The organism is Pseudomonas fluorescens, assembly GCF_001708445.1.
In the GTDB taxonomy this organism is placed as follows: domain Bacteria; phylum Pseudomonadota; class Gammaproteobacteria; order Pseudomonadales; family Pseudomonadaceae; genus Aquipseudomonas; species Aquipseudomonas gorinensis.
Genome location: NZ_CP015637.1, coordinates 916649 through 1027736 on the forward strand (window position 1 = coordinate 916649; position 111088 = coordinate 1027736).

The 111088-nt window shown below is 60.0% G+C and carries 112 protein-coding genes, 2 pseudogenes and 1 riboswitch (1 of these 115 only partly in view); of the genes and pseudogenes, 66 read left to right on the forward strand and 48 right to left on the reverse strand.

Annotation, left to right across the window (positions count from 1 at the left end; genetic code table 11):
* The first annotated feature begins 187 nt into the window (after positions 1 to 187).
* Positions 188 to 1558 carry a gluconate:H+ symporter gene (locus A7317_RS03990; protein WP_024073226.1) on the forward strand — a complete coding sequence of 457 codons (1371 nt, stop codon included), beginning with the start codon at positions 188 to 190 and terminating at the stop codon, positions 1556 to 1558.
* Positions 1559 to 1561: 3 nt separating this feature from the next.
* Here A7317_RS03990 and A7317_RS03995 read toward each other — a convergent pair whose 3' ends face one another.
* Positions 1562 to 2851, reverse strand: coding sequence for an MFS transporter (locus A7317_RS03995; RefSeq protein WP_024073225.1), 1290 nt, complete (start codon positions 2849 to 2851; stop codon positions 1562 to 1564).
* A gap of 185 nt (positions 2852 to 3036) precedes the next feature.
* Here A7317_RS03995 and A7317_RS04000 point away from each other — a divergent pair, with 185 nt between their 5' ends.
* Complete coding sequence (locus A7317_RS04000; RefSeq protein ID WP_024073224.1) at positions 3037 to 4455, forward strand: short-chain fatty acid transporter; 1419 nt, start codon at positions 3037 to 3039, stop codon at positions 4453 to 4455.
* A 37-nt stretch (positions 4456 to 4492) separates the two neighbouring features.
* Here A7317_RS04000 and A7317_RS04005 read toward each other — a convergent pair whose 3' ends face one another.
* Positions 4493 to 4837 carry a DUF86 domain-containing protein gene (locus A7317_RS04005; RefSeq protein WP_024073223.1) on the reverse strand — a complete coding sequence of 115 codons (345 nt, stop codon included), beginning with the start codon at positions 4835 to 4837 and terminating at the stop codon, positions 4493 to 4495.
* On the reverse strand, positions 4834 to 5124 hold the full coding sequence (locus A7317_RS04010; RefSeq protein WP_024073222.1) for a nucleotidyltransferase family protein: 291 nt from the start codon (positions 5122 to 5124) through the stop codon (positions 4834 to 4836). Before A7317_RS04010 ends, A7317_RS04005 begins: the two co-directional genes overlap by 4 nt.
* 143 nt (positions 5125 to 5267) lie before the next feature.
* On the opposite strand from A7317_RS04010, the pseudogene A7317_RS30970 reads away from it, so the two are divergent.
* The 4 genes and pseudogenes from A7317_RS30970 (at position 5268) to A7317_RS04030 (ending at position 9299) form a co-directional block, all read left to right on the forward strand.
* A pseudogene (locus tag A7317_RS30970) lies at positions 5268 to 5545 on the forward strand (hypothetical protein).
* 94 nt (positions 5546 to 5639) lie between these two features.
* Positions 5640 to 7340, forward strand: coding sequence for an acid phosphatase (acpA, locus tag A7317_RS04020; RefSeq protein ID WP_069075243.1), 1701 nt, complete (start codon positions 5640 to 5642; stop codon positions 7338 to 7340).
* A 122-nt stretch (positions 7341 to 7462) separates the two neighbouring features.
* Positions 7463 to 8632: a hypothetical protein gene (locus tag A7317_RS04025; protein WP_069075244.1), complete on the forward strand. Its 1170-nt coding sequence runs from the start codon at positions 7463 to 7465 to the stop codon at positions 8630 to 8632.
* A 142-nt stretch (positions 8633 to 8774) separates the two neighbouring features.
* Entirely contained in the window at positions 8775 to 9299 is a 525-nt protein-coding gene (locus A7317_RS04030; protein ID WP_024073218.1) for a hypothetical protein, read from the forward strand.
* On the opposite strand, the gene can is transcribed toward A7317_RS04030, so the two are convergent.
* Positions 9296 to 9940, reverse strand: coding sequence for a carbonate dehydratase (gene can, locus A7317_RS04035; protein WP_010213394.1), 645 nt, complete (start codon positions 9938 to 9940; stop codon positions 9296 to 9298). The genes A7317_RS04030 and can overlap by 4 nt on opposite strands.
* Before the next feature lie 154 nt (positions 9941 to 10094).
* On the opposite strand from can, the gene A7317_RS04040 reads away from it, so the two are divergent.
* Positions 10095 to 10397, forward strand: a complete 303-nt coding sequence (locus A7317_RS04040) for a hypothetical protein (protein ID WP_024073217.1) — start codon at positions 10095 to 10097, stop codon at positions 10395 to 10397.
* A gap of 121 nt (positions 10398 to 10518) precedes the next feature.
* On the opposite strand, the gene rimI is transcribed toward A7317_RS04040, so the two are convergent.
* Positions 10519 to 10971: a ribosomal protein S18-alanine N-acetyltransferase gene (gene rimI, locus A7317_RS04045; protein WP_003188286.1), complete on the reverse strand. Its 453-nt coding sequence runs from the start codon at positions 10969 to 10971 to the stop codon at positions 10519 to 10521.
* A complete protein-coding gene (locus A7317_RS04050; RefSeq protein WP_051448866.1) occupies positions 10964 to 11707 on the reverse strand; it encodes a hypothetical protein in 744 nt (247 codons plus the stop codon). The genes rimI and A7317_RS04050 overlap by 8 nt, the downstream gene beginning before the upstream one ends.
* Positions 11708 to 11894: 187 nt before the next feature.
* Between A7317_RS04050 and mksB the strand changes: the two genes are divergently transcribed.
* The 3 genes from mksB to mksF are packed head-to-tail and all read left to right on the forward strand — an operon-like array spanning position 11895 to position 16706.
* Entirely contained in the window at positions 11895 to 13172 is a 1278-nt protein-coding gene (mksB, locus tag A7317_RS04055; protein WP_069075245.1) for an Mks condensin complex protein MksB, read from the forward strand.
* Entirely contained in the window at positions 13162 to 13869 is a 708-nt protein-coding gene (gene mksE, locus A7317_RS04060) for an Mks condensin complex protein MksE (protein ID WP_024073214.1), read from the forward strand. Before mksB ends, mksE begins: the two co-directional genes overlap by 11 nt.
* Positions 13866 to 16706 carry an Mks condensin complex protein MksF gene (gene mksF / locus A7317_RS04065; protein WP_024073213.1) on the forward strand — a complete coding sequence of 947 codons (2841 nt, stop codon included), beginning with the start codon at positions 13866 to 13868 and terminating at the stop codon, positions 16704 to 16706. Before mksE ends, mksF begins: the two co-directional genes overlap by 4 nt.
* 172 nt (positions 16707 to 16878) lie before the next feature.
* On the opposite strand, the gene A7317_RS04070 is transcribed toward mksF, so the two are convergent.
* From A7317_RS04070 to A7317_RS04090, 5 genes are all read right to left on the reverse strand, one after another.
* A complete protein-coding gene (locus A7317_RS04070) occupies positions 16879 to 19182 on the reverse strand; it encodes a PqiB family protein (protein ID WP_069075246.1) in 2304 nt (767 codons plus the stop codon).
* Entirely contained in the window at positions 19175 to 19798 is a 624-nt protein-coding gene (locus tag A7317_RS04075; RefSeq protein WP_024073211.1) for a paraquat-inducible protein A, read from the reverse strand. The genes A7317_RS04070 and A7317_RS04075 overlap by 8 nt, the downstream gene beginning before the upstream one ends.
* Positions 19785 to 20444 (reverse strand): paraquat-inducible protein A, encoded by a 660-nt coding sequence (locus tag A7317_RS04080; RefSeq protein ID WP_069075247.1) that lies wholly within the window; start codon positions 20442 to 20444, stop codon positions 19785 to 19787. The genes A7317_RS04075 and A7317_RS04080 overlap by 14 nt, the downstream gene beginning before the upstream one ends.
* A gap of 551 nt (positions 20445 to 20995) precedes the next feature.
* Positions 20996 to 22021, reverse strand: a complete 1026-nt coding sequence (locus tag A7317_RS04085) for an IS110 family transposase (RefSeq protein WP_024074122.1) — start codon at positions 22019 to 22021, stop codon at positions 20996 to 20998.
* A 124-nt stretch (positions 22022 to 22145) separates the two neighbouring features.
* Entirely contained in the window at positions 22146 to 22583 is a 438-nt protein-coding gene (locus tag A7317_RS04090; RefSeq protein WP_010568046.1) for a YhcB family protein, read from the reverse strand.
* Positions 22584 to 22730: 147 nt separating this feature from the next.
* Here A7317_RS04090 and A7317_RS04095 point away from each other — a divergent pair, with 147 nt between their 5' ends.
* From A7317_RS04095 to zapE, 3 genes are all read left to right on the forward strand, one after another.
* Positions 22731 to 23360, forward strand: a complete 630-nt coding sequence (locus A7317_RS04095; RefSeq protein WP_069075248.1) for an alpha/beta hydrolase — start codon at positions 22731 to 22733, stop codon at positions 23358 to 23360.
* A 24-nt stretch (positions 23361 to 23384) separates the two neighbouring features.
* Positions 23385 to 24740, forward strand: a complete 1356-nt coding sequence (locus A7317_RS04100) for a tryptophan--tRNA ligase (RefSeq protein WP_069075249.1) — start codon at positions 23385 to 23387, stop codon at positions 24738 to 24740.
* A gap of 79 nt (positions 24741 to 24819) precedes the next feature.
* Positions 24820 to 25914 carry a cell division protein ZapE gene (gene zapE / locus A7317_RS04105; RefSeq protein ID WP_024073425.1) on the forward strand — a complete coding sequence of 365 codons (1095 nt, stop codon included), beginning with the start codon at positions 24820 to 24822 and terminating at the stop codon, positions 25912 to 25914.
* 112 nt (positions 25915 to 26026) lie between these two features.
* Here zapE and A7317_RS04110 read toward each other — a convergent pair whose 3' ends face one another.
* A complete protein-coding gene (locus A7317_RS04110; RefSeq protein ID WP_172831371.1) occupies positions 26027 to 26947 on the reverse strand; it encodes a GlxA family transcriptional regulator in 921 nt (306 codons plus the stop codon).
* Between the two features lie 220 nt (positions 26948 to 27167).
* Here A7317_RS04110 and A7317_RS04115 point away from each other — a divergent pair, with 220 nt between their 5' ends.
* Complete coding sequence (locus tag A7317_RS04115; RefSeq protein ID WP_024073427.1) at positions 27168 to 28304, forward strand: acyl-CoA dehydrogenase family protein; 1137 nt, start codon at positions 27168 to 27170, stop codon at positions 28302 to 28304.
* Positions 28305 to 28440: 136 nt separating this feature from the next.
* On the opposite strand, the gene A7317_RS04120 is transcribed toward A7317_RS04115, so the two are convergent.
* A complete protein-coding gene (locus A7317_RS04120) occupies positions 28441 to 29481 on the reverse strand; it encodes an NADP(H)-dependent aldo-keto reductase (protein WP_024073428.1) in 1041 nt (346 codons plus the stop codon).
* Positions 29482 to 29729: 248 nt separating this feature from the next.
* Between A7317_RS04120 and rplM the strand changes: the two genes are divergently transcribed.
* From rplM to A7317_RS04155, 7 genes are all read left to right on the forward strand, one after another.
* Complete coding sequence (rplM, locus tag A7317_RS04125) at positions 29730 to 30158, forward strand: 50S ribosomal protein L13 (RefSeq protein ID WP_010568039.1); 429 nt, start codon at positions 29730 to 29732, stop codon at positions 30156 to 30158.
* Between the two features lie 14 nt (positions 30159 to 30172).
* Positions 30173 to 30565: a 30S ribosomal protein S9 gene (gene rpsI / locus A7317_RS04130; protein WP_003171743.1), complete on the forward strand. Its 393-nt coding sequence runs from the start codon at positions 30173 to 30175 to the stop codon at positions 30563 to 30565.
* 266 nt (positions 30566 to 30831) lie between these two features.
* On the forward strand, positions 30832 to 31425 hold the full coding sequence (gene petA / locus A7317_RS04135; protein ID WP_024073429.1) for a ubiquinol-cytochrome c reductase iron-sulfur subunit: 594 nt from the start codon (positions 30832 to 30834) through the stop codon (positions 31423 to 31425).
* On the forward strand, positions 31425 to 32636 hold the full coding sequence (locus A7317_RS04140) for a cytochrome b (RefSeq protein ID WP_003171746.1): 1212 nt from the start codon (positions 31425 to 31427) through the stop codon (positions 32634 to 32636). Before petA ends, A7317_RS04140 begins: the two co-directional genes overlap by 1 nt.
* Entirely contained in the window at positions 32636 to 33412 is a 777-nt protein-coding gene (locus A7317_RS04145) for a cytochrome c1 (protein WP_024073430.1), read from the forward strand. Before A7317_RS04140 ends, A7317_RS04145 begins: the two co-directional genes overlap by 1 nt.
* 146 nt (positions 33413 to 33558) lie before the next feature.
* Positions 33559 to 34176 carry a glutathione S-transferase N-terminal domain-containing protein gene (locus A7317_RS04150; RefSeq protein ID WP_024073431.1) on the forward strand — a complete coding sequence of 206 codons (618 nt, stop codon included), beginning with the start codon at positions 33559 to 33561 and terminating at the stop codon, positions 34174 to 34176.
* 17 nt (positions 34177 to 34193) lie between these two features.
* Positions 34194 to 34613, forward strand: a complete 420-nt coding sequence (locus A7317_RS04155; protein ID WP_024073432.1) for a ClpXP protease specificity-enhancing factor — start codon at positions 34194 to 34196, stop codon at positions 34611 to 34613.
* A 65-nt stretch (positions 34614 to 34678) separates the two neighbouring features.
* Here the strand turns inward: A7317_RS04155 and A7317_RS04160 are convergent, their stop codons facing one another.
* Complete coding sequence (locus A7317_RS04160) at positions 34679 to 36268, reverse strand: glucan 1,4-alpha-maltotetraohydrolase domain-containing protein (protein ID WP_069075250.1); 1590 nt, start codon at positions 36266 to 36268, stop codon at positions 34679 to 34681.
* 231 nt (positions 36269 to 36499) lie between these two features.
* Here A7317_RS04160 and A7317_RS04165 point away from each other — a divergent pair, with 231 nt between their 5' ends.
* The gene (locus tag A7317_RS04165) at positions 36500 to 37249 is read left to right on the forward strand and encodes a FadR/GntR family transcriptional regulator (protein ID WP_024073434.1); all 750 of its coding nucleotides are present in this window, start codon (positions 36500 to 36502) and stop codon (positions 37247 to 37249) included.
* Between the two features lies 1 nt (position 37250).
* On the opposite strand, the gene A7317_RS04170 is transcribed toward A7317_RS04165, so the two are convergent.
* The 3 genes from A7317_RS04170 to A7317_RS04180 form a co-directional block, all read right to left on the reverse strand.
* Complete coding sequence (locus A7317_RS04170; protein WP_024073435.1) at positions 37251 to 37460, reverse strand: hypothetical protein; 210 nt, start codon at positions 37458 to 37460, stop codon at positions 37251 to 37253.
* Positions 37461 to 37680: 220 nt separating this feature from the next.
* On the reverse strand, positions 37681 to 38055 hold the full coding sequence (locus A7317_RS04175) for a hypothetical protein (protein WP_024073436.1): 375 nt from the start codon (positions 38053 to 38055) through the stop codon (positions 37681 to 37683).
* 136 nt (positions 38056 to 38191) lie between these two features.
* Positions 38192 to 39346 carry a phospholipase gene (locus A7317_RS04180; protein WP_069075251.1) on the reverse strand — a complete coding sequence of 385 codons (1155 nt, stop codon included), beginning with the start codon at positions 39344 to 39346 and terminating at the stop codon, positions 38192 to 38194.
* 234 nt (positions 39347 to 39580) lie between these two features.
* On the opposite strand from A7317_RS04180, the gene kdgD reads away from it, so the two are divergent.
* The 4 genes from kdgD to garD all read left to right on the forward strand — a co-directional run bounded on the left by kdgD (position 39581) and on the right by garD (position 45126).
* Positions 39581 to 40492, forward strand: a complete 912-nt coding sequence (gene kdgD / locus A7317_RS04185) for a 5-dehydro-4-deoxyglucarate dehydratase (RefSeq protein ID WP_024073438.1) — start codon at positions 39581 to 39583, stop codon at positions 40490 to 40492.
* Positions 40493 to 40546: 54 nt separating this feature from the next.
* Positions 40547 to 41992, forward strand: a complete 1446-nt coding sequence (locus tag A7317_RS04190) for an aldehyde dehydrogenase family protein (RefSeq protein ID WP_069075252.1) — start codon at positions 40547 to 40549, stop codon at positions 41990 to 41992.
* 204 nt (positions 41993 to 42196) lie between these two features.
* On the forward strand, positions 42197 to 43561 hold the full coding sequence (locus A7317_RS04195; protein WP_069075253.1) for an MFS transporter: 1365 nt from the start codon (positions 42197 to 42199) through the stop codon (positions 43559 to 43561).
* Between the two features lie 11 nt (positions 43562 to 43572).
* Positions 43573 to 45126, forward strand: coding sequence for a galactarate dehydratase (gene garD, locus A7317_RS04200; protein ID WP_041160840.1), 1554 nt, complete (start codon positions 43573 to 43575; stop codon positions 45124 to 45126).
* Here the strand turns inward: garD and A7317_RS04205 are convergent.
* The 3 genes from A7317_RS04205 to A7317_RS04215 are packed head-to-tail and all read right to left on the reverse strand — an operon-like array spanning position 45119 to position 47327.
* Positions 45119 to 45844 carry an HAD family hydrolase gene (locus tag A7317_RS04205; protein WP_081329148.1) on the reverse strand — a complete coding sequence of 242 codons (726 nt, stop codon included), beginning with the start codon at positions 45842 to 45844 and terminating at the stop codon, positions 45119 to 45121. The two genes, garD and A7317_RS04205, sit on opposite strands and share 8 nt — an antisense overlap.
* On the reverse strand, positions 45841 to 46701 hold the full coding sequence (locus A7317_RS04210) for a hypothetical protein (RefSeq protein WP_024073443.1): 861 nt from the start codon (positions 46699 to 46701) through the stop codon (positions 45841 to 45843). The genes A7317_RS04205 and A7317_RS04210 overlap by 4 nt, the downstream gene beginning before the upstream one ends.
* A gap of 32 nt (positions 46702 to 46733) precedes the next feature.
* Complete coding sequence (locus A7317_RS04215) at positions 46734 to 47327, reverse strand: GNAT family N-acetyltransferase (RefSeq protein ID WP_069075254.1); 594 nt, start codon at positions 47325 to 47327, stop codon at positions 46734 to 46736.
* Between the two features lie 205 nt (positions 47328 to 47532).
* Here A7317_RS04215 and A7317_RS04220 point away from each other — a divergent pair, with 205 nt between their 5' ends.
* Complete coding sequence (locus A7317_RS04220; protein ID WP_069075255.1) at positions 47533 to 48474, forward strand: AEC family transporter; 942 nt, start codon at positions 47533 to 47535, stop codon at positions 48472 to 48474.
* Positions 48475 to 48512: 38 nt separating this feature from the next.
* On the opposite strand, the gene A7317_RS04225 is transcribed toward A7317_RS04220, so the two are convergent.
* The 6 genes from A7317_RS04225 to gatC form a co-directional block, all read right to left on the reverse strand.
* Positions 48513 to 48896: a carboxymuconolactone decarboxylase family protein gene (locus tag A7317_RS04225; protein ID WP_053254400.1), complete on the reverse strand. Its 384-nt coding sequence runs from the start codon at positions 48894 to 48896 to the stop codon at positions 48513 to 48515.
* Complete coding sequence (locus tag A7317_RS04230) at positions 48893 to 49939, reverse strand: calcium/sodium antiporter (RefSeq protein WP_081329149.1); 1047 nt, start codon at positions 49937 to 49939, stop codon at positions 48893 to 48895. The genes A7317_RS04225 and A7317_RS04230 overlap by 4 nt, the downstream gene beginning before the upstream one ends.
* 58 nt (positions 49940 to 49997) lie before the next feature.
* Positions 49998 to 50369 (reverse strand): septal ring lytic transglycosylase RlpA family protein, encoded by a 372-nt coding sequence (locus A7317_RS04235; RefSeq protein ID WP_069075257.1) that lies wholly within the window; start codon positions 50367 to 50369, stop codon positions 49998 to 50000.
* A gap of 184 nt (positions 50370 to 50553) precedes the next feature.
* Positions 50554 to 51999 (reverse strand): Asp-tRNA(Asn)/Glu-tRNA(Gln) amidotransferase subunit GatB, encoded by a 1446-nt coding sequence (gene gatB, locus A7317_RS04240; protein ID WP_024073449.1) that lies wholly within the window; start codon positions 51997 to 51999, stop codon positions 50554 to 50556.
* 10 nt (positions 52000 to 52009) lie between these two features.
* Complete coding sequence (gatA, locus tag A7317_RS04245; RefSeq protein WP_069075258.1) at positions 52010 to 53461, reverse strand: Asp-tRNA(Asn)/Glu-tRNA(Gln) amidotransferase subunit GatA; 1452 nt, start codon at positions 53459 to 53461, stop codon at positions 52010 to 52012.
* A 17-nt stretch (positions 53462 to 53478) separates the two neighbouring features.
* Positions 53479 to 53766: an Asp-tRNA(Asn)/Glu-tRNA(Gln) amidotransferase subunit GatC gene (gene gatC / locus A7317_RS04250; protein WP_010567677.1), complete on the reverse strand. Its 288-nt coding sequence runs from the start codon at positions 53764 to 53766 to the stop codon at positions 53479 to 53481.
* Positions 53767 to 53976: 210 nt separating this feature from the next.
* On the opposite strand from gatC, the gene mreB reads away from it, so the two are divergent.
* The 8 genes from mreB to tldD all read left to right on the forward strand — a co-directional run bounded on the left by mreB (position 53977) and on the right by tldD (position 65181).
* Entirely contained in the window at positions 53977 to 55014 is a 1038-nt protein-coding gene (mreB, locus tag A7317_RS04255) for a rod shape-determining protein MreB (RefSeq protein WP_002555108.1), read from the forward strand.
* 138 nt (positions 55015 to 55152) lie between these two features.
* Entirely contained in the window at positions 55153 to 56271 is a 1119-nt protein-coding gene (gene mreC / locus A7317_RS04260) for a rod shape-determining protein MreC (protein WP_081329150.1), read from the forward strand.
* The gene (gene mreD, locus A7317_RS04265) at positions 56271 to 56759 is read left to right on the forward strand and encodes a rod shape-determining protein MreD (protein WP_024073452.1); all 489 of its coding nucleotides are present in this window, start codon (positions 56271 to 56273) and stop codon (positions 56757 to 56759) included. Before mreC ends, mreD begins: the two co-directional genes overlap by 1 nt.
* A gap of 50 nt (positions 56760 to 56809) precedes the next feature.
* A complete protein-coding gene (locus A7317_RS04270) occupies positions 56810 to 57406 on the forward strand; it encodes a Maf family protein (RefSeq protein ID WP_024073453.1) in 597 nt (198 codons plus the stop codon).
* 71 nt (positions 57407 to 57477) lie between these two features.
* Positions 57478 to 58935, forward strand: coding sequence for a ribonuclease G (gene rng / locus A7317_RS04275; protein WP_024073454.1), 1458 nt, complete (start codon positions 57478 to 57480; stop codon positions 58933 to 58935).
* A gap of 75 nt (positions 58936 to 59010) precedes the next feature.
* Complete coding sequence (locus A7317_RS04280; protein WP_069075259.1) at positions 59011 to 62826, forward strand: YhdP family protein; 3816 nt, start codon at positions 59011 to 59013, stop codon at positions 62824 to 62826.
* 47 nt (positions 62827 to 62873) lie between these two features.
* A complete protein-coding gene (locus tag A7317_RS04285) occupies positions 62874 to 63722 on the forward strand; it encodes a carbon-nitrogen hydrolase family protein (protein WP_069075260.1) in 849 nt (282 codons plus the stop codon).
* 16 nt (positions 63723 to 63738) lie between these two features.
* Positions 63739 to 65181, forward strand: coding sequence for a metalloprotease TldD (gene tldD / locus A7317_RS04290; RefSeq protein ID WP_069075261.1), 1443 nt, complete (start codon positions 63739 to 63741; stop codon positions 65179 to 65181).
* A 44-nt stretch (positions 65182 to 65225) separates the two neighbouring features.
* Here tldD and yjgA read toward each other — a convergent pair whose 3' ends face one another.
* The gene (yjgA, locus tag A7317_RS04295) at positions 65226 to 65747 is read right to left on the reverse strand and encodes a ribosome biogenesis factor YjgA (protein ID WP_069075262.1); all 522 of its coding nucleotides are present in this window, start codon (positions 65745 to 65747) and stop codon (positions 65226 to 65228) included.
* 108 nt (positions 65748 to 65855) lie between these two features.
* On the opposite strand from yjgA, the gene pmbA reads away from it, so the two are divergent.
* The 6 genes from pmbA (at position 65856) to A7317_RS04325 (ending at position 71111) form a co-directional block, all read left to right on the forward strand.
* The gene (pmbA, locus tag A7317_RS04300) at positions 65856 to 67202 is read left to right on the forward strand and encodes a metalloprotease PmbA (protein ID WP_041160842.1); all 1347 of its coding nucleotides are present in this window, start codon (positions 65856 to 65858) and stop codon (positions 67200 to 67202) included.
* Positions 67203 to 67350: 148 nt separating this feature from the next.
* Positions 67351 to 67746, forward strand: a complete 396-nt coding sequence (locus A7317_RS04305) for a hypothetical protein (protein WP_024073460.1) — start codon at positions 67351 to 67353, stop codon at positions 67744 to 67746.
* Entirely contained in the window at positions 67739 to 69115 is a 1377-nt protein-coding gene (locus A7317_RS04310) for a class II fumarate hydratase (RefSeq protein WP_069075263.1), read from the forward strand. The genes A7317_RS04305 and A7317_RS04310 overlap by 8 nt, the downstream gene beginning before the upstream one ends.
* A 27-nt stretch (positions 69116 to 69142) precedes the next feature.
* On the forward strand, positions 69143 to 69571 hold the full coding sequence (locus tag A7317_RS04315) for a hypothetical protein (protein ID WP_069075264.1): 429 nt from the start codon (positions 69143 to 69145) through the stop codon (positions 69569 to 69571).
* Position 69572: 1 nt separating this feature from the next.
* Positions 69573 to 70184, forward strand: coding sequence for a superoxide dismutase (locus A7317_RS04320; protein ID WP_069075265.1), 612 nt, complete (start codon positions 69573 to 69575; stop codon positions 70182 to 70184).
* A 33-nt stretch (positions 70185 to 70217) separates the two neighbouring features.
* Entirely contained in the window at positions 70218 to 71111 is an 894-nt protein-coding gene (locus A7317_RS04325; protein ID WP_069075266.1) for a ZIP family metal transporter, read from the forward strand.
* Positions 71112 to 71146: 35 nt separating this feature from the next.
* Here A7317_RS04325 and A7317_RS04330 read toward each other — a convergent pair whose 3' ends face one another.
* From A7317_RS04330 to A7317_RS04375, 10 genes are all read right to left on the reverse strand, one after another.
* A complete protein-coding gene (locus A7317_RS04330) occupies positions 71147 to 71419 on the reverse strand; it encodes an HPr family phosphocarrier protein (protein ID WP_069075267.1) in 273 nt (90 codons plus the stop codon).
* A 16-nt stretch (positions 71420 to 71435) separates the two neighbouring features.
* Positions 71436 to 72293 carry an RNase adapter RapZ gene (rapZ, locus tag A7317_RS04335; RefSeq protein ID WP_024073466.1) on the reverse strand — a complete coding sequence of 286 codons (858 nt, stop codon included), beginning with the start codon at positions 72291 to 72293 and terminating at the stop codon, positions 71436 to 71438.
* A gap of 2 nt (positions 72294 to 72295) precedes the next feature.
* Entirely contained in the window at positions 72296 to 72760 is a 465-nt protein-coding gene (gene ptsN, locus A7317_RS04340) for a PTS IIA-like nitrogen regulatory protein PtsN (protein ID WP_069075268.1), read from the reverse strand.
* 12 nt (positions 72761 to 72772) lie between these two features.
* Complete coding sequence (gene hpf / locus A7317_RS04345) at positions 72773 to 73078, reverse strand: ribosome hibernation-promoting factor, HPF/YfiA family (protein WP_024073468.1); 306 nt, start codon at positions 73076 to 73078, stop codon at positions 72773 to 72775.
* Between the two features lie 75 nt (positions 73079 to 73153).
* Entirely contained in the window at positions 73154 to 74647 is a 1494-nt protein-coding gene (locus A7317_RS04350) for an RNA polymerase factor sigma-54 (protein WP_024073469.1), read from the reverse strand.
* Between the two features lie 185 nt (positions 74648 to 74832).
* Positions 74833 to 75558: an LPS export ABC transporter ATP-binding protein gene (lptB, locus tag A7317_RS04355; RefSeq protein ID WP_003171806.1), complete on the reverse strand. Its 726-nt coding sequence runs from the start codon at positions 75556 to 75558 to the stop codon at positions 74833 to 74835.
* The gene (lptA, locus tag A7317_RS04360) at positions 75558 to 76091 is read right to left on the reverse strand and encodes a lipopolysaccharide transport periplasmic protein LptA (protein WP_024073470.1); all 534 of its coding nucleotides are present in this window, start codon (positions 76089 to 76091) and stop codon (positions 75558 to 75560) included. The genes lptB and lptA overlap by 1 nt, the downstream gene beginning before the upstream one ends.
* Positions 76078 to 76650 carry an LPS export ABC transporter periplasmic protein LptC gene (gene lptC / locus A7317_RS04365; RefSeq protein WP_024073471.1) on the reverse strand — a complete coding sequence of 191 codons (573 nt, stop codon included), beginning with the start codon at positions 76648 to 76650 and terminating at the stop codon, positions 76078 to 76080. Before lptC ends, lptA begins: the two co-directional genes overlap by 14 nt.
* A gap of 8 nt (positions 76651 to 76658) precedes the next feature.
* Complete coding sequence (locus A7317_RS04370; RefSeq protein WP_069075269.1) at positions 76659 to 77183, reverse strand: KdsC family phosphatase; 525 nt, start codon at positions 77181 to 77183, stop codon at positions 76659 to 76661.
* Positions 77184 to 78158 (reverse strand): KpsF/GutQ family sugar-phosphate isomerase, encoded by a 975-nt coding sequence (locus A7317_RS04375; RefSeq protein WP_024073473.1) that lies wholly within the window; start codon positions 78156 to 78158, stop codon positions 77184 to 77186. It lies immediately after the preceding gene.
* A gap of 312 nt (positions 78159 to 78470) precedes the next feature.
* On the opposite strand from A7317_RS04375, the gene A7317_RS04380 reads away from it, so the two are divergent.
* From A7317_RS04380 to hisC, 10 genes are all read left to right on the forward strand, one after another.
* Positions 78471 to 79280 (forward strand): ATP-binding cassette domain-containing protein, encoded by an 810-nt coding sequence (locus A7317_RS04380; RefSeq protein WP_069075270.1) that lies wholly within the window; start codon positions 78471 to 78473, stop codon positions 79278 to 79280.
* A complete protein-coding gene (gene mlaE, locus A7317_RS04385) occupies positions 79280 to 80077 on the forward strand; it encodes a lipid asymmetry maintenance ABC transporter permease subunit MlaE (protein WP_024073475.1) in 798 nt (265 codons plus the stop codon). Before A7317_RS04380 ends, mlaE begins: the two co-directional genes overlap by 1 nt.
* Positions 80077 to 80544, forward strand: a complete 468-nt coding sequence (gene mlaD / locus A7317_RS04390) for an outer membrane lipid asymmetry maintenance protein MlaD (protein WP_017845975.1) — start codon at positions 80077 to 80079, stop codon at positions 80542 to 80544. Before mlaE ends, mlaD begins: the two co-directional genes overlap by 1 nt.
* 11 nt (positions 80545 to 80555) lie before the next feature.
* Positions 80556 to 81203, forward strand: a complete 648-nt coding sequence (locus tag A7317_RS04395) for an MlaC/ttg2D family ABC transporter substrate-binding protein (RefSeq protein ID WP_041161099.1) — start codon at positions 80556 to 80558, stop codon at positions 81201 to 81203.
* Complete coding sequence (locus A7317_RS04400) at positions 81200 to 81505, forward strand: STAS domain-containing protein (protein ID WP_024073477.1); 306 nt, start codon at positions 81200 to 81202, stop codon at positions 81503 to 81505. Before A7317_RS04395 ends, A7317_RS04400 begins: the two co-directional genes overlap by 4 nt.
* Before the next feature lie 104 nt (positions 81506 to 81609).
* Complete coding sequence (locus A7317_RS04405; protein WP_024073478.1) at positions 81610 to 81849, forward strand: BolA family protein; 240 nt, start codon at positions 81610 to 81612, stop codon at positions 81847 to 81849.
* A gap of 23 nt (positions 81850 to 81872) precedes the next feature.
* Positions 81873 to 83138, forward strand: coding sequence for a UDP-N-acetylglucosamine 1-carboxyvinyltransferase (murA, locus tag A7317_RS04410; protein WP_024073479.1), 1266 nt, complete (start codon positions 81873 to 81875; stop codon positions 83136 to 83138).
* Between the two features lie 181 nt (positions 83139 to 83319).
* The gene (gene hisG, locus A7317_RS04415; protein WP_003188599.1) at positions 83320 to 83955 is read left to right on the forward strand and encodes an ATP phosphoribosyltransferase; all 636 of its coding nucleotides are present in this window, start codon (positions 83320 to 83322) and stop codon (positions 83953 to 83955) included.
* Positions 83956 to 84082: 127 nt separating this feature from the next.
* The gene (gene hisD / locus A7317_RS04420; RefSeq protein WP_024073480.1) at positions 84083 to 85408 is read left to right on the forward strand and encodes a histidinol dehydrogenase; all 1326 of its coding nucleotides are present in this window, start codon (positions 84083 to 84085) and stop codon (positions 85406 to 85408) included.
* A gap of 1 nt (position 85409) precedes the next feature.
* Positions 85410 to 86462, forward strand: coding sequence for a histidinol-phosphate transaminase (hisC, locus tag A7317_RS04425; protein WP_069075271.1), 1053 nt, complete (start codon positions 85410 to 85412; stop codon positions 86460 to 86462).
* Positions 86463 to 86591: 129 nt separating this feature from the next.
* Here hisC and A7317_RS04430 read toward each other — a convergent pair whose 3' ends face one another.
* Positions 86592 to 87866 (reverse strand): uracil-xanthine permease family protein, encoded by a 1275-nt coding sequence (locus A7317_RS04430; RefSeq protein WP_024073482.1) that lies wholly within the window; start codon positions 87864 to 87866, stop codon positions 86592 to 86594.
* Positions 87867 to 87868: 2 nt separating this feature from the next.
* Entirely contained in the window at positions 87869 to 88507 is a 639-nt protein-coding gene (gene upp, locus A7317_RS04435; RefSeq protein ID WP_024073483.1) for a uracil phosphoribosyltransferase, read from the reverse strand.
* Positions 88508 to 88671: 164 nt separating this feature from the next.
* Between upp and A7317_RS04440 the strand changes: the two genes are divergently transcribed.
* The 4 genes from A7317_RS04440 to A7317_RS04455 all read left to right on the forward strand — a co-directional run bounded on the left by A7317_RS04440 (position 88672) and on the right by A7317_RS04455 (position 90796).
* Positions 88672 to 89229, forward strand: coding sequence for a hypoxanthine-guanine phosphoribosyltransferase (locus tag A7317_RS04440; protein ID WP_024073484.1), 558 nt, complete (start codon positions 88672 to 88674; stop codon positions 89227 to 89229).
* 3 nt (positions 89230 to 89232) lie between these two features.
* Positions 89233 to 89700: a WbuC family cupin fold metalloprotein gene (locus tag A7317_RS04445; protein ID WP_024073485.1), complete on the forward strand. Its 468-nt coding sequence runs from the start codon at positions 89233 to 89235 to the stop codon at positions 89698 to 89700.
* 35 nt (positions 89701 to 89735) lie between these two features.
* The gene (locus A7317_RS04450; RefSeq protein WP_024073486.1) at positions 89736 to 90221 is read left to right on the forward strand and encodes a hypothetical protein; all 486 of its coding nucleotides are present in this window, start codon (positions 89736 to 89738) and stop codon (positions 90219 to 90221) included.
* Between the two features lie 287 nt (positions 90222 to 90508).
* Complete coding sequence (locus A7317_RS04455) at positions 90509 to 90796, forward strand: PA4642 family protein (protein ID WP_017845962.1); 288 nt, start codon at positions 90509 to 90511, stop codon at positions 90794 to 90796.
* A gap of 75 nt (positions 90797 to 90871) precedes the next feature.
* On the opposite strand, the gene mqo is transcribed toward A7317_RS04455, so the two are convergent.
* Entirely contained in the window at positions 90872 to 92380 is a 1509-nt protein-coding gene (gene mqo / locus A7317_RS04460) for a malate dehydrogenase (quinone) (protein ID WP_024073488.1), read from the reverse strand.
* Between the two features lie 727 nt (positions 92381 to 93107).
* Positions 93108 to 93341: a hypothetical protein gene (locus A7317_RS04465; protein ID WP_069075272.1), complete on the reverse strand. Its 234-nt coding sequence runs from the start codon at positions 93339 to 93341 to the stop codon at positions 93108 to 93110.
* 193 nt (positions 93342 to 93534) lie between these two features.
* Here A7317_RS04465 and A7317_RS04470 point away from each other — a divergent pair, with 193 nt between their 5' ends.
* The gene (locus A7317_RS04470) at positions 93535 to 94119 is read left to right on the forward strand and encodes a YajG family lipoprotein (RefSeq protein ID WP_024073490.1); all 585 of its coding nucleotides are present in this window, start codon (positions 93535 to 93537) and stop codon (positions 94117 to 94119) included.
* Positions 94120 to 94175: 56 nt separating this feature from the next.
* Here A7317_RS04470 and A7317_RS04475 read toward each other — a convergent pair whose 3' ends face one another.
* Entirely contained in the window at positions 94176 to 94385 is a 210-nt protein-coding gene (locus A7317_RS04475; protein WP_024073491.1) for a hypothetical protein, read from the reverse strand.
* A 182-nt stretch (positions 94386 to 94567) separates the two neighbouring features.
* Here A7317_RS04475 and A7317_RS04480 point away from each other — a divergent pair, with 182 nt between their 5' ends.
* Entirely contained in the window at positions 94568 to 94825 is a 258-nt protein-coding gene (locus A7317_RS04480) for a hypothetical protein (RefSeq protein ID WP_024073492.1), read from the forward strand.
* 60 nt (positions 94826 to 94885) lie between these two features.
* On the opposite strand, the gene A7317_RS04485 is transcribed toward A7317_RS04480, so the two are convergent.
* The gene (locus A7317_RS04485; RefSeq protein WP_172831337.1) at positions 94886 to 96049 is read right to left on the reverse strand and encodes a 1-acyl-sn-glycerol-3-phosphate acyltransferase; all 1164 of its coding nucleotides are present in this window, start codon (positions 96047 to 96049) and stop codon (positions 94886 to 94888) included.
* A gap of 131 nt (positions 96050 to 96180) precedes the next feature.
* On the opposite strand from A7317_RS04485, the gene A7317_RS04490 reads away from it, so the two are divergent.
* Genes A7317_RS04490 through A7317_RS04500 form a run of 3 tightly spaced genes read left to right on the forward strand, consistent with a single transcriptional unit; the run spans position 96181 to position 97295 of the window.
* Positions 96181 to 96363 (forward strand): CPXCG motif-containing cysteine-rich protein, encoded by a 183-nt coding sequence (locus A7317_RS04490; protein ID WP_069075273.1) that lies wholly within the window; start codon positions 96181 to 96183, stop codon positions 96361 to 96363.
* A gap of 13 nt (positions 96364 to 96376) precedes the next feature.
* The gene (locus A7317_RS04495; RefSeq protein ID WP_024073494.1) at positions 96377 to 96637 is read left to right on the forward strand and encodes a putative signal transducing protein; all 261 of its coding nucleotides are present in this window, start codon (positions 96377 to 96379) and stop codon (positions 96635 to 96637) included.
* 37 nt (positions 96638 to 96674) lie between these two features.
* A complete protein-coding gene (locus A7317_RS04500; protein WP_024073495.1) occupies positions 96675 to 97295 on the forward strand; it encodes an SOS response-associated peptidase in 621 nt (206 codons plus the stop codon).
* A gap of 69 nt (positions 97296 to 97364) precedes the next feature.
* Here the strand turns inward: A7317_RS04500 and A7317_RS31440 are convergent, their stop codons facing one another.
* Both A7317_RS31440 and A7317_RS31445 read right to left on the reverse strand, forming a co-directional pair.
* Positions 97365 to 98207, reverse strand: coding sequence for a methyl-accepting chemotaxis protein (locus tag A7317_RS31440; RefSeq protein WP_370694637.1), 843 nt, complete (start codon positions 98205 to 98207; stop codon positions 97365 to 97367).
* 15 nt (positions 98208 to 98222) lie between these two features.
* Positions 98223 to 99503 (reverse strand): annotated as a pseudogene (locus A7317_RS31445) (HAMP domain-containing protein); the annotation flags it as partial.
* A 244-nt stretch (positions 99504 to 99747) separates the two neighbouring features.
* On the opposite strand from A7317_RS31445, the gene A7317_RS04510 reads away from it, so the two are divergent.
* The gene (locus A7317_RS04510; protein WP_041160843.1) at positions 99748 to 100566 is read left to right on the forward strand and encodes a M48 family metallopeptidase; all 819 of its coding nucleotides are present in this window, start codon (positions 99748 to 99750) and stop codon (positions 100564 to 100566) included.
* A 222-nt stretch (positions 100567 to 100788) separates the two neighbouring features.
* On the opposite strand, the gene A7317_RS04515 is transcribed toward A7317_RS04510, so the two are convergent.
* From A7317_RS04515 to A7317_RS04525, 3 genes are all read right to left on the reverse strand, one after another.
* A complete protein-coding gene (locus A7317_RS04515) occupies positions 100789 to 101373 on the reverse strand; it encodes a TMEM165/GDT1 family protein (RefSeq protein ID WP_005784895.1) in 585 nt (194 codons plus the stop codon).
* 89 nt (positions 101374 to 101462) lie between these two features.
* A riboswitch (yybP-ykoY riboswitch) is annotated at positions 101463 to 101582 on the reverse strand.
* A gap of 51 nt (positions 101583 to 101633) precedes the next feature.
* Positions 101634 to 102632 carry a class I SAM-dependent methyltransferase gene (locus A7317_RS04520; protein ID WP_024073499.1) on the reverse strand — a complete coding sequence of 333 codons (999 nt, stop codon included), beginning with the start codon at positions 102630 to 102632 and terminating at the stop codon, positions 101634 to 101636.
* A gap of 30 nt (positions 102633 to 102662) precedes the next feature.
* Positions 102663 to 103628, reverse strand: a complete 966-nt coding sequence (locus A7317_RS04525; protein ID WP_024073500.1) for a 2-hydroxyacid dehydrogenase — start codon at positions 103626 to 103628, stop codon at positions 102663 to 102665.
* Between the two features lie 84 nt (positions 103629 to 103712).
* Between A7317_RS04525 and A7317_RS04530 the strand changes: the two genes are divergently transcribed.
* From A7317_RS04530 to A7317_RS04550, 5 genes are all read left to right on the forward strand, one after another.
* A complete protein-coding gene (locus tag A7317_RS04530; protein ID WP_069075274.1) occupies positions 103713 to 104345 on the forward strand; it encodes a LysE family translocator in 633 nt (210 codons plus the stop codon).
* 200 nt (positions 104346 to 104545) lie between these two features.
* The gene (locus tag A7317_RS04535) at positions 104546 to 106228 is read left to right on the forward strand and encodes a fatty acid--CoA ligase (protein ID WP_069075275.1); all 1683 of its coding nucleotides are present in this window, start codon (positions 104546 to 104548) and stop codon (positions 106226 to 106228) included.
* A gap of 330 nt (positions 106229 to 106558) precedes the next feature.
* Positions 106559 to 108418, forward strand: coding sequence for a DUF1302 domain-containing protein (locus tag A7317_RS04540; protein ID WP_024073503.1), 1860 nt, complete (start codon positions 106559 to 106561; stop codon positions 108416 to 108418).
* A 28-nt stretch (positions 108419 to 108446) separates the two neighbouring features.
* Positions 108447 to 109811 carry a DUF1329 domain-containing protein gene (locus A7317_RS04545; protein ID WP_069075276.1) on the forward strand — a complete coding sequence of 455 codons (1365 nt, stop codon included), beginning with the start codon at positions 108447 to 108449 and terminating at the stop codon, positions 109809 to 109811.
* Between the two features lie 241 nt (positions 109812 to 110052).
* A protein-coding gene (locus A7317_RS04550; RefSeq protein ID WP_069075277.1) for a LuxR C-terminal-related transcriptional regulator crosses the window boundary here: on the forward strand, positions 110053 to 111088 show its start. The gene runs 1697 nt beyond the window's last position; 1036 of the gene's 2733 nt are visible here — the first part of the coding sequence; its start codon is at positions 110053 to 110055; its stop codon lies beyond the right edge, outside the window.

Sequence of the window (111088 nt, forward strand, 5' to 3'; positions counted from 1 at the left end):
ATCATAGTGCTATAGGCCAACGTCACCGCTACAGGTTGCAAAATTGTCATCCGCGCGCCAGCAGCGCGTCATCCTTGGTGCACCAAAAGTGCACTTGAACGCTCTGGAACAGTTGTATCAGGTATGCTTTTCGAGCAGGAAACAAAAAGAAACATATTTCCCAACCTGTTCGATAAGGAGTCCCGTCTTGGTGTTATCGACTGCTGCGTGGATGGTTCACGACACCCGCCTCATGTTTTGCGTCCTGTTGGCCATCGCCAGCATCATCGTGCTGATCAGCGCGACCAAGTTGCCGCCGTTCCTGTCGATTCTGATCGGCACCTTTATCGCGGGTGTCGGCGCCGGTTTGCCGCCCGAAGAAGTTGCCAAAGCCTTCAGCAAAGGCGCCGGGGCAATCCTCGGTGAAGCCGGCATCATCATCGCGCTGGGCTCGATGCTCGGCGCGTTGATGGCCGAATCCGGCGCGGCCGACCGCATCGCCACCACCTTGCTCGGATTGGGCAAGGGCAAGTCTTTGCCGTGGGTAATGGCGCTGGTGGCCATGGTGATCGGCCTACCGCTGTTCTTCGAAGTGGGGCTGGTGATGATGGTGCCGATCATCTTCGTGATGGCCAAACGTTCGAACCAGCCGCTGCTGAAAATCGCCATCCCGGCGCTGGCGGGCATGACCACCCTGCACGCCCTGATGCCACCGCACCCAGGGCCGCTGATCGCGGTGGGCGCGTTGCACGCCGACCTGGGCCTGACCATGTTGCTGGGCTTCTGCCTGGCGGTGCCGGCGGTGATCCTGGCTGGGCCGCTGTATGGCAACTGGTTGTCCAAGCGCCTGCACGTGGATGAACCGGCCGACATCGGCGCGCTGTTCAGCGCACCGCCCAAGGCCCCGCGCCAGCCGAGCTTTGGCGTGTCGTTGCTGATCATTTTGCTGCCGGTGATTCTGATGCTCGGCAGCACCCTGGCCAAAGTCGCGCTGCCGGCCGACAGCACGCTCGGCTTGACCTTGAAGTTCCTCGGTGAACCGCTGATTGCCCTTGGCCTGGCGGTCATCGCCGCCGTCGTTTGCCTGGGCTGGGCCGCCGGCATGCCACGCGCCGATGTTGGCAACACCCTGCGCAAGGCCCTCGCGCCTATTGCCGTGCTGCTGCTGACCATCGGTGCCGGCGGCGGCCTCAAGCAAACCTTGCTCGACGCCGGCGTCAGCCAGACCATCAGCAAGGTCGCCGAAGGCGCGCACATGCCGTATCTGTTGCTGGCCTGGCTGATCGCCGTGGCCCTGCGCCAGGCCACCGGTTCAGCCACGGTGGCAACCACCACCACCGCCGGCATCCTCGCACCGATGATGGCTGGGCTGGCGGCGACGCAAAGCTCATTGGTGGCCCTGGCCATCGGCGCCGGCTCGGTGTTCTTCTGCCACGTCAACGACGCCGGGTTCTGGATGGTCCGTGAGTACTTTGGCCTGCAGTTGAAGCAGACGATTTGGGTGTGGTCGGTGTTGCAGACCATTGTGTCAGTCGTCGGTTTGGTCGGTACGCTGCTGCTGTGGCACTTCTTGACCTGACACTCAGGCAGTCAAGGTGTGGCGCTTGCCAAACAGCGCCACACTCCCAACCCCCACCGCGCCCATCACCACGCAATACCCCACGCAAATCCAGGGGCTGGTGGGCATCAACGCGATCAACATCAGCGGCGTGGTACTCGCCCACACTGCATAGGCGATGTTGTAGGTGAAGGAAATCCCCGATACTCGCACCTGCGCCGGAAACAGGCCGACCATCACCGACGGCACCGCGCCCACAACACCGCAACTCAAGCCCGCCAGCGCGTACGCGGCGCCGAGCCAGATGCCGCCGCTGATCAGGCTGGCGTACAGCACGAAAATACCCACCGGCAGCAGCAGACTGTAGACCAGCACCGCGCGCCAGGCGCCGATGCGGTCCACCAACAGGCCGGCGAGCACGCAGCCGATGTTCAGGAACACGATGCCCAGGGCGCTCAAGGCGAAGGTGTGGCTGGGCGTCATGCCGAACGTTTTCTGCATCATGGTCGGGGTGATGACCACCAGGACCACCACCGCGGAAGTGAGCACGCAGGTGAGGATCATCGCCGGCAGCAAGACGGCGCGATGGTCGCGCAATACGGTGCGCAGCGGCAGTTCGGCAGCAGCTTGGCGGCGAGCCTGCATTTCCAGGAACACCGGGGTTTCGCTGAGCCAGCGGCGCAGCCAGACGCCGATCACGCCGAATACGCCGCCGAGCAGGAAGGGGAAACGCCAGGCGTAGTCGAGGATTTCAGCCGGGGTGAAGACCTGCGCCAGCACCGTGGCCGTCAGCGCACCAAGCAGGTAGCCGAAGGTCAGCCCGGCTTGCAGGAAGCCCAACGCGTAACCACGGTGATGACGTGGTGCATGTTCGGCGACGAAGGTCCAGGCGCTGGGGACTTCGCCGCCCACCGCTGCGCCTTGCAATACGCGCAGTACCAGCAGGATCAGCGGTGCGAAATAACCGATTTGCGCGTAGGTTGGCATGATCCCGATAAGCAGGCAGGGCAATGCCATCATCAGGATGCTCAGGCTGAACACGCGCTTGCGCCCCAGATGGTCGGCGAAGTGCGCCATCAGGATGCCGCCCAGCGGCCGCGCCAGGTACCCGGTGACGAAGATGCCAAAGCTTTGCAGCAGGCGCAGCCACTCGGGCATTTCGGGCGGGAAGAACAGTTGGCTGAGGGTCAGCGCGAAAAACACGAAGATAATGAAGTCGTAGATTTCCAAGGCTCCGCCCAGGGCGGCCAGGCCCAGGGTTTTGTAGTCGGAGCGAGAAAAACGCTGCGCCTGTAGAACAGAGGTGGCAGTCATGTTGAGGCTCGGCAGGCAAACAAAATGGCGTGCAGGTTATGAGCTGAGCCGGTTGATGGCAATCGCGGCGGATATATTTGTTTTCCTCATGGATCGATGAAGATAACTGCATTCCCATATCAATGGCCGTAGCGGAACATGCCGTAAAACTGCCAAAACCATAATAAATACAAGAGGAATGACTCGTGGCCAATGCTATCGAAGAAAGCCGCTATGCCCGATTTGCCCTGCGTTGTTCAAACTTCGCCGAGCGCTGGTTCCCTGACTCCTGGGTGTTTGCCGCGCTCGCCGTGATCATTGTGGCTGTGGCGACCCTGGGCATGGGCGCTGCCCCCGCCGAAGCCGCAAAAGCCTTTGGAGATGGCTTCTGGAGCCTTATCCCGTTCACCATGCAGATGGCCTTTGTGGTGATCGGCGGTTATGTCGTGGCCAGTTCGCCGCCGGCGGTGAAGTTGATTGATCGCCTGGCACGCATCCCCAGGAACGGTCGCTCGGCCGTGGCGTGGGTGGCGCTGATCTCCATGGTTGCCTCCTTGCTCAACTGGGGCTTGTCCCTGGTGTTCGGCGGGTTGCTGGTGCGCGCACTGGCCCGTCGTACGGATTTACGCATGGACTACCGCGCGGCTGGCGCGGCGGCCTACCTGGGCCTCGGTGCAGTATGGGCGCTGGGGCTGTCGTCGTCGGCCGCGCAATTGCAGGCCAACCCGGCCAGCCTGCCGCCGTCGATCCTGTCGATCACCGGGGTGATCCCGTTCACTGACACGATCTTCCTGTGGCAATCGGGCGTGCTGTTGCTGGCGCTGATCGTGGTGTCGCTGATCATCGCCTACGCCACCGCCCCCGGTCCGAACAGCGCACGTGACGCCAAGGCCTGCGGCGTCGACCCGGCCTTCAACCTGCCCAAACCGCAAGCCCCGACCCGCCCTGGCGAATGGCTGGAACACAGCCCGTTGCTGACCATCCTGCTGGCGCTGCTGGCAGCCGGCTGGCTGTTCCATGAGTTCTCGACCAAGCCGGCGATCAGCGCCATCTCGGGGCTGAACACCTATAACTTCCTGTTCATCATGGTCGGGGCGCTGCTGCACTGGCGCCCGCGCAGCTTCCTCGATGCAGTGGCCCGCGCCGTGCCGACAACCACCGGCGTGCTGATCCAGTTCCCGCTGTACGGCTCGATCGCCGCGCTGATGACCGTGGTCAAGGGCGGCGACGGCCAGACCCTGGCGCACCACATCTCGACGTTCTTCACCTCCATCGCCTCCCACGATACGTACGCGCTGTTGATGGGCGTGTACTCGGCGGTGCTGGGGTTCTTTATCCCGTCGGGCGGCGGCAAGTGGATCATCGAAGCGCCTTACGTGATGCAAGTGGCCAATGACCTGCAATACCACCTGGGCTGGGCGGTGCAGATCTACAACGCCGCCGAAGCACTGCCGAACCTGATCAACCCGTTCTATATGCTGCCGTTGCTGGGGGTGCTGGGGTTGAAGGCGCGGGATTTGATCGGGTTTTCATTCGTGCAGTTGCTGGTGCACACGCCGCTAGTGTTGTTTTTGTTGTGGGCGTTGGGGACGACGTTGAAGTATTTGCCGCCGGTGATGCCTTAATCTGCGGGTGACGCACCTGTTGTTGCAACAGGTGCATTCATGCAGGGGCACTGGGGAGTCGCGCCAATAAATCGGGCAATGCGCTCTGGATTGTGTCCCAAACCACATCAAGGTTGATATCGAAATAACCGTGGGCTATCCGATTGCGCATTCCACGCATGCTCCGCCAAGGAATCTGTGGATGACCCACCGTGAACTCCGGGTGCTGATCCATGATTTTTGTCGACGCTTCACCCAAGATGATCAAACTCATGATCACTGCTTGTTGAGTACGCCTGTCTTCCAGAAACTCCTCTTTGCTCAAGCCTTCGACAAAGGTGATCGCGTCAGTTGCGGCCTGCCTGATGTGATTCAAATAATCCCCAAGGCGGTTCGAGGTCATATCTGCCGAGCCTCTGCCAACACTTTTGCGCGAAACTTCACAGGCAAATCGGCAGGCGTCAGCAAGTCAACATTGACCCCGAGCAGATCCTCAAGCTCGACCTGAAGCCCACCCAGATCAAAAAGAGTGGTTCCGGGGGGGGCGTCGACCAAAAGATCAAGGTCGCTACCCTCTACGTCAGTACCTCGTAACACAGATCCAAACACCCTGGGATTTGAGATGCGAAAACGGCCCACCACTTCTCTGACGGCGGCTCGCTGTAAGTCAAGGGCAGTTGAAGGTTTCACGGTTCACCTCGGTGACAGCCATTATCGAGCCAGTCTAGCAGCGCTCGCCTCCTGTAGACATATGAAGCTCATCACAGCATTTCTAATGCCCTGGCGAAGTATCGGGAAGATTCGGCAGGGTCTTTTGAAACACCTAGGCCGTCATCAATCGGGATGACAACGTCTCCTTCGTTGAGTACAAGGCCCTGCGCGACGATGCTGACCGTCGCATGAGTGCAGTTGTCCAGGCGTTCGGCCGGCATAACAACGTGACAGCGTTCCAAAAAGCCATGGATGTCGCCATGCAACTCCTGCAAACCAGTGTCATTGATGCAAAAAAACCAGACTGACCGACACAGGCGAAGCCATCGTCAAGGATGCGCTGACGGCGCAGGTGGAGTACTTGCGGGCTGGTAGCCAATTGGCATTGCGTCTGCCGTGATCCCTTGACACCCGCCTGTCTTCCTTTCGTCACATTGCATTGCTACCGTCCTGCGAAATATCTTGCAACATCTCGCCAGCAAGGACTCCCCGCAATGAGTGACGATCACGAAGACCGCCCTGCCCCCGACTCCATCGCCCAACCGCCGGTAGATACCAGCCGTCGGCGCTTCCTGGGGGGCGCGGCGGTGCTGGGGGTTGGCGCGACCTTGAGTGCCTGCGGCAATGGCAGCGAAGCACCGGGCAAGCCAGTGGCACGCCCGCTCACACCGCAGGAGCTGGACAAGGCGTTGCACGACCAGGTGAAGACCGTGGTAGTGATCTATGCCGAGAACCGCAGCTTCAACAATCTGTTTGCGGACTTCCCCGGCGTTGAGAAACCGCTGTCGGCGCTTTCTGCCGCCGACACGCAGCAACGCGACCGCGACGGCAGCTTATTGACCACCCTGCCCCCCGTTTGGGGCGGTGTGTTGCAGGTCGGCCCGCAAAGCGTGGATGGGGTGACCTACCCCAGCGAAGTGCAATTCCAGGAAAACCTGCCCAACGCCCCGTTCGCCCTCAAGGGCCCGAACGCCGAAGACCTGCCCTTGAGCCTGGTCACCCGCGACTTGTGGCACGTGTTCTATCAGAACCAGATGCAGATCAACGGCGGCAAGAACGATGGTTTCGTTGCCTGGGCCGACTCCGGTGGCCTGGTGATGGGGCATTACGCCCAGAGCCGTTATTCCCTACGCTTGTGGGACGTGGCCAAGGAGTTCGTACTCTGCGATAACTTCTTCCAGGGTGCCTTCGGCGGTTCGTTCCTCAACCACCAGTACCTGATCAGCGCCACCGCGCCGTTTTATCCGAATGCCGCGCAGTCGGTGGCCAAGGCGCAGATCGCCACGCTGCAAAGCGATGACCCGACTGACACGCGTCTCAAACCCCTGGATAAATCCCCTGCCAGCGCCATGACCGGCCCGCCGCAGTTCGGCCCCAGTGCGCTGACCCCTGACGGTTACGGCGTGAACACCCTGGCCCCACCCTACTGGCCGACCTGGATTCGCGACCCGGAAAACCCGGACTACGCCAAAGCCGACCTGCCCAACGTGCTGGTGCCGCAAACCCACGAACACATCGGCGACAAGCTATCGAAAAAGAACGTCGACTGGGCCTGGTACGCCGGGGCCTGGCAAGCGACGCTGGACCAATTCAAGGACTCGGGCGGCATTCCGAAGATCCCGAATTTCCAGTATCACCACCAGCCATTCAACTACTTCAAGCAGCAAGGGCCCGAAAACCGTGCGGAGCGTGACAAGCGCTTGCGCGACGCGGGCTTGGGCGACGAATCCAGTACCAACAAGTTCTTCGCCGACGCCGAGGCGGGCAAGCTCCCCGCCGTGACCTTCTACAAACCCCAGGGCAACCTCAATATGCACGCGGGTTATGCCGACGTGGCCTCCGGCGACCGCCATATCGTGCGTGCCCTGAAGGTGCTGCAGGAGAGCCCGCAGTGGAAAAACATGGTGGTGGTGGTCACTGTCGATGAAAACGGCGGCTGGTGGGACCACGTGGCACCGCCCAAGGGCGACCGCTGGGGCCCTGGTACGCGAGTGCCGGCGCTGGTGGTGTCACCTTTTGCGCGCAAAGGCACGGTGGACCATACGGTGTACGACACGGCGTCGATCCTGCGCCTGATTACCCGAGTCTTCCAGTTGGAGACCTTGGACGGCCTCAAGCAGCGGGATGACGCAATGATTGCCCGCGGCCAGAAACCCATGGGCGATTTGAGCAATGCCTTGCAGTTCAGCGTGTAGGACGGCTTATCCAATAACGACACACCCGACGATTTAGGACGCGGTTTTCCCGGTCAGCCGCTACTGTGTGGAGGTGGGCTTTCATCCCGCGCAGACGGGCTTTCGCTGACAAGGAATCAAGTATGTTCAAATCGACCAGGCTGTCCTTCGCCCTGGCCGCACTGATGGCCAGTGCGGTGGTACAGGCCGACATCGAAGTACCCCTGGGTAGCCCGCAACGGGTGACCCAGTTGTTCGCTTACCCCAATAACTGCAACGTGATCTGCTTTCGTCCATGGACGCTGGAGCAGACCGTCGAGCATTACCTGAACCAAAGCCTGCAACGCGACGGCTACAGTCGGGCCAAGGTCAGTGTCAAAACCCATGAGGGCCAGGTCGTCGCGACCTTCAGTGGCGTACCCGACAGCTACGGGCACCCGCTGACGGCACTGCTCGACACCGCCGACCTGGCCTACCGGGGCGCCAGCAAACTCAACGTCGACGGCAAGTGGGCCTACAACTGGTACCTGTTCCTGCCGTTGGGCATGGCCCTGGAAAACCGCAAGAGCATTGAGCTGCTGCACTTCCCCCCGGATTACTCACTGACCCAGGCCCAGGATTACCTGGAATCGGCCACCACCGACCGCTGGGCCACCTTGCTCACCGACAATGGCATACCGGCCACCGAAACCCCGGCCTACCAGACCATCATCGACATCGCGCCCATCGCCGCACCGTCCAACGCCGGCAAGGACTTGGAGAGCGTCTACGGTTACTTCACCGACTACCAGACCCGCATGGTCAAGGAACTGAGCGTGCGGCCCAGCGGCTCATTGCCAATGGTCGCGTTCGGCGCGCCGGTGCGCAGCTGGATCAAGCAACAATACGGGCAAACCGTGGGGGTACTGGGCCTGGCGCAAATCAGCCCGGAAGCGGGTAAAACCGTGTCGGTCCTGGGCTCCAACCATCCCAGCTACATCTGGTATGCGGCCAGCCCCGACACCTATGACGGCGACGAGCAGAAGGCTGACGAAGCAGGCTTGAAAGTGATGGGCCAGGACCTGAGTGCCGCCTGCTGGCAAGCCGGGATGGGGCAAAAACCGGCGAGCGATCCGAATGTGCTACTCAAGGCATGCATGAACACCTGGCAGGTCACGCGCAAAGAACAGACCTGTGAATTGTTCTATACCTCGGTGCGCAACCTGAGCCCCGAACAGGCGAATGCCAAATGCGCCACGCCCGCGATCAAGTCACAGCTCAAACAGCTTAAAAACGCCGTTCCCACCCCATCGTTCGGCATTCCAGCGCTCTAGAGCGCAAAAAAACCGATTTCTACTGTCAACTCTGACAGTAGAAATCGGTTCAATCTTAAGCGAGTCTTGAGCCGGGCCATCCGCTGCAAGACTGGCAGTCAGACACCATCCGCAGGTCGATGCAGCCCTACCAAGGAGAGTTATGAAGACTCAAGCCATGGATAAGGCTAAAACTGTTGCGACTGACTGCCTCTATCCCTTTGCGACATCGCTGTTCGAGCGCGGCTACCCCTCAACCCGCCAGTTTCAAGTGGTGCGCAACCGAAACGGCGACCCCACGGGGATCAAGGCCCGTGTCGCCTTTGACAGCCGAACGCGCATTGCCAAGGTGTCGGGCTACGCCCTCAGCGAGCGGCGCCAGCACACCTTCCAGATCTCATCGCGTATTCATCTGTACGACCGATGGTTCTGCGGCCTGCTGCGTCACTCTTGCAGCCCGAATGTCTATTTCGACACCCACTATCTGGAGCTATGGGCCGTGGTGCCGATTGCCGTCGGAAGCTGGCTGACCATCGATTACGCCGACAGCGGCGACATCTTGCCCCATCAATTTGCCTGCCACTGTGGCGCGCCCAACTGCCGGGGCTGGATCAAAGGCCGAGAGGAACAGATAAACGCCGAGGGGCTGCGCGTGCTGGAGAGCAAGCGCGGCCCCGAATACCGTTAGGCTTCGCCCAACGGGCGCAGGCGATATTGCGGCGGCAGTTGCTCAAAGCCACTGATGGTGGTGTTCAGGCTCTTCCAGCGGCCATCCTTGATGCCATAGATGCAACCATGGATCGACAGGCTCTGCCCACGGTGCCAGGCGTTTTGCACAATGCTGGTATGGCCGACGTTGGCCACTTGCTGGATCACGTTCAACTCGCACAGGCGATCGACGCGCTCTTCTTCAGTCGGCAACTGGGCCAGCAGGTCACGGTTTTCGTAGTACAGGTCGCGAATGGTGCGCAGCCAGCCGTCGATCAGGCCGAACTGGCGGTCCTGCATCGATGCACGCACGCCGCCACAGCCATAGTGGCCAGTGACGAGGATGTGTTTGACCTTGAGTACATCGACCGCGTACTGGATCACCGACAGGCAATTGAGGTCAGTGTGCAGCACCACGTTGGCCACGTTGCGGTGCACGAATAGATCACCCGGCAGCATGCCAACGATCTCGTTGGCCGGCACTCGGGCGTCAGAACAGCCGATCCACAGGTATTCCGGGGTCTGCTGGCGAGCGAGCTTGGCGAAGAATTCGGGATCTTCCTGTTTGATCGCATCCGCCCAGCGTTCGTTGTTATCAAGCAGGTCTTGTAGTTCGTTCATCAGGGAAAGCCTCAGGAATGATGCGCAGTTTTGTGACTGACAACCCGTCGTCCGGGTCACGCCCTGCCGGTGAATAACAAACATGAATCAGCTTGAATCTTTGGGGCGCAGTGCCTGTCCACACACTATAAGCCCCACAGTATGAGGATTGGCCATGACTGAATCACGACGTCCCTACGGTGCTACCCAGCCCGAACCGATTGATGACAACGAAGATCGCATGGGCTCGATGCGCGAGCTGGACTTTGACGAGGACGCACCCTCCGCGCAGACCGGTGATGATTTGACCCCGGAAAACTTGATCCATGAGGATGGCGCGCGGGATGCCAGGGAGGAAGGCGAAGATAATCCGGCGGATTACGATTTGAGTATCGTGAACGAAGATGAAATTGGCGGTGGTAACGGCCTGGATGAGGCCGAACTGGCGGATATCGATCCGGTAGACGGTAACCGCTGACAAAACGTCGTCCTAGATGTGGGAGGGGGCTTGCACCCCGATGGCGGTGTGTCAGTCACTCGATGAGCTGGCTGGTCCACTGCTATCGGGGGCAAGCCCCCTCCCACATTGGGCTATGTATTTAGTCGACCAGGGTGCAGGCCATGACGACCGCATCTTCGCGCCCACCGACGGCCGGGTAGTAATCGCGCCGACGGCCGATTTCATTGAAGCCATAGCGCTCGTACAGCCGGAACGCGCCGGTGTTGCTGTCACGCACTTCGAGGAAACATTCCCGCGCGTTGGCCGCATAGGCGCGAGACATCAGGTGCTCCAGCAGCGCCAGGCCCAGGCCACGGCCCTGGTTTTCCGGCTTAACGGTAATGTTCAGCAAATGCGCCTCGTCGAGGATGATCTGCACCACGCCGTGGCCCACTTGCTGCTCGCCTTCAAACATCAACCAGATCTGGTATTTACCCAGCCCGTCGAGAAAGATCCCGCGGGTCCAGGGATGGCTGAATGCCGCGTATTCGATTTTCAGCACGGCGTCGAGGTCTGCCTCGGTCATCGGGCGGAAGGATAAAGCCTCACTCATCGGTTGTTTTCCAGCGCGCCATCAGCCGGCGCATGGCTTGCCAGACATCAGCCTTACGCTGTGGCTCTTCCATTAATAATTCCAGGCCCGGCAGGGCCCATACCGAGCCCAGGCCTTCGACCTGCAGCTCGCGGTACCACGCCTCGGCATTGGCCTCACCGGCAAAGCGCACGGCAGGCAGGCCGATCAGCCAGAGGCACACGCAGGGTTCGTCTTCCAAACGCGCCGAGACAAAACCTTGGACAAAATCCCGCGCGGCTTCCGGGCCCTGGTCCATCGTGCCGCGCACCAGCAGCGGCCAACGCACGGGGTCGCCGACAATTTGCGGACTGTCGGGCAGGCCGGCGGCGCGCAGCATGTCCTTGAGCAGCATGTAGGCCGGGTCACGGGTCTGGAAGCGCTCGCCGGTAGGCAGTTCCACCAGCAACAGGCAACGTCCGGCCCGTAGCAATTGCAGGGCAAAACGCGGTGGCGGGACGACCGGCGCCTTGACCACGGGGGCCGCTTCTTCAGCGACTACCGGCTTGGCCATCGGCGACGGACGTGGCACCTCGACCTTGGCGCGCTCCACCACCGGCCGCACAGGCGGCTCTGGCTTGACCACCGCCACGGGCGCAGCGGCTTCTTCCCCGGAGGTCTCGAACGCCTCATAGGGCTCGAGCGCCTGCAACAACTCGGGCCGCGACGGGGCGGCAAACGGCAGTTCGGTGCGGGGCAGCCAGTTGACCACCTGCATGGCGGTCAAGTAAGCGCGACGTCGGGACTCGATAAGCACAGCTCGGCCACTTGTGGATAAGTAAAGAACGGGGATTCTACCGCTGTTCGGTAACAATCGCCCACTGCGCACTGACCGGCTGTGGATAAATCCCGCGCCTGATGCAGTACAATCGCGACTTTTAATCGCCAACCAGCCGGCCATTCCCATGATCGAACCCAAGCGCGTCCTGCGCGCCCTCGCCGAACACTGGGCCCTACTTGAGCCACTGTGCGAACACTTCGACCAAGGCACGCTGAGCCTGGGCGAGTTGCGCGCACAACTGGCCGCCCAACAATTGGACAGCACGCCCCAGGACATCACCAGCCTGCTGGACGTGTGGATTCGCCTGGATATCCTGGTACCTGTCGCCAAGAGCCCGAACCGTTTCGAGCTCAATGCACAGATCCACGACTTCCTCGCCTATCTTCGCAAGGAGCACCGGCTTGGCCTGTGCCTGGAAATCGAAGCTTACCTGCGCCACCTCGAGCGCTTGGCCGGTTATATCCAGGACGCCTTCGACATCCGTGATGGCCACGACCTGGCGCGGCAACTGCGCCTGCTGGACATGCGTGTGCGCGACGTACTGAAAAAACTCGCCAACGACGAACAGGCCCTCGCTGCCGTGGCCGACCGCGCCAAGACCAGCGACCGGCAGATCCCGTTGCGCCAGCGTTATGCCGAAGTCCTGGCGACCTGGGATGAATACGTCGAACCGATGATCCAACTGGTGAACGCCGACGGCGCCTTCGAGCAAGGCGTGCGCAAGGTGGAGAATGTGCTGCTGCGCATGCTCACCGAGCAACAGCGCCTCGGCCACCTGGTGGACGACGACATGCTGCTGCGTACCCACGCGCGCATTCTCGAGATGCAGACCAGCGCCCAACTGACCTTGCGTCACGCACGGGAACTGCTGTTGCCACTGCGTGAAGAAGCACGTCGGCACAACGCCGTGACCCGTGGCGCAGCACTCGCGCTATCGGCCATCCGCCGCAAAGGCCTGGATGCCGTGCCGCAGGCCGCGATGCCGATGTTTACCCGGCCGCAAAGCACCTTCCTTGGCAGCGCGAGTCAGGTTGAGGCCTATGTATACGCCCTGGCGAACTTCGAGCCGAAACCGGCGCGTTTCCCCAAGGCGCACAAGTCCCATAAAGGCGAAGCCCAGCGCGCACCGCGCACGGTCAAGGAAATGCTCGAACGCTGCGAAGACGCGCTGCCGATGCCGGACCTGATGACCTGGCTGCTGGAACAGGAGCCGGACGGCGCCACCGACGAATTGCTGTATTGGTTCTCACGCCTGTCCCGCGAAAAACGCTTCAAGCGCGAGCGTCTGGAACGCCGCGATTACCACACACACGAGCACCAGGTCAGCCTGCGCTCATTCGCCCTGCTCCCGGCCAGCCCTGACGCGGCCGAGCATTCTGCGAGCACTCCTTATGCATCTTGATCTATCCGAACTGTCCCAGCTGGCGCCGATTTTTCGCGAGCTGTTCAAGGGTTACCACGTCAGCCGCCGCGACCCGGAGCTGTACGCGCAACTGTCGAATTTCCAGGATCAGTACCGTACGCTGTTCAAGGCCCTTGGCTTTGAGCTGGTGTGCGATACCCGGGGCTTCTACTACTTCGTACCCGACTCCGCCATTGCCAGCGCGCAGGTGAACAAGACCGCCCAACGCCTGGCGTTGTTCACCTTCATCATCGTCGAGCATTTGGCCGACCAGGGCCGCGACCCGATTGCCGTGCTCGACGGTGGCAGCCTGGGCCGCGACGAACTGCCCTCGTTGTTGGAAAAGTACCGCGACCTGTTTATCCAGGCCGAAGTGCAGACCCAGGAAGAACTCGAAGAAAAAATCATGCGCCGCATGACCCAATTGGGTTTTGCCAGCGAAGACAACGGTATTTATCGCTTCCTGCCGCCGATGCACCGCTTCCTCGATGTGTGCCTGTCGGTGCAGCAGGACCGCGACCTGGCGGCCAGCGTGCACAGCGTGTTGCCGTTGCCTGCACCGGTGATCATCGACGAAGACAGCGATGAAAAACTGCTGAAGACCGATGACCCGTTGGACTTGAGTGATTTTGACGACGAAAGCGAAGAAGACGCCCTGGCCCGCGCCATTGCCGAAGAACAGGAGACCGACGCATGAGCAAGGAACGCTACGGCATCCGCCGCTTCGCCCTATTGAACACCGCCGGCTACAGCCTGGGCCTGTTCCCGCTGGAAGAGCCTCTGTCGGTGTATGGCGCGAACAACCTGGGTAAATCCGCGTCGATCAACGCCTTGCAGTTCCCGATCCTGGCGCGCATGTCGGACATGAGTTTCGGCAAGTACACCCTGGAACAATCGCGGCGCTTCTACTTTGCCACCGACACCAGCTACATCCTCGTAGAGGTCTCCCTGCCCCACGGCCCGCATGTGATCGGCGTGGTCGGTCGCGGCCCGGGAGGCGGCTTTGGTCACCAGTTCTTCGCCTACGCCGGCAAGCTGGACCTGGCCCACTACCAGAAAAACGACACCTGCCTGCGTCAGAAAGAACTGTTCACCAACCTGGAGCGCGAGGGCCTGAAAGCCTACGAGCTCAAGCCCGATGAACTACGCCGTTTGCTGGTGGGCGGCCACACGTCGATCCCGCTGGACCTGACCCTGATCCCGCTGCGTTCCACCAGCGAACAGAGCCTGAAGACCTTCCGCGCACTGTTTATCAACCTGCTGCACATGCGCGAAATCACCGCGGCCAAGCTCAAGCAATTGTTCCTCGATGCGTTCGAGCACAGCCTGCGCTCCGGCAGTGTCGATTACATCGCCGCGTGTGAAGAAGCCTTCCGCGACGTGCGACGCATGGAGCAGGACTACAACTCCCTGGTCGCCGCAGGACCGCTGGTTGAAGCACTGGCCAATGGTGTGAAACAGCGCGACATCCTGCGTGGCAAATTGCATCGCCTGTCGCCGCTGCTGGACTCGCTGCTGGGCACCTGGTCGGACTACGCCAGTGCGCGCAAGGAAGAGCTGACCATCCAGGCCGAGCACTACCGCAACGAGCAGGACGCGTTGCAAAACGACCAGCGCGGCGGCACCCAGGAGCTGATGCGCCTGGAGCGGGAAATCAGCGGTATCCAGCGTTGGCTGGGCGAGCTGTCGGTGCTCAAGCATCGATTTGCCCTGGTCGATGACGTCAAGGTGCTGGAACAACAGCTGTTGGCGGCCAAGGATGCCCACGATGAACTGGCCGGCGCCCTGGCGCAGTCACGGCAGTTCAGCGCCGAGGATTTGGACGAGCGTCTGCGCGACCTGGAAAAACGCTTGAAGTCGGTCAAGCAGCAGCTTGATCACGCGGATAACAATAGCTACGCCAAACTGCGTGAAGAATTCTCACAGCAGGATGTCGAGCGTCTGATGCGCTTGTTCAACAGTTCTCTGTTCAGCCTGCCGTTGGGCGAGCATGGCATTACGCTGGATGAGGACGGCCAGTGGGTCAAATCCCTGGAACTGATCCTGGATGGCTTCAAGGGCGAGCGTTTCGAAGTGCCGGGGCTGTCCATCGACATCTCGCACATCGAGCCCCCGGCATTACAGGCCCTGGCGGATCGCGCGGCATTGCGTGACCAGAAAGAACGCCTGGAGAAAGAACTCAAGCAGCTCAAGACCCAGCAGGCCGTGGCCTCTGACCGTGCCGCGAGCAAGACCCAGACTGAAGCGCTGTACCAGCAGGTGCTGGACGCACAAAAAGCCCTCGAAGACTTCCGCCGCGCGCAGACCCTGAGCGCCGAAGAAGGTGAGAAGCTGGAACAGCTGGCGCAAATGGAAGCCGCCCAGGATGAACTGAAGCGCTCCAGCGATGCGTTCACCGAACGTGTCCAGCAACTGTCGGCCAAGCTGCAACTGGTCGGTCGCCAGATCGGCGATATGGAAGCCAAGCAACGCACCCTGGATGACGCCTTGCGCCGTCGTCAGTTGCTGCCGGCGGACTTGCCGTTCGGCACGCCGTTCATGGACCCGGTCGACGACTCCATGGACAACCTGTTGCCGCTGCTCAATGACTATCAGGACAGCTGGCAGGGCTTGCTGCGCGCTGATGGCCAGATCGAAGCGCTGTACGCCCAGGTACGCCTCAAGGGCGTGGCCAAGTTCGACAGCGAGGATGACGTGGAGCGTCGCCTGCAACTGCTGATCAACGCCTATGCGCACCGTACCGATGAAGCACTGACCCTCGGCAAGGCACGGCGTGCGGCAGTCACCGATATCGCGCGGACCCTGCGCAATATCCGCAGCGACTATGACAGCCTTGAGCACCAGTTGGCATTGTTCAACCGCGAGATCAACAAGCGCCAGGTGTCCAACCTGCAAAGCTTCCGTATCGTGCTGGCGCCCAACAAGGAAGCCCTCAAGCATATCGACCAGATCATCCACAGTGCCGGTCAGTATGAAGAAGGCGAAACCCTGTCGGTGTTCGACCTCAGCCAGAGCGCCGAGCAGGACAACAAGAACGAAGAGGCCAAGGAATACCTGGCGCGCCTGGTAGCGGCAAACCATAACCAGTTGGGCCTCAAGGATTTGTTCGAGTTGGCCTTCGAGATCACCAAGGTGCATGGTCAGCCGGTGATCCACACCGACATCGATGGTGCCGCGTCCAACGGCACCACGATGACAATCAAAGCGCTGACCAACATGTATTTGTTGCTGCACTTGATGGACCGCGACCAGGCCGGTCGCGTACGGCTGCCGTACTATCTCGATGAAGCCGCGGATATCGACGAGAAGAACCAGGCCGCATTGCTGGAGACCAGCCTGCAACTGGGCTTCGTGCCGATCCTGGCCAGTGTGAAACCGCAGGTCTCAGCCCAGGTCGCAATCGACTTGGAGGGCGGCAGCGGACCGAACGGGATCTATATCGATGAGGCGGATTGGAAGTACATCCGCCGCCACGATGTGGTGAAGGCCACGGTGAATGTGCAGGCAGATGAGCCGGAGTTGGATGAGGTCTGACGCTCGGCGTTGAAATGCAAAAAGGCCGCGATCTGATCGATCGCGGCCTTTTTTTGGGCTGGGTTTTACGTCGTCTTTGAGGCCCCATCGGGAGCAAGCTCCCTCCCACATGTTGAATGCGCTCACAAATCAAAATGTGGGAGGGGCTTACTCCCGATAACGGCGCCCAGGTCTATTTACCGAGTGGGATTTTAGGCGCCCAGGTCAGCCACTCGTCTTCAAACTTGTCGAACAGCGGGAACGTTTGCTGCGGTCGCGCCGCACTCCCCATGCGCTCGCCATCGGGCGTGGCAAAGGCGATGCCGCCGGCGACCAGCGTCTCCAGGGACTCCGTCCGCACCGTCGCCCCCTTGAACAGGCCAAAGTCGAGACCAAAGCCGCTGGAGTTCCAGAAGCGGCTGCCGCTGCGTACCAGGGGAGCGTACTTGGGCTCGATCAGGATGTGGACCAGTACGCGGTCGGCGGTCTGACCCAGCTCATATCCAGTCACTTTGCCCACGGTGACTTCACGGTAGGTGACCGGCACACCTTCCTTCAACGAACCACGGCGCGCGGCACTGAGCACCAGGCTCAGGCCCGCCTCCTGGTGGGCGGTTTCAGGGGGTTGGTCCAGGGCGACAAAGCTCTTTTGTGGCCCGGCGTTTTTCACCGCAGGCTGTACTTCGATGTACTGCCCAGTGACCAGGGTTTCCAGGTTGGAGGTTTTCATCAGGCCCAGTTCAGGCTTGACCACCCAGAACTGACTGCCGACGCGCGCGATGCGGTCCGCAACTTGGGTGATACGCGCGCCGAGCAATACCGACTGCATATCGGCGCTCAAGTCGACGCTCTCGATCTTGCCCACATCCAGCCCTTTGAAACGAACAGGCGTGCCAGGACGCAGCCCATCGGCGCGGTCGACCTTGATGGTCACCAGGGTGCCATGCTGGTTGGCGGCCTCACGGTCGGCGAACAGGCGGAAACGTGGAATACGCTTTTTCAGCGGTACGTTCGGTTCCGGCGTTTCGAACGCAATACCACCGGCCATCAAGCTGGCCAGGGATTCACTTTTCACTTGGATGCCGCCGGTGAGTCCGCCGGTCAAGGTTACGCCGCTGGCATTCCAGAAGCGCGTCGAACCGTTGACCAGATTGGCGTATTCCTTCTCGATGTGGACGCCGATCACCAGCTGTTTGTTCTTGCGCGAGAACTGATAGCTCTGCACCGAACCTACCTTGACCTGCTTGTAGAGAATCGGGCTGCCTACATCCAGGGACCCAAGGTTGTCAGTGAACAGCACCATGTGCAGGCCTGGCGAACGCAGGTCCAATGGCGGGGCCTTGGCCCGGGCGACAAATTCACGCTGTGGCGCACTGCCTTTGTCGCCAGGGCGGATGGCGATGTAGTTACCTTTGACCAACGCTTCAAGCCCGGTGATACCGGCCAGGGAAATGGACGGTTTGACCACCCAGAACTGGGTGTCCTGCACCAGATAATCTTCGGCCAATGGGTCAAGGGTCAGCTCAGCATTGGCGCTGGACAGGTCTGGATCGATCTTCAGGGTTTTCAGGCTGCCGACCTGAATGCCTTTGTACATCACCGGGGTGCGTCCGGCCTGCAAGCCTTCGAAGTCGGTAAGTTTGACCTTGACCTTGATACCGGCTGCGGCAGCGTCGAAATCTTCGTACAGGCGGAACGGCAGGCTCGGATCAGTGGGGGGGCTGTCCTTGCGGTTCTCCGGCGTGGCGAAGGCGATACCGCCGGCAACGATACTGGCGAGGGACTCGCTGCGCACCTTCACTCCAGAGAGGTTGGCATCGATGCTGATGCCGCTGGCGTTCCAGAAACGCGTGTGTTTGCGCACCAGGTTGGCGTAGGTTGGTTCGATATAAACCTTGATTTCAACGGTGCTCTGGTCTTCGGACAGCAGGTAGCTTTTGACCTGGCCGACCTGGATCTGTTTGTAGAACACTGGGCTGCCACGGTTAAGCGATCCGAGACGGTCGGCCTTGATGGTCAGGTGCAGGCCGGGCTTGGCATCGGATAATGGAGGCTCTTCGGAGAGGGCCTTGAATTTGCGTGTGGGTTCGCCGTCGCCTGGGCTGGCAGCGATGTAATTACCTGAGACCAAGGTTTCCAGGCCGGTGATACCGGCGAGGCTGACACTGGGCTTGACCAGCCAGAAGCGGGTGTTGGTCTTGAGGTATTGCTCGACGTCCTTGTTCATCTCGATGGTGGCAATCACCCCGCGATTGTTGCCCTCATCGTCAAGGGCCAAGGTCTTGACCTTGCCCACTGACATACCTTTGTAGACCACTTCGGTTTTGTTGGCCTGGATGCCTTCGCCACTTTCAAAACGCACTTGGATTTCAATGCCCTGCTGGGAATAGGCACGCCATCCCAACCAGCCACCAATGATCAGCGCAATCAGGGGAAGGACCCAAATTGCCGACCAATTCGAGGCCGGTCGGGTTTTAGCTTTAGGCAAATCACTCATGGTCGTCGTCCGACTCCGTGTTATCCCAAATCAGTCGGGGATCAAAAGTTACTGCGGCAAGCATCGTCAAGATCACCACACTGGCGAAGGCTGCTGCGCCGAGGTTGGCCTCGACGCTGGCAAGCCGCCCAAAGTTTACAACCGCCACCAGGATGGCGATCACGAAGATATCCAGCATGGACCAGCGGCCAATGAATTCGATAAATCGGTACATGATGATGCGTTGTTGCGCGGACAGCGGTTGGTGACGCTGCACCGAGAACAGTAGCAGACCAATGCCCACCAGCTTGAATGTCGGCACCAGAATACTGGCAATGAACACCACGGCGGCGATGGGGAACATCCCGTGCTGCACCAGTTGGATGACACCCGACATGATGGTACTGGGATCACCCTGGCCAAGGGAGTTGATGGTCATGATCGGTAGCAGGTTGGCGGGAATATATAAAATGGCCGCGGTGATCAGCAATGCCCATGTGCGCGTGAGGCTGTTGGGACGGCGGGCATGGATCAGCGCACCACAACGGCTGCAGGATTGCTCATCGGCATCCGGCTCTTGCTTGTTCAGTTCGTGGCATTCGGTACAAATCAGAATGCCTGCATCAATCGCCCGCATGATCATCTTCTCCTGACAGTGCTTGCCAGATCTGGTGCGGCGACATCACCACCTCAAGCAGAACCTGAACCATTAATAGGCTGACAAAGCAGGCTAGCCCCAGACCGATTGTGATAGAAGCCATATCTGCGAGTTTTACGATCGCTACCAACACCCCCATCAAATAGACCTCCAACATCCCCCAGTCCTTCATATGATGGTAGATGCGGTACAGCAACAGCCCGTAACTGCGGCCCATCTTCCAGCGAATGCTGAGCAACACTGCCAGTTGGCAAAGCAGCTTGAGCAAGGGAATACCCATGCTGCACAGGAACACCACGGCGGCAACGCCTTGCATGCCGGTATCGAACAAACCGACAACGCCACTCCACACGGTGTCCTCAGAGGATTGCCCGAGTAGATTGAGCTGCATGATGGGTAAAAAGTTCGCGGGGATGTACAGCAACAGCGCGGCGAGCACGAGGGCAAGGCTGCGCTCAACGACATTGTGGCGGTGAGCGTAAAGCTCGTATCCGCAACGCGGGCATTGGGCCTTTTCGCCAAGGGCAAGCGTTGGTTTGCGCATCAGCAAGTCGCACTCATGACATGCAACCAGGTCGTCCAGTGGTAAATCCGACACCTTGAGGGTATCAACCGGGTCGGGCATAGATAGGGCTCTGACTCTAAAAAAGGTTAGGTGCCTATTCTAGTGGTCTGGTTCAGAAATAACTGTGCAAATTTGTCGGGCGATTGGGGGCAAGTATAGGAATTGGAGCCGGAGGCGGTGTGCCCGACGGTGCGCGTCAGCGTTATCGTGCTGCATGAGCACGCTTGCGCCTGCGCTTTTCGACCGCCCAAAACAAAACCCCATCTGCTTTCGCAAATGGGGTTTCGGAATTTAATCTTGACGATGACCTACTCTCACATGGGGAAACCCCACACTACCATCGGCGATGCATCGTTTCACTACCCCCCCATTTTTGCAATACTGATTAACGGGCGATGTGGTTGGCTTGCTTAAATCTATCCGGCGTCTGTTTGGGGCTTGCCCCAGCGCCACGATGAGAGTCGCGCCTGACGATCCTTAAAAGCCCGTCGGCTTCTGAAGCCGATTTTTATGTCAGGATCTTCGCCAGGCCGGTAGGCCGTTCACGTCATCCGTTGTTCAGCTATCGCAAAACCTGAAGGGTGAATTGTGGTACTGCAACAACCGCAGGGTCAGGCGTTCAAGGCGTCTGGCCCTGCTTCATATTGCGCATGGTGAGCCGCTATCGCCCAAGCGATACGCGCCAGTTTGTTGGCCAGGGCACAGGCCACCACATTCGAGTGTCGTCGGCGCAGCAGCGCTCGCACCCAGTCGGCCAAAGCCCCCTTCTGATGATCCAGCCTCTGCATGTAAACCCTGGAGCATTGCACCAGCAGTTGCCGCAGGTGCTTGTCACCCCGCTTGCTGATCCCCAACAAATTGGCTTTGCCGCCCGTGCTGTACTGTCGCGGCACCAAGCCCACTGAAGCCGCAAAATCGCGACTGCATCGGTATTGCTTGCCATCGCCCATTTCTACAGCCAGAAGGCTGGCGGTGATCGGACCGACACACGGCATGCTAAGCAAACGGCTCCCCAGATCATCGTCGGCCAGCTGGCAAGCCAGTTGTTTGTCCAGTTCCTTGATCTGTTCATCCAGGTAAACGAAGTGATCGTGCAGGCGTTGCAACAGCACTGTCAGCCGCACAGGCAGCTCATGCTCGGCCAAAACAGCTGCCAAACGCTTCATGATGGCTGAGCCTTTGGGCAGGCTGATGCCAAATTCCAGCAGGAAACCGTGCATCTGATTGGCTGTCTTGGTGCGGTCATGCACCAACGACTCGCGCATGCGATGCAGGACAGACAGGGTTTGCTGAGACTCGGTTTTAGGCGTAACGAAGCGCATGGACGGACGGGAAGCCGCCTCGCAAATGGCCTCTGCGTCGATAAAGTCATTTTTGTTGCCCTTGACGAAAGGGCGGACAAACTGCGGTGAAATCAACTTGGTCGTATGCCCCATCGCCGCAAGCTGACGGGCGATGAAGTGAGAGCCGGCACAGGCTTCCGTTACCACGACGCAGCTCGGCAAGTTGCCGAAGAACCGCATCATCTGCGCTCGCGAGAGCTTTTTGCGAAACACCTCGCGGCCCGATTTGTCTTGGCCCAGAAGGTGGAAATTATGTTTGCCGAGATCGATCCCGATCAGCGCTGACTCGCTCATGATGATGGCCTCCAAAAACAAAACACCCTGCGAAAGCGTAGCCCTCGCAGGGTGTGGGGGTGACCATCTCATTAGCCCGGCTGATCATCGATCAGCCGGGCTTTTTTACAGCGCTCGAAAAGGCTTACTTCTTCAAGCCGTAATGCTCATCCAGCATGCCTGGGGCGTTCGGCGTCTTTGGCGCGTAGTCCCGTGGCGGCTCCTGGTTTTCCCGTGGCGGGGTCAGGCGCTCCCGTGGGGTTTGCGGTGCATCGGAATGCAGCGCGGCCAGCAGGCGCTGACGGGTGATGTCGTCGAGTGCCAGGCGGTTGGCGCCATCGGCGAGGTGATCCTGTACTTCCTGGTAGCTCTGGGTGAGCTTCTTGACCAGGGTCGCGGTGGTGTTGAAGTGGGTAACAACCTCGTTCTGATAACTGTCAAAACGTTCCTGGATGTCATCCAACTGACGCTGCGTGCGGTTAGGCGCGGCATTCGGCAGAAGGCGAGCAACCAGGAATCCAATGGCGACACCGGCAACCAGGGCAAGAGTCGGCAACAACCAAACTAAGAGCGAGTGTTCCACGAGTCCTTCCTCTATAAACGGCTTTGCTTTACGTTAACGGCTCGGACCTGCGCTGTATACCGCGATTAAGCTCGCAATGATGCCATGCACAGACTTTTAGCTAGACGAGTCGACCCCTTGAGAGGTCACGGAGTTCATTCCTTGCTCATGCGTGAAACCCCCGTTTTGATCGATGGCCCAGTAGGCCAGTTGGAAGCCTTGTACCTGGATCACCCCGAGCCACGTGGCCTGGCGCTGATCTGCCACCCTAACCCGGTACAGGGTGGGACCATGCTCAATAAAGTCGTATCGACCCTGCAACGCACTGCCCGCGATGCCGGTTTGATTACTTTGCGTTTTAATTACCGTGGCGTGGGTGCCAGCGCCGGCACGCACGATATGGCCACCGGTGAAGTCGATGATGCCGAAGCGGCCGCCGCCTGGCTGCGAGAAAAACACCCGGACCTGCCGATCACCTTGCTTGGGTTTTCTTTCGGTGGTTATGTGGCGGCCAGCCTGGGCGGTCGCCTGGAAGCCAAGGGCGAAAAGCTCGCGCACCTGTTCATGGTCGCCGCGGCAGTGATGCGCTTGCGTGATACTGACGTGTTGCCTCAAGGCTGCCCATTGACCCTGATCCAGCCGGAAACCGACGAAGTGGTCGACCCGCAGACCGTCTACGATTGGTCCGCCGCCCTGAAACGTCCCCATGAGCTGCTGAAAGTGGCAGAATGCGGACACTTTTTTCATGGCAAGCTGACCGATCTCAAGGATCTGGTACTGCCGCGCCTCTCGAATTGATAGCAGTCTGACAAGCGATTACCCATGACGACTCGTACCCGTATCCTCACCGGCATCACCACCACTGGCACGCCGCACCTGGGCAACTACGCCGGTGCGATTCGCCCGGCGATCCTCGCCAGCCAGGACGCCAATGCTGATTCCTTCTACTTCCTGGCCGACTACCACGCCCTGATCAAGTGCGATGACCCGCAGCGAATCCAGCGCTCGCGCATGGAAATCGCCGCGACCTGGCTGGCCGGTGGCCTGGACGTGGACCGGGTGACTTTCTATCGCCAGTCCGACATCCCGGAAATCCCCGAGTTGACCTGGCTGCTGACCTGCGTTGCCGCCAAGGGCCTGCTCAATCGCGCCCATGCCTACAAGGCGTCGGTGGACAAGAACGTGGAAACCGGCGAAGACCCGGATGCGGGCATCACCATGGGCCTGTACAGCTACCCGGTGCTGATGGCGGCGGACATCCTGATGTTCAATGCACACAAGGTGCCGGTGGGACGCGACCAGATCCAGCACGTGGAGATGGCGCGCGACATCGGCCAGCGCTTCAACCACCTGTTCGGCAACGGCAAGGAGTTCTTCACCATGCCCGAGGCGTTGATCGAGGAAAGCGTCGCCACGTTGCCGGGCCTGGATGGCCGCAAGATGTCGAAGAGCTACGACAACACCATCCCGTTGTTCACCAGCGCCAAGGACATGAAAGACGCCATTTCGCGGATCGTCACCGACTCCCGCGCGCCCGGCGAAGCCAAGGACCCGGACAACTCTCACTTGTTCACCCTCTACCAGGCGTTTGCCAGCAAGGCCCAGGAAGAAGCGTTCCGCGCTGAACTGCTGCAAGGCCTGGGCTGGGGCGAGGCGAAGAATCGTCTGTTCCAGCTGCTGGACGGCCAGTTGGGCGAAGCCCGCGAGCGCTATCACCAGTTGATGGCGCGACCGTCGGATATGGAAGACCTGCTGCTGGTGGGAGCCAAGAAAGCCCGCGCCGTGGCCGCGCCGTTCCTCGCCGAGTTGCGTGAGGCGGTGGGCCTGCGTTCTTTCGTGAACCAGGCCGCGGCACCTGTGAGCACCAAGAAGAAAGCGGCGAAAGCCGCGCGTTTCGTCAGCTTCCGTGAAGACGACGGCAGCTTCCGGTTCCGCTTGCTGGCGGCTGATGGCGAGCAGTTGCTGCTGTCGCGCAACTTTGCTGACGGCAAGGCCGCCGGCGCGGTGACCAAACAACTGCAGAGCGGTAACGCGCTGGATATACGCACCGAAGCCCTGGGTTTCAGCGTATGGCTGGACGGCGCCGCAGTGGCCGACAGCGCGTCATTTGCCGACGACGCAGCGCGTGATGCCGCCATCGAAGCCTTGCGCGTCGCGTTGACCCCCCTCGAGGATTAACCCGACCAAGGGTTGATTGCCATTATCCAGGGCCGTCGTTACAGTGACGGCCCGTTTTTGTTGCCTTGCTAACGAAATTATGACGCCCCTAGAACGATATCAAGCTGATCTGAAACGCCCCGAGTTCTTCCACGACGCTGCCCAGGAAACGGCGGTGCGTCATTTGCAGCGCCTGTATGACGACCTGGTCGCGGCCTCGCAAAGCAAGCCTGGGATGCTCAGCAAGCTGTTTGGCAAGAAAGACCGCACGCCGGTCAAGGGCCTGTACTTCTGGGGTGGCGTGGGCCGGGGCAAGACGTACCTGGTGGACACCTTCTTCGAAGCGCTGCCGTTCAAGGAAAAGGTCCGGACGCACTTCCACCGCTTCATGAAGCGCGTGCACGAAGAGATGAAAACCCTGCCGGGCGAAAAAAACCCGCTGACCATCATCGCCAAGCGGTTCTCCGAAGAAGCGCGGGTGATCTGCTTCGACGAGTTCTTCGTCTCCGACATCACCGACGCCATGATCCTTGGCACCCTGATGGAAGAACTGTTCAAGAACGGCGTGACCTTGGTCGCGACGTCGAACATCGTGCCCGACGGTTTGTACAAGGACGGTCTGCAACGCGCGCGGTTCCTGCCGGCCATTGCGCTGATCAAGCAGAACACCGATATCGTCAACGTCGACAGCGGTGTCGACTACCGCCTGCGGCACCTTGAGCAAGCCGAGCTGTTCCACTTCCCGCTGAACGACGCGGCGCACGAAAGCCTGCGCAAAAGCTTCCGAGCCCTCACGCCGGAATGCACCCAGGCGGTGGAAAACGATAAGTTGATCATCGAAAACCGTGAAATCATTGCGCTGCGCACCTGTGATGACGTGGCCTGGTTCGATTTCCGCGAGCTGTGCGACGGCCCGCGCAGCCAGAACGACTACATCGAGCTGGGCAAGATCTTCCATGCGGTGATCCTGAGTGGCGTGGAGCAGATGAGCGTCACCACCGACGACATTGCGCGGCGCTTTATCAACATGGTCGACGAGTTCTACGACCGTAACGTCAAGTTGATCATCTCGGCGGAAGTCGAGCTCAAGGACCTCTACACCGGCGGTCGCTTGAACTTCGAATTCCAGCGCACCTTGAGCCGCTTGCTGGAAATGCAGTCTCACGAGTTCCTGTCGCGGGCGCACAAACCCTAGGACCGACACCGTAAAAAATGTGGGAGGGGGCTTGCCCCCGATAGCGGTCTTTCAGTAACAGATGCACTGACTGATCCACCGCTATCGGGAGCAAGCCCCCTCCCATATTTGCTTACGCAGCCTGTTGGAACTGCTGGCGGTACTGGTTCGGCGACAGCTCGGTGTGCTGCCTGAACAACCGCGCAAAGAAACTCGCGTCGTCGTAACCCACCTCATAACTGATGGTCTTGATGCTCTTGCGGCTGCCCGAGAGCAAGCCCTTGGCGGTCTCGATGCGCAGGCGTTGCAGGTAATGCAGCGGCTTGTCGCCGGTAGCGGTCTGGAAGCGGCGCATGAAGTTGCGGATGCTCATCCCGTGTTCCCGGGCGACGTCCTCGAAGCGGAACTTATCGGCGAAGTGTTCTTCGAGCCAGTGCTGGATCTGCAGGATGATCACGTCCTGGTGCAGTTTCTGCCCGCCGAAACCGATACGCCCCGGCGCATAGCTGCGCTGTACTTCGTAGAGGATGTCCCGGGCCACGGCCTGGGCGATGTTGGCGCCGCAGAAGCGTTCGATCAAATAGATGTAGAGGTCGCAGGCCGAAGTGGTGCCGCCGGCGCAGTAGAGGTTGTCGGCGTCGGTGAGGTGCTTGTCCTGGTTGAGCTGGACCTGGGGGAAGCGTTCGCTGAAGGCATTGAAGAACCGCCAGTAGGTGGTCGCCTCCTTACCATCGAGCAAACCGGCCTCGGCCAGCCAGAACACTCCAGTGGCCTCGCCGCAAAGTACGGCGCCACGGGTATGTTGTTCGCGCAGCCACGGCAGCACTTGCGGGTAGCGTGTGCACAGGGTGTCGAAGTCATCCCAGAAGGCCGGCAGCACGATGATGTCGGCATCTTCGAGGCCGCCGTCCACCGGCATGATCACATCACTGAAGCTGCGCACCGATTGTCCATCGGGGCTGACCAGGCGCGTTTCAAACCCTGGCGTCAGGCCCAGGCCTTGTTGCTTGCCGTAACGCAGGCTGGCGAGGTGGAAGAAGTCCTTGGCTTGCATGAGGGTTGAAGCGAACACCCGATCAATGGCCAAAATGCTGACGCGCCGCAGGGGCGTGGAGATTTGGTTAGACATAATTTCATTTATTCTTATAGGGGAAAGTGGTCACCAGACGGCTGGATCGTCTTATTTTTTGTCGCATGTGTCCAGTGTCCCGTGACGCCTTCGCGGCATAGGCTCTGTGGTTCGTCTTTGTCCGACAATCCACGCAGGTGACTCCATGATCCCCAGAACGTTGTTCAGCCCGGAACACGAACTCTTCCGCCAGAGCGTGCGCACCTTCCTTGAAAAAGACGCCGCGCCGTTCCATGGGCAATGGGAGAAACAGGGTTATATCGACCGCAAGCTGTGGAGCAAGGCGGGGGAGGCGGGGATGCTGTGTTCCCATCTACCGGAAGCATACGGCGGCCTGGGCGCGGACTTTCTCTACAGTGCGGTGGTGATCGAAGAGATCAGCCGCCTGGGGCTGACCGGTATCGGTTTTTCCCTGCATTCGGACATTGTCGCGCCGTACATCCTGCATTACGGCAGCGAGGCGTTGAAGCACAAATACCTGCCCAAATTGATCTCCGGCGAGATGGTCACGGCCATCGCGATGACCGAGCCGGGCGCCGGGTCCGATCTGCAAGGGGTCAAGACCAGCGCCGTTTTGGACGGTGATGAATACGTGATCAACGGCTCCAAGACCTTTATCACCAATGGCTTTCTCGCCGATCTGGTCATTGTGGTCGCCAAGACCGACCCCAAGGCCGGCGCCAAGGGCACCAGCCTGTTTGTGGTCGAGGCTGATACACCGGGCTTCGATAAGGGCAAGCGCCTGGAGAAAGTCGGCATGAAGGCCCAGGACACCTCGGAGTTGTTCTTCCAGGACGTGCGGGTGCCCAAGGAAAACCTGCTGGGCCAGGCGGGCATGGGCTTCGCTTATTTGATGCAGGAGCTGCCCCAGGAACGCTTGACCGTCGCGATTGGAGCGCTGTCGTCAGCCGAAGCGGCATTGCAATGGACGCTTGACTACACCCGAGAGCGCAAAGCCTTCGGCAAGGCGATTGCCGACTTCCAGAACACCCGGTTCAAGCTGGCGGAGATGGCCACCGAGATTCAGATCGGCCGGGTATTCGTAGACAAATGCATGGCGCTGCACCTGGAGGGCAAGCTCGATGTGCCGACGGCGGCGATGGCCAAGTACTGGGCCACGGACCTGCAATGCAAGGTGCTCGACGAGTGCGTGCAACTGCACGGTGGCTATGGGTTCATGTGGGAATACCCGATTGCCCGGGCCTGGGCGGATGCGCGGGTGCAGCGGATTTATGCCGGGACCAATGAAATCATGAAAGAGATCATTGCGCGGGCGCTTTGATTTTTTGCGGGTCTTGAATGCGTCATCGGGGGCAAGTCGAATCGTCGCACCGCCCCTCCCACACTTGGAATGCATTCCAATGTGGGAGGGGCGGTGCGACGATTCGACTTGCCCCCGATAGCGCTCTACAGATCAATCAAGGCGCCGGATTCGGATGATCCTTCTGAATCGCCTCAATCCCTTCCAGTACGTCCTTCGACAGCTTCAGATCGGCGCTGGCGATGTTGCTGTCCAGTTGCTCCAGCGACGTTGCGCCAATAATGTTGCTGGTCACGAACGGCTGTTGCGTCACAAAGGCCAGGGCCATTTGCGCCGGGTCCAGGCCGTGTTCGCGGGCCAGTGCCACATAACGGCTGCACGCCGCTTCCGACTGTGGATTGAAGTAGCGGCTGAAGCGGCTGTATTCCGTCAGGCGCGCTTTTGCCGGGCGCGCGCCACCTTCGTACTTGCCACTGAGCATGCCGAACGCCAGGGGTGAATAGGCCAGCAGACCGCATTGTTCACGAATGGCGATTTCCGCCAGGCCCACTTCAAAGCTGCGGTTAAGCAGGTTGTAGGGGTTCTGGATCGACACCGCGCGGGTCCAGCCGCGCGCTTCGGCCAGGGCCAGGAACTTCATGGTGCCCCACGGGGTTTCGTTGGACAGGCCGATGTGACGGATTTTGCCGGCCTTCACTTGTTCGTCCAGTGCTTCGAGGGTCTCTTCCAGCGGCGTCAGGTCGTCTTCGTCCTTGTGCTTGTAGCTCAGTTGGCCGAAGAAGTTGGTGCTGCGCTCTGGCCAGTGCAATTGGTAGAGGTCGATCCAGTCGGTCTGCAGGCGCTTGAGGCTGGCATCCAGGGCTTCGACGATGTGCCTGCGGTTATGGCGCAGGTGGCCACCGCGGATGTAGTCGATGGTGTTGCCGGGGCCGGCGACCTTGCTGGCGAGGATCCAGTCGGCACGGTCGCCGCGGCTCTTGAAGTAATTACCGATGTACCGCTCGGTGGTGGCGTAGGTATCGGCCTTGGGCGGCACCGGGTACATTTCGGCGGTGTCGAGGAAGTTGATCCCTGCGGCCTTGGCCCGTTCGATCTGTGCAAAGGCCTCTGCCTCGCTGTTCTGCTCACCCCAGGTCATGGTGCCCAAGGCTATCGCGCTCACGTTCAGATCGGTCCGGCCCAGCTGTCGATAATCCATCGGGTACTCCTTCAGGGAAAACAATCATAAAAGCAGGTTGAATTTTTTTTCGCAATCTGCATAATTGCCCACCTCTTTCTGCAGTGGAAGTGATGCGCCGCCTGCCGAAGAATCTTGCCGTTGAACGGACGCGCCGACCCGAGCCCCCGATAGCGTCTGTATCCGGCTGCCTTTGACTTGTCAAAGTACGCACTATTCAGTAAGATCCGCCGTCTAATTTACAGGGCGGCCCCTGAGGCTATTAAAGAATGACAACTTTTACTGCAAAACCGGAAACAGTTCAGCGCGACTGGTTTGTCGTCGACGCCGCTGGTCAGACTCTGGGTCGTCTGGCCACTGAAGTCGCCAGCCGTCTGCGTGGCAAGCACAAGCCTGAGTACACTCCTCACGTTGATACCGGTGACTACATCGTGATCATCAACGCTGAGCAGGTACGTGTTACCGGCAACAAAGCGCAAGACAAAATGTACTACCGTCACTCCGGTTTCCCAGGCGGCATCAAGTCTTCCAATTTCGAAGGCCTGATCGCTAAGAAGCCTGAGGCCCCGATTGAAATCGCGGTTAAAGGCATGCTGCCGAAGGGCCCACTGGGTCGCGATATGTTTCGCAAGCTGAAAGTCTATGCGGGCGCTGCTCACCCTCATGCTGCTCAGCAGCCCCAAGAACTGAAGTTTTAACGGAATAGTTCATTATGTCGGCGACTCAAAATTACGGCACTGGCCGTCGCAAAACCGCAACCGCACGCGTTTTCCTGCGTCCGGGCACTGGTAACATCTCGATCAACAACCGCACCCTGGACAACTTCTTCGGCCGCGAAACTGCCCGCATGGTAGTTCGTCAGCCGCTGGAATTGACCGAGACTGTTGAAAAGTTCGACATCTACGTCACTGTTATCGGTGGCGGTGTAAGTGGTCAAGCTGGCGCAATCCGCCACGGTATCACTCGCGCTCTGATGCAGTACGACGAAACCCTGCGTGGCGCTCTGCGCAAAGCTGGCTTCGTGACTCGTGATGCCCGTGAAGTTGAACGTAAGAAAGTCGGTCTGCGTAAAGCGCGTAAGCGTCCGCAGTACTCGAAGCGTTAATTCGCTTTACGTTCCACAAAAACGCCCAGCCTCCTCACGGAGCTGGGCGTTTTTTATTACCTGCGATTTATGCACAAATTTCAGCGTGACAACTTGCCACATCCGTAGACCCCCTATACTACAAGGCCTGGAGCTGGAGCTCCGGGTAATTCCCTTGTCAGAGGTGGGGCTTTTCATTACCATTCGGCAAAATTTTTATAAGTTCAGATTTAATACTTAGTAGACGCCTGATTTAACAGGCCAAAAAGCTGATGGGAGAGGACTGAATGAGCAATGACGGCGTGAATGCAGGCCGGCGTCGCTTCTTGGTAGCAGCCACATCCGTGGTGGGTGCTGCAGGAGCGGTGGGGGCTGCGGTCCCGTTCGTGGGGTCATGGTTTCCCAGTGCCAAGGCGAAAGCCGCAGGTGCACCGGTGAAGGTGAATATCAGCAAGATCGAACCAGGTCAGCAGATGATTGCTGAATGGCGCGGCCAGCCGGTGTTCATTGTTCGTCGTACAGAGGAAATCCTGGGAAATCTGAAAAAGATCGAAGGCCAGTTGTCTGACCCCAAATCTGAGAAATCCGACCAACCCGCCTACGCCAAAAACGAAGTACGTTCGATCAAGCCAGAGATTCTGTTGCTGGTCGGTCTGTGTACCCACCTGGGTTGCTCACCAACCTTCCGCCCGGAAGTCGCCCCTGTCGATCTGGGCAAGGACTGGGTTGGCGGTTATTTCTGCCCGTGCCACGGTTCTCACTACGACTTGGCCGGTCGTGTCTACAAGTCTCAGCCTGCTCCCTTGAACCTGCCCGTGCCTCCGCATAACTACGAATCTAACGACATCATTGTCATTGGTCTCGATAAGGAGAACGCGTGATGAGCAAGTTCATGGATTGGGTGGATGCACGCTTCCCCGCCACTAAAATGTGGGAAGACCATCTCAGCAAGTACTACGCCCCGAAGAACTTCAACTTCTTCTACTTCTTTGGTTCCCTGGCACTGCTGGTGCTGGTCAACCAGATCGTCACCGGTGTCTGGTTGACGATGAGCTATACCCCCTCGGCGGAAGAGGCGTTTGCTTCCGTCGAATACATCATGCGTGACGTCGAGTACGGCTCGATCCTGCGCCTGCTGCACTCCACGGGCGCCTCGGCGTTCTTCATCGTGGTCTACCTGCATATGTTCCGTGGCTTGCTCTACGGTTCGTACCAGAAGCCTCGTGAGCTGGTGTGGGTGTTCGGCATGCTGATCTACCTGGCGCTGATGGCTGAAGCCTTCATGGGCTACCTGCTGCCGTGGGGCCAGATGTCGTACTGGGGCGCACAGGTGATCATCTCGCTGTTCGGTGCTATCCCAGTGATCGGCAACGACCTGACCCAGTGGATCCGGGGTGACTACCTGATCTCCGGCATCACCCTGAACCGCTTCTTCGCCTTGCACGTAGTGGCCTTGCCGATCGTGATTCTCGGCCTGGTGGTGCTGCATATCCTGGCGCTGCACGAAGTGGGTTCGAACAACCCGGATGGTGTGGACATCAAGAAGCACAAGGACGAGAACGGCATCCCGCTGGACGGCATCCCGTTCCACCCGTACTACACTGTGAAAGATATCGTCGGCGTGGTCGTGTTCCTGTTCGTGTTCTGCTCGATCGTGTTCTTTTTCCCGGAGATGGGTGGTTATTTCCTCGAGAAACCTAACTTCGAACAGGCCAACGCCTTCAAGACACCTGAGCACATTGCCCCGGTCTGGTACTTCACCCCGTTCTACGCGATCTTGCGGGCGATTCCCGACAAGCTCATGGGCGTGATCGCCATGGGCGCGGCCATTGCGGTGCTGTTCGTGCTGCCGTGGCTCGACAGAAGCCCGGTCAAGTCCATGCGCTACAAGGGCTGGCTGAGCAAGATCTGGCTGTGGGTGTTCTGCATCGCGTTCGTGATCCTGGGTGTGCTGGGCGTGTTGGCGCCGACTCCTGAGCGTACGCTGCTGTCGCAGGTCTGCACCTTCCTGTATTTCGCCTACTTCATTCTGATGCCGTTCTATACCCGGCTCGAGAAGACCAAACCGGTTCCGGAAAGGGTGACTGGCTGATGAAAAAGTTATTCGTTGCATTGATGCTTGCGGCGCTGCCGCTACTGTCCTTCGCTGCCGAGCATGGCCCGGAGCTGGAAAAAGTCGCTATCGACGTGTCTGACAAGGCTGCCCTGCAGGACGGCGCGCGTACGTTCGCCAACTACTGCATGGGCTGCCACAGCGCCAAGTTCCAGCGCTATGAGCGCGTGGCCGATGACCTGGGCATTCCCCATGAGGTAATGCTCGACAAGCTGGTGTTCACCGGCGCCAAGATCGGCGACCACATGAACATCGGCATGCAGCCGGCTGACGCCAAGACCTGGTTCGGTGCTGCACCGCCTGACCTGACCCTGGTTGCGCGCGTTCGCGGCACCGACTGGCTCTATGGCTACCTGAAGTCCTTCTACGAAGACCCGGCACGTCCTTGGGGTGTGAACAACCGAGTGTTCCCGAACGTCGGCATGCCTAACGTTCTGGTCGGCCTGCAAGGCAAGCAAGTGGTAGGATGCAAGCAGGTTCAGGTCGTTGAAGACGGCAAGAAGCAATACGATCCGTTGACCGGCACGCCTTTGACCCATGAAGCGTGCGATCAGCTGAAGATAGATACCCCCGGTGCACTGACTGACGAGCAGTTCGACGAGAAGGTCAAGAACCTGGTGACCTTCCTGGCCTACTCGGCCAACCCGGTCAAACTGCAGCACCAGCGCATTGGTACTTACGTCTTGCTCTACCTGGCCTTCTTCTTCGTATTCGCCTATCTGCTCAAACGCGAATACTGGAAGGATGTGCATTGATCCAACCGTAAGCAATTGCTGTTAATCTTGCGCGCCCAGCGGCATCTCTGAACCGTAGCGACCTGGACTCCAGGTACTACAGAGACGCTCTCTGGGCGCGCTCGTTTTTGAGCTTTCGATAATTTCAACAAGCGAGGAGGACCGCCATGGGCGTGACCAACCGGTTGGCCTGTTACTCCGACCCCGCCGACCACTATTCCCACCGAGTACGCATCGTGCTCGCAGAGAAGGGTGTCAGCGCCGAGATCATCAGTGTGGAAGCGGGACGTCATCCGCCGAAACTGATCGAAGTGAACCCTTACGGCAGCTTGCCCACCCTGGTCGATCGCGACCTGGCGTTGTGGGAGTCAACCGTGGTGATGGAATACTTGGATGAGCGTTACCCGCATCCCCCTTTGCTGCCGGTGTACCCGGTGGCGCGTGCCAACAGCCGCCTGCTGATCCATCGGATCCAGCGTGACTGGTGCGGGCTGGTGGATGTGATTCTGGATACCCGCAGCAAAGAAGCGGCACGTGTGCAGGCGCGTAAGGAATTGCGCGAGAGCCTGACCGGTGTTTCGCCGTTGTTCGCCGACAAACCTTTTTTCCTCAGCGAGGAACAAAGCTTGGTGGATTGCTGCCTATTACCGATACTCTGGCGTTTGCCGATTCTCGGTATTGAACTGCCGCGGCCGGCCAAGCCGTTGCTTGATTACATGGAGCGCCAGTTTGCGCGTGAGGCTTTCCAGGCAAGTCTGTCTGGTGTCGAACGCGATATGCGCTAAGGCTTAAGGAGCCGCTGATGAACTCCAGTCGACCCTACCTGGTCCGCGCGCTCTACGAGTGGATTGTGGACAACGATTGCACCCCGCACATGCTGGTCAATTCCGAATTTCCTGCGGTGCAGGTACCGCAGGGGTTTGCCAGTGATGGGCAGATTGTGTTGAACGTATCGCCCAGTGCAGTGCGCCACCTGCACATGGACAACGAAGCGGTGAGCTTCGAAGGGCGTTTCGGCGGCGTGCCGCATACGCTGTTCGTGCCGATCGGCGCCATCCTCGGGATTTACGCCCGGGAAAATGGCCAAGGCATGGTCTTTGATCTGGAATCCCCTTTCGAGGACGATGAAACGATCGAAAGCGAAGACGGCGATGATGTGCCACCACCGGATTCAGAGCCGCCGCGTCCAAGCGGTCGGCCGAGTCTGAAAGTGGTGAAGTAAGCCCCTGTAGCCAGCAGGCGAATAGGGGAATGCCTCGGCTTTGGCCGAGGCATTTTTTTGGACGATCAAAAGTGCCCCACGCTTTCGGTTTGAGTGCCTGGCGAGGCACGGTTATTGGGGTCGGCTTGCCAGTCAACCTGATTGATGTTGTCGAGGCTGCGGATCACACATTTCCACTCGATGGCCTGCTGCGCCGGTAGCGTTACGATGCCGCTCCATCGATTAGGGGTGCTGGGTTGCAGGGGGATCGCATGAGCAGGGTCCCATGCGCTCAGTTCCAGCGGTGAACCGACGGCGTAGACCGCTTGCCTGTTCCCTGGCTGAGCGTTGTCGCAATGCAGCGTGAGGGGGACATCCTGTGCCGTCGTGGCGGTTTTCCAAATGCGGATGCGTTGCCCGTCGGCATTCATAACGGGGGTGAAGTCGTCGGGGACTTTGTTCAAGTCGGAGTCCAAGGCCATCAGTATCCGCTGTTGAGTGCCATTGGTGGCGGCCACCAGGCCGGAATATTGGGTCTGGAAACTGATCGGTGAGTCGGCCCTGATGCCGGCACTCTTGCGCAGGGCTATGAGCGTGCGGATCAGGTTGCCACGCCCCCAGTCATACATGGCGGGCCAGTACACAACGGGTATTCCGGGGGCTAGGAGGATGTAGGCGTACGCGAGGTTAATCATCGGATCGGGCAAAGGCCAATGATGTTGACCACCATATTGCCCCGGCGAATAACCGGTATCGTGATTGTCTACGAATGTAACGGCGATTTCGCGCCAAGACTTGACGGGGTTGCCGTTGAGGCCGTGGCGCCATTCGGCGATGCTGCCGTTTTGCATGCGCTCCTTGAGGGCGAAATCGAACACGGCGCAGTGCGAGCGATCCGACCAATCCTTGAGTGCGTCCTGCCAACTGGCCTTGCTGCGCCAGTCGCTGGCGGGGAACTCGCCGGGGCTCTTCCAGAACTCGCCGACACAGAACGCCTGGTCGTTGAAGTTTTTCATCCACAGGTCGACCCGCTCAGGCGAGTAACCGCGTCCATAGTCGAAGCGCAAGTCGTGGGCGCTGTAATTGTCCCGCAGGTTGCGAAACTCCTGCATGAAGCGTGGTGAAACCTCTGGGCTGGCGGTATTGAGGTCCGCCGCACCGTCCTCGAATGGATCGCCTTCATCGCAATCGCTGGGGGGCGTGCAGTCATTGCGCCACAGTTTGTAGCCCCGGGGGAAGCGCACCATCACGCCGGGAATCTTGTCGTTCATGTGATTCGGCACCACGTCATACATAACCTGCACGCCGGCTCTCGTCAGGGCCGTGGCAGCTTGCTTGAGTTCAGCGTCGGTGCCGTACGCGCTGTTTTTATCGAAATCGTTCCAGTAGTAGCCTTCACCTCCGCCCGAAGTACCTTTGGCCGGATCGCTCCAGCTGGACTTATCCACCCACACGGGCGGTAACCAGATCTTGGTGAAACCGTCCTGGCCGATAACGGGGGCCATTCGGGCAAGCACTTGGTACCACTTTTCAGGTGTGTTGCGACTGGAGTTCCAGTGAAAGCCTTGCAGGATGATGTCTTCGCCGCCGCCATTACGCAGGGGCGACGGGGCCCCGGTAGCGAAGTTCGTCAGCAGGCTCAGGAGAACGGTGCAGTAGAGAAGTTTGCATTTCATGACGGGTCTCCTGTTGATCAAAACAGGTTTAACTCTGCGCGGTATCGGAGGCGGCGTCTGCTGTGAGAAATGACAGCTCGTCGAGACGTTTTTGCACTAATCCCCAGGACACAAATAGCTAAATCTATTATCGAGCGCGCAGGGTTTGATGAAAGTCATGCCAGGAACGGTGATCGTACAACCGCCATGGGCTATGATGCTTTCTCAGTTCACCCACAAAGATGACCCGATATGCAAAATGCCAACACCGCCCCTCGTCTTCCCCGCAAGCGCCGCAGCCTTGCCCAGGAATTGGTCACGGTGTTGTCCGAGCAAATCCGCGACGGCCAGCTCAAGCGTGGTGACAAATTGCCCACCGAGTCGGCGATCATGGAGGCCCATGGCGTCAGCCGCACCGTGGTGCGCGAAGCCATCTCGCGCCTGCAGGCGGCGGGGCAGGTCGAAACCCGCCACGGTATCGGCACCTTTGTGCTGGACACCCCAAGCCCGAGCGGTTTTCGCATTGATCCGGCCACGGTCGTGACCCTGCGTGATGTGCTGGCGATCCTGGAGTTGCGGATCAGCCTGGAAGTGGAGTCGGCAGGCCTGGCTGCGTTACGCCGCAGTGATGAACAGCTGGCGGCCATGCGTGCAGCCCTCGACGCGCTGAATGAGAGTGCGGCCCACGCCGGCGATGCGGTGGCCTCCGACTTCGCATTCCACCTGGAAATTGCCCTGTCCACCGGCAACCGCTACTTCACCGATATCATGACTCACCTGGGCACCAGCATCATTCCGCGTACCCGCCTGAATTCGGCGCGCCTGGCCCATGATGACCAGCAGCACTACATGAGCCGCCTGAGCCGCGAGCACGAAGAGATCTATGAAGCGATTGCCCGCCAGGATTCGGATGCGGCGCGGGCGGCCATGCGCTTGCATTTGACCAACAGCCGGGAGCGGCTGCGCCATGCCCATGAAGAAGCGGAGGCGCAGCGGGGATAAATCAAGGCTGAATGACGTCTACGTGTAATTCGATATCATTGATTTTGTCTTCTTCGGTGATGATGTATTTCTTGTGTACGACTATGAACACAACGTTGGGTAGAAGCGCGAATTCAAGCCAATCACCTATATTGATGAAGCGATCAAACGAGACCTCTCTCCTTGGAATTTTCAGGTTTGCGGGGAAGATGACCTGGTATTTGCTGTCCATGGATACCTCTGCGTATTGATGGGTTTCCACGTATTGGGGGCTCAATCCGAGCGCAGAGATACTGTGAGAAATCACAGTTCTGACAAACGGCAGGCTCCGTGTGCCGATTTATCTGCTGCTGTGCGCCGAGGGGTATCCGCGTCGATGGCGTCGAAATTTGACCAACACCGGGAGCGGCCGCGCCATGCCCATGAAGCGGCGGAGGCGCAGCGGGGTTGAGCTATGTGGTGATGGTCAGCGAAATCGGCTCAGAGATGATCTGCATGTTGGACTCACTCTGGGCTTTATAGCGTAGCAGCGTGGTTTGGTTCTTGAAGCGCAATAAATCCTGTTTTGGCACCTCGAGTTTCAGGTTCGAACGCCGTTGATATTGTTCCGTGTCCTTTTGCCATTCACCTGCGTCGATTTGGGCTCCCTCCCAAGCTGGCGCGTCCGAATTCGGGCCCAGGATCACGTACACCTTGCCCTTCGGAAAGAGCTCGGCATCGTTTGGAATGCTGACCACGAGCGGCCCTGTGAATGTGGAAAGGTTAACCTCTGCTTGGTCAAAGGGCCCTGTGATACGAATGTTCAGGCCGGGGACTGGATTCGTCATGATGAAATCTCCGTGGTTGTCACAGCGGTGGCCGGGTCAATTCAGGGGCCGGGTTTCTGGCCCCTGAGCAAACTTATCCACTGCAACGACATTGTCCGGAACTGTTAGAAATCCCAGTGTCGACAAACGGTATTCTTCAAGCTGGCGTATTCGGCTTGTAGTCCTTAAGCAACAAATACGTACTCCACCCCCACCAATCATTGGTCCAGTGCTTGTCGTTCAGGTCATTCACGTCCTTGCGCCGCAGTACCTTGTCCCCCTCCATCTTGAACAGTGGCGAGAAGTTGTTCGCCGGATTTTGCGCCGCGTTCAAATCTGGCACATGCAGCGGAGCCTTGAAGTTGGCCGGGGAGGGCGCTACGCCGCTGATAAAGGTCTCGAAGATTTCATCGGCTGAAGCCTGCACCGCACGTTTGACTTGCGTCCGGTTATCCGCGTCGATGGCGTCGAAGTAGCGTTTGTCGCCATACGCGTGCCACTGATCACCCAGGGCGTTGCGCACGTTGAGCCCGAACTTGCTGTCTTCGTCATGCATGAAACGGCTGATCAGCGAGCCCAGTTCGCCAGGTGTCACCACCGCTGCCAATTGTTTACGCGGGACCCGCAAGTGGCCTGCGGAGAACAGGTCGGTCAAGAAGTGATCAGCAAAACTGTTCATGGCATAGGCCAGTTCCAGTGCCTGGTCGGTGCCGGTTTGATGGGCGACAACGGCCTGTTGCAGGGCTGCCGTATGCCCGGCCAGGTACGCTGACAGCGCCCATTCGCCAAAGTGGTCGGCATTGTCCGCCGCCAACTTCAGGTAGCGGCCCAATGGGATCAATGCCGACACTGCGCTGCCACCACCGGTGATGCGGTTCCACTCTTCCGACAACGTATCACCCAGGGCGTCGTAGGCTTCATGGGCTTGCTTGCCATCCTTGATTGCCTGGTTGACCGCGTTTATCTCCTTTTGCATCACCGCGAGGATCTTGTGAGCTTCTTCCCGTGAGGCGGGCAAAACCGCCAGGGAGTTGAAGGCGGCGATGAAGCGTTGCACGCGTTCGGCTGTCGAGGCGCCATCGCTGATGGGCTGGCCGGGAACCCCATAAAAGTCACCGCCCAGTGCGATCACTTGGCCGTAGGTCAGCGCCAGGCCGTTGGGCAGGTGCAGCTCGACTTGTCGCGCGGGAATCGCCGGGGCGTCCTTGACGAAGCGCAACAGGGTGTCATCGCCGATGGCGGTGTGTTCGCCACCTTCGAAGCGCAGGGTAGGCGGGTTTTTGGTGGGTGCTGCGAGTTCAAGACCTGACATGTTAGCTCCTTGCTATGCCGTAGGAATCTTCCTTAATAACTGTATGTATATACAGCCATCCGGAGAATAGAGGAAAAAATTCCTACGTCAAGAAGGTGAGCCTCAGCACCCTGTGCAAGCACGATCGATGAATTACAGTTGACGAATTATTTTATAGTTGTACGATGACGTACGACATCAACAGAACCAACAACAACCTTTCGCCAGAAAATCTTTGCCCAGGGTGTTCGAATAATGAATCCACAAGAACTGAAGTCCATCCTCTCCCACGGTCTGCTGTCTTTCCCCGTGACCGATTTCAACGCCCAGGGTGACTTCCACCAGGCGGGCTATATCAAGCGCCTGGAATGGCTGGCGCCCTACGGCGCCACTGCGTTGTTCGCGGCCGGCGGCACCGGCGAGTTTTTCTCCCTCGCTGCCAGCGAATACTCCCAGGTGATCAAGACCGCCGTTGATACCTGCGCCACCAGCGTGCCGATCCTTGCCGGTGTCGGCGGTGCCACCCGCCAGGCCATTGAATACGCTCAGGAAGCTGAACGCCTGGGTGCCAAAGGCCTGCTGCTGCTGCCGCACTACCTCACCGAAGCCAGCCAGGACGGGGTTGCCGCCCACGTTGAAGCCGTGTGCAAATCGGTGAAAATCGGCGTGGTGGTCTACAACCGCAACGTCTGCCGCCTGACCGCGCCCTTGCTGGAACGTCTGGCCGAGCGCTGCCCGAACCTGATCGGCTACAAGGATGGCTTGGGTGACATCGAGTTGATGGTGTCGATCCGCCGTCGTCTCGGTGATCGTTTCAGCTACCTCGGCGGCCTGCCGACCGCAGAGGTTTACGCCGCTGCCTACAAGGCCCTGGGGGTGCCGGTGTACTCCTCGGCGGTGTTCAACTTCATCCCGAAAACCGCGATGGATTTCTACCACGCCATCGCCCGTGACGATCACGCCACTGTCGGCAAGATCATCGACGACTTCTTCCTGCCGTACCTGGACATCCGTAACCGCAAGGCCGGCTACGCCGTGAGCATCGTCAAGGCGGGTGCCAGGATCGTCGGCTACGACGCCGGCCCGGTGCGCACCCCGCTGACCGACCTGCTGCCGGAAGAATACGAAGCCCTGGCCGCGCTGATCGACAAGCAAGGCCCGCAATAACTTATCTATAAGGCCGCTGAGCAATCAGCGGCCTTTTGCGTCAGGAGAAGATTCGTGTCCCAAGCCAAACGTTTTGAAAACTACATCAACGGTGAATGGGTAGCCGGTGCTGACTATTGCACCAATATCAACCCGTCGGAGTTGTCCGATGTGATTGGCGAATACGCCAAGGCTGATGTTGCCCAGGTCAACGCCGCCATTGATGCGGCCCGCGCTGCATTCCCTGCGTGGTCCACCTCCGGTATCCAGGCGCGGCACGACGCCCTGGATAAAGTCGGCAGCGAAATCCTTGCCCGCCGCGAAGAACTTGGCACCCTGCTGGCCCGGGAAGAGGGCAAGACCCTGCCTGAAGCCATCGGCGAAGTGACCCGCGCCGGTAACATCTTCAAGTTCTTTGCTGGCGAATGCCTGCGTTTGTCCGGTGACTACGTGCCGTCGGTGCGCCCGGGCGTCAACGTGGAAGTGACGCGCGAAGCCCTTGGTGTGGTCGGCCTGATCACCCCGTGGAACTTCCCGATTGCCATCCCCGCATGGAAAATCGCCCCGGCCCTGGCCTACGGTAACTGCGTGGTGATCAAGCCGGCCGAACTGGTACCGGGCTGCGCCTGGGCCCTGGCGGAAATCATCTCCCGCGCCGGCTTCCCCGCCGGTGTGTTCAACCTGGTGATGGGCAGCGGTCGTGTGGTCGGCGATGTGTTGGTCAACAGCCCGAAAGTCGATGGCATCAGCTTCACCGGTTCCGTCGGTGTGGGCCGTCAGATCGCGGTCAGCTGTGTATCGCGCCAGGCCAAGGTGCAGTTGGAAATGGGCGGCAAGAACCCGCAGATCATCCTTGATGACGCCGACCTCAAGCAGGCCGTCGAGCTGTCGGTACAGAGCGCGTTCTACTCCACTGGCCAGCGTTGCACCGCCTCCAGCCGCTTGATTGTCACGGCCGGCATCCATGACCAGTTCGTTGCAGCCATGGCCGAGCGCATGAAGTCGATCCGGGTGGGGCACGCCCTGAAAAGCGGTACCGACATCGGCCCGGTGGTTTCCCAGGCCCAGTTGGACCAGGACATGAAGTACATCGATATCGGCCAAAGCGAAGGCGCGCGGCTGGTGAGCGGTGGCGGCCTGGTGACCTGCGACACCGAAGGCTACTACCTGGCGCCGACCCTGTTTGCCGACAGCGAAGCCGCCATGCGTATCAGCCGTGAAGAGATCTTCGGCCCGGTGGCCAACGTGGTGCGCGTAGCGGACTACGAGGCGGCGCTGGCCATGGCCAACGACACCGAGTTCGGTCTGTCGGCGGGTATTGCCACCACGTCGTTGAAATACGCCAACCATTTCAAACGTCATTCCCAGGCCGGGATGGTGATGGTCAACCTGCCGACCGCCGGTGTGGACTATCACGTTCCATTTGGTGGCCGTAAGGGCTCATCCTACGGTTCGCGTGAGCAAGGTCGCTATGCGCAAGAGTTCTACACCGTGGTGAAAACCAGCTACATCGGTTCGTAATACGCAACATCCCCCTGTCAGGAGGGGGGCTGTCTTTCTGTAGGAGCGAGCTTGCTCGCGAAAAACCCAAGGGCTCCGCGTGCATCCCGAATGCCCGCGTATTCGTTGACATTTTTCGCGAGCAAGCTCGCTCCTACAGGGGACGGCATCCAAGCACACATAACTATTACCCGCAAAAAAAATAATTAGTGGGAGTACATCTACATGCAAGCGACCAAGCCAACCCATGTCCGCTATTTGATCCTGCTCATGCTGTTCCTGGTGACCACGATCAACTACGCCGACCGGGCCACCATCGCCATTGCCGGCTCCAGCCTGCAAAAAGACCTCGGTATCGACGCGGTCACCCTCGGTTATATCTTTTCTGCATTCGGTTGGGCCTACGTGGCCGGGCAAATCCCCGGCGGCTGGCTGCTCGATCGTTTCGGCTCGAAAAAAGTCTATGCCCTGAGCATCTTCACCTGGTCGCTGTTCACCGTGCTGCAAGGCTATGTCGGTGAGTTCGGTATCTCCACCGCCGTCGTCGCGCTGTTCATGCTGCGCTTTATGGTGGGCCTGGCCGAAGCGCCGTCCTTCCCAGGTAACGCGCGCATTGTGGCTGCCTGGTTCCCCACGGCCGAACGCGGCACGGCCTCGGCGATCTTCAACTCGGCGCAATACTTCGCCACGGTGCTGTTTGCGCCGCTGATGGGCTGGATCGTCTACAGCTTCGGCTGGCAGCACGTGTTTATCGTGATGGGCGTGATCGGCATTGTTTTCTCGCTGGTCTGGCTGAAGATTATCCACAGCCCGCGCCAACACCCGATGATCAACGAAGCCGAGTTCAATCACATCGCGGCCAATGGTGCGATGGTCGATATGGACCAGGACAAGGGCAAGGGCAAGAAAACCGATGGTCCGAAGTGGGATTACATCCGCCAGCTGCTGACCAACCGCATGATGCTCGGGGTTTACCTGGGCCAGTACTGCATCAACGGCATCACCTACTTCTTCCTGACCTGGTTCCCGGTGTACCTGGTGCAGGACCGTGGCATGACCATCCTCAAGGCTGGGTTCATTGCTTCGCTGCCGGCGATCTGTGGGTTTATCGGGGGCGTGCTGGGCGGGGTGATATCCGACTACCTGTTGCGCAAGGGTCATTCGCTGACCTTCGCCCGCAAGGCGCCGATCATTGGCGGCTTGCTGATTTCCAGCAGCATCGTGGCCTGCAACTACGTCGACATCGAGTGGATGGTGGTGGGCTTCATGGCCTTGGCCTTCTTCGGTAAAGGCGTTGGCGCACTGGGCTGGGCGGTGGTGTCCGACACCTCGCCGAAACAAATCGCCGGCCTCAGTGGCGGCCTGTTCAACACCTTCGGTAACCTGGCCTCGATCACCACGCCGATTGTCATCGGCTACATCATCAGCACCACCGGCTCGTTCAAATGGGCACTGGTGTTCGTCGGCGCCAATGCGCTGGTGGCGGTGTTCAGCTATCTGGTCATCGTCGGCCCGATCAAGCGTGTCGTACTCAAAGAGCCGCCAAGCAAGGGGCCTGAGTTGACCAACCTAACCGAAGCGCATTCCTGAGAGGCCCCGTGATGCAGTTGATTGAACATGCCGACTCGCCGCGCTCCATTCGCCTGCACGCGCGCGACAATGTAGTGATCGTGGTCAACGACCAGGGCGTACCGGCCGGGACCGAGTTCCCGGACGGCCTGGTGACCGTGGATTTCATCCCCCAGAGCCACAAAGTGACCCTGGAAGACATCCCCGAAGGCGGTCAGATTATTCGCTACGGCCAGACCATCGGTTATGCCCTGGCGCCGATTCCCCGTGGCAGTTGGGTGCAGGAAGATCAACTGCGCATGCCCACCGCACCGCCCTTGGACAGCTTACCGCTGTCCACCGAGGTGCCGCAGGCCCAGGCGCCGCTGGAAGGGTTCACATTCGAGGGGTATCGCAATGCCGACGGCACGGTCGGCACACGCAATATCCTGGGTATCACCACCACGGTGCAGTGTGTCACCGGGGTACTGGACCATGCGGTCAAACGCATCAAGGATGAGTTGCTGCCCAAGTATCCCCATGTCGATGACGTGGTGGCGCTGACTCACAGCTACGGCTGTGGGGTCGCGATCACCGCGACGGATGCCTACATCCCGATCCGCACTGTGCGCAATCTGGCGCGCAACCCGAACCTGGGCGGCGAAGCCCTGGTCATCAGCCTGGGCTGCGAGAAATTGCAGGCCGGGCAGGTGATGCACGACAACGATAGCTCGGTCGATTTGAGCGAGCCGTGGTTGTATCGGTTGCAGGATTCCAGCCACGGCTTTACCGAGATGATCGAGCAGATCATGGAACTGGCCGAAGTCCGCCTGAAGAAGCTCGACCAGCGCCGTCGGGAAACCGTGCCGGCGTCCGAGCTGATCCTGGGCATGCAGTGCGGCGGCAGCGATGCGTTTTCCGGGATCACCGCCAACCCGGCGCTGGGCTACGCCTCGGACTTGTTGCTGCGGGCGGGGGCGACGGTGATGTTTTCCGAAGTCACTGAAGTGCGCGATGCGATTTATTTGCTGACTTCACGCGCCGAAACCAAGGCTGTCGCCGAGGAACTGGTCCGGGAAATGGACTGGTATGACCGTTACCTGGCCAAGGGCGAGGCGGATCGCAGTGCCAACACCACGCCGGGGAACAAGAAGGGCGGGTTGTCGAACATTGTCGAGAAGTCCCTGGGCTCCATCGTCAAGTCCGGCAGCAGTGCGATCAACGGCGTGCTGGGGCCGGGCGAGCGCTTCAAAAGCAAGGGCCTGATCTTTTGCGCGACGCCGGCCAGTGACTTTGTGTGCGGCACCTTGCAGCTCGCGGCAGGGATGAACCTGCATGTGTTCACTACAGGGCGCGGTACCCCTTACGGGCTGGCCATGGCACCGGTCGTGAAGGTCTCGACCCGTACGGAGTTGGCGCAGCGCTGGCCGGATCTGATCGACATCGACGCCGGACGCATTGCCACCGGGCGCGCGACCATCGAGGAATTGGGCTGGGAGTTGTTCCACTTTTATCTGGACGTGGCCAGCGGTAAGAAGCAAACGTGGGCGGAGCAGCACAAGCTGCATAACGACATCACGTTGTTCAACCCGGCACCGATTACCTAGAGTAGGTTGGCGGGCGTTGGAGGTTGCCCAGTACTGTTTGGATGTGTGCGTAGACCTGAGCGGGTTCGCTGGCGCGCAAGACATTGTCGGGCAATTGCGTCAGTGGCTGCTCGATAAAGTAGTCCGCGCAGACGAAACCGTCCACGCAGCCGTTCTTGTAGACCTGGAAGTCGGACGCCCCATCGCCCACGATGAGCGTTCGGCCTTTCAGCCTGCCAGCGGCACGCCATCGACGGACAATCTCCGACTTGCCCTTCGACGAGCTGAGCAGCGGAGAAGGGCGCGTGAGCAGGACGCGTTTGCCCGCCCACAAGAACTGGTTGGCCGCCACATTTTGGTGGGCGATACCCCATTCACGGGCCGTGGGTACGATCCACTCCGTGTAGCCGCCGGAAATGATATGCAGCCCTACACCGTCTTCTCGCAGCCGGCCAAGGGTTTCCAGCAATACGGCCGGGATGCTGCGAATGGCCTTTTCCACATACTGGTCGATGTGATGGGCACGCACATGGGTTGCCACGCTCATCAGCTTCAACAATTCTCCGATACTTGCTTTGCCGCTCAATGCTTTGGGGGCAATTCGCGCGATCCGGTCAAGCCGCTCGGCACTGTCCGGATGGTCGTGGAGAGCGGCTTTAAGCACTTCCACCGTGCTTTCGTGGTCGACCAAGGTGTAATCGAAATCAAAGATGATGTCGACGTCGTTGCCCATGCTCATCGCGTTGCTCGTTTGTCAGTGCTGCGGTAGGTGTATTTGTCGTCCCGGGTCCAGTGACAGGCGGCAATGGCTAAATGTTCGGCGATGCTTTGCTGAATCTGATCGGCAAACGCTTGATCGCTCTGATGTGCCGTGCGCACTTGTGGCGCCAGGTAGCTCATCTCGAACTCAATGCGCGGCATTGCCAGAAGACGCAGGAACTTCATCAGGCCTGAGGCGTGCAGCGGGTTGGCGGTCAAGCCGAACGGCACATTCAAGCGCAGGGCCAGCGGTACCACGGGCAGCCCGCGATTGAGCATTTCCGGGCGGAACCGGAACAGACCATGGCCATTGTTGATGGTCGTCTCGGGTGTGGTGTAGAGCGCAGTGCCGCTGGGCCTGCGACGAAATTCGCGGATGCGTCTGGCGAGCATTTTCTTGTCGCTGACTTTCCAGAACGTGCCACCGGAACATTTGAAGAGCAGGAAAGCGGTTGCGGCACCGAGGGGGCTGTCGGAGTTGGCTACCATGATGGTCGCTGAGGGCATGGCCAGCACTGGAAAATGATCGAATACACTGATGTGGTTGGCGGCGACGATGCAACCATCGGTATGCGCCGCGACTTGTTTCGGGGACATTTTGCATGTGATTTTCACGCCCAGGATGAACAACAGTACGCGGTACATGAGTTGTTTGGCCGCTACGGGTAAAGGCCAGGCGATCAAGCTGATAAACACCACGGCCTGCAGACGGTTCAAGACAAGTGCGCAGCCCAGCGGCAGGTAAAGCCAGCGCCACAGGGCGCGACCCTTCCAGACCTGAGCGGTGCATAGGTCGGCAACTGAAGGGGAGTGGCAGGTGTTTTTTTCATTGGGCAAGGTCGGGTCTCTCTGAAAGGCAGGGGGCGTCATCAAGCCGGAGCGTGGCTGCGGGTCAGGCGGCGGGAGAATCGGTCGATACGTGCGCGATTCAATGGGCTTATTTCCATGAACCGTTCACGGGTCAGGTCGACTTTCAAATGCGGGCCGAAGGGTGTTTCCATGACAGTCCCGCTGATTTCCGGCAAATGCAGAAAGGCGCGGTTCATCTCCAGGGCGCGGTGATGCTTGATGTTGGTCAGGGTGTAGATCTGATCAAAGCCCAGTTTCAGGAAACCATGCTCCAAGGCCAGATGAATAGCCGTGAAGGGATAGGGGCTGCCCCAGTATTTTTTGAGAAAACGGTTGCCGAAGTTGATGCCGTATTCTTTTTCGGCAAACCCGGCATAACCGATGAAGGGCGAATCCAGGCCCAGGCTTACGGCCCAGCGTGACCAGCCTTGCTGGGCTATTTCCTGCTGGAAACGTGCGATTTCTGCAGCGGCCGTGTCTCGGTTGCGCGTGGTTCCTGCCGATATGTATTGCATGGTCTGCGGATCACCGAGGAGTTCAGCGTAACCCTCGATGTCGTCTTGGTCCCAGGTTCTGAGATATACGTTGTAAAGGTGGTTCACGTTTTGCCGCATTGGTTGTTTCCTTGCCTCACGACTTTCGTAACGAAGAAGGCGTTAGCTTGTGCCGAAGCGGGAACAACGCGGAGTTGCAAAATCTTTGTGTGTTGTAGGCAACGTTACCTTTCTAGGTAGGGACGATTTCAATCAAACCTCATGCGCGGGCCTGAGCTGGCTTATCATGAGCCTTTCCTGAACACAGGTTCCAAGGCCCGTTCTTATGCTGGCAATTTTCCTCACCACCCTCACCATCACCGCGCCGGTATTCGCCATGCTGTTCCTGGGGGTGCTGCTCAAGCGCATCAACTGGATCAACGACAACTTTATCCACACGGCTTCGTCCCTGGTGTTCAACGTCACCATGCCTGCGCTGCTGTTTCTCGGCATCCTGCACGCCGACCTGCATTCGGCGCTCAAGCCGGGTTTGCTGATCTACTTTGCCGTCGCCACTCTGCTGAGTTTTGCCCTGGCCTGGGGCTGGGCGATTTTTCGCTGCGCGCGCGAAGACCGGGGCATCTACACCCAGGGGGCGTTTCGCGGCAACAATGGGGTGATCGGCCTGGCGCTGGCCGCCAGCATGTACGGCGACTACGGTATTTCCCTGGGGGCAATCCTCGCCGCACTGGTCATCCTGTTCTACAACACCTTGTCGACCATTGTGTTGGCGGTGTACAGCCCAGTGATCAAGTCCGACCCGTGGAGCATCTTCAAGAGTGTGGTGGCCAACCCGCTGATCATCAGCGTGATCGTGGCCGCGCCGTTCGCCTATTTCCAGATTGGCCTGCCAGGCTGGCTGGAAAGATCCATGCAGTACCTGGCGGACACCACCTTGCCGCTGGCCTTGATCTGCATTGGCGGCACCTTGTCCCTGGCGGCGTTGCGCAAGAGCGGCAATATGGCGCTGAGCGCAAGCTTGATGAAAATGGTGTGGCTGCCGGTAGTCGCCACGCTGGGCGCCTGGCTGCTGGGGTTCCGTGGGCCGGAATTAGGGATTCTGTTCCTGTACTTCGGTGCGCCGACCGCTGCGGCGAGCTTCGTGATGGCGAGGGCGGCCGAGGGCAATCATGAGCTGGCGGCGGCGATTATCGTGATCACTACCTTGATGGCGGCAGTGACCACGAATATCGGGATTTTTGTGTTGCAGGCGGGTGGCTGGATCTGAGTTTTTGGGGGGGCTTGCTTGCCAATGCTATCTGGCAGTCACTGCTGGTCGGCCTGATACGCCTCGATGACTTCCTGTGCCGCTCTAAACGCATCAATCGCCGCCGGTACGCCGGCATATACCGCGCAATGCAGCAGCGCTTCGCGGATCTCTTCCACGGTGCAGCCATTGTTCAGCGCGCCGCGCACGTGGCCCTTGAGTTCCTGGGGGCACTTGAGCGCGGTGAGGGCGGCAAGGGTGATCAGGCTGCGTGTCTTCAGCGGCAAGCCTTCGCGGTTCCACACACTGCCCCAGGCATGTTCGTTGACGAAGTCCTGGAGGGGCTGGGTGAATTCGGTGGCATTGCCCAGGGCGCGGTCGACGAACACATCGCCCATCACCTGGCGACGCATTTCAACCCCGGGCTTTTTCTGATCGGTCATTGCGATTCCCTCTTGTGTTGGCGGCGCCAGGCTCGCAGGGTGCTGAACAGCAGGAACACCACCAGCACTGGCAGGACGTAAAACAGCATCAGTTGTTCAAGCTTGTTGGCCAGCGGCATACCGGTGGTGAACGCCATCACATGCAGCCCATACGCCAGGTACAGTCCCAGCAGCACCAGGCCTTCGATGCGGGTCACACGGTAGCCGGTATAAAACACCGGCAGGCACAGCACCACCACGCCGAGCATCACCGGCAGATCGAAATCCAGGGCGTTAGGCGACACCGACAGCGGCGATGGCGCAAGCAGGGCCGTCAGCCCCAATACGCCCAGCAGGTTGAACAGGTTGCTGCCAATCACGTTGCCTACGGCGATATCCCGCTCGCCGCGCAGGGCTGCAATCAGCGAGGTGGCCAGGCACGGCAGGGACGTGCCAACGCCGATCAGTGTCAGGCCGATGATGCGTTCCGACAGTCCCAGGTCACTGGCTACATCCACCGCCGCGCCCAGCAACAGATGCCCGGCCAGTACCAGTACCAGCAGGCCGCCGAACATCAGCAATACACTGCTCAGCCAGGGCGCCTTGGCCACGATGTCCAGCGTGCGCGGACGGCGTGAATGGCGGGTCTGGTAGTGCAGCACGCCGAGGTAGGCCAGCAGGGCGCAGAGCAGCAGCAAACCGTCGAGCGGTGTGAGCTCTTCGTTGGCGGCCAGGGTAAATACCAGCAAGCCGGCGAGGATCATGACCGGGATGTCCAGGCGCACCAGTTGGCGCGAGACCCGCAATGGAATGATCAGCGCCGACAGGCCCAGGGTGACGAGGATATTGAAGATGCTGCTGCCGATGACGCTGCCGACGGCAATATCGGTGTTGCCGGCCAGGGTGGCCTGCAGGCTCACGGTCATCTGCGGTGCGCTGCTGCCGAAGGCGACGATCGTCAGGCCGATAATCAGTGGGCGGACCTTGAGGCTGGCGGCCAGGCGCACAGCGGCACGTACCAGGATTTCGGCGCCGACGATCAGCAGCACCAGGCCGCTGACCAGTTCGAGCAGGCTCCAGGGCGAGAGGGCGGTTAATCCGAAAATGGCCAGGGCTCCGTCGTCAATTGTTCAGGGCTTGCACGCGAACCCGTGCGGTGCCGCTGCTCAGCATGCCCAGTTGTTCGGCCGCCTTGCGTGAAAGATCGATCAAGCGCCCATGGGTATGCGGGCCGCGATCATTGATGCGCACCACCACGGTTCTGTCGTTGTCGAGGTTGGTGACCTTGACCTGGGTGCCAAAGGGCAATTGCCGGTGGGCGGCGGTCAGGGCGTTCTGGTTGAAAGGTTCACCGCTGGCGGTTTTTTTGCCATGGTGCTTGGCGCCGTAATAAGAGGCGGTGCCGGTTTCATCGTAGCCGTTGGGGTTAATGAGGCCGCTGGCGCAGCCGGCCAGCAGGGAAAACAGGGCCAGGAGGCCGAATAGACGCTTCATTTCCAAGGTGCCCCCATTTCGAGTTTGGGGTGAGCTTATGTGGGAGGGGGCTTGCCCCCGATAGCGGAGTGCCAGTCACTGAATGCTTTGACTGAATCACCGCCATCGGGGGCAAGCCCCCTCCCACACAAGCCCGCTCCCACAGGGGTCCGAGTAGAAGTCTCACTCGGACCATTCATCGCAATCAGCCTTCGAGCTTGCTTTTCAGCAGTTCGTTTACCTGCTGCGGGTTGGCCTTGCCCTTGGAGGCTTTCATGGCCTGGCCGACAAAGAAGCCGAACATCTTGCCGCGCTTGGCTTCGTCTGCTGCACGGTACTGCTCGACCTGTTCCGCGTTGGCCGCCAGCATTTCGTCGAGCACGGCCGAGATGGCGCCGCTGTCGGTGACTTGCTTGAGGCCGCGTTTTTCGATGATTTCATCGGCGCTGCCTTCGCCACTGGCCATGGCTTCAAACACTGTCTTGGCGATTTTGCCGGAGATGGTGTTGTCCTTGATGCGCAGCAGCATGCCGCCCAGTTGCTCGGCGGTGACCGGTGCCTCGTCGATTTCCAGGCCCTGCTTGTTCAACAGGCTGCCCAGCTCAACCATCACCCAGTTGGCCGCCAGCTTGGCGTCACCGGCAATGCTCACGACTTTTTCGAAGTAGTTGGCTTGCTCACGGCTGGACGCCAACACGCTGGCATCGTAGACCGACAAGCCGAACTGCTCCTGGAAGCGCTCGCGTTTTTGCTGCGGCAGTTCCGGCAGGGTGGCGCGGATGTCGTTGAGGAACGAGTCTTCCAGTACCACCGGCAACAGGTCCGGGTCAGGGAAGTAACGGTAGTCGTTGGCTTCCTCTTTGCTGCGCATGGCGCGGGTTTCGTCTTTGTTCGGGTCGTACAGGCGGGTTTGCTGGATCACCTTTCCGCCGTCTTCGATCAGGTCGATCTGGCGGCGGACTTCGCTGTTGATCGCCTTCTCGATGAAGCGGAACGAGTTGACGTTCTTGATCTCGCAGCGGGTACCGAACTCGACCTGGCCCTTAGGGCGGATCGATACGTTGCAGTCGCAACGTAGCGAGCCTTCGGCCATGTTGCCGTCGCAGATGCCCAGGTAACGCACCAGCGCGTGGATCGTCTTGACGTAGGCCACGGCTTCCTTGGCGCTGCGCATATCCGGCTCGGAAACGATTTCCAGCAACGGTGTGCCAGCTCGGTTCAGGTCGATACCAGTGGCACCCGGGAATTCTTCGTGCAGGCTTTTGCCGGCGTCTTCCTCGAGGTGGGCACGGGTCACGCCGACACGCTTGATGGTGCCATCTTCCAACGGGATATCCAGGTGGCCCTTGCCGACAATCGGCAGTTCCATCTGGCTGATCTGGTAGCCCTTGGGCAGATCCGGGTAGAAGTAGTTCTTGCGCGCGAACACGTTGTGCTGGCCGATTTCGGCGTCAATCGCCAGGCCGAACATCACCGCCATGCGCACCGCTTCCTGGTTCAGCACCGGCAGTACGCCGGGCATGCCCAGGTCGACCAGGCTGGCCTGGGTATTCGGCTCGGCGCCGAACGTGGTGGCGCTACCGGAGAAAATCTTCGATTGGGTGGCGAGCTGGGTATGAATCTCCAGCCCGATCACGACTTCCCATTGCATAGTGTTCTCCTCAGAAGCCGGTAGGGGTGCGAGTGTGCCAGTCAGTGTTCAACTGGTACTGGTGCGCCACATTGAGCAGGCGGCCTTCCTGGAAATACGGGGCGAGCAATTGCACGCCAACCGGCAGCCCATCGACGAAACCTGCCGGCATGGACAAGCCTGGCAAGCCCGCGAGGTTGGCGGTGATGGTGTAGAGGTCTTCCAGGTATTCGGCGATCGGGTCGCCGGTCTTGGCGCCGATCTTCCAGGCCGGGTTGGGCGTGGTTGGGCCGAGGATGATGTCGACTTCTTCAAACGCCGCCATGAAGTCGTTCTTGATCAGGCGCCGGATTTTCTGCGCCTTGAGGTAGTACGCGTCGTAGTAGCCGGCCGACAGGGCGTAGGCACCGACCATGATCCGGCGTTGCACTTCGACACCGAAACCTTCGCCACGGGAGCGTTTGTACAGGTCGGTGAGGTTCTTCGGGTTCTCGCAGCGATAGCCAAAGCGCACGCCGTCGAAGCGCGACAGGTTGGAGGACGCTTCAGCGGGCGCGATCACGTAGTACGCCGGAATCGCGTGCTGGTTGTTCGGCAGGCTGATTTCCTTGATCACGGCACCGAGCTTTTCCAGCTCCTTGACGCTGTTGTGCACCAATTCGGCGATGCGCGGGTCGAGACCGGCGCTGAAGTATTCCTTCGGCACGCCGATGCGCAGGCCTTTGATCGAGGTATTGAGGCTGGCGCTGTAGTCCGGCACCGGTTCGTCGATGCTGGTGGAATCCTGCGGATCGAAGCCTGCCATGCCTTGTAACAAAATCGCGCAGTCTTCGGCCGTGCGGGCCAGGGGGCCGCCCTGATCCAGGCTGGATGCATAGGCGATCATGCCCCAGCGGGAAACGCGACCATAGGTCGGCTTCAGGCCGGTGAGGTTGGTAAAGGCCGCGGGCTGGCGGATCGAGCCGCCGGTGTCGGTGGCAGTTGCAGCGGGCAGGAAGCGCGCGGCGACCGCGGCAGCCGAACCGCCAGACGAACCGCCCGGGACGTGTTCCAGGTTCCACGGGTTTTTCACCGGGCCGTAATAGCTCGACTCGTTGGCCGAACCCATGGCGAATTCGTCCATGTTGGTCTTGCCCAGGGTCACGGCTCCGGCGGCAGCCAGCTTGGACACCACGGTGGCGTCGTAGGGCGCCTTGAAGTTGTCGAGCATCTTCGAGCCGCAGCTGGTGCGGATGCCTTGGGTGCAGAACAGGTCTTTGTGGGCGATCGGTGCGCCCAGCAGTGCACCATTGTCACCGTTGGCGCGACGCACGTCGGCGGCCTTGGCCTGGCTCAGGGCCAGCTCCTCGGTGAGGCTGATGAAGCTATTGACCTTGGGGTCGAGCTCGGCGATACGCGCCAGCAGGATCTTGGTCAGCTCTTCGGAAGAAAACTTTTTGTCGGCGAGACCGCGGGCGATCTCGGCCAGAGTCATGTGATGCATTGCAGGCTCTTTCCCTATTAGTCGATGACTTTCGGAACCAGGTACAGGCCGTTTTCGACCGCTGGTGCGATGGACTGGTAGGCCTCGCGATTATTAACCTCGGTCACGACGTCTGCGCGCAGGCGCTGGCTGGCTTCCAGCGGGTGAGCCAGGGGCTCGATGCCGTCGGTATTGACGGCCTGCATTTGGTCAACCAGCCCCAGAATGCTGTTCAGGGCTGCGGTGGTCTGTGGAAGATCGGCTTCATTCAGGCCAAGCGAGGCCAGATGAGCGATTTTTTCCACGTCGGAGCGTTCAAGCGCCATGGGATTCTCCAGTGGAAAACAGAACGGAGGGCGTCCGTGTGTTAGATTGTCGGAACACTACCGCATTTCTACGGTCATATGGCCGCGATTGTGGGGGTTGGTGCACAGAAAGTCGGCCAATTTAGCACATTGGCGCCTTGCCCAAAATCCCTGTCGTTGTTAGAGTTTGCCGCACTTTTTTACCCACGCGTTGCCTAGGGTCCCTTTCCCATGTTCAAGAAACTGCGTGGCATGTTTTCCAGCGATCTTTCCATTGACCTGGGCACTGCCAACACCCTTATTTACGTGCGCGAGCGCGGTATCGTCCTGAATGAGCCATCGGTTGTGGCTATTCGGACCCATGGTAATCAGAAAAGTGTCGTTGCCGTTGGCACCGAGGCCAAGCGCATGCTTGGCCGAACACCAGGCAATATCGCTGCCATTCGTCCGATGAAAGACGGCGTGATCGCCGACTTCAGCGTCTGCGAGAAGATGCTGCAGTACTTCATCAACAAGGTTCACGAAAACAGTTTTCTGCAGCCCAGCCCTCGTGTGCTGATCTGCGTTCCGTGCAAGTCCACCCAGGTGGAGCGTCGCGCCATCCGTGAATCGGCCCTTGGTGCCGGTGCCCGTGAAGTCTTCCTGATCGAAGAGCCAATGGCTGCTGCGATCGGTGCCGGCCTGCCGGTTGAAGAAGCGCGCGGTTCGATGGTGGTGGATATCGGTGGTGGTACCACTGAAATCGCCCTGATTTCCCTGAACGGCGTGGTGTATGCCGAGTCCGTGCGTGTAGGCGGCGACCGCTTCGACGAAGCGATCATCACTTATGTGCGTCGTAACTACGGCAGCCTGATCGGCGAATCCACCGCCGAGCGCATCAAGCAGGAAATCGGTACCGCTTATCCCGGTGGCGAAGTTCGCGAAGTCGACGTTCGCGGTCGCAACCTGGCCGAAGGCGTTCCACGTGCCTTTACCCTGAACTCCAATGAAGTGCTGGAGGCTCTGCAAGAGTCCCTGGCAACCATCGTTCAGGCGGTGAAGAGCGCCCTGGAGCAATCGCCGCCGGAGCTGGCTTCCGATATCGCCGAGCGTGGCCTGGTACTGACCGGTGGTGGCGCCTTGCTGCGCGACCTCGACAAGTTGCTGGCCCAGGAAACTGGCCTGCCGGTGATCGTTGCCGAAGACCCGCTGACCTGCGTTGCCCGTGGCGGTGGTCGTGCACTGGAAATGATGGATAAACACACCATGGACCTGCTTTCCAGCGAATAAGACCGTTGGTTGCACCATGTTTCGCCCGCAGGCAGCACTTTGCAGTGCTGCCTGTTGGCGTTTATCTTCTTCAATCTGCATCCAGGCCGGTTAGATGCCGTATGAATAAAGAGAAACTTTGCCTGGGAGGAGCGGCCTATTAAACCGCTTTTCGCCAAAGGCCCCTCATTGGGCGTGCGCTTGTTGGTGCTGGTCGTGCTTTCGGTCGCGCTGATGGTGGTCGATGCCCGCTTTGCACTGCTCAAGCCTGTGCGTAGCCAAATGTCGCTGGTATTGATGCAGACCTACTGGATCACCGACCTGCCGCAACGTCTCTACCAGGGCGTGGCCAGCCAATTCGGCAGCCGCACCGAGCTGGTCGCCGAGAACGAAAAACTCAAGACTGAAAACCTGCTGTTGCAGGGGCGCATGCAAAAGCTGGCGGCCCTCACCGAGCAGAACGTTCGGCTGCGCGAGTTGCTCAATTCTTCGGCACTGGTCAACGAAAAGGTCGAAGTCGCCGAGCTGATCGGCATGGACCCCAACCCCTTTACCCATCGCATCATCATCAACAAGGGTGAGCGCGACGGTGTGGTGCTCGGCCAGCCGGTGCTCGATGCCCGTGGCTTGATGGGCCAGGTGGTCGAGTTGATGCCTTACACCTCGCGGGTATTGCTGCTGACGGACACGACCCACAGCATTCCGGTGCAGGTCAACCGCAACGGCTTGCGTGCGATTGCCAGTGGCACCGGTAACCCCGAACGCCTGGAATTGCGCCATGTGGCCGATACCGCCGACATCAAGGAAGGCGACCTGCTGGTCAGCTCGGGCCTCGGCCAACGCTTCCCGGCGGGTTACCCGGTGGCGACAGTCAAGGAAGTGATCCACGATTCTGGCCAGCCGTTCGCCATTGTGCGCGCCGTGCCCACCGCTGCCCTGAACCGCAGCCGCTATCTGCTGCTGGTATTCAGCGACAACCGTACCCCGGAAGAGCGTGCCAACGACGCCGCACAAGCCCAGGAAGCGGAAGACAAGCAAAACGGCACCGCGCCGATCATTCCGGCAACCGTACCCAAGCCGGCGCCTGCCGCATCGGCCACACCGGCGCCCGCTCCGGCAGTAGCGCCCGTGGCCACGCCCGCCAAGCCGGCCGCTCACAGTGCGCGCGCGGTGAAGCCAGCGGCGACCAAGCCGTCGGCCACCACGCCTGCCACCACGACGCCTGCTGCGAAGCCCCCAGCCGCCGCCCCGGCAACCACACGGCAGAGGGAGGAATAATGGCCGGTACTCATTCGAGCAATGGCTGGATCGTCTGGCTGACCTTCGCTATCGGCTTGCTACTCAGCGTTTCGCCACTGCCGCAGTTCATGGAAATCCTGCGTCCGCTGTGGCTGGCCTTGCTGCTGGCATTCTGGTCGCTGAACCTGCCGCACAAGGTGGGCATGGTCACGGCGATGTTCCTGGGCTTGGCGGAAGATGTGCTCTATGGCACCTTGCTGGGCCAGAACGCGTTGATCCTGACCCTGATTACCTTTCTGGTGCTGTCGTTGCAGCAACGCCTGCGCATGTTCCCGATGTGGCAACAGTGCCTGGTGATCCTGGTGATCTTCGGCCTGGCGCAATTGGTGCAACTGTGGCTCAGCGCCTTGACTGGTAACCGCCAGCCGACCCTGGCGCTGGTATTGCCGGCCCTGGTCAGTGCGCTGCTGTGGCCATGGGTCAGTTTTGGCCTGCGCGGGTTACGTCGTCGCTATAAAATCAATTGAATGGATTGCGAGGCTCTGCCTGGTTATCGAACCCACAGGGAGAGTCTGGAATGAATTCGCTTTATCTGGCTTCGGGCTCCCCGCGACGGCGTGAACTGCTGACCCAGATCGGTGTGCCTTTCACCGTGGTCAGTGCCGCCATTGATGAAACTCCCCTTACAAATGAATCCGCCGTTTCCTACGTCGAGCGTCTAGCGCGCGGCAAGGCAACGGCGGGTTTTGCTGCGCTTGGGCAAACGTCGGGCGCCTGTGTATTGGGTGCCGACACGGCAGTGATTGTCGACGGCCAGATCCTTGGCAAGCCGGTGGATCAGGCGGATGCCCTGGCTATGTTGCTGGCCCTGTCGGGGCGTGAGCATGAAGTGCTGACGGCGGTTGCCCTCACGGACGGTCAGCGTTGTGAAACTCGATGTGTAAGCAGTCGCGTACGTTTCCGGGGCATTTCTGTCGAGGAGGCTACAACCTACTGGCACAGTGGCGAACCCCAGGACAAGGCAGGCGGCTATGCTATCCAAGGGCTGGGCTCGGTGTTTGTGGCCGGGCTCAATGGCAGCTATTCCGCCGTGGTTGGCCTGCCCGTGTGCGAAACCGCGGAACTGCTTGGTCAATTCGGCATACCCTGTTGGCAAAACCTTACCGCGCGCTGAACGCCTGTCCTTGCGCGCCAAGCCTTAAGCGATCGGTCACTATTGTGAAAACGCCTGAACGAGACCCAGCCATGAGTGAAGAGATTCTGATCAATATCACGCCGATGGAATCGCGCGTGGCGGTGGTAGAGAACGGTGTTCTGCAAGAAGTGCACGTCGAGCGCACCCAGAAGCGCGGGATTGTCGGCAACATCTATAAAGGCAAGGTGGTGCGCGTATTGCCGGGGATGCAGGCGGCTTTTGTCGACATTGGCCTGGACCGTGCCGCGTTTATCCATGCTTCGGAAATTTCCCTGCGCGAAGGCCCGGCGGTCGAAAGCATCAGCGCCTTGGTTCACGAAGGGCAGAGCCTCGTGGTGCAAGTCACCAAGGACCCCATCGGTTCAAAGGGCGCGCGCCTGACGACCCAGCTGTCGATTCCATCGCGCTACCTGGTGTACATGCCGCGCACCGCTCATGTGGGCATTTCCCTGAAAATCGAAGACGAGGCCGAGCGTGAGCGCCTGAAGAAGGTGGTCAGCGATTGCGTGGCGGCCGAGGGCATCAAAGAGGCGGGCGGCTTTATTCTGCGCACGGCGGCCGAAGGCGCCGGGGCTGATGAGATTCTCATGGACATCCGTTACCTGCGGCGCCTGTGGGACCAGATTGGCGCGCAGATCAAGACCGTTGGCGCGCCCAGCGTGATCTACGAAGACCTGGGCCTGGCGCTGCGCACCTTGCGCGACCTGGTCAGCCCGAAGATCGAGAAAATTCGCATCGACTCGCGGGAAACCTTCCAGCGCACCACGCAGTTCGTCGCCGAGCTGATGCCGGAAATTGCCGACCGCCTGGAGCATTACCCCGGCGAGCGGCCGATCTTCGACCTGTATGGCGTCGAAGACGAAATCCAGAAGGCCCTGGACCGCAAGGTGCCGCTCAAGTCGGGCGGTTACCTCGTTGTGGACCCGGCGGAAGCCATGACCACCATCGACGTCAACACCGGTGCGTTCGTGGGCCATCGCAACCTCGAAGAAACCATCTTCAAGACCAACCTCGAAGCCGCTACCGCGATTGCGCGTCAACTGCGCCTGCGCAACTTGGGCGGGATCATCATCATCGACTTCATCGACATGGAAGATGAAGAGCATCAGCGCCAGGTACTGCGCACCCTTGAAAAGCAGCTGGAACGCGATCACGCCAAGACCAATATCATCGGTATTACCGAGCTGGGCCTGGTACAGATGACCCGCAAACGCACCCGCGAAAGCCTGGAACAGGTGTTGTGCGAGCCGTGCAGCAGTTGCCAGGGGCGCGGTAAATTGAAAACGCCTGAAACGGTTTGCTACGAGATTTTCCGCGAAATCCTACGGGAGGCGCGAGCGTACCAGGCCGAAGGTTATAGAGTGCTTGCCAACCAGAAAGTGGTCGATCGGCTGCTGGACGAAGAGTCCGGTAACGTCGCTGAGCTGGAGGGGTTTATCGGACGCACGATTCGCTTCCAGGTTGAGACCATGTATTCCCAGGAACAATACGACGTGGTGCTGCTCTGATCCTCATTCGTTTCTTTCTACGAGATGCGCAGACCTTGATCTGCCGTCCGCTTACTGCCTTGAGGGTCGCCTGACATGGAGCGTCTGAAACGTTTTTTTGCCGCTTTGACCCGTTGGGGCCTGGGCTTGTGCGCCTTGCTGCTGGTATTGGCGGCGGTCTATGTGAGCCTGGGACGAGAATTGACTCCGCTGGTGGCCGAATACCGTGCGGACATCGAAGCCAAGGCCCAGGCCGCAGTGGATATGCCACTGCACATCGGCAGCCTGGAAGGGCGCTGGAGTGGTTTCGCACCGGTATTGCTGGCCCACGACGTGATGGTCGGCCAGGGCAGCAACGCCTTGCGCCTGGATCAGGTCGAAGTCGTGCCGGATATCTGGGCCAGCCTGATGGCCCGCGAAGTGCGCCTTGCGCACCTGCAAGTCAGCGGCCTGCAATTGAGCGTCAAGGAAGACCAGGACGGCCACTGGGCGCTGCAAGGCCTGCCGGTGCAGGATGACCAGCCGCTGGACCCGGAGCAGGTGCTCAAACGCCTGCAAATGGTCAAGCGTGTGTCGTTGCTCGACAGCCAGGTGACCCTGCAACCGATCGACCATGCCCCGCTGACCCTGACCTATGTGGGCCTGAGCCTGCACACCGGGACCACCCGCCAACGCCTGGATGCCCGCCTGACCTTGCCCGATGGCCAGCCGCTGGCCTTGAGCCTGCGCAGCCGCATTCGCGCAAGCCAATGGAAGGATGCTGAAGTCGACGCCTACCTGAGCCTGCCGCAAAGCGACTGGGCCAAATGGATTCCGGCCAAACTGACTCAACAATGGAAGCTCACGCAGTTCAAGGCGGGTGGCGAGTTCTGGCTCAACTGGGCCAAGGGTGACGTGCAGAGTGCTGTGGTGCGCCTCAATTCACCCCAGGTGAAGGGCAGCTACGCCGATCGCAAGCCCGTGCATATCGAAAACCTCGCCCTGACCGCGTACCTGCAACGCAATGAGCAGGGTCTGAAGGTATTGTTCGACTCGTTGGCGATGAACCTGGGCGAGACCCGCTGGGAATCGCGCTTGCAGTTGCAGCAGAGCCTGGCCACCGACCAGGCGCAGGAGGTCTGGAACCTGCAGGCCGATCGCCTGGACCTCACGCCCATTACGCCGTTGCTGAATGCCCTGGCGCCCCTGCCGGAAGGCTTCGCCAAGACCATCGAGCACCTCAAGGCCACTGGCCTGTTGCGCAATGTGCTGGTGGATTTCCGTCCCCAGGACACGACCGATCAGAAAGTCAGCTTCGCCGCCAACCTTGAGCGGGTGGGGTTCGATGCTTACTTTGGTGCACCGGCAGCGCGGAACGTATCCGGCAGCATCAGCGGTGACCTGGGGCATGGCGAGTTGCGCCTGGACAGCAAGGACTTTTCCCTGCACCTGTTTCCGATCTTCGCCAAGCCCTGGCAGTACATCCAGGCGAATGCGCGCCTGACCTGGAAGCTGGATAAAGAAGGCTTCACCCTGATTGCTCCCTATATCAAGGTGCTGGGGGAAGAGGGCAAGGTCGCGGCTGACTTCCTGATCCGCCTGCACTTTGACCCTGGCCAGGAAGACTACATGGACCTGCGGGTCGGCATGGTCGATGGCGATGGGCGCTTCACGCCCAAGTACCTGCCAGCGGTACTGAGCCCCGCGTTGGACGAATGGCTGCGCACAGCGATTCTCAAGGGCGCGGTCGATCAAGGTTTCTTCCAGTACCAGGGCTCGTTGAACCATGACGCGCTGCCGGCTTCGCGCAACATCAGCCTGTTCTTCAAGGTGCATGATGCAGAGCTGGCATTCCAGCCGGGCTGGCCGCATGTGAGCAAGGTCAATGGCGAAGTGTTCGTCGAGGAGAGTGGCGTACGCATCCTGGCCAGCAAGGGCCAGTTGCTCGACACCCAAGTCAAGGACGTCTACGTCAATATTCCCCACGCACCCGCGGGCAAGGACAGCCACCTGCTGCTCACCGGCGGGTTTGCCGGTGGCCTGGGTGATGGCCTGAAGATTCTCCAGGAAGCGCCAATAGGCACTGCCTCGACCTTTGCCGGCTGGAAAGGCGAGGGGGACCTGCAAGGCAAGCTGGACCTGGATATTCCGCTGGCCAAAGGTACCGAACCGAAGATCGTGGTGGATTTCCAGACCGACAAGGCGCGCTTGCAATTGGCTGAGCCGACCCTGGACCTGACGCAACTCAAGGGTGACTTCCGCTTTGATAGTGCCAAGGGCTTGAGTGGGCAGAATATTACGGCGCAAGCATTCGAACGGCCGATTAGCGCGCAGATTTTTGCCGATGGTAAGCCAGGTAATCTGAGTACCCGAATCACGGCCAAAGGCCAGGTCACGGTCAAGCGGCTGACCGATTGGTTGAAAATCAGCCAGCCACTGCCGGTGTCCGGCGACATTCCGTACCAGTTGCAAGTCAACCTGGATGGCGCCGATAGCCAATTGATGGTCAATTCCAACCTCAAGGGGGTCGCAGTGGACCTGCCGGCACCGTTCGGCATGGCGGCCAGCCAGGGGCGTGACAGTACGTTCCGCATGACCTTGCAGGGCGCCGAGCGTCGTTACTGGTTCGATTATGGCGAGTTGGCGAACTTCACCTTTGCGGCGCCGCCGGACAAGTTCAATGAGGGCCGCGGTGAGCTATTCCTGGGTGATGGCGATGCCGTGCTGCCCGCAGGCAAGGGGTTGCGCATCCGTGGCGTGCTTTCGGAGTTGGACATAGACCCGTGGAAGAAACTCGTGGACCGCTACGCGGGCAATGACCCTGGCGGCAGCGCCAAGCAACTGCTGAGCGGCGCTGACTTCAAGGTGGGCAAGCTGACTGGCTTCGGCAAGCAGTTCGACCAGGTCAACTTGCAGCTTGACCGGAAACCCACCGCCTGGGGCCTGCAACTCGACAGCCAGCAGGCCAAAGGCAGCGTGAACCTGCCGGATGCCAAGGGCGCGCCCATCGCGATCAACCTGCAGTTCGTGAAATTGCCGGCCGTGGACCCGACCGTCCAGGCAGACGAAAACGCCCCGGACCCGTTGGCCGATATCGATCCCAAGGGGATCCCGGCGCTTGATATCAGCATTGATCAACTGTTCCAGGGACCGGACCTGATAGGGGCCTGGTCGCTGAAAATCCGGCCAACTGCCAAGGGCCTGGCCTTTAATAGCCTGGACCTGGGCCTCAAGGGCATGCAGCTCAAGGGCGCGGGGGGCTGGGAGGGTGCACCGGGGGACAGCAGCAGTTGGTACAAAGGGCGCCTGGATGGCAAGAACATCGCCGATGTGCTCAAGGGCTGGGGCTTTGCGCCTACCGTGACCAGTGAAGATTTTCACCTGGACGTAGACGGCCGTTGGCCGGGGTCGCCGGCCTGGGTCGGGCCCAAACGTTTTTCCGGTAGCCTCGATGCCACCTTCCGCAAAGGCCAGTTCGTTGAAGTGGAAGGCGGCGCCCAGGCGCTTCGGGTGTTTGGCTTGCTTAACTTCAACTCCATTGGCCGCCGGCTGCGCCTGGACTTTTCCGACCTGCTCGGCAAAGGCTTGAGCTATGACCGCGTCAAGGGCTTGCTGGCAGCGAGCAACGGCGTATTTGTGACCCGTGACCCCATCACCATGACCGGGCCATCGACCAACCTGGAACTCAATGGCACCCTGGACCTGGTCGCCGACCGCGTGGACGCCAAGCTGTTGGTGACCCTGCCGGTCACCAACAACCTGCCGATTGCGGCGCTGATTGTGGGTGCGCCGGCCATTGGTGGCGCGTTGTTCCTGATCGACAAGCTGATCGGTGACCGCGTCGCGCGCTTTGCCAGTGTGCAATACAAAGTGGAAGGGCCCTGGAAGGATCCGAAAATCACCTTCGACAAGCCATTCGAAAAGCCTAACTGAGACTTTCTGGAGTAGCCTGGAGCTATTCGTTTACGGAGTATCGGCCCATGTCGTTTGCGGTAATTCAGATGGTCAGCCAGAGCGATGTGCTGGCCAACCTGGCCCAGGCCCGGCGCTTGCTGGAGCAAGCGGCAGCGGGCGGGGCGAAGCTCGCGGTGCTGCCGGAAAACTTTGCCGCCATGGGACGCCGTGACGTGGCTGATATCGGCCGTGCCGAGGCATTGGGTGAAGGTCCGATCCTGCCATGGTTGAAACAGACCGCCCGCGACCTCACCTTATGGATAGTTGCAGGCACATTGCCGCTGCCGCCCAGGGACCAGCCGGATGCCAAGGTCAACGCCTGCTCGTTGCTGGTGAATGACCAGGGCGAGATAGTGGCCCGATACGACAAGCTGCACTTGTTCGATGTCGACGTGGCGGATGCCCGAGGCCGTTATCGTGAATCCGATGACTATGCTTTCGGCAGTAATGTGGTGCTGGCGGATACGCCGGTTGGCCGCTTGGGCCTCACGGTATGCTACGACCTGCGTTTCCCCGAGCTGTACAGCGAATTGCGCGCGGCCGGGGCTGAGTTGATTACCGCACCTTCGGCCTTTACGGCGGTGACCGGCGCCGCGCACTGGGATGTGTTGATCCGCGCGCGGGCCATCGAGACCCAGTGCTACCTGCTGGCGGCCGCCCAGGGCGGTGTGCACCCAGGGCCCCGGGAAACCTTTGGCCACGCGGCGATTGTCGACCCGTGGGGGCGCATACTGACGCAACAGGATCAAGGCGAAGCGGTGTTGCTGGCCGAGCGCGACAGCAGTGAACAGGCGTCGATACGGGCGCGCATGCCGGTGGTGAACCATCGGCGCTTTTTTTCGCAGGGCGCGCAGCGGCCTGCTTCAGAACGATGAATTTAAGGCCAAACCTATGAGCGAGTTGTTGTCCTCAGTCAGTGAACACCTCCTGGCACCCGGTGGCGTGACCATCGAAAGTCTGCAAACCGTGCTCGGCGATCTGGCCGGACCGGGCATCGACGCGGCCGACCTGTATTTCCAGGGGCAGATTTCCGAGTCCTGGGCCCTGGAAGACGGCATCGTCAAGGAAGGCAGTTTCAACCTCGACCAGGGCGTGGGGGTGCGGGCGCAATCCGGTGAAAAAACCGGTTTTGCCTACAGCAACGCGATCACCTTGGAAGCGCTGGGCCTGGCCGCTCGCGCAGCGCGCTCGATCTCCCGTGCCGGTCAACATGGCACGGTGCAGGCGTTCAGTACCCAGGATGTGGCCCAGTTGTACGCGCCGGATAATCCGCTGGAAGTGATCAGCCGTGCGGAAAAGGTCGAGTTGCTCAAGCGTGTCGATGCCGCCACCCGCGCCTTGGACCCGCGTATCCAACAAGTCACCGTGAGCATGGCTGGCGTGTGGGAGCGGATCCTGGTGGCGTCCACCGATGGCAGCCTGGCGGCGGATGTACGGCCGCTGGTGCGTTTCAACGTCAGTGTGATCGTCGAGCAGAACGGGCGCCGCGAGCGTGGCGGTCATGGCGGCGGCGGGCGTACCGACTACCGTTATTTCCTCACCGATGATCGCGCCATGGGTTACGCCCGTGAGGCACTGCGCCAGGCGCTGGTCAACCTGGAAGCCATTCCGGCGCCGGCCGGTACCTTGCCGGTGGTGCTCGGTTCGGGCTGGTCTGGCGTATTGCTCCACGAAGCGGTCGGCCATGGCCTGGAAGGCGACTTCAACCGCAAGGGCAGTTCGGCCTACAGCGGACGCATGGGTGAGATGGTCGCCTCCAAACTGTGCACCATTGTCGATGACGGTACCCTGGCCGGGCGCCGGGGTTCGCTGACGGTCGATGACGAAGGTACGCCGACCGAGTGCACCACGCTGATCGAGAACGGCGTGCTCAAGGGCTACATGCAAGACAAACTCAATGCCCGTCTGATGGGCGTGGCGCGCACTGGTAACGGCCGTCGCGAATCCTACGCTCACTTGCCGATGCCGCGCATGACCAACACCTACATGCTCGGTGGCGAAAGCGACCCGGCGGAAATCATCGCCTCGGTGAAGCGTGGTATCTACTGCGCCAATCTCGGCGGCGGCCAGGTGGATATCACCAGCGGCAAGTTCGTGTTTTCCACCAGCGAGGCCTATCTGATCGAAGACGGCAAGATTACCGCCCCGGTCAAAGGGGCAACGTTGATTGGTAACGGACCAGAGGCGATGAGCAAGGTGTCGATGGTCGGTAACGACCTGTCGCTGGACAGCGGCGTCGGTACGTGCGGTAAGGATGGGCAGTCGGTGCCGGTCGGCGTGGGGCAGCCCACCTTGAAGATTGATGCGATCACCGTGGGTGGCACAGGGTCGTAAACCGGGAGCTTCGGGTGGCGAAGACCGCCACCCGGGGAAGAGGATCAGCGCAGGCCGCGTTGAGTCTCGTCCAGCTCACGGATGTACTTGAAGATTTTACGGCTGGTGGCCTGCGCCTTGTTATGCGCCTGCTCGTGCTGGGCCTGACGGATCAGGGAGCGCAGTTGCTGGCGGTCGGCATCCGGATAGTCCACCACGAACTTCTCCAGTACCGCGTCATCGCCCGAGATCAGGCGGTCACGCCAACGCTCCAGGTTATGGAAGCGTTCATTGTACTGGCGAGTGGAGGCATCGAGTTGATCGAGCAAGGTCAGAATGGCGTCAGTGTCCTGGTCGCGCATCAGCTTGCCGATAAACATGATGTGCCGTTTACGCGCGATATTCGCGGTGTGCTTGGGCGCATCCGCCAGGGCCCGACGCATTTCGTCGGTCAGAGGCAATTTTGCAATCAAGTCCGGCTTGAGCGTTGTAAGGCGCTCGCCGAGGTCAACCAGAGCATGCAGCTCGCGTTTGACCTGGGTTTTGCTTTTCTCCCCATCGAGGGAGTCGTCGTAAGAATCAACCATGGTGGCAGTCCGCAAAGAAACGCCGCCATGATAACCAGTCGGGGGCCGCTTGTCCGGCCCGGTCGCTCGATGGCCTTAACCGAAAGCAGAATTTGAGTGGAGAAAACCATGAGTGCAGCCCAAAGCGTCGGTCCGCAAGCGTTACCGGCACTGCAGGAACAAGTCGAGCAGATCCTTGCCGAGGCCAAGCGCCAGGGGGCCAGTGCGTGCGAGGTGGCTGTGTCGCTGGAGCAGGGGTTGTCGACGTCGGTACGTCAGCGGGAAGTGGAAACCGTTGAATTCAACCGCGACCAGGGTTTTGGCATCACCTTGTACGTAGGGCAGCGCAAAGGCTCGGCCAGTACGTCGGCCAGTGGCCCGGAAGCCATTCGCGAGACTGTCGCTGCTGCGTTGGCAATTGCCAAGCACACCTCCGAGGATGAGAGTTCGGGCCTGGCCGACAAGGCATTGATGGCCAAGGACCTGCAGGATTTTGACCTGTTTCATGCCTGGGACATCACGCCAGAGCAGGCCATCGAACAGGCATTGATCTGCGAAGCGGCGGCATTCGATGCCGATGCCCGCATCAAGAACGCCGATGGCACCACGTTGAGCACCCATCAAGGGTGCCGCGTGTACGGCAACAGCCATGGTTTTATCGGCGGTTATGCCTCCACGCGCCATAGTTTGAGCTGCGTGATGATTGCCGAGGCCAATGGGCAGATGCAGCGCGATTACTGGTACGACGTGAACCGCCAGGGCGAATTGCTGGCGTCTCCTGCCAGCATTGGCCAACGTGCTGCGCAACGTGCCGCGAGTCGCCTGGGTGCGCGCCCGGTACCGACCTGCGAAGTGCCGGTGCTGTTTTCGGCAGAGCTGGCCGGTGGTTTGTTCGGCAGCTTTCTGGGGGCGATTTCCGGCGGCAACCTGTATCGAAAATCGTCGTTCCTTGAAGGCGCGATCGGCCAGAAACTGTTTCCTGAGTGGCTGACCATCGATGAGCGTCCACACCTGATGCGTGCGATGGGCAGTTCGTCGTTCGACGGTGATGGCCTGGCGACCTATGCCAAGCCGTTCGTCGAGAAGGGCGAATTGGTGTCCTATGTCCTGGGCACCTATGCCGGTCGCAAGCTCGGTTTGCCCAGTACGGCCAACGCGGGTGGCGTGCACAACCTGTTTGTGACCCACGGTGATGAAGACCAGGCGGCGCTGTTGCGGCGCATGGGGCGTGGCCTGCTGGTGACCGAGTTGATGGGCCAGGGCCTGAACATGGTCACCGGCGATTATTCCCGGGGCGCGGCAGGTTTCTGGGTGGAAAATGGCGAGATTCAATTCGCCGTCCAGGAAGTCACCATCGCCGGCAATATGCGCGATATGTTCAAGCAGATCGTTGCCGTCGGGAATGACCTGGAACTGCGCAGCAACATTCGCACGGGTTCGGTATTGATCGAACGGATGACGGTCGCCGGTAGCTGATCCTTCCGACGCTTCACAAAAAAGGCGCGCCCTCCTGGAGATGGCGCGCCTTTTTTGTGGGCGCATGGTTGAGGGATGGGAAGGGTGACCTTGTTTTGATTCTCAATATCATTTAATAATGAATATCATTATTGAGTGAGTGCGGATCATGAGTACTGTCCTGCATGAGGATCCCTATCTGGAGAGCTGGCGCTGGATGAGTCGCCAGATTCGTTGTGGCCTTGATCCCAATGAACCTCGCCTGATCGAGCATTACCTCAATGAAGGTCGATACTTGGCGTGTTGTACCGCGACCCACCCGTGGACGATCGCCGAAACGGCATTTCGCCTGCTGATCGATACCGCCACTGATATCGCATTGCCCTGGCACTGGCGCTCAATGTGCCTGGACCAAGCCTGGCGACCGCTGCGCGACCTGGAAAAACTCTCCCACTGTGCCTGCCGCCTCAAGCGCTGGCAGACCTTTGCCTGGCAATTGGCGACCTGCGAATTGCTGCCGTCTATTTCTCATTCCGACCTAGTGCAAGGATCTAATGATGAGTAACACCCGTATCGAACGCGACAGCATGGGCGAACTGCAAGTCCCCGCCGAGGCCCTGTACGGCGCACAAACCCAGCGCGCGGTGAATAACTTCCCGATCAGCCACCAACGCATGCCGGCACAATTCGTTCGTGCGCTGATCCTGGCCAAGATCGCGGCCGCCAAGGTCAACGTCGACCTCAAGCAGATCAGCGAAGGGCAGGGCAAGGCCATTGTCGACGCCGCCCAAGGCTTGCTGGAAGGGGACTTCATGCAGCACTTCCCTGTGGATATCTTCCAGACCGGTTCCGGCACCAGCTCCAACATGAACGCCAACGAAGTCATTGCGACCCTGGCCAGCCGTCTGCTGGGCGAGGTGGTCAACCCCAACGATCATGTGAACTGTGGCCAAAGTAGCAACGACATCATCCCCACCACCATTCACGTCAGCGCGGCGTTGGTGCTGCATGAGCAAACCCTGCCGGCCCTGCTGCACCTGGTACAGGTCATCGAGCAGAAGGCCACACAAGTGCACCCGTTCATCAAGACTGGCCGCACCCATCTGATGGACGCCATGCCCGTGCGCATGAGTCAGGTGCTTGACGGTTGGGCGCAGCAGCTCAAGGCCAATATCGGCCACCTGCAGGACCTGCTGCCAAGTCTGCAGGCGCTGGCGCAGGGAGGGACGGCAGTGGGCACCGGGATCAACGCTCACCCGGAGTTTGCTGCACGTTTCAGCCAGCGACTGAGCCAATTGACCCAGGTGCAGTTCACGCCTGGCAAGAACCTGTTTGCGCTGATCGGCTCTCAGGACACCGCGGTTGCCGTCTCCGGCCAATTGAAAGCCACCGCCGTATCGTTGATGAAAATTGCCAACGACCTGCGCTGGATGAACTCCGGCCCACTGGCCGGCCTCGGCGAAATCGAACTGGAAGGCTTGCAGCCTGGTTCCTCAATCATGCCCGGCAAGGTCAACCCGGTGATCCCGGAGGCCACGGCGATGGTTGCCGCGCAAGTCATCGGCAATGACACCGTCATCACGGTTGCCGGCCAATCCGGCAACTTCGAGCTGAACGTGATGCTGCCGATCATTGCCCAGAATCTACTCAGCAGCCTGGAGCTCCTGGCCAACGCCAGCCGCCTGCTGGCGGACAAGGCGATCGCCAGCTTCAAGGTCAACGAAGCCAAGCTCAAGGAAGCGCTGTCGCGCAATCCGATCCTGGTGACTGCACTCAACCCGATCATTGGTTACCAAAAGGCTGCTGAAATCGCCAAGAAGGCCTATCAGCAAGGCCGTCCGGTGATTGATGTAGCCCTTGAGCACACCGACTTGCCCCGTAGCCAACTGGAAGTCCTGTTGGATCCGGAAAAACTCACGGCCGGCGGCGTGTAATCACCGACCCTGCTTTGGAGGCTCACCATGGAGCACTGGAAACGCACGATCGAACGGGCCAATCGCTGCTTTATGCGGGGCGAATTGGTTGACGCTCGCGAGGCCTATCTGCAAGCCCTGGCCCTGGCCCAAGTGCTGTTCGAGCGCTGGGCGAACGCCGACGAAGCAGTAGCGGCTTGCGTCATTTCCCATCACAACCTGGCGGACTTGCACCTGCGCCTGAATCAGCCCGAGGAAAGCGCCGAATACCTCTGTGCTATTCACCAGCGCTTGCTGCAGGCCATGCAGGACGTGCGTCTGAGCCCGCAACTGCGCGAAGCGGCCTTGCGCCAGAGCAGCAAGACTTATGTCGAATTGTTGAATTTTATCAGTGATCACGGTGAGTACCCGCGCACCCATCGCTTACTGGGCGGTACTGCCGTGCAGCCGACCACGTCTCAATACGGAGCACATTGATATGAGCTACACCTTGCCTGCCTTGCCCTATGCCTACGATGCCCTGGAACCGCATATCGATGCGCAAACCATGGAGATTCACTACACCAAGCACCACCAGACCTACATCAATAACCTCAATGCTGCGGTCGAGGGCACCGAATTTGCGGGCTGGCCGGTGGAGAAACTGGTGTCCAGCGTGCAGCAACTGCCGGAAAAACTGCGTGTGGCCGTAATCAACCAAGGCGGCGGCCACGCCAACCACTCACTGTTCTGGGCGGTGATGTCGCCTAAAGGTGGTGGCAAGCCCGATGGCGCGCTGGGAAAAGCCATTGAAGAGCAACTCGGTGGTTTCGACAGTTTCAAGGAAACCTTCACCAAAGCCGCCTTGACCCGTTTCGGCAGCGGCTGGGCCTGGCTGAGCGTCACCCCGCAAAAGACTCTGATAGTGGAAAGCAGCGGCAACCAGGACAGCCCACTGATGAATGGCAATACGCCGATCCTCGGCCTGGACGTCTGGGAGCATGCTTATTACCTGCGGTACCAGAACCGTCGGCCTGAATACATCAATGCCTTCTACAGTGTCATTAACTGGCCGGAAGTTGCTGCACGCTATCAGGCCGCGCTGGCCTGACAGTCACCTCGATAACAAGATCTAAGGCCGACTATGGGCACTGAAACACTGGCGATTAGTAGCGTGCGAATGTTTCGTTATGCGTTTGGCTCGCTGCTGCTATTGGCAGGTACTGCATTGCTGGTGGCCCACGGGCTGGCCTGGCTGGATCTGGAGCCGCGCATCATGCGCGCCTTGCAAGGCGGGGCGATTTGCGCGCTTGGCACGGCGCTGGGGGCGGTTCCGGTATTGGTGATTCGTCGGATGCCGGTGGCGTTGAGCGATACCTTGTTGGGCTTCGGTGCCGGCGTGATGCTGGCGGCGACTGCCTTTTCGCTGGTCGTACCCGGTATTGCTGCTGCCGAAGCCCTTGGCCTTTCGCCCTGGGGGGCAGGTGGGCTGATCAGCTTCGGCATCATGCTGGGGGCATTCGGTTTGTATCTGGTGGACCGCAAAGTCTCCGGCGCCAGCCCGGAGATGTTGGTGGGCACGCCGGATAAACCGGTGATTCCACCGCGCATCTGGCTATTCGTGTTTGCCATCATCGCCCACAACATCCCCGAAGGCATGGCCGTTGGCGTTTCAGCCGGCGGCGGCATGCCGGATGCCGACAGCCTGGCCATGGGCATTGCCTTGCAGGATGTGCCGGAAGGGTTGGTGATTGCGTTGGTATTGGCCGGGGCGGGGATGTCGCGGGTCAAGGCCTTCCTGATCGGTGCGGCGTCAGGCTTGGTAGAGCCAGTGTTCGCCGTGCTTTGCGCCTGGCTGGTGACCCTGGCCGAGGTGCTGTTGCCGCTTGGCCTGGCGTTGGCTGCCGGGGCGATGCTGCTGGTGGTGACTCATGAAGTGATCCCCGAATCGCGGCGTAATGGTCACGAAAAGCTTGCCAGTCTGGGGCTATGTAGCGGTTTTTGCTTGATGATGGTGATGGATACCGCCTTGGGGTGAAGCCCCTGGCTTCACGCCCGACTCAGCGGATGGTTTTACTCACCCTCATCAAAGAAGTTGTTGATCAGCTCCACCAGGGCCTCCATTGCTTCCTGCTCTTGCTCGCCCTCGGTGCTCAAATGAATCTTGGTGCCCTTGCCGGCTGCCAACATCATCATCGCCATGATGCTTTTGCCGTCGACCATGGTCTCCGGTGTGCGCCCGGCGCGGATCTGGCAAGGGAACTGCCCGGCAATACCGACGAATTTGGCAGAGGCGCGTGCGTGCAGGCCCAGCTTGTTGATGATTTCAATTTCCAGAGCGGGCATCGCGCAGGTGTTCCTTTCAGCTGAGGTCGCGGTGGCGGACCTGGACATTCTTGAGGGTTTTTTGCAGCACCTGGCCCAGGCGTTCGGTCAGGTAGACGGAGCGATGGTGGCCGCCGGTGCAGCCGATGGCAATGGTGACATAGGCTCGGTTGCTCGCGGCAAAGCGCGGCAACCATTTGAGCAGGTAGCTGGAAATGTCCTGGAACATCTCCTCCACATCCGGTTGTGCGGCCAGGTAGTCGGCCACTGGCTGATCCAGCCCCGACTGGTCACGCAGCTCTGGTTTCCAGTAGGGGTTGGGCAAGCAGCGCACATCGAAGACCAGGTCGGCATCCACCGGCATGCCACGCTTGAAGCCAAAGGACTCGACCAGAAATGCCGTGCCCGGCTCCGGCTGGTTCAGCAGGCGTAGCTTGATGGCATCGCGCAACTGGTACAGGTTGAGGCTGGTGGTGTTGATCTTGAGGTCGGCGAGGTCAATGATCGGCCCCAGCAACTTGGTTTCGTCCTCGATGGCTTCGGCCAGGGAACGATGGGGGCTGCTGAGAGGGTGGCGTCGACGGGTCTCGGAGAAGCGCTTGAGCAGGGTTTCTTCGTCGGCGTCCAGATACAGCACATCGCAATGAATGTGCTTGGCGCGCACCTCTTCGAGCAATTCCGGGAAGCGCGTAAGGTGGCTGGGCAGGTTGCGGGCATCAATCGAAACGGCGACCAGGGGCTGCGCCAATTCGGTGTGGATCAGGGCGCGTTCCGCCAACTCCGGCAGCAGCCCGGCGGGCAGGTTGTCGATGCAATAGAAACCGTTGTCCTCAAGAACGTTGAGGGCGGTACTTTTACCCGAGCCAGAGCGGCCGCTGACGATGATCAAACGCATGATTACTGCCTGTTTTGCTCATCCAGGACAACTTGGTACAGTGCCTCGTTGCTGCTGGCACTGCGCAGTTTGTCGCGTACGTCCTTGCGGTCGAGCATGCTTGCGATCTGCCGAAGCAGTTCCAGGTGCGCATCGGTGGCGGCCTGTGGGACCAGCAGAACAAACAGCAGGTCTACCGGGGCACCGTCGATCGCGTCGAAATCGATAGGCGCGTCCAAGTGCAGCAGGGCGCTGACAGGTGTGTCGCAGCCTTTGAGGCGGCAGTGAGGAATGGCGATGCCGTTGCCAAAACCGGTGGAACCGAGTTTTTCACGGGCAATCAGAGCCTCAAAGACATCTTGCATCTCCAGATCAGGCACTTCTCGGCTGATCAGGTTGGCAATTTGTTCGAGGGCTTTCTTCTTGCTGCCGCCCGGCGCGTTCACGAGGGAACGGCCGGGGGTCAGGATGGTTTCAAGTCGGATCATGGGTGGGGAGTGTTAGCGGCCGGTGCCCTGAAGGAGGCTCAACTGCTTTTCCTTATGCTTTTTGATTTGGCGATCCAGTTTGTCGGTCAGGTCGTCAATGGCGGCATACATATCAGTATGCTCGGCATTGGCGACGACTTCTCCGCCGGGTATACGCAAGGTGGCTTCAATTTTCTGCTTCAGCTTCTCGACAGTCATAATGACTTGCACGTTGGTGATCTTGTCGAAATGCCCCTCAATTCTTTTGAGTTTTTCGCCGATATAGGCGCGCAGCGGTTCGGTCACTTCCAGTTGGTGTCCACTGATGTTGACTTGCATACAGCTTCTCCTTCGTTGCCAGTGCATAAAGCGGCGGGTAGGAATACCCGCCACTGGAACGCTGTGGCCCGCCCGTCACATCAAACGCTTACGCTCGCTGGAAGGCGCGATCCCAAGGGACTCGCGGTACTTGGCGACGGTTCGACGGGCGACCTGAATGCCTTGTGCCTCCAGTAAACCAGCGATCTTGCTGTCACTCAACGGCTTTTTCTGATTTTCCGCCGCAACCAGTTTTTTGATGATCGCGCGGATCGCCGTGGACGAGCATTCGCCGCCTTCGGAGGTGCTGACATGGCTGGAGAAAAAGTATTTCAGCTCATATATGCCCCGTGGGGTATGCATGAATTTTTGCGTGGTCACCCGGGAAATCGTTGACTCATGCATGCCAACCGCTTCGGCGATATCATGCAGCACCAGAGGCTTCATCGCTTCGTCGCCGTATTCCAGGAAGCCACGCTGGTGCTCGACGATCTGGGTGGCGACTTTCATCAGGGTTTCGTTGCGGCTTTGCAGGCTCTTGATGAACCAGCGCGCTTCCTGCAACTGGTTGCGCATGAAGGTGTTGTCGGCGCTGGTATCGGCGCGACGCACAAAACCGGCATATTGCGGATTGACCCGCAGGCGCGGTACCGACTCCTGGTTCAGTTCCACCAGCCAGCGCTCGTTGTCCTTGCGTACGATCACGTCGGGGACGACGTATTCGGCTTCGCTGGACTCGATCTGCGAGCCCGGGCGAGGGTTGAGGCTCTGTACCAGCTCGATCACCTGGCGCAGGTCGTCTTCCTTGAGCTTCATACGGCGCATCAACTGGCTGTAGTCGCGGCTGCCCAGCAGGTCGATGTAGTCCGTGACCAGGCGTTGGGCTTCGGCAAGCCAAGGCGTCTTGGCAGGCAGTTGACGCAGTTGCAGCAGCAGGCACTCGCTGAGGGTGCGCGCGCCAATGCCGGCGGGCTCGAATTGCTGGATGCGGTGCAGGACGGCTTCGATCTCGTCCAGTTCGATATCCAGTTCCGGATCGAAGGCTTCAAGAATCTCGTCGAGCGTTTCGTCCAGGTAACCCTGGTTGTTGATGCAGTCGATCAGGGTCACGGCGATCAGGCGATCGGTGTCGGACATCGGCGCGAGGTTCAATTGCCACAACAGGTGGCTCTGCAGGCTCTCGCCGGCGGACGTGCGGGTGGTGAAGTCCCACTCGTCATCATCGTTGCTGGGCAGGCTGCTGGCGCTGGTCTGGTAGACGTCTTCCCAGGCGGTGTCCACGGGCAGCTCGTTGGGTATGCGTTCGTTCCAGTCGCCTTCCTCGAGGTTATCCACCGTCGGGGCGGTTTCCTGGTAGGAGGGTTCCTGCACATCGGGGTTGGGTTTTTGCTCGATGTTGTCGGCCAGCGGGTCTGCATTGTCGAAGTCGTCGCCTTCTTCCTGGCGTTCGAGCATCGGATTGGACTCCAGGGCCTCCTGGATTTCCTGTTGCAGGTCCAGGGTCGACAATTGGAGCAGGCGGATGGCCTGTTGCAGCTGCGGTGTCATCGTCAGCTGCTGGCCCATTCTCAGGACTAGCGATGGTTTCATGGCAGGGGCTTAACACCTTATTCGCCGGCGCAATGCGCCATCCACGACAGGGCGCGTGAGCGCCAAACATAAGCAAATTATATGCCTGATATCGGGGGCTTTGCCTAGAGCGCGGTAACAATAAAAATCCGGAGGTTTTTATTGACTCCCGCGCACCGTGGCCAACGGCCGTGACGCCAGGCTGCTTACAGGCGGAACTCGTGGCCCAGGTACACTTCCTTGACCAGTTCGTTGGCCAGGATAGTGGCGGAGTCACCTTCGGCAATCAGCTGGCCATCGTTGACGATGTAAGCTGTTTCGCAGATATCCAGGGTCTCACGGACGTTGTGGTCGGTGATCAGTACACCGATGCCCTTGGCCTTGAGGTGATGGATGATCTGCTTGATGTCACCCACCGAGATGGGGTCCACGCCGGCAAACGGTTCGTCCAGCAGGATGAATTTCGGCGCGGTCGCCAGGGCGCGGGCAATTTCAACGCGACGACGCTCACCACCGGACAGGCTCATGCCGAGATTGTCGCGAATGTGGTTGATGTGGAATTCCTGCAGCAGGCTTTCCAGCTCTTTGCGGCGGCCGTCGCGGTCGAGTTCCTTGCGGGTCTCGAGGATGGCCATGATGTTGTCGGCCACCGAGAGTTTGCGGAAGATCGACGCTTCCTGGGGAAGATACCCAATACCTGCGCGTGCACGGCCATGCATCGGCTGGTGGCTGACGTCCAGGTCATCGATCAGTACGCGACCTTGGTCCGCCTGCACCAGGCCGACGATCATATAGAAGCAGGTGGTCTTGCCGGCGCCGTTGGGGCCGAGCAGGCCGACGATCTGGCCGCTGTCGATCGACAGGCTGACGTCGCGCACGACCTGACGGCTTTTATAGGCCTTGGCCAGATGCTGGGCTTTCAGGGTTGCCATTACTCGGCCTTCTTCTTCGGCTGGATAACCATGTCGATACGTGGGCGTGGCGCAGTGACCTTGCTGCCGTTGGCCCGGCCGGCATTGGCGACCTGCTTCACGGTGTCATAGGTGATCTTCTCGCCTTCGGTGGAGTTGCCATCGGGGCTGAGCACCTTGGCCTGGTCGATCAGGACGATGCGGTTTTGCTGGGCGTGATACTGGATGGTCTTGCCGTAGCCCTTCATCGGGGCGGTATCGGTAGCGGCCTGCTTCTGTTCGAAGTAGGCCAGGTTGCCCACCGAAGTCACGACGTCGATGTCGCCAGCGGGGGTGCGAGTCAGTGTCACCGTGTTACCGGTGATTTTCATCGAGCCCTGGGTAATGATCACGCCGCCTGTATAAGTGGCGACGCCTTGCTTGTCATCCAGTTGCGCATCGTCAGCTGAGATGTGGATCGGTTGCTGGCTATCGTTCGGCAGAGCCCAGGCGCTCACGCTTCCCAGTGCTGCGCCCAGACCGAGCAAAATAGGGAGGGTTTTAACGAGCCTCATACTGTCCTCTTACGTTCGATAGCAGGTGTATCCTGCTTTCTTTCAAATACGCTTTCATTCCCTTGCCAGTCGATACACCGCCAGCGCCGTCGATTCTAACGTCTTGCTCGGTCTGCGCATATTGCTTCTGTGGGAATACGGTCATGCGTGTGGTGGTAATAATGGTGTCGCGGTTCTGTGCGTCAGTACGTGCGACGCGCACCGAGTCGATCAGTTCCACCTGGGTCCCGTCCGGGTTGACCTCGCCGCGCTTGCTGGTGACGTGCCATGGGAACTCGGTGCCGCGGTACAGGTTCATGTCCGGATTGGTCAGCAGGGTGACCTCGGAGGCCTTCAGGTGCTCGACCTTGTCCGACGTCATTTCATATTGCACCTTGCCATCGGGCAGGAACTGCACGCTATAGGCATTGGTTGCGTAATAGTCGATAGCCCCTTCATCAACCTGCGCAACAGGCTGGTCGAGAAAGCGCTCCGGGCTGATATTCCAGTAGCCCACCGCCAGGAACAGCGCGGCGATGCCTGCGAATAGCAGGAAGTTGCGAATCTTTTTACTCAGCATAAAACGCTCTATAGGTAGGCGGCATGGGCCGCTTCGAGGCGGCCTTGGGCCCGCAGGATCAACTCGCAGAACTCACGGGCGGCGCCTTCGCCGCCACGGGCCGTGGTGATGCCGTGGGCATGCTCGCGAACAAACGCCGCCGCATTGGCGACGGCCATGCCCAGGCCCACGCGGCGGATCACCGGCAAGTCGGGCAGGTCGTCGCCCAGATAGGCGACCTGCTCATAGCTTAGGTGGAGTTGGCCAAGAAGCTCGTCCAGTACCACCAGTTTATCCTCACGGCCCTGATACAGGTGAGGAATCCCCAGGTTTTGTGCGCGGCGTTCCACAACCGGCGTTTTTCGGCCGCTAATAATGGCAGTTTGCACTCCCGCTGCCATCAACATCTTGATGCCCTGGCCATCGAGGGTGTTGAACGTCTTGAATTCGCTGCCGTCTTCGAGGAAGTACAGGCGGCCATCGGTCAGCACGCCGTCAACGTCGAAAATCGCCAGCTTGATGTGCTTGCCGCGTTGCAATAGGTCGCTGGTCATTTACATCACTCCTGCACGCAGCAAGTCGTGCATGTTCAGGGCGCCAATCGGGCGGTCATCGTTATTGACGACCACCAGCGCGCCGATCTTGTGGTCTTCCATGATCTTCAGCGCTTCGGCTGCAAGCATCTCGGGGCGTGCGGTCTTGCCATGGGGGGTCATCACCGCGTCGATGGTGGCGGTGTGGATGTCGATGGTGCGGTCCAGCGTGCGGCGCAAGTCGCCGTCGGTGAACACTCCGGCCAGGCGCCCGTCGGCTTCGAGGATCACGGTCATGCCCAGGCCTTTGCGGGTCATTTCCATCAGCGCATCCTTGAGCAGCGTGCCCCGTTGGACATGGGGTAGCTCATCGCCGGAGTGCATGACGTTTTCCACTTTCAGCAGCAGGCGACGGCCCAAGGCACCCCCTGGGTGGGAAAACGCGAAATCTTCAGCAGTAAAGCCACGGGCTTCCAGTAACGCCACGGCCAGCGCATCGCCCATGACCAGGGCGGCGGTGGTGGAAGACGTGGGGGCCAGGTTCAGGGGGCATGCCTCGTGGGTCACGTGAACGTTCAGGTTCACTTCGGCTGCCTTGGCCAGCGTCGATTCCGGGTTGCCGGTGATGCTGATCATCTTGATGCCCAGGCGCTTGATCAGCGGCAGCAGGGTCACGATTTCGTTGGTGGTGCCGGAATTGGACAGTGCCAGGATGATGTCATCCTTGGTGATCATGCCCATGTCACCATGGCTGGCTTCGGCCGGATGCACGAAGAAAGCGGTGGTTCCGGTGCTCGCCAGTGTCGCGGCGATCTTGTTGCCGACGTGGCCGGACTTGCCCATGCCTACCACGACAACGCGGCCCTTGCTGGCCAGAATCATCTCGCAGGCGCGTACGAAATCTGCATCGATATGGGCCAGTAAGCCTTCTACGGCTTCAAGCTCAAGGCGAATGGTGCGTTGTGCGGATTGGATAAGATCGCTGGATTGGCTCATGTCTGAAATCGTATAGCCTGACGAAAAGTCGGCGATTATAACGGTAATGAGCAATTCCCTCACGCAAGTTCGTCAGGCTTTATTCTGCGGGTGGCATGAGATTCCCTCTCAGTAACATAGCCAGCAACGTTTTTTCCCTGTCCCCAATCTGAACAAGCGCTTTTCCGGCCTTGGGCGCGTTGTACCAGCAGTGATATAGTTCGCCGCCAGTTCGGTTCACCCAGCCCATACGTCTATCTATATCGCGCAATCGTGCAAACGTTTGTCGCCAATACGGTGTCTGAGTGAGAAGCTGCATCCCAAGGAGTTTAGATGAGTGCCGATAACGCCTACGCGGTCGAGCTGAAGGGCCTTACCTTCAAGCGCGGGACGCGCAGCATCTTCAATAACGTCGATATTCGCATTCCCCGTGGCAAGGTCACGGGCATCATGGGGCCTTCCGGTTGCGGCAAGACCACCCTGTTGCGGCTGATGGGCATGCAACTGCGCCCCAATGCCGGCGAAGTGTGGGTCAATGGCCAGAACCTGCCGACGCTGTCGCGTAGCGAGCTGTTTGACGCACGCAAGCACATGGGTGTGCTGTTCCAGAGTGGTGCGCTGTTCACTGACCTGGATGTTTTCCAGAACGTGGCGTTTCCGCTGCGAGTGCATACCCAGCTGTCTGATGAAATGATTCGTGACATCGTGTTGCTGAAACTGCAGGCCGTGGGCCTTCGCGGTGCCATCGACCTGATGCCTGACGAGTTGTCCGGTGGCATGAAACGTCGTGTCGCCTTGGCGCGCGCCATCGCCCTTGACCCGCAGATCCTCATGTACGACGAGCCCTTCGTTGGCCAGGACCCGATCGCCATGGGCGTGCTGGTACGCCTGATCCGCCTGCTCAACGATGCGCTGGGGATCACCAGTATCGTGGTGTCCCACGACCTTGCAGAAACCGCGAGCATTGCCGACTACCTGTATGTCGTCGGCGATGGTCAGGTGCTGGGGCAGGGCACGCCTGAAGAGCTGATGAACGCTGACAACCCGCGTATCCGCCAATTCATGACCGGCGATCCTGATGGCCCGGTGCCTTTTCATTTTCCGGCAGCGGACTACCGCGCAGATCTTCTGGGGAAGCGCTGATGCGCAAGACATCACTTATCGAAAGGGTTCGCCTTTTCGGCCGCTCCGGCATCGACATCATCGAAGTGCTGGGGCGTTCGACCATTTTCCTGTTCCACGCCTTGCTGGGCCGCGGTGGCATCGGCGGCGGCTTTGGCTTGCTGATCAAGCAACTGCACTCCGTCGGCGTGATGTCCCTGGTGATTATCGTGGTCTCCGGGGTCTTTATCGGCATGGTGCTTGCGTTGCAGGGCTTCAACATCCTATCCAGCTACGGCTCGGAGCAGGCGGTCGGGCAGATGGTCGCCCTGACGCTGCTGCGCGAGCTGGGGCCGGTGGTGACTGCCTTGCTGTTCGCCGGGCGCGCCGGTTCCGCGCTGACCGCTGAAATCGGCAACATGAAGTCCACCGAGCAGTTGTCCAGCCTGGAAATGATCGGCGTGGACCCGCTCAAGTACATTGTTGCCCCGCGCCTGTGGGCCGGCTTCATTTCCCTGCCGCTGCTGGCGATGATTTTCAGTGTGGTGGGTATCTGGGGCGGTTCGTGGGTGGCGGTGGATTGGCTGGGGGTCTACGAAGGCTCCTACTGGGCCAATATGCAAAACAGCGTTACCTTCAGCGGCGACGTGCTCAACGGCATCATAAAGAGCATCGTCTTCGCCTTTGTCGTGACCTGGATCGCCGTATTCCAAGGCTATGACTGTGAGCCCACTTCAGAAGGGATCAGTCGTGCCACCACCAAGACCGTTGTGTACGCCTCGCTGGCGGTACTGGGCCTTGACTTCATTTTGACCGCCTTGATGTTTGGAGATTTCTGATGCAAAACCGCACTGTGGAAATCGGTGTCGGCCTTTTCTTGCTGGCTGGCATCCTGGCTTTACTGTTGCTCGCCCTGCGAGTCAGTGGCCTTTCGGCCAGCCCTACCGCCGATACTTATAAACTTTACGCGTACTTCGACAATATCGCCGGTTTGACTGTCAGAGCTAAGGTGACCATGGCCGGTGTGACTATCGGCAAGGTCACGGCAATCGATCTGGACCGCGACAGCTTCACCGGGCGAGTGACCATGCAACTGGACAAGAAGGTCGATAATCTGCCGACTGACTCCACTGCATCTATCCTCACTGCGGGTCTGCTGGGCGAGAAGTACATCGGTATCAGCGTGGGCGGGGAAACAGCCCTGCTCAAGGATGGCTCGACCATCCACGACACGCAGTCGTCGCTGGTACTTGAGGACCTGATCGGTAAATTCCTGCTCAATACGGTCAATAAAGACGCCAAATGAGGAACCTGTTCATGATCTCTACCTTGCGACGTGGCCTGCTGGTACTGCTTGCGGCGCTGCCGCTGATGGCTAACGCGGCAGGTTCTGCGCACGAACTGGTGCAGGACACCACCAGCAAAATGCTGGCTGACCTGACTGCCAATAAAGAGCAGTACAAGCAAGACCCGAGTAAGTTCTACGACGCGCTCAATACCATTGTCGGCCCTGTCGTCGATGCCGAAGGCATTTCGCGCAGCATCATGACGGTCAAGTACTCGCGCAAGGCCACGCCTGCGCAGATGCAGACGTTCCAGGAAAACTTCAAGAAGGGTCTGTTCCAGTTCTATGGCAACGCCCTGCTGGAGTACAACAACCAGGGGATCACTGTCGATCCGGCCAAGGATGAGTCGGGTGACCGCACCAGCGTTGGCATGACCGTCAAAGGCAGCAACGGTGCGATCTACCCTGTGCAGTACACGCTGGAGAAGGTTAACGGTGAGTGGAAACTGCGCAACGTGATCATCAACGGTATCAACATTGGCAAGCTGTTCCGCGACCAGTTCGCTGACGCGATGCAGCGCAATGGCAACGACCTGGACAAGACCATCAACGGTTGGGCCGGTGAAGTGGCCAAGGCCAAGGAAGAAACCGATAAAGCAGCCGGGAAACCCGCGCAATGACCGAGTCGGCTGTTCGTATCGGCGAAGCCGGCGAGCTGTTCCTCAGCGGCGTGCTGGATTATCGCTCCGGGCCTGACCTGCGCAAGCAGGGCCAGGCGCTGATCAAGGCGAGCACCGCGCCTGCGCTGGTGCTGGACTGCTCGGCGGTAACCAAGTCCAGCAGCGTCGGTTTATCGCTGCTGCTGTGCTTTATACGTGATGCCGAGGCGGCGAAAAAAACGGTCAGTATCCGTGCGCTGCCCGACGACATGCGTGAAATTGCCGAAGTTTCCGGTCTGACCGAACTGTTGGCGCATCCTTAATAAAGAAGCCCCCCGTCAGAGTCCTGCTATGCGGGGTTCGCAGGCGCGGGGCTTTTTTGTATGATGTGCGACCCGTGCGCACTGGGCGCCGATAGAGGTTGAGCATGCAGGCCCTAGAAGTTAAGAGCTTCCTTGAAGGAAAGCTGCCGGAAACGAAAGTAGAAGTTGAAGGCGAAGGCTGCAACTTCCAGCTGAACGTGATTAGCGATGAACTGGCGGCACTCAGCCCGGTCAAGCGTCAACAGCAGATCTATGCCCATTTGAACCCGTGGATCACCGATGGCAGCATCCACGCGGTCACTATGAAATTTTTCAGCCGCGCGGCCTGGGCCGAGCGCACCTGAGCCCCCAAGGCGTCGAGATTCTTATGGATAAATTGATTATTACCGGCGGTGCCCGCCTTGATGGCGAGATTCGCATTTCCGGTGCGAAAAACTCTGCCTTGCCGATCCTGGCCGCGACCCTGCTGTGCGATGGCCCCGTAACCGTAGCCAACCTGCCGCACCTGCATGACATCACCACCATGATCGAGCTGTTTGGTCGCATGGGTATTGAGCCGGTAATCGACGAGAAGCTGTCCGTCGAAATCGACCCGCGCACCATCAAGACCCTGATCGCCCCGTACGAACTGGTGAAAACCATGCGTGCGTCGATCCTGGTGCTGGGCCCGATGGTTGCCCGTTTCGGCGAAGCCGAAGTCGCATTGCCTGGCGGTTGCGCCATTGGCTCGCGTCCGGTGGACCTGCACATCCGTGGCCTTGAAGCCATGGGCGCAACCATCGACGTCGAGGGTGGCTACATCAAGGCCAAGGCGCCGGAAGGCGGCCTGCGTGGCGCCAACTTCTTCTTTGATACCGTCAGCGTGACCGGTACCGAGAACATCATGATGGCCGCTGCCCTGGCCAACGGTCGCAGTGTGCTGCAAAACGCCGCTCGCGAGCCTGAAGTGGTCGACCTGGCCAACTTCCTGATCGCCATGGGGGCCAACATCACCGGCGCCGGCACCGACACCATCACCATCGACGGTGTGAAGCGCCTGCACCCTGCCACCTACAAAGTGATGCCGGACCGCATCGAGACCGGTACCTACCTGGTTGCTGCTGCCGTCACCGGTGGTCGCGTCAAGGTCAAGGACACCGATCCGACCATCCTGGAAGCGGTCCTGGAGAAACTGCGCGAAGCCGGTGCCGAAATCACCACCGGTGAAGACTGGATCGAGCTGAACATGCACGGCAAGCGGCCAAAAGCCGTCAACGTGCGTACTGCTCCGTACCCGGCGTTCCCAACCGACATGCAGGCGCAGTTCATCTCCTTGAACGCGATTGCCGAAGGCACGGGTGCAGTGATCGAGACCATCTTCGAAAACCGCTTCATGCACGTGTACGAACTGCACCGCATGGGCGCGAAGATCCAGGTCGAAGGCAACACGGCCATCGTTACCGGCACCGAGAAGCTCAAGGGCGCGCCAGTCATGGCCACCGACCTGCGCGCTTCGGCCAGCCTGGTGATCTCGGCGCTGATCGCCGAAGGAGACACCCTGATCGACCGCATCTACCACATCGACCGTGGTTACGAATGCATCGAAGAAAAACTGCAGATGCTCGGCGCGAAAATCCGCCGCGTACCGGGCTAGTCCCAGTAGCTGCGAAAACATCCACTGTGGCGAGCCCGCTCGCCACAGTAAGATGTTTTGCGGTTAACTGAGTTTGTCCCTGCTGAATACGATTTCAAGTCGAGGCTGTCATGGCCTCGATCTGTGTCTGGCGCCGTTTGCGACCGGACAGCAATAGCCTGATGAAGGACTGACATTTCCCATGTTGACCATCGCACTGTCCAAGGGCCGCATCCTTGACGACACCTTGCCGCTTCTGGCTGAAGCGGGCATCGTGCCGACCGAGAATCCGGACAAGAGCCGCAAGCTGATCATCCCTACGACCCAGGATGACGTTCGCCTTTTGATCGTACGGGCTACCGACGTGCCGACGTACGTTGAGCATGGCGCGGCCGACCTCGGTGTCGCCGGTAAGGACGTGCTGATGGAATACGGCGGCCAGGGCCTTTACGAGCCGCTGGACCTGCGCATTGCCCTGTGCAAGCTGATGACCGCCGGCCGTGTCGGTGATGTCGAGCCTAAAGGTCGCCTGCGCGTGGCCACCAAGTTCGTCAACGTCGCCAAGCGCTACTACGCCGAACAAGGCCGTCAGGTCGACATCATCAAGCTCTACGGCTCGATGGAGCTGGCACCGCTGATTGGCCTGGCCGACAAGATCATCGACGTAGTCGACACCGGCAACACCTTGCGTGCCAATGGCCTGGAGCCCCAGGATTTCATTGCCGACATCAGCTCCCGGCTGATCGTCAACAAGGCTTCCATGAAAATGCAGCACGCCCGTATCCAGGCGTTGATCGACACCCTGCGCAAGGCAGTGGAGTCTCGACACCGCGGTTGACTCACCCGCGTAGCTTAAAAGCTGCGCCCGTCTATCCGCCTCATAGCCAGAATTCTCAGGTGCCCAAGCGGAGCGAACGGTAGTTTAGGGCGCCTGAGTTTTTGCCAATTCTATTGAGGCCCTCGCTATGACCACGTCCACTGCAATTGCCCGACTCAACGCTGCCGACCCGGATTTCGCCCATCATCTGGATCATCTGCTGAGCTGGGAAAGCGTGTCCGACGACTCGGTCAACCAGCGGGTGCTCGACATCATCAAGGCCGTGCGCGAGCGCGGTGATGCAGCGCTGGTGGATTTCACCCGCCAGTTCGATGGCCTGGACGTCAAGTCCATGGCTGACCTGATCCTGCCTCGCGAACGCCTGGAGCTGGCCCTGACGCGCATCACCGCGCCGCAGCGCGAAGCCCTCGAAGTCGCTGCGACCCGAGTGCGCAGCTACCACGAAAAACAGAAGCAGGACTCCTGGAGCTACACCGAAGCCGATGGCACCGTGCTGGGCCAGAAGGTCACGCCACTGGACCGCGCCGGTTTGTACGTGCCAGGCGGTAAAGCCTCGTACCCGTCGTCGGTGCTGATGAACGCGATCCCGGCCAAGGTGGCGGGCGTGACCGAAGTGGTCATGGTGGTGCCGACCCCGCGTGGTGAAATCAACGAGCTGGTACTGGCAGCGGCTTGCATCGCCGGCGTCGACCGCGTGTTCACCATCGGCGGCGCCCAGGCTGTCGCGGCCCTGGCCTATGGCACCGAAAGCGTACCGAAGGTCGACAAAGTGGTCGGCCCCGGCAACATCTACGTCGCCACCGCCAAGCGCCATGTGTTTGGCCAGGTCGGTATCGACATGATCGCCGGGCCTTCGGAAATCCTCGTGGTGTGTGACGGCCAGACTGACCCGGACTGGATCGCCATGGACCTGTTCTCCCAGGCTGAGCACGACGAAGATGCCCAGGCGATCCTGGTCAGTCCCGATGCCGAGTTCCTCGACAAGGTTGCGGCCAGCATCAATAAGCTGCTGCCGACCATGGACCGCGCCGACATTATCGAGAAGTCGATCAATGGCCGTGGTGCGCTGATCCTGGTGCGTGACATGGAGCAGGCCATCGAAGTGGCCAACCGTATCGCACCGGAACACCTGGAGCTGTCCGTGGCCGACCCACAAGCCTGGCTGCCGTCGATTCGCCATGCCGGTGCGATCTTCATGGGCCGCCACACCAGCGAAGCCCTGGGTGACTACTGCGCGGGTCCCAACCACGTATTGCCGACCTCCGGCACCGCGCGCTTCTCGTCGCCGCTGGGGGTGTATGACTTCCAGAAGCGTTCGTCGATCATCTTCTGCTCGCCACAAGGTGCTTCCGAGTTGGGCAAGACCGCTTCGGTGCTGGCCCGTGGTGAATCCCTGAGCGCCCACGCCCGCAGCGCTGAATACCGCATCCTTGACGACAAGAAAGGTAATTGAGATGAGCAAATTCTGGAGCCCCTTCGTCAAGGACCTCGTGCCTTACGTACCCGGTGAGCAGCCGAAGCTGACCAAGCTGGTCAAGCTCAACACCAATGAAAACCCCTATGGCCCATCGCCCAAGGCGCTGGCGGCCATGCAGGCCGAGTTGAACGACAACCTGCGCCTGTACCCGGACCCCAACAGCGACCTGCTCAAGCAGGCCGTGGCCAAGTACTACGGGGTCGACGCCGGCAAAGTGTTCCTCGGCAACGGTTCCGATGAAGTCCTTGCGCACATCTTCCACGGCCTGTTCCAGCACGACTTGCCGCTGCTGTTCCCGGATATCAGCTACAGCTTCTATCCGGTGTACTGCGGCCTCTATGGCATCAAGTCCGACCCGGTGCCGCTGGATGAGCAGTTCCAGATTCGCGTTGCGGACTACGCCAAGCCCAACGGCGGGATCATCTTCCCCAACCCGAACGCGCCGACTGGCTGTGTGCTGGCGCTGGAGGCGGTGGAGCAGATCCTCAAGGCCAGCCCGGATTCGGTGGTGGTGGTTGATGAAGCCTATATCGACTTTGGTGGCGAAACGGCGATCAGCCTGGTCGACCGTTACCCGAATCTGCTGGTGACCCAGACCCTGTCCAAATCGCGCTCACTGGCCGGTTTGCGCGTGGGCCTGGCGGTGGGGCACCCGGACCTGATCGAGGCACTGGAGCGGGTCAAGAACAGCTTCAACTCCTACCCGCTCGATCGCCTGGCGATCGTTGGCGCGGCGGCGGCGTTCGAGGACCGTGAGTATTTCGAGAAGACTTGCCAGTTGGTGATCGACAGCCGTAACAAGCTAGTCGCGCAATTGGAAGGCGAAGGCTTTGAAGTATTGCCATCGGCTGCGAATTTCATCTTCGCCCGCCACCCTCAGCACGACGCAGCGGGCCTGGCGGCCAAGCTGCGTGAGCAAGGGGTTATCGTGCGGCACTTCAAGCAGGAGAGGATTGCCCAGTTCCTGCGGATCAGCATCGGTACGCCGGAACAGAACCAGGCGCTGATTGATGGCTTGGGTGAGCTCTAAGCCACACTGAAGATGTAAAAATGTGGGAGGGGGCTTGCCCCCGATAGCAGTGTGTCAGTCGCTACATGTATGACTGATACACCGCCATCGGGGGCAAGCCCCCTCCCACATCTGGTTTTGCGTTGGCAGTTAGAGCAGCGGTTCGTCAGGCTTTTTGTTCTTCCAGCCATCATTGCCCGGCAGCAGCAGGTTCAGACCAATCGCGACCACCGCACACAAGGCAATGCCCTTCAGGCCGAAGTCGTCCGGCCCCGTGCCGGTACCCACCAGCACACCGCCAATCCCGAACACCAGGGTCACCGACACAATCACCAGATTGCGCGCCTCGCCCAGGTCGATCTTGTGGCGGATCAGCGTGTTCATGCCCACTGCGGCAATCGAACCGAACAACAGGCATAGAATCCCGCCCATCACCGGCACCGGGATGCTCTGCAGCAGTGCGCCGAACTTACCGATAAACGCCAGGCTGATGGCAAAGATGGCGGCCCAGGTCATGATCTTCGGGTTGTAGTTCTTGGTCAGCATCACCGCGCCCGTCACTTCGGCGTAGGTGGTGTTCGGCGGGCCGCCAAACAGGCCAGCGGCCGTGGTGGCGATGCCGTCGCCCAGCAAGGTGCGGTGCAGGCCCGGTTTTTTCAGGTAGTCGCGCCCCGTCACGCTGCCCACCGCGATCACGCCGCCGATATGTTCGATCGCCGGAGCCAGGGCTACCGGGACGATAAACAGGATCGCCTGCCAGTTGAACTCCGGCGCGGTGAAGTGGGGCAGGGCGAACCACGGTGCGGCGGCGATCTTCGCCGTGTCGACCACGCCAAAATAGAATGACATGGCAAAGCCCACCAGCACGCCGGAGATGATCGGCACCAGGCGGAATATGCCTTTGCCGAACACCGCCACGATCAGCGTGGTCAGCAACGCTGGCATCGAGATCAGCATCGCCGTCTGGTAATGGATCAACTCGGCACCGTCGCCGGATTTACCCATCGCCATATTCGCGGCAATCGGCGCCATGGCCAGGCCGATGGAGATGATCACCGGGCCGATCACGACCGGCGGCAGCAACCGGTCGATGAAGCCGGTGCCCTTGATCTTTACCGCAGCGCCAAGGAAGGTGTAAACGAAACCGGCCGCCATCACCCCGCCCATGGTCGCCGCCAGGCCGAACTGCTGCTTGGCGAGAATGATCGGGGTAATGAAGGCAAAGCTCGACGCCAGGAATACCGGCACCTGCCGCCCGGTCACCAGCTGGAACAGCAGCGTGCCCAGGCCGGCGGTGAACAACGCGACGTTTGGATCAAGACCTGTAATCAGCGGCATCAACACCAGCGCGCCAAATGCCACGAAGAGCATCTGTGCGCCAGACAGGATCTGGCGCCAAAGCGGGTCGTTGAATTCATCCTGCATGCTCACGCGTCCTTCTGCTTGGTACCGAAGATCTTGTCGCCGGCATCGCCCAGGCCCGGGATGATGTAGCCGTGTTCGTTCAGGCGTTCATCGATGGAGGCCGTGTAGATCTGCACGTCCGGGTGGGCCTTCTCGACAGCGGCGATGCCTTCCGGCGCGGCCACCAGCACCATCGCGCGAATGTCCTTGCAACCGGCCTTTTTCAGCAGGTCGATGGTGGCGACCATGGAACTGCCGGTGGCGAGCATCGGGTCGATGATCATCGCCAGTCGCTCGTTGATTTCCGGTACGAGTTTTTCCAGGTACGTGTGCGCCTGCAGGGTTTCTTCATTGCGGGCCACGCCCACGGCGCTGACTTTGGCGCCCGGGATCAGGCTGAGCACACCTTCGAGCATGCCGATACCGGCCCGCAGGATCGGTACCACGGTGATTTTCTTACCGGCGATTTTCTCGACCTGGACGGGACCCGCCCAACCGGGGATCTCGTAGCTTTCCAGGGGTAAATCCTTGGTGGCTTCGTAAGTGAGCAACGCTCCGACTTCCTGAGCAAGCTCACGGAAGTTCTTCGTGCTAATGTCGGCGCGGCGCATAAGGCCGAGCTTGTGTCGGATCAGCGGATGGCGGATCTCGCGAGTGGGCATGGGAAAGGCTCCGGCGGCGGGCAAAAAAACCGGCCTAGATTAATCTATCCGAGGGTGTTGTCCTATAGACATCTAGTACGTTAGTCCATTAAGGCTTGAACGTTGCGCCTCACATGCGTACCTTTGCCCGCTTTTCTTGCCACAGCACCCCCTTGGAGAGCGCCATGTCCGCTGATCTCGAGCATATCCGTCAAATCATGCGCGAGGCTGACTGCCTGTACACCGAAGCGCAAGTCGAAGAAGCGATCGCCCGGGTCGGCGCACACATCACTCGCGAGATGGCCGATACCAACCCGGTGGTCTTCTGCGTGATGAATGGGGGCCTGATCTTCGCCGGTAAATTGCTGACTCATCTGCAATTCCCGTTGGAAGCGTCCTATCTGCACGCCACCCGTTACCGCAACGAAACCAGCGGTGGCGATCTGTTCTGGAAAGCCAAGCCGGAAGTCTCGTTCATCGACCGCGACGTGCTGATCATCGACGACATCCTTGATGAAGGGCACACCCTGGGCGCGATCATCGACTTCTGCAAACATGCCGGCGCGCGCAAAGTACACACCGCCGTGCTGATCGACAAAGATCACGACCGCAAGGCGCGTCCTGAGTTGAAAGCCGATTTCGTCGGTCTGCCGTGCATCGATCGCTACATCTTCGGTTACGGCATGGACTACAAAGGTTACTGGCGCAATGCCAATGGGATTTACGCCGTCAAAGGGATGTAAGGCATGACTCGCTTTCTTGACCAGACGTTGTTTGCCGAGTTGGCCGAGAAAGCGGCCGCCAGCTCCCGTGGCCGGCACCACCATAACTTCCATCAGATGGAAGAGCCGTGCCATCGCCTGGCGGTGGGCCTGCAACCCGATACGTATGTACCGCCTCACCGTCACCTGAGCGCGGACAAGGCTGAAACGCTGCTCGTGCTCAAGGGGCGCCTGGGCTTGTTGGTGTTCAGCGAGGCCGGCGAGGTGCTTGCCCAGCGTGTGATGCAGGCGGGCGGTGAGTGTTCGGGAGTGGATCTGCCACCGGGTGTGTTCCATGGCTTGGTGGTGCTGGAGCCCGATACCGTGATGTTCGAGTGCAAGGCCGGGCCCTATCGGCCGGTTGGTGAGGGTGAACTGGCTGACTGGGCGCCCCGCGAAGGCGATGCCGATGTGGCGCAGTATCAACGCTGGATGCTTGCCCACTTCGATTGAGCTACAGTGCTGGGCCATCTTCTGCGGAGCGGCCCATGAGCCTGTTGATACGCACCTGCGCCGCCCTGGCGCTGACCTTGAGCCTGCCCCTGGCCGCCGCGCCTGCGCCGATGCACAGTCAATTCCTGCCGCCGGACGACCTGGCCTTGCGCGCCGAAGCGCCTGACCAGCAGCAACTGCTGCAAATTACCGAATATGCAGTGGTGGTGGGTAACCAGCGTCAATCCACCCAGCAGCCGATTCCGGTGACCTCTCCGTTGATGATTCGACTCAAGGGCAAGTCCTTGAACAAGGGCGCGACCATCGCCCAGGTGGTCCTCAATTTCGATGCCGAAAGCAAAAGCCTGAAAAAGCCGGCATACGATGACAAGAGTAAAACCTTGACCCTGTCGTACCCGGTGACCCAGTACCGAGTGATTGTCGACTTGCTGCGCAATGACACGGTATATGTGCAGTTCCTCAGTTACGCCAATGGGCATATCTGGGCGGATTTGCATACCGGGGCTGTTCGTACCAAATAGCAAAAATACTGAAGAACCAATATGGGAGGGGGCAAGCCCCCTCCCACAGTTTGATCTGCATTCAACAGGTAGGCCTCAGTTGGCTTTTGCGGTCTTGGAGCAACGGGAGTTGGACTGGTGTACTCGATTAAAAATGTGGGAGGGGGCTTGCCCCCGATGAGGGCCTGTCAGTTGATGCATCTGTGGCTGATCCACTGCCACCACATTGGTTCTTCAGCGCTTTCGAAGCCCGCGCCTCGCAGGTAGACTTCAAACCCCGTGTAAATGTCTGCAGGCTGGAGTCGGTAATGCGTAAAGATAAGAAACAGGTGATTGGCGACGAAATCGGCGACGATCAAATCAAGTTGTTCCTGGACTTCGAGCCAGTTGACGCGACTTCACCGTCCCTGCACAAACTGATCAAGGCCTATCGTGGCCTGCGTATCGACGATTTCGAACGCTTCCTGGGCTTCTTCAAGGCTGCTGGCCTGGACCTGGACGGCAAGGACGAGCATGGCCAGACCTTTGTCGACCTGATCAAGGACCAGCGCAACGCCGCCGAGTACATCGAGCTGATCGACAACGCCCGCGGCTGACGCTTGCGAGGCATAAAAAAACGCCCCGCTCTCAGCCTGAGAGCGGGGCGTTTTTGCTTTTAACTGTAGGAGCGATCAAGCGTAGCTTTCAGCCTCGTTGCTTTGCTCTACAAGCTCCAGGCTGATGTTGTTCTGCGCATTGATCTTGCGATACAGCTCAGCATCGGTTTCCAACACTTTTTCCCGGGCCGGGAAGATTTCATGCAGCTTGGTGGCCCATTCGCCGGCAGTTTTTTCCGGGAAGCAGCGCTCGATCAGTTCCAGCATGATCGACACCGTTACCGACGCGCCAGGAGAAGCACCCAAAAGCGCCGCCAACGAACCGTCCTTGGCTGCGACCAGTTCGGTGCCGAATTGCAGCACGCCGCCTTTCTTCGGATCTTTCTTGATGATCTGCACGCGTTGGCCGGCCACTTCCAGGCGCCAGTCCTCGGCTTTGGCTTCCGGGTAGAAGCGGCGCAGGGATTCAAGGCGCTGCTCCATGGACTGCATCACTTCGCTGACCAGGTACTTGGTGAGGTCCATGTTGTCCCGTGCCACGGCCAGCATCGGCCCGATGTTGCCGGCGCGCACGGACAGCGGCAGGTCGAGGAACGAGCCATGCTTGAGGAACTTGGTGGTAAATCCGGCGTAAGGCCCGAACAGCAGGGACTTCTTGCCATCGACCACGCGGGTGTCCAGGTGTGGCACGGACATCGGTGGCGAACCCACCGCGGCCTGGCTGTAGACCTTGGCCTGGTGGTGCTTGACCACTTCCGGGTTGTCGCAACGCAGCCACTGCCCGCTGACCGGGAAGCCGCCAAAACCTTTGCTCTCTTCGATACCCGAGGCTTGCAGCAGGGGCAGGGCCGCACCACCGGCGCCGAGGAACACGAACTTGGCGTCCACATCACGGCTGTTGCCGCTGTTGACGTCCTTGATGCTCACAGTCCAGCCCGCGCCGTTGCGCTTGAGGCCGGTCACGCGCTTGCAGTACTTGACCTGGGCGTCCGCCGAGCTGGTCAGGTGGCTGAGCAGTTGGTTGGTGAGGGCGCCGAAGTTGACGTCGGTGCCGTTCACGACACGGGTTGCCGCGATTTTTTCGTCCAGCGGGCGGCCTGGCATCATCAGCGGCATCCACTCGGCCATCTCGCTGCGGTCTTCGGTGTAGTGCATATCCGAGAACGCGTGGTGCTGGCTGAGGGTTTCAAAGCGCTTCTTGAGGAAAGACACGCCTTTTTCGCCCTGAACGAAGCTCAGGTGCGGCACCGGGCTGATAAAGGACTTGGACGAGCCAAAGGTGCCTTTTTTGGTCAGGTACGCCCAGAACTGCTTCGACACCTCGAACTGGGTGTTGATGTGCACGGCTTTCTTGATGTCGATGGAACCATCGGCGGCCTGGGGGGTGTAGTTGAGCTCACACAGGCCAGCATGACCGGTACCGGCGTTGTTCCACGGGTTGGAACTTTCCGCGGCACCCGAATCCATCAGCTCAACGACTTCCAGCTTGAGGCCGGGGTCGAGCTCTTTGAGCAGTACGGCCAGGGTGGCACTCATGATGCCGGCCCCTACCAGTACTACGTCGACTGCTTCGTTATGCGCCATTTAACGCGTCTCCAAAATCTGCAGCACCAAATTGACGGCATGGCTGCCAGGAGTGACGGGGCGGTTCACGTGTTGCCCCAGGTTACCCATGGCCAGGATCGCCATGTCCGATTCGCAATTCTTTGCAACTTCAGCGCACGCTTCCTGCCGGGCTAATCTGCCTATGAACGCATTCATGGGCGCCTGTGGCAATTCGACTTATGGTCAAAGCGTGCGATTCGTGCAACCAATCCGTAGCGGACAGGATCAAGCCAGCGTTTTTGAGGCGTGCTCGTTCCTGTGTGGTTGGGCTGTTCCAGACGCTGATGGTGCTTGTACAAACGCCAAACTATTCATTTGCTCGCCACACTCTTGTGAAGTTGTGAAAACCCGTTTTTTCACGCTCTTTTGAAGACGTGAACCTCAAAAAAGGGCTGCCCAGTCTGGCACCTGGCCCGCGACACCTCTGCCGATATGCGGCAAAACGGGCAAACAACTCAAGTGGCCGAGCGCAATGGCAGCTCTGGCAGATTCGGTAAAGAAGGGTGGTTTGCAAGGAAAACAGCAAGCGCGCCAGCTTCACTCGATCTGTGTGGGCGGCTCTCTGTGGGCGATTCTTGGGGGTTAATACCGAGGCATTAACGATGCTGCGAGGCCCGATCAGGAGACGTCCTTATAATCGGGGGGAGATTGTAGCGAAGAACGCTAAGGAAATGGGCGTGTTTTATGACTTTTATTAGGTGTTCGGTCAGGCGGCCAACGGCTGGTGACTTGGTGCCTGCGCAGGGCGCTGGCTGATGCGCGCGCGCGCTGGCAAGGGGTGGTGCATCCAGCTCAAGCGAATTTCGTCGATTTCTACCCAACCTTCGCCGACCGGCGGCAGGCTGCACTCTTTGAAGGCCTGGCAGCGGCCTTGGGCATCGAGCAGGGCAAACTGGCGAAGGGCGGGCTTGCGAGAGAACAGTGACCAGAGAAAATGCATGGGATCGACCTCCTTGGATTGAAACCAAGCATGCGCGCCCACGATGACGCACTCGTGTATCAGCGGTGACATATCTGTGACACCGAACCGCTACATCGCCAGCGGGTCATAGGTTGTAACTGGCGCTAGTTCCCGGCAATGGCCGCCCGCTATACTGCCGCGCTGTCGGTACTCGATTTCTGGAGAGAAGAGCATGTTGCAACGCCTGTTGTTCGGTTTGATCACTGTGACCAGTTTGACCCTGGTTGGCTGCGCCAACAGCCCGCAACAACTCAGCCCGCAGCCGATAATCACCACGCAGTTGGCGCCCGTGGGGCACGGCCAGCCGGTTTCGGTGCGTGTAGTGGACGGTCGTCCATCACCCACCCTGGGCTCCCGTGGCGGCTTGTACCCGGAGACCGCACTGGTGTCGGTGAACGCTGCCGACGTGCTGCCCAAGCTGCAAGCCCAGGCCGAAGCCGCCGTGCGCCTGCTGGGTTTTACCCCGGCCAATTCGCCGGGCGCCCCTCAGTTGACCATCACCCTGGCCGAGCTGAAGTACCAGTCGCCCAAGGACGGCCTGTATGTGACCGAAGCCTCTATTGGCGCGACGTTCAAGTCTGACGTCACTGCCGGCACCCGTCGCTACAGCGGCCGTTATGGTGCGTCCCTCAATCAGCGCTTTGGCATGGCGCCGAACCAGGAGACCAATACCAAGCTGGTCAGCGATGTGCTCAGCGACGCCCTGACCCGTCTGTTCAAGGACCCAAGCATCGGCTCCTTGCTCAGCTCGCAATAACCGCTCAATAAAAAACCGGGCCCAGCGATGGGCCCGGTTTTTTTATGCCTTCGGTTTCAGGCTGCGGTGTCGATACAAAAGTCCAGCAGGCTCACCCCCGTCAGCAAATCAGCCTCCGGCAAGTCTGCATGTTGATGCCCGCCAAGGGCGCAATACACCAGCCAGTGGCGGTCCTGGACGTTGAATGCCAGGCCGTCGACCAGCGCCTCCTGCTCATCGCTTTGGGCGATCAGATACAGCCGATCCTGGTTCTGCGCGTGCAACATGACAAGCTCCCGAGCGTTCGAAGGGCAACAGAGTGGCCTGTTAAGGTGACGTTCAGGTGACGCCGTAAATTACTGGATACATTAGCCGTCAATGGAGGAAGGAGTTGGACGGCGCAGGAGGTGACTATCCTTCAGGTTTGTATCTGAATGGATACCAGAATACTGATTCACCGAGGTGTGTGATGGCACTGCCCGCACTGCTGATCAATGCTGTTGCCTTATTAGTGGCCTGCCCGGGTGCAGTGCTGCTGTTCATTACCCGCTTTCGCGAGCAGCGTGCGATGGCCGACCTGGCTGCGCAGAGCGAAGAGCGCGCAATCGACCAACCGATGCTGTTTCTGGATGTGCGCACCGAACGGGCGCATCGCCTGGCCTATCGCATTGGCTTTGCCTGCCTGGGACTGTCGCTGGCCATGTCCTGGCTCAGCACCCACCTGTAAAAACACCACAAAACACCAGTGGGAGGGGGCTTGCCCCCTCCCACCTTTTTGTTTCGGTGTTTACAGGGGGATTCCGGCTTTAACGCGGTACTGGTTGCGAACGGGCGTTGCATATTGCACCACCAGGAACGGCCGGTGCTCGGCCGGGCATTCATTCAAGCGCCGTTCCCACTCGGCTTTTGCCTTGGCCAGTTCGTCCGCCGGGAAGACATCTGCCGCCGTGGGCACCTGCAATTGTGGGTCGGCATCGCTCCACTGGGCGTACGCCAGGTAGTGCACCGGGAACAAGCGATAACCCCCGAGGATCTGCCGGTCCATTTCCGCCGCGAGCAGCTTGGTATCTTCGAAACGCTCGGTGATCGGCGCCGCGAAGTTCACATGCACACGACCCTTGTAGCCGGTGATGCCAAGCGCAATGCTCACATCGTCCTCGCCCGGCGCCTTGCAGTAGGTGCCGGTGGTGGCGCGGATGTACAGTTCGCGGGCCTTGGCAGCATCGCAGGGGTCGTATTCATAGCTGATCGACACCGGCGTCAGGTTCAACGACTGGATCACCTCGGCAAACGGCTCGTCCTTGCGGCTGACGTGGAACATCTTCAGGATCGCCGATTCGGTGCGGTCATCCCCATCCTTGGCGCGGCCTTCGGCCTGGGCGATCCAGATCGACTGGCAGTCGTTGCGGATCGAATGGTTGATGTACGCCGACAGCAGCTGATAGGCCGCCATTTTTTCTTTTCGCCCAGTGATCGAGCGGTGCACGATAAAGCTCTTGTTCAAGCGCATCAGGTCGCTGACAAATGGCTTTTGCAGCAGGTTGTCGCCGATGGCGATGCGCGGTGTCGGCAGGCCGGCGTGGTACACGGCGTAGTTGACGAAGGCCGGGTCCATCACGATATCGCGGTGGTTGGCCAGGAATACGTAGGCGGTGCCCGACTTGAGTTGCTCGACGCCGGTGTAGGTCACGCCGTCGGTCGCCCGGTCAATGGTGTGGTCGACGTAGTACTCGACTTTGTCCTGCAGCGTGGCCACGGTGGTCACACCGGCGAATTCGCGGCGCAGCTTGCGGGCGATCATCGGCTTGAGCAGCCAGCCCAGGGCGCCGGCAAAGCGCGGGAAGCGGAAGTGGGTCAGGATGTCCAGAAAGGCCTTGTCACTGAACAGCCGGTCCAGTACTGCCGGGACTTCGCTGTCATTGTAAGGTCGGATGGTATCGAATTCGCCCATCATGCTCTCTTGTTAGAAACGGCTAGGGTAAGTAGAGGAAATACCAGGGTGCGGCCGCAATATTGGCTCTGCCGTGAATAGCCCTGTAAATAGACCGGCGATTATACGCACAAGTCACTTGGGAGACCGCGATGCTGGAAGATGCGACGTACGATTGTCCTTATTGTGGTGAAGAGGTCGAGACAACGGTGGATCTGTCGGGGGGTGATCAGACCTATATCGAAGACTGCCAGGTGTGCTGCCGCCCGGTCACTTTCAATCTGCAGGTCCATGGTGACGAATGGATGCTGGAAACGCGCAGCGAAAACGAATAACGGGGGGGCGCCCATGCAGCGAATCTACGAACCGGAAAACCTGATGGAAGGCGAGCTGCTGCAACAGATGCTCGCCAGCGAGGGCGTCGAGGCGCACCTGGTGGGGCGGCATTTGCTCGGCGGCACCGGCGAATTGCCGATTTTCGGGCTGTTGGGTTTGGAAGTGGATAATGACCAGGCCGCGTATGCTCGCGAGCTGATCACCGCTTATAACGGCGCGCAACCGCTGCCCGGCGATGAACCCGACAGCTTCCCCGACGTGTTGGTCTGTTAGGCTGTCGGTCGGTTTACCCCAAGAGTCGTGTTGCCCCATGTGTGGACGTTATGCCCTGTTTCGCTGGAACCCCTCATTTGCTGCCTTGCCGGGTTTTCCGGCAGACCAGCAGGCCCAGTGGAACATCTCCCCGAATGATTCGGTGCTGATCCAGCGCGCCACCGACGGCCAGCGCACCCTGGCCCGCGCCCGCTGGGGCCTGACCCCAGCGTGGCTGACCGACCTTTCCCGCACCCCGGCCCATGCCCGTGCCGAAACCCTGGCCGAGCAACCGATGTTTCGCGAGGCCTTTCGCCAGCGTCGTTGCCTGCTGCCGGCCAACGGTTTCTACGAATGGCGCGGCACCCAGCGCAAGCGTCCGTACTGGCTGACACCGGGCGAGGGTTCGACGCTGTTTTTTGCGGCGATCTGGGAAGCCTATCCGGTGCAGGAACAGGTGTGGCTGAGCACGGCAGTGGTGACCCAGGCGGCGCAGAGCCAGCGCCGGCCGTTGATTCTGGATGCGGCGGGGCAGGAGGCCTGGCTCGATCCTGAAACACCGTTGCATGTGTTGCAGGGCTTGTTGGCCAGTGAGCCGACCGCGTTGCGCGAGCGGGTACTGGCCAATATGGTGAACGATCCGAAGCTCAATGGCCCGGAGTGCCTGACGCCGGGTTGAGCCTGTGAGTGATCTGCGGCCTCATCGCGAGCAATGCCCGCGATAGGCCGCTCAAGATCGCCGAAAAGCTTAAACCTTGAACTGATTGATCAAGCGCCGCTGCTGCTCCGCCAGTTTGGTCAAATCCGCACTGGCCGCACTCGACTCATCCGCACCGCCCGCCACTTCATTGGCCACTTGGCCAATATTGATCACATTGCGATTGATGTCCTCGGCCACCGCGCTCTGCTCTTCGGCAGCGCTGGCGATCTGGGTGTTCATGTCGTTGATCACCGACACCGCCTGGGTAATGGTCTCCAGTGCTTCGGCGGCCTTGGCGGCGTGCTGCACGCTTTCGTCGGTACGGTTCTGGCTGTCTTCCATCACGCGCACCACTTCTCGCGTACCTTGCTGCAACTGCTGGATCATGGCCTGGATTTCTTCGGTGGCCTTCTGGGTCTTTTGCGCCAGGTTACGCACTTCATCTGCCACGACGGCAAACCCACGGCCTTGCTCGCCGGCCCGTGCCGCTTCAATCGCCGCATTGAGCGCCAGCAGGTTGGTCTGTTCGGCAATCCCACGAATGGCTGTGAGGATCGCGTTGATGTTCTCGCTGTCCTTGGCCAGGGTTTGCACCACGCCCACGGCCTTGCCGATTTCTTGGGCGAGTGCGCCGATCGAGCTCGAGGTGTCGCGCACAATGCGCATGCCTTGGCTCGCGGCCTGGTCAGCGTGGTTGGCCGCTTGCGCAGCCTGGGTCGCGTTACGCGCTACGTCCTGGGCGGTGGCGGTCATTTCGTGCACCGCGGTGGCGACCTGGTCGATCTCGACCATCTGTTTATGCACGCCCTGGTTGGTGCGAATCGCGATGTCGGCAGTGTGTTCCGAAGAGTCGCTGACCTTCTGCACCGAACTCACCACCTGGGTGATCATGCCCTGCAGCTTGATCAGGAAAGTATTGAAGCCGGTGGCAATCGCGCCCAGTTCATCGGCGCGATCACTGGTCAGGCGCCGCGTGAGGTCGCCTTCGCCCTGGGCGATGTCGTTGAGCATCGCCACCATTTGCTTGAGTGGGCGAGCGATGCCGTGACCTACCAGCCAGATCACCAGCAAGCCAATGCCAGCAATCAACAGGCCGACCATGGTCATGCCGAAGATATCGGTCTTGCGCTGGGTATCCAGGTCGCTTTGCAGTGTTTGCAGTTCGGCCATGACGGCGCTCAGGGGTAACTGCATCATCAGGGTCCAGCGCGCGTCGGTCTGACCGATGTTGAACGGCAGGAACAGTTCGATATGCCCGTGCTCATGGTCGATGTCGTACCGCACTTCGCCGACTTTCAGTTGATTGAGATTGGCCAGTTCGTTGCCGTCGAGCAGGTCGGAGGCTTTTTCACCGAGCTTGCTGGGGTCCTTGGTAGACGCCACCAGGCGTCCGTTGCTGGAGATCAGTGCCAGTTCACCGGCTCCGTTGTAGAGTTTTTGATCCGCGCTGGTGAGCATGTCCTGGATGAAGTTCACCGACAGGTCGGCACCGACGATGCCCTGGAAGGCGCCGTCAATCATGATCGGTTCGATAAACGAAGCCAGCATCACCATGGCGTTGCCGACCTTGTAAGGTGCGGGGTCGATGGCGCAGGGCTTTTTGCTTTCCTTGGAGCACAGGTAGTACTCGCTGGCGCGCACGCCCGTGGACAGCATCTTCTGATCGGCGACATCGGCGAGCTTGTCCAGGCCGAGGCTGCCATCCGCGTTGCGATACCACCAAGGAATGAAGCGGCCGTCGACACCCATGCCGACGATGGGGCTTTTCACGTAGGCAGCGTCGTTGTGATCGATCGCATTGGGTTCCCAGCCGATATAGGCGCCGAGGATTTTCGGGTTGCGCACCACGGTTTCGTGCAGCAGGTTGATCAGTTGTTCGCGGCCAATTTGCAAGGCGGCATCGCCTTTGGCGTCTTTCATGCCGAGCAGGGCGTTGGTGGTGGCCAGGCTTCTTGCTGTCACCAGGGGCGCCTCCAGTTCTCGCTGGATCAATGTGGCCTGGGTTTGCGCCAATGCAGTGAGGCGCTGTTCGATGATCTGCTCGAACTGTGCCTGGGTGCGGGCCTGCACCATCTCCTGTGTGCGGGCGCCGGCAAACAAGGCGTAGAGCACCAGCACGGCGACCACACTCAGCACAATGGCCCCGGCCAGTGCGGCGACGGAAAACTGAATCGACTTGAACTTCATGAAGGCTCCAGGCGCAGGGGGGGAAGGGCTGCTTGTTTATATCGGCCATGGACGCGGGAGGCATGAGGGTTTGCTCCACGAATTAATGCGAGCTGTCGCAAATGGAATGCTTGCCGCCGTTGTCGGGGTGTGGGATGTATCTGAAATTTAGCGGCTACACGTCTGGTGTATCTGGCGTCGATACAATTCACCGCCTACGATACGCGCCATGTTTTCAGGGCTTTTTTTCAGGGAGAGTATGTTGATGAAGAAATCATTGGCCGTAAGTGTGTTGGCAGCAGCGGTACTGCTGGCCGGGTGTCAATCGGTCAACACCACCAGCGGTGGCGCCGTTGGGGTTGAGCGCAAGCAATATATGTTCAGCATGCTGTCGAGCCAGGAAGTCGACCAGATGTATGCGCAGTCCTATCAGCAGACCCTGGGCGAAGCCAGTAGCAAAGGCCAGTTGGACAAGACCAGCGCCAACGCCAAGCGCGTGCAGGCTATCGCCAACCGCTTGATCGCCCAGGCGCCCACCTTCCGCCCGGATGCGGCGCAGTGGAAGTGGGAAGTCAACCTGATCAAGAGCGATGAAATGAACGCCAACTGCGGGCCTGGCGGCAAGATCTTCGTGTACAGCGCCTTGATCGACAACCTCAAGCTCACCGATGACGAGTTGGCCGCAGTGATGGGCCATGAAATCGCCCACGCCTTGCGCGAGCATGGACGTGAAGCCATGTCCAAGGCCTACGGCATCGAAATGGCCAAGCAGGGCGCCGGTGCGTTGTTCGGCCTGGGCCAGGACAGCCTGGCGCTGGCCGACACCGTGGCCAACTACGGCATGACCTTGCCTAACAGCCGCAGCAATGAGAACGAAGCAGACCTGATCGGCCTGGAACTGGCGGCCCGCGCGGGCTACAACCCGAATGCGGCCATCACGCTATGGAACAAGATGGCCAAGGCTTCGGAAGGCGCGCCACCGGAATTCATGAGCACTCACCCGGCCTCCGACAGCCGGATCGCCTCGTTGCAGGCAGCGATTCCGAAGGTGATGCCGCTCTACCAGCAGGCCAAAAAATCTTGATCCTGTGAAGGTCTAAATGTGGGAGGGGGCTTGCCCCCGATAGCGGTGTAAAGCCAGTGGAGATATCGACTGGCGCACCGCAATGGTGGGCAAGCCCTAACACCTGTCAGTTAAGAGATAGAACGGGCAAACAGCAACCTGTGGCAAGCCCGCTCGCCACAGTTACAGTGTTTCTCCTTCACTGGCAGGCATTAGGGCAAGCCCCTTTTCACAGTGGATCGCTTAAATCCAGCCGCTGCTCTGCATGGCCTTGTACACCGCCACAATCGCCAGGACAAAGAACGCCGTAGCCGCCAGTCGACGAATCAACGTCAGCGGCAGTTTCTCCGCTGCGAAATTCCCCGCCAGAACCACCGGGACGTTGGCAATCAACATGCCCAGGGTGGTGCCGATGATCACCAGCCACAACTCCGGATACTGGGCCGCCAGCATCACTGTGGCGATCTGTGTCTTGTCGCCGATTTCTGCAAGGAAAAACGCAATCAGCGTGGTCAGGAATGGCCCGAATTTGCGCGTGGTACTGGCTTCGTCATCATCGAGTTTGTCCGGCACCAGGGTCCACAGCGCCGTGGCACAGAAGCTTGCCGCCAGGATCCAGTGCAACACCGCATCCGAGAAGAAACTGCCAAACCAGGCACCCACGGCACCCGCAGCCGCATGGTTGGCCAGGGTCGCGGCGACGATGCCGGCGATGATCGGCCAGGGTTTGCGAAAGCGCGCGGCAAGGATGAGTGCGAGCAGTTGCGTCTTGTCGCCGATTTCGGCCAAGGCAACGATTGCGGTAGGAACGAGTAGTGAATCCAGCATCAGGTAGTTTCCAGGGGGCGGGTCGACACGGCTATGACACGTACAGCCTTCCCGCCCCGGGTAAGGTGTGCGTGTCATAGGTCTTGTCAAACCCCGGTCCGTCTGTGCGGACTCCTGGGTCGCATACGCCATGGCCTGTTGACCAAGTATGTTGACGTATGCCGGACGAGCGTGGCGCTCGTGGGAGACTACTCCCCTAGGACGGAGCGGATTCTGCCTAGGCAAAATCCATTCGGCAAGCCTTCTTTTTCAAATGCCCATCAGGGGCGCTTGGCGCGGTAGATGCGAAAACCATTGCCCTCGGCCTTGACCGCACACACGCCCAGGTGCTCTTCGATCAACGGTTGGTACTTCAGGAAGCTATTCGCAACCAGGCGAAGTTCGCCACCTTTTGCCAGGTGTTTTGCCGCTTTTCGCAGCAGGTTTTCAGTGGCGAAATAATCGGTGTGCACCCCGACATGGAACGGCGGGTTGCTCAAGATGGCGTTCAACCCCATCGGTGCGGCGTCGATGCCATCACCGGTCAACACCTCGGCCTCCAACCCATTGGCGGCCAGGGTGAGGCGACTGCTGGCGGCGGCGAAGGCGTCCACATCCAGCATCGTTACGGTGTTGTGTGGGTAGCGACGCTTTACCGCCGCCCCTAACACACCGGCGCCGCAACCGAAGTCCAGCAAATGGCCGCTGGGCAGCTTGTCCAGATGCTCCAGCAACAGCTCGGTGCCACGATCCAGACGGCCGTGGCTGAACACACCCGGCAGGCTCACCACCTTGAGCGGCCCTTCGGCCAGCGGTACTTCGAACACCTGTGCCAGGCTCTCCAGCTCGAGCGCCTGGGGCGCATTGGCCACGGTGACTTGCCACAGCTGGCAATGCCGTGCGTTGTCGAGCTTGCGCGGTTTGCCAAAGGGCGCCATCTGCTTGGCGGCGCTTTCGATACCGGCTTTTTTCTCGCCCACCAGAAACAGCTCGGCGCCGGGCAGGCGTGCGGCCACGGCATTGAGCAGGTAGTCGGTGAGGTCCTTGGACTTGGGCAGGAAGATCACCGCGGCATCGAACCCGCGCTCGGGCGCATTCACGCCAAACTGGCTGCGCTCCGGGAAGCGTGCGTCGAGCGCCGCCTGGTCGCCGGCATGCCAGCACCAGCCGTGGGCGTTGGGCAGGCGACCGAGCAGGTCATCGGCGGGCAAGCCCACCAGCAACAGGTTGCCTTGAAAAAGTTCGGCCTGACGAAGCAGTACTTCACTGCGCGGATCCATGGTCTGCTCCTTGAAAAGGGGCGCAGTTTATCAACTGACGACGCGCAGCGGGGCGCCGCTGAAAAAGCCCCTGGCGTTTTCCGCCAATTGGCCAACGATGCGCTGCCGCGCCTCGCGACTGCCCCAGGCGTTATGCGGCGTGACGATCAAGCGTGGGATATCACTGGCCAGCAGCGGGTTGCCGGCGACCGGTGGCTCGACACTCAGCACGTCGGTCGCCGCGCCACCCAGGTGGCCGCTGCGCAAGGCATCGGCCAGGGCCTGTTCGTTGATCAAGCCACCGCGTGCGGTATTGACCACAAACGCTCCGGGCTTGAGCAGCGCCAGTTCGCGGGTGCCGATAAAGTCGCGGGTATGTTCATTGAGCGGGCAGTGCAAGGTCAGCGCATCGACCTGCGCCAGCAATTCATCCAACGGCACGCGATCAGCACGGGCAGGGCGCCCGGGAATCGCGCCGAGTAGCACGCGCATGCCAAAGGCTTCGGCCAGGCGCGCCACGGCACTGCCCAGTTCGCCATGGCCCAGCAGGCCAAGGGTTTTGCCTTCCAGTTCGACGATAGGGTGGTCCAGCAGGCAGAACTGCTTGGCGTGCTGCCATTTGCCCGCGCTCACATCCTGCTGATAGTCCTTCAAGCGCGTCGCCAGGTTGAGCAGCAGCATGATCGTGTGCTGCGCCACCGACGGAGTGCCGTAGCCCTGGCAGTTGCTCACGGTGACGCCATGGGCGCGGGCGGCCTCCAGGTCAACGTTGTTGGTGCCGGTGGCCGACACCAGGATCAACTTGAGCTCCGGGCAGGCCGCGAGGGTTTCGCTGTTGAGCGGGATTTTGTTGCTGATGGCGACTTGAGCGCCTTGCAGGCGTTCGATCACATTTTGCGGCGTAGTGCCCGTCAACAGCTGCAAGTCGCTGAAACGACTGCGCAGCTCACTGAGGTCAAGATCTCCCAGGTCCAGGGAGGGGTGATCAAGGAAGACGGCGCGGCGATTGTTCGTCATCAACTGTACCTTTTGCGACAGGGTTCGAAGGCGTAATCTGCCGAGCCTATCAGATGAAATAATCCGTTACTTAATGGAGTGAGTATGTACGCCGCCGAGTTCTTGACCGTAGCCCTGATTCACTTGCTGGCGGTGGCCAGCCCCGGCCCGGATTTTGCGGTGGTGGTACGTGAGAGCGTGACCCACGGCCGTCGCGCCGGGACTTGGACCGCGCTGGGCGTGGGCTCGGCGATTTTCCTGCATGTGGGTTACTCGTTGCTCGGCATCGGCCTGATCGTGTCCCAGTCCATCGTGTTGTTCAACGCACTGAAATGGGCCGCGGCCGCGTACCTGCTGTACATCGGCTTCAAGGCCCTGCGCGCGCAGCCGGCCAAGCCTGCCGCCGAGGGCGAGTTGCACCGCGAAGCGGGCGAGCGCACGCCGCGTGGCGCATTTACCGCAGGCTTCGTCACCAACGGCTTGAACCCCAAGGCCACGCTGTTCTTCCTGTCGCTGTTCACCGTAGTGATCAACCCGCACACGCCGCTGGCGATCCAGGCCGGTTACGGCGTGTACCTGGCGGTGGCGACGGCGTTGTGGTTCTGCCTGGTGGCGATGTTGTTCAGCCAGCAGCGTGTGCGCGCCGGGTTTGCGCGGATGGGGCATTGGTTTGATCGGACGATGGGGGCGGTGTTGATTGCGATTGGGGTAAAACTGGCGTTCACCAGCGCGAAATAAACGCTGTACTCGAGTAAACACCATCCAGTGTGGGAGCAATCCCCCTCCCACATTGGACCTCCATCGCTCCTGAATAATGGCTCAAAGCTAGCATTCCCCTGCCTCTACAAATCATTCCTTTGGCTGATTTGGCTGAAACATAACCTCTCTACAGTGCAGGTCTTCAAGCCAAGACCGTGCAGTCATAAAAAGGGATTCGTATGTTGCAGACCCGTGTTATCCCGCCCGCCGAAGGCGCCTACCAATACCCGCTGTTGATCAAGCGCCTGTTGATGTCCGGTACCCGCTACGAGAAGACCCGGGAAATCATCTACCGCGACAAACTGCGCTACACCTACCCCACGCTGATCGAACGCGTCGCGCGCTTGGCCAATGTGCTCACGGAAGCCGGGGTCAAGGCCGGTGACACCGTGGCGGTGATGGATTGGGACAGTCACCGTTACCTGGAGTGCATGTTCGCCATCCCGATGATCGGCGCGGTGATCCACACCATCAACGTGCGCCTGTCGCCGGAGCAGATTCTCTACACCATGAACCACGCCGAGGACCGCTTCGTGCTGGTCAACAGCGAGTTCGTGGGGCTCTACCAGGCCATTGCCGGGCAGCTCACCACGGTCGACAAGACGTTGCTGCTGACTGACGCGGCCGAAAAAACCGCCGAGCTGCCCAACCTGGTGGGCGAGTACGAAACCCTGTTGGCCGCTGCCAGCCCGAAGTACGACTTCCAGGATTTCGACGAACATTCCGTCGCCACCACCTTCTACACCACCGGTACCACCGGCAATCCCAAGGGTGTGTACTTCACCCATCGCCAACTGGTGCTGCACACCATCGGCGTGGCGACCATCATGGGCTGTGTCGACAGCGTGCGTCTGCTGGGCACCAACGATGTGTATATGCCGATCACGCCGATGTTCCATGTGCATGCCTGGGGCCTGCCGTATGTGGCGACCATGCTCGGCCTGAAGCAGGTCTACCCCGGCCGCTATGACCCGGAATACCTGGTGGAGCTGTGGCGCAAGGAGAAGGTCACCTTTTCCCACTGTGTGCCGACCATCCTGCAAATGGTGCTCAACGCCAAGGCGGCCCAGGGCGTTGATTTTGGCGGCTGGAAAATCGTCATCGGCGGCAGTGCCCTCAACCGCACGCTGTATGAAGCGGCCAAGGCCCGTGGGATTCAACTGACCGCTGCGTACGGCATGTCCGAGACCGGGCCGTTGGTGTCCTGTGCCCACCTCAATGACGAGCTGATGGCCGGCACCGAGGACGAGCGCACTACCTACCGCATCAAGGCCGGCGTGCCCGGGCCATTGGTGGAAGCGGCGATCATGGACGCTGAGGGTCATTTCCTGCCCGCCGACGGCGAGTCCCAGGGCGAACTGGTGCTGCGCGCGCCGTGGCTGACCGAGGGTTATTACAACGAACCGCAAAAGGGCGCCGAGCTGTGGGGCGGTGGCTGGATGCACACCGGCGACGTAGCCACCCTCGACGCGTTTGGCGTGATCGACATCCGCGACCGCATCAAGGATGTGATCAAGACGGGCGGCGAGTGGATCTCCTCCCTGGCGCTCGAAGACCTGGTCAGCCGCCACCCGGCGGTACGCGAAGTAGCGGTGGTGGGCATCGCCGACCCGCAGTGGGGCGAGCGCCCGTTTGCCCTGTTGGTGGTGCGTGATGGCCATGTGATAGGGGCCCGCGAGCTCAAGGAACACCTCAAGCCTTTTGTCGAATTGGGCCATTTGAGCAAGTGGGCGATTCCGAGCCAGATCGCCGTTGTTACGGAAATTCCCAAGACCAGTGTCGGCAAGCTCGACAAAAAACGTATCCGCATTGACATCATCGAATGGCAAGCCAACAACAGTACGTTCCTATCCACCCTCTGAGGTGATTTGCCGTGCCCTCGGGGCACGGCAGCGCTCTATCTCAACGCTTCACTTGTGATTTGCCCATTTTCAGCCATCCTTTCCGCGCCGGCCTTCGTCGGCGTGGCGAAAGGGCTGTGGTAGACGGGTTGGTGGTGCAAATCACACTTTAGAGGGATCAAGCGGTACCCCCTGCTGGCTATAGTCCCCTTCAGAGTTTTTCAAGGATGTTGCGCTTCGGGCCATGGGGGCCCGGTTGCCGGGCGGCATTGGAATCGTTGTATTCCGGCCGTTACATGCATCACAGAAAGAACTCACTGCCATAACAATAATGCACATGGAGTAGCGTCGATGACCTCAGTAAACCAGTTCTGGCGCCGGGCGCGACTGCCCCTGGCCGTCAGTCTCGCCTCTACGCTCGCCGGGCCCGCATTCGGCGTCAGTTTCAATATCGGTGAAATCGAAGGGAGCTTTGACTCGTCGCTGTCGGTGGGGGCGAGTTGGTCGACAGCCAAGCCCAACCGCGATCTGATCGGCGTCAACAACGGCGGCAAGGGCTTGTCCCAGACCTCCGATGACGGCCACTTGAACTTCAAGCGCGGCGAGACGTTCTCGAAAATCTTCAAGGGCATTCATGACCTGGAACTGAAGTACGGCGATACCGGTGTGTTTGTGCGTGGCAAGTACTGGTATGACTTTGAACTCAAGGATGAAAGCCGGGAGTTCAAGGACATCAGCGACAACAACCGCAAAGAGGGGGCCAAGTCTTCTGGCGGCCAGATTCTCGATGCGTTCGTTTATCACAACTATTCGATTGCAGATCAGCCAGGGGCGGTGCGCTTCGGTAAGCAGGTGGTGAGCTGGGGGGAAAGCACCTTCATCGGCGGTGGCATCAACTCCATCAACCCGATCGATGTGTCTGCATTCCGTCGTCCGGGCGCCGAAATCAAGGAAGGCTTGATTCCGGTCAACATGTTCTATGTGTCGCAAACCTTGACCGATAACCTGTCGGCGGAAGCGTTCTATCAGTTGGAGTGGGACCAGACTGTCACGGACAACTGCGGTACGTTCTTTTCGCAGCCGGACGTCGTTTCCGATGGCTGCAGTGACAACCTGCGGGTACTCAACAGTCGACGCTTCTTGCCGGGGGCTGTCCTTCCAGGTCTTGCCGCCAATGGTGTGGATGTCAATAACGAGGGCGTCCTCGTTCGTCGTGGTGCCGATCGTGACGCGCGCGATAGCGGCCAATTCGGTGTTGCCTTCCATTACAACTTCGAGCCGCTGGACACGGAGTTCGGTGCGTACTTCATGAACTACCACAGCCGTGCGCCGATTTTCAGTGCGCAGGGCGCGCCACAGTCTGCTTACACGGGGCCTATCGGGCTTCCAGGCACGTTGCGTCCGCTGGTTGTCGCGGGTAATTCCAACTATTTCATCGAGTACCCTGAAGACATTCGCCTTTATGGTTTGAGCTTCTCCACCACCTTGCCGACAGGCACAGCATGGAGCGGTGAGTTGAGCTATCGCCCTAATGCCCCTGTGCAATTGAGCACCACCGACATTCTCTACGCCGGTGTCACGCCGCTGCCAGGCTACGGGAATGCTTCTGTGTTGAAAGGCAGTCCAGGCCAGGATCTGCATGGCTACAACCGTAAGGAGGTCACCCAGTTCCAGACCACGTTCACGCACTTCTTCGACCAAGTGATGGGCGCCAGCCGCTTGACCACCGTCGCTGAAATCGGTGTGACACACGTGGGGGGATTGGAAAGCAAATCCGAGGCTCGTTACGGGCGTGATCCGGTCTTCGGCCCTGGTACGTTGCCTGGCGGTTTCTGTACTACGCTGAACAACTCGACTGCTCAGGGTGGGGGGCTGGCTAACGCCTCCAGCCTCAATACCAACTGCAATAACGATGGCTTCACCACTGCCACGTCCTGGGGCTACCGCGCACGTGCCATCTGGGAATACCCGGACGTCTTCGCAGGCGTGAACCTCAAGCCAAACGTGGCGTGGTCCCATGACGTCAAGGGTTACTCCCCTGGTCCGGGCGCCAACTTCGAAGAGGGCCGCAAAGCCGTCAGCTTGGGCCTGGATGCCGAATACCAGAACACCTACACCGCCAGCCTGAACTACACCAACTTCTTCGGCGGTGATTTCTCAACGGTGAATGATCGCGACTTCGTTGCTCTGAGCCTCGGCGTGAACTTCTAAGCACACTGCATTTCAGGAAGACCAGAACATGAAAATAACTAAAAGTCTGTTGCACGTCGGTGTGCTCGGGCTGTCGATCCTGGCGAGCAACGTCATGGCGGCAGTCTCGGCGGATGAAGCTGCCAAGCTGGGCACGACCCTGACCCCGATGGGCGCCGAAATGGCCGGTAACGCGGCAGGCACCATTCCTAAGTGGTCGCCGCTGCCGACCAATGCCGGCGCGGTCGATGCCCGTGGTTTCCTGGCCAACCCGTACGCCAGTGAACAACCGCAATTCACCATCACCGCGCAGAACGTCGAGCAGTACAAAGACAAGCTGGCCCCTGGGCAGTACGCGATGTTCAAGCGCTACCCGGACACCTTCAAGATGCCGGTCTACCCGACCCATCGCGGCGCCACCGTGCCGGCCGATGTGTTTGCCGCCATCAAGAGGAACGCCACCAACACCAACCTGGTGTCTGGCGGCAATGGCCTGGAAAACTTTGAAACCGCCGTGCCGTTCCCGATCCCGAAAAGCGGCGTCGAGGTGATCTGGAACCACATCACCCGTTATCGCGGCGGCAGCGTGACCCGCCTGGTGACCCAGGCCACGCCGCAAACCAACGGTTCGTACAGCCTGGTGTATTTCAGAGACCAGTTCGTGTTCCGCGACAAGATGAAGGACTTCGACCCGAAAAACCCAGGCAACGTGCTGTTCTACTTCAAGCAGCAAGTGACCGCGCCGGCCCGACTGGCCGGGGGTGTGCTGTTGGTGCACGAAACCCTGGACCAGGTGAAGGAGCCGCGCTCGGCGTGGGTCTACAACGCCGGCCAGCGTCGTGTGCGCCGCGCACCGCAGGTGTCGTATGACGGGCCGGGTACCGCTGCCGATGGCCTGCGTACCTCCGACAACCTCGATATGTACAACGGTGCACCGGACCGCTACGACTGGAAGCTGGAAGGCAAGAAAGAAATCTACATCGCCTCCAACAGCTACAAGATCGACGATCCTAAGCTCAAGTACGCCGACATCATCAAGGCCGGCCACATCAACCAGGACCTCGCACGTTATGAGCTGCGCCGCGTCTGGCACGTGGTCGCGACCCTGAAGGAAGGCCAACGCCACATCTATGCCAAGCGTGACTTCTTCATCGACGAAGACACCTGGCAAGCGGCCGTGATCGATCACTATGACGGTCGTGGCCAACTGTGGCGTGTCGCCGAAGCCCATGCCGAGAACTACTACGACAAGCAAGTGCCGTGGTACGCCCTGGAAACGCTCTACGACCTGCAGTCCGGCCGCTACCTGGCCCTGGGCATGAAGAACGAAGAGAAGCAGGCCTATGATTTCGGCTTCACCGCCACCACCAGCGACTTCACCCCCGCGGCCCTGCGCCAGGACGGTGTTCGCTAAATTGCACTAGTGCCTCAATGTGGGAGGGGGCTTGCTCCCGATAGCGGTGTGACAGTCAGCGCATGCATTGACTGGTCCGCCGCTATCGGGAGCAAGCCCCCTCTCACTTTTGGGTTGTGCCGATATTTCTTGTCGCAGTTATTTTCAGTCAATTGTTGCAAAGATCTACAAACCCTCCGCTTTTACCGCTAGTCTGCGGACATCTGCAATGCCGATAACAGCCTTCTACAAGAGCCCGGCGATGACTGATCTGTCTCGAATCCAGGGGCCTTCCAGCGCGGTCGTCCCGTCCCTGGAAGGTCGCTTCTACAGACCGCCGCTGCCTGACGGCTACGTGCTGCGCCCCCGTCTGTGCGAACGGCTGAGTGCAGGGCTGGACGGGCGACTGTTGCTGGTCAGTGCACCCGCGGGGTTCGGCAAGAGCTCATTGGCGGTGGAGTTCTGCCAGGGCTTGCCGGCCCATTGGCAAAGCCTGTGGCTGGGCCTGAGCCCCCGGGACAACGACCCTGGCCGTTTCCTCGAGCGCCTGCTCGACGGGCTGCAACAATACTTCCCGCAAATCGGCGCCCAGTCCCTGGGGCTGCTGAAAATGCGCCAGCGTCATCAACCCTTTGCCTTTGAAGAATGGCTCGATGGCCTGCTCGATGAGCTGACCGTGCATTTGTCCACGCGCACGCCGCTGTTACTGGTACTGGATGACTACCATCTGGCCCAGGGCCCGGTACTGGATCGCTGCCTGCAATTTTTCCTCAATCATTTGCCCGATGGCCTGGTGGTGCTGGTCACCAGCCGCCAGCGCCCGGACTGGCACCTGGCGCGCCTGCGCTTGTCACGCCATCTACTGGAGCTACATGAGCAGGATCTGCGCCTGACTCACGACGAATCCCTGGCCGTGCTGGATCGCCACAGCAGTTCATTGCGTGGCGAGGCGCTGGATAACCTGATCCGCCGCAGCGAGGGTTGGGTCGCCGGGCTGCGTTTCTGGCTGCTCGCCGCCTCCGAGGCCGGTAACGAAGGCTCTTTGCCGCAAAGCCTGCACGGCGGCGAAGGGCTGATCCGTGATTACCTGCTCGAAGAGGTGATCGATTGCCTGCCGCCCGACGTGCAGGCCTTTCTGTTCGATACTGCCCCTCAGGAACGCTTTTGCAGCGAACTGTGCGACGCCGTGCGCGAAGCCCATGACAGCGCGGAAATCCTGCGCTACCTGCAAGCCCACCAGGTTTTTCTGGTACCTCTGGACGAGCAGGGTCACTGGTACCGTTACCACCATCTGTTTT

What these genes read in the sequence shown, in the direction of transcription:
- hisG (WP_003188599.1), top strand. Translation starts at nt 83,320, where the DNA reads ATGTTGACCATCGCACTGTCCAAGGGCCGCATCCTTGACGACACCTTG.
- A7317_RS04205 (WP_081329148.1), bottom strand. Translation starts at nt 45,844, where the DNA reads ATGAGCATGGGCAACGACGTCGACATCATCTTTGATTTCGATTACACC.
- A7317_RS04160 (WP_069075250.1), bottom strand. Translation starts at nt 36,268, where the DNA reads ATGAAATGCAAACTTCTCTACTGCACCGTTCTCCTGAGCCTGCTGACG.
- A7317_RS04540 (WP_024073503.1), top strand. Translation starts at nt 106,559, where the DNA reads ATGACCTCAGTAAACCAGTTCTGGCGCCGGGCGCGACTGCCCCTGGCC.
- A7317_RS04215 (WP_069075254.1), bottom strand. Translation starts at nt 47,327, where the DNA reads ATGCGGCAAAACGTGAACCACCTTTACAACGTATATCTCAGAACCTGG.
- A7317_RS04170 (WP_024073435.1), bottom strand. Translation starts at nt 37,460, where the DNA reads ATGGACAGCAAATACCAGGTCATCTTCCCCGCAAACCTGAAAATTCCA.
- gatA (WP_069075258.1), bottom strand. Translation starts at nt 53,461, where the DNA reads ATGCATCACATGACTCTGGCCGAGATCGCCCGCGGTCTCGCCGACAAA.
- pmbA (WP_041160842.1), top strand. Translation starts at nt 65,856, where the DNA reads ATGAGTGCAGCCCAAAGCGTCGGTCCGCAAGCGTTACCGGCACTGCAG.
- hisD (WP_024073480.1), top strand. Translation starts at nt 84,083, where the DNA reads ATGACCACGTCCACTGCAATTGCCCGACTCAACGCTGCCGACCCGGAT.
- rng (WP_024073454.1), top strand. Translation starts at nt 57,478, where the DNA reads ATGAGTGAAGAGATTCTGATCAATATCACGCCGATGGAATCGCGCGTG.
- A7317_RS04510 (WP_041160843.1), top strand. Translation starts at nt 99,748, where the DNA reads ATGAAGAAATCATTGGCCGTAAGTGTGTTGGCAGCAGCGGTACTGCTG.
- A7317_RS04395 (WP_041161099.1), top strand. Translation starts at nt 80,556, where the DNA reads ATGATCTCTACCTTGCGACGTGGCCTGCTGGTACTGCTTGCGGCGCTG.
- A7317_RS04095 (WP_069075248.1), top strand. Translation starts at nt 22,731, where the DNA reads ATGCGTGAAACCCCCGTTTTGATCGATGGCCCAGTAGGCCAGTTGGAA.
- murA (WP_024073479.1), top strand. Translation starts at nt 81,873, where the DNA reads ATGGATAAATTGATTATTACCGGCGGTGCCCGCCTTGATGGCGAGATT.
- A7317_RS04225 (WP_053254400.1), bottom strand. Translation starts at nt 48,896, where the DNA reads ATGACCGATCAGAAAAAGCCCGGGGTTGAAATGCGTCGCCAGGTGATG.
- A7317_RS03995 (WP_024073225.1), bottom strand. Translation starts at nt 2,851, where the DNA reads ATGACTGCCACCTCTGTTCTACAGGCGCAGCGTTTTTCTCGCTCCGAC.
- A7317_RS04375 (WP_024073473.1), bottom strand. Translation starts at nt 78,158, where the DNA reads ATGAGCCAATCCAGCGATCTTATCCAATCCGCACAACGCACCATTCGC.
- rapZ (WP_024073466.1), bottom strand. Translation starts at nt 72,293, where the DNA reads ATGCGTTTGATCATCGTCAGCGGCCGCTCTGGCTCGGGTAAAAGTACC.
- A7317_RS31440 (WP_370694637.1), bottom strand. Translation starts at nt 98,207, where the DNA reads ATGATCACCCAGGTGGTGAGTTCGGTGCAGAAGGTCAGCGACTCTTCG.
- mksE (WP_024073214.1), top strand. Translation starts at nt 13,162, where the DNA reads ATGCATCTTGATCTATCCGAACTGTCCCAGCTGGCGCCGATTTTTCGC.
- A7317_RS04440 (WP_024073484.1), top strand. Translation starts at nt 88,672, where the DNA reads ATGTCCGCTGATCTCGAGCATATCCGTCAAATCATGCGCGAGGCTGAC.
- A7317_RS04530 (WP_069075274.1), top strand. Translation starts at nt 103,713, where the DNA reads ATGTACGCCGCCGAGTTCTTGACCGTAGCCCTGATTCACTTGCTGGCG.
- A7317_RS04140 (WP_003171746.1), top strand. Translation starts at nt 31,425, where the DNA reads ATGAGCAAGTTCATGGATTGGGTGGATGCACGCTTCCCCGCCACTAAA.
- A7317_RS04405 (WP_024073478.1), top strand. Translation starts at nt 81,610, where the DNA reads ATGCAGGCCCTAGAAGTTAAGAGCTTCCTTGAAGGAAAGCTGCCGGAA.
- lptB (WP_003171806.1), bottom strand. Translation starts at nt 75,558, where the DNA reads ATGGCAACCCTGAAAGCCCAGCATCTGGCCAAGGCCTATAAAAGCCGT.
- tldD (WP_069075261.1), top strand. Translation starts at nt 63,739, where the DNA reads ATGAGCGAGTTGTTGTCCTCAGTCAGTGAACACCTCCTGGCACCCGGT.
- A7317_RS04485 (WP_172831337.1), bottom strand. Translation starts at nt 96,049, where the DNA reads ATGGGCGAATTCGATACCATCCGACCTTACAATGACAGCGAAGTCCCG.
- A7317_RS04235 (WP_069075257.1), bottom strand. Translation starts at nt 50,369, where the DNA reads ATGAAGCGTCTATTCGGCCTCCTGGCCCTGTTTTCCCTGCTGGCCGGC.
- A7317_RS04305 (WP_024073460.1), top strand. Translation starts at nt 67,351, where the DNA reads ATGAGTACTGTCCTGCATGAGGATCCCTATCTGGAGAGCTGGCGCTGG.
- mreD (WP_024073452.1), top strand. Translation starts at nt 56,271, where the DNA reads ATGGCCGGTACTCATTCGAGCAATGGCTGGATCGTCTGGCTGACCTTC.
- petA (WP_024073429.1), top strand. Translation starts at nt 30,832, where the DNA reads ATGAGCAATGACGGCGTGAATGCAGGCCGGCGTCGCTTCTTGGTAGCA.
- A7317_RS04315 (WP_069075264.1), top strand. Translation starts at nt 69,143, where the DNA reads ATGGAGCACTGGAAACGCACGATCGAACGGGCCAATCGCTGCTTTATG.
- A7317_RS04080 (WP_069075247.1), bottom strand. Translation starts at nt 20,444, where the DNA reads ATGCCCGACCCGGTTGATACCCTCAAGGTGTCGGATTTACCACTGGAC.
- A7317_RS04180 (WP_069075251.1), bottom strand. Translation starts at nt 39,346, where the DNA reads ATGTCAGGTCTTGAACTCGCAGCACCCACCAAAAACCCGCCTACCCTG.
- A7317_RS04450 (WP_024073486.1), top strand. Translation starts at nt 89,736, where the DNA reads ATGAGCCTGTTGATACGCACCTGCGCCGCCCTGGCGCTGACCTTGAGC.
- A7317_RS04490 (WP_069075273.1), top strand. Translation starts at nt 96,181, where the DNA reads ATGCTGGAAGATGCGACGTACGATTGTCCTTATTGTGGTGAAGAGGTC.
- rimI (WP_003188286.1), bottom strand. Translation starts at nt 10,971, where the DNA reads ATGAGTGAGGCTTTATCCTTCCGCCCGATGACCGAGGCAGACCTCGAC.
- A7317_RS04480 (WP_024073492.1), top strand. Translation starts at nt 94,568, where the DNA reads ATGGCACTGCCCGCACTGCTGATCAATGCTGTTGCCTTATTAGTGGCC.
- mqo (WP_024073488.1), bottom strand. Translation starts at nt 92,380, where the DNA reads ATGGCGCATAACGAAGCAGTCGACGTAGTACTGGTAGGGGCCGGCATC.
- zapE (WP_024073425.1), top strand. Translation starts at nt 24,820, where the DNA reads ATGACGCCCCTAGAACGATATCAAGCTGATCTGAAACGCCCCGAGTTC.
- A7317_RS04400 (WP_024073477.1), top strand. Translation starts at nt 81,200, where the DNA reads ATGACCGAGTCGGCTGTTCGTATCGGCGAAGCCGGCGAGCTGTTCCTC.
- A7317_RS04070 (WP_069075246.1), bottom strand. Translation starts at nt 19,182, where the DNA reads ATGAGTGATTTGCCTAAAGCTAAAACCCGACCGGCCTCGAATTGGTCG.
- A7317_RS04110 (WP_172831371.1), bottom strand. Translation starts at nt 26,947, where the DNA reads ATGCAAGCCAAGGACTTCTTCCACCTCGCCAGCCTGCGTTACGGCAAG.
- upp (WP_024073483.1), bottom strand. Translation starts at nt 88,507, where the DNA reads ATGCCCACTCGCGAGATCCGCCATCCGCTGATCCGACACAAGCTCGGC.
- mreB (WP_002555108.1), top strand. Translation starts at nt 53,977, where the DNA reads ATGTTCAAGAAACTGCGTGGCATGTTTTCCAGCGATCTTTCCATTGAC.
- mlaE (WP_024073475.1), top strand. Translation starts at nt 79,280, where the DNA reads ATGCGCAAGACATCACTTATCGAAAGGGTTCGCCTTTTCGGCCGCTCC.
- A7317_RS04470 (WP_024073490.1), top strand. Translation starts at nt 93,535, where the DNA reads ATGTTGCAACGCCTGTTGTTCGGTTTGATCACTGTGACCAGTTTGACC.
- A7317_RS04165 (WP_024073434.1), top strand. Translation starts at nt 36,500, where the DNA reads ATGCAAAATGCCAACACCGCCCCTCGTCTTCCCCGCAAGCGCCGCAGC.
- A7317_RS04150 (WP_024073431.1), top strand. Translation starts at nt 33,559, where the DNA reads ATGGGCGTGACCAACCGGTTGGCCTGTTACTCCGACCCCGCCGACCAC.
- garD (WP_041160840.1), top strand. Translation starts at nt 43,573, where the DNA reads ATGCAGTTGATTGAACATGCCGACTCGCCGCGCTCCATTCGCCTGCAC.
- A7317_RS04220 (WP_069075255.1), top strand. Translation starts at nt 47,533, where the DNA reads ATGCTGGCAATTTTCCTCACCACCCTCACCATCACCGCGCCGGTATTC.
- A7317_RS04445 (WP_024073485.1), top strand. Translation starts at nt 89,233, where the DNA reads ATGACTCGCTTTCTTGACCAGACGTTGTTTGCCGAGTTGGCCGAGAAA.
- A7317_RS04515 (WP_005784895.1), bottom strand. Translation starts at nt 101,373, where the DNA reads ATGCTGGATTCACTACTCGTTCCTACCGCAATCGTTGCCTTGGCCGAA.
- A7317_RS04115 (WP_024073427.1), top strand. Translation starts at nt 27,168, where the DNA reads ATGATCCCCAGAACGTTGTTCAGCCCGGAACACGAACTCTTCCGCCAG.
- A7317_RS04175 (WP_024073436.1), bottom strand. Translation starts at nt 38,055, where the DNA reads ATGACGAATCCAGTCCCCGGCCTGAACATTCGTATCACAGGGCCCTTT.
- A7317_RS04455 (WP_017845962.1), top strand. Translation starts at nt 90,509, where the DNA reads ATGCGTAAAGATAAGAAACAGGTGATTGGCGACGAAATCGGCGACGAT.
- A7317_RS04280 (WP_069075259.1), top strand. Translation starts at nt 59,011, where the DNA reads ATGGAGCGTCTGAAACGTTTTTTTGCCGCTTTGACCCGTTGGGGCCTG.
- rplM (WP_010568039.1), top strand. Translation starts at nt 29,730, where the DNA reads ATGACAACTTTTACTGCAAAACCGGAAACAGTTCAGCGCGACTGGTTT.
- A7317_RS04520 (WP_024073499.1), bottom strand. Translation starts at nt 102,632, where the DNA reads ATGGATCCGCGCAGTGAAGTACTGCTTCGTCAGGCCGAACTTTTTCAA.
- A7317_RS04545 (WP_069075276.1), top strand. Translation starts at nt 108,447, where the DNA reads ATGAAAATAACTAAAAGTCTGTTGCACGTCGGTGTGCTCGGGCTGTCG.
- A7317_RS04475 (WP_024073491.1), bottom strand. Translation starts at nt 94,385, where the DNA reads ATGTTGCACGCGCAGAACCAGGATCGGCTGTATCTGATCGCCCAAAGC.
- mksF (WP_024073213.1), top strand. Translation starts at nt 13,866, where the DNA reads ATGAGCAAGGAACGCTACGGCATCCGCCGCTTCGCCCTATTGAACACC.
- A7317_RS04285 (WP_069075260.1), top strand. Translation starts at nt 62,874, where the DNA reads ATGTCGTTTGCGGTAATTCAGATGGTCAGCCAGAGCGATGTGCTGGCC.
- A7317_RS04145 (WP_024073430.1), top strand. Translation starts at nt 32,636, where the DNA reads ATGAAAAAGTTATTCGTTGCATTGATGCTTGCGGCGCTGCCGCTACTG.
- A7317_RS04500 (WP_024073495.1), top strand. Translation starts at nt 96,675, where the DNA reads ATGTGTGGACGTTATGCCCTGTTTCGCTGGAACCCCTCATTTGCTGCC.
- A7317_RS04100 (WP_069075249.1), top strand. Translation starts at nt 23,385, where the DNA reads ATGACGACTCGTACCCGTATCCTCACCGGCATCACCACCACTGGCACG.
- acpA (WP_069075243.1), top strand. Translation starts at nt 5,640, where the DNA reads ATGAGTGACGATCACGAAGACCGCCCTGCCCCCGACTCCATCGCCCAA.
- A7317_RS04310 (WP_069075263.1), top strand. Translation starts at nt 67,739, where the DNA reads ATGAGTAACACCCGTATCGAACGCGACAGCATGGGCGAACTGCAAGTC.
- yjgA (WP_069075262.1), bottom strand. Translation starts at nt 65,747, where the DNA reads ATGGTTGATTCTTACGACGACTCCCTCGATGGGGAGAAAAGCAAAACC.
- kdgD (WP_024073438.1), top strand. Translation starts at nt 39,581, where the DNA reads ATGAATCCACAAGAACTGAAGTCCATCCTCTCCCACGGTCTGCTGTCT.
- A7317_RS04330 (WP_069075267.1), bottom strand. Translation starts at nt 71,419, where the DNA reads ATGCCCGCTCTGGAAATTGAAATCATCAACAAGCTGGGCCTGCACGCA.
- A7317_RS04195 (WP_069075253.1), top strand. Translation starts at nt 42,197, where the DNA reads ATGCAAGCGACCAAGCCAACCCATGTCCGCTATTTGATCCTGCTCATG.
- A7317_RS04030 (WP_024073218.1), top strand. Translation starts at nt 8,775, where the DNA reads ATGAAGACTCAAGCCATGGATAAGGCTAAAACTGTTGCGACTGACTGC.
- gatB (WP_024073449.1), bottom strand. Translation starts at nt 51,999, where the DNA reads ATGCAATGGGAAGTCGTGATCGGGCTGGAGATTCATACCCAGCTCGCC.
- gatC (WP_010567677.1), bottom strand. Translation starts at nt 53,766, where the DNA reads ATGGCGCTTGAACGCTCCGACGTGGAAAAAATCGCTCATCTGGCCTCG.
- A7317_RS04535 (WP_069075275.1), top strand. Translation starts at nt 104,546, where the DNA reads ATGTTGCAGACCCGTGTTATCCCGCCCGCCGAAGGCGCCTACCAATAC.
- mlaD (WP_017845975.1), top strand. Translation starts at nt 80,077, where the DNA reads ATGCAAAACCGCACTGTGGAAATCGGTGTCGGCCTTTTCTTGCTGGCT.
- A7317_RS04005 (WP_024073223.1), bottom strand. Translation starts at nt 4,837, where the DNA reads ATGACCTCGAACCGCCTTGGGGATTATTTGAATCACATCAGGCAGGCC.
- A7317_RS04085 (WP_024074122.1), bottom strand. Translation starts at nt 22,021, where the DNA reads ATGAGCGAGTCAGCGCTGATCGGGATCGATCTCGGCAAACATAATTTC.
- A7317_RS04325 (WP_069075266.1), top strand. Translation starts at nt 70,218, where the DNA reads ATGGGCACTGAAACACTGGCGATTAGTAGCGTGCGAATGTTTCGTTAT.
- ptsN (WP_069075268.1), bottom strand. Translation starts at nt 72,760, where the DNA reads ATGATCCGACTTGAAACCATCCTGACCCCCGGCCGTTCCCTCGTGAAC.
- A7317_RS04050 (WP_051448866.1), bottom strand. Translation starts at nt 11,707, where the DNA reads ATGCAGGTGGTCAACTGGCTGCCCCGCACCGAACTGCCGTTTGCCGCC.
- A7317_RS04075 (WP_024073211.1), bottom strand. Translation starts at nt 19,798, where the DNA reads ATGCGGGCGATTGATGCAGGCATTCTGATTTGTACCGAATGCCACGAA.
- hisC (WP_069075271.1), top strand. Translation starts at nt 85,410, where the DNA reads ATGAGCAAATTCTGGAGCCCCTTCGTCAAGGACCTCGTGCCTTACGTA.
- lptC (WP_024073471.1), bottom strand. Translation starts at nt 76,650, where the DNA reads ATGCTGAGTAAAAAGATTCGCAACTTCCTGCTATTCGCAGGCATCGCC.
- A7317_RS04465 (WP_069075272.1), bottom strand. Translation starts at nt 93,341, where the DNA reads ATGCATTTTCTCTGGTCACTGTTCTCTCGCAAGCCCGCCCTTCGCCAG.
- A7317_RS04155 (WP_024073432.1), top strand. Translation starts at nt 34,194, where the DNA reads ATGAACTCCAGTCGACCCTACCTGGTCCGCGCGCTCTACGAGTGGATT.
- A7317_RS04525 (WP_024073500.1), bottom strand. Translation starts at nt 103,628, where the DNA reads ATGACGAACAATCGCCGCGCCGTCTTCCTTGATCACCCCTCCCTGGAC.
- A7317_RS04370 (WP_069075269.1), bottom strand. Translation starts at nt 77,183, where the DNA reads ATGACCAGCGACCTATTGCAACGCGGCAAGCACATCAAGCTGGCGATT.
- can (WP_010213394.1), bottom strand. Translation starts at nt 9,940, where the DNA reads ATGAACGAACTACAAGACCTGCTTGATAACAACGAACGCTGGGCGGAT.
- A7317_RS04350 (WP_024073469.1), bottom strand. Translation starts at nt 74,647, where the DNA reads ATGAAACCATCGCTAGTCCTGAGAATGGGCCAGCAGCTGACGATGACA.
- hpf (WP_024073468.1), bottom strand. Translation starts at nt 73,078, where the DNA reads ATGCAAGTCAACATCAGTGGACACCAACTGGAAGTGACCGAACCGCTG.
- mksB (WP_069075245.1), top strand. Translation starts at nt 11,895, where the DNA reads ATGATCGAACCCAAGCGCGTCCTGCGCGCCCTCGCCGAACACTGGGCC.
- A7317_RS04025 (WP_069075244.1), top strand. Translation starts at nt 7,463, where the DNA reads ATGTTCAAATCGACCAGGCTGTCCTTCGCCCTGGCCGCACTGATGGCC.
- rpsI (WP_003171743.1), top strand. Translation starts at nt 30,173, where the DNA reads ATGTCGGCGACTCAAAATTACGGCACTGGCCGTCGCAAAACCGCAACC.
- lptA (WP_024073470.1), bottom strand. Translation starts at nt 76,091, where the DNA reads ATGAGGCTCGTTAAAACCCTCCCTATTTTGCTCGGTCTGGGCGCAGCA.
- A7317_RS04270 (WP_024073453.1), top strand. Translation starts at nt 56,810, where the DNA reads ATGAATTCGCTTTATCTGGCTTCGGGCTCCCCGCGACGGCGTGAACTG.
- A7317_RS04495 (WP_024073494.1), top strand. Translation starts at nt 96,377, where the DNA reads ATGCAGCGAATCTACGAACCGGAAAACCTGATGGAAGGCGAGCTGCTG.
- A7317_RS04380 (WP_069075270.1), top strand. Translation starts at nt 78,471, where the DNA reads ATGAGTGCCGATAACGCCTACGCGGTCGAGCTGAAGGGCCTTACCTTC.
- A7317_RS04120 (WP_024073428.1), bottom strand. Translation starts at nt 29,481, where the DNA reads ATGGATTATCGACAGCTGGGCCGGACCGATCTGAACGTGAGCGCGATA.
- A7317_RS04430 (WP_024073482.1), bottom strand. Translation starts at nt 87,866, where the DNA reads ATGCAGGATGAATTCAACGACCCGCTTTGGCGCCAGATCCTGTCTGGC.
- A7317_RS04040 (WP_024073217.1), top strand. Translation starts at nt 10,095, where the DNA reads ATGACTGAATCACGACGTCCCTACGGTGCTACCCAGCCCGAACCGATT.
- A7317_RS04320 (WP_069075265.1), top strand. Translation starts at nt 69,573, where the DNA reads ATGAGCTACACCTTGCCTGCCTTGCCCTATGCCTACGATGCCCTGGAA.